At 73.2% G+C, this 113737-nt stretch carries 104 protein-coding genes, 2 pseudogenes and 1 riboswitch (2 of these 107 running past the window's edge); of the genes and pseudogenes, 80 read left to right on the plus strand and 26 right to left on the minus strand.

Going from position 1 to position 113737, the window contains the following annotated elements:
* The 4 genes from pknB to thiO all read right to left on the minus strand — a co-directional run.
* Positions 1-1390 carry the 5' portion of a Stk1 family PASTA domain-containing Ser/Thr kinase gene (gene pknB, locus ACLWS4_RS04900; RefSeq protein WP_416873551.1) on the minus strand. The gene continues 395 nt to the left of window position 1, outside the view, so 1390 of the gene's 1785 nt are visible here — the first part of the coding sequence; its start codon is at positions 1388-1390; its stop codon lies off the left edge, out of view.
* 84 nt (positions 1391-1474) lie between these two features.
* Positions 1475-2272, minus strand: a complete 798-nt coding sequence (locus ACLWS4_RS04905; protein ID WP_049655375.1) for a thiazole synthase — start codon at positions 2270-2272, stop codon at positions 1475-1477.
* 3 nt (positions 2273-2275) lie between these two features.
* Entirely contained in the window at positions 2276-2575 is a 300-nt protein-coding gene (thiS, locus tag ACLWS4_RS04910) for a sulfur carrier protein ThiS (protein ID WP_416873440.1), read from the minus strand.
* Positions 2572-3747 (minus strand): glycine oxidase ThiO, encoded by a 1176-nt coding sequence (gene thiO, locus ACLWS4_RS04915; RefSeq protein WP_416873441.1) that lies wholly within the window; start codon positions 3745-3747, stop codon positions 2572-2574. Before thiO ends, thiS begins: the two co-directional genes overlap by 4 nt.
* Before the next feature lie 3 nt (positions 3748-3750).
* Positions 3751-3863, minus strand: a riboswitch (TPP riboswitch).
* 83 nt (positions 3864-3946) lie between these two features.
* On the opposite strand from thiO, the gene ACLWS4_RS04920 reads away from it, so the two are divergent.
* The 3 genes from ACLWS4_RS04920 to thiE are packed head-to-tail and all read left to right on the plus strand — an operon-like array spanning position 3947 to position 6226.
* The gene (locus ACLWS4_RS04920; RefSeq protein WP_387819653.1) at positions 3947-5155 is read left to right on the plus strand and encodes an NAD(P)/FAD-dependent oxidoreductase; all 1209 of its coding nucleotides are present in this window, start codon (positions 3947-3949) and stop codon (positions 5153-5155) included.
* Between the two features lie 52 nt (positions 5156-5207).
* On the plus strand, positions 5208-5573 hold the full coding sequence (locus ACLWS4_RS04925) for an Rv2175c family DNA-binding protein (RefSeq protein ID WP_049651935.1): 366 nt from the start codon (positions 5208-5210) through the stop codon (positions 5571-5573).
* Positions 5573-6226 carry a thiamine phosphate synthase gene (thiE, locus tag ACLWS4_RS04930; protein ID WP_049651934.1) on the plus strand — a complete coding sequence of 218 codons (654 nt, stop codon included), beginning with the start codon at positions 5573-5575 and terminating at the stop codon, positions 6224-6226. The genes ACLWS4_RS04925 and thiE overlap by 1 nt, the downstream gene beginning before the upstream one ends.
* Positions 6227-6293: 67 nt before the next feature.
* Here the strand turns inward: thiE and ACLWS4_RS04935 are convergent, their stop codons facing one another.
* Positions 6294-7472 (minus strand): polyprenyl synthetase family protein, encoded by a 1179-nt coding sequence (locus ACLWS4_RS04935; RefSeq protein ID WP_241852720.1) that lies wholly within the window; start codon positions 7470-7472, stop codon positions 6294-6296.
* Between the two features lie 197 nt (positions 7473-7669).
* Between ACLWS4_RS04935 and metF the strand changes: the two genes are divergently transcribed.
* Together metF and ACLWS4_RS04945 are read left to right on the plus strand one after the other, a co-directional pair.
* On the plus strand, positions 7670-8584 hold the full coding sequence (gene metF, locus ACLWS4_RS04940) for a methylenetetrahydrofolate reductase [NAD(P)H] (RefSeq protein WP_049651933.1): 915 nt from the start codon (positions 7670-7672) through the stop codon (positions 8582-8584).
* 205 nt (positions 8585-8789) lie between these two features.
* Positions 8790-9686: a hypothetical protein gene (locus ACLWS4_RS04945; RefSeq protein ID WP_416873442.1), complete on the plus strand. Its 897-nt coding sequence runs from the start codon at positions 8790-8792 to the stop codon at positions 9684-9686.
* Between the two features lie 26 nt (positions 9687-9712).
* On the opposite strand, the gene ACLWS4_RS04950 is transcribed toward ACLWS4_RS04945, so the two are convergent.
* Both ACLWS4_RS04950 and ACLWS4_RS04955 read right to left on the minus strand, forming a co-directional pair.
* The gene (locus tag ACLWS4_RS04950; RefSeq protein WP_416873443.1) at positions 9713-11230 is read right to left on the minus strand and encodes a phytoene desaturase family protein; all 1518 of its coding nucleotides are present in this window, start codon (positions 11228-11230) and stop codon (positions 9713-9715) included.
* Between the two features lie 23 nt (positions 11231-11253).
* Entirely contained in the window at positions 11254-11856 is a 603-nt protein-coding gene (locus ACLWS4_RS04955) for a DUF4126 domain-containing protein (protein ID WP_380777779.1), read from the minus strand.
* Positions 11857-12472: 616 nt separating this feature from the next.
* Between ACLWS4_RS04955 and ACLWS4_RS04960 the strand changes: the two genes are divergently transcribed.
* From ACLWS4_RS04960 to ACLWS4_RS04970, 3 genes are all read left to right on the plus strand, one after another.
* Entirely contained in the window at positions 12473-13063 is a 591-nt protein-coding gene (locus tag ACLWS4_RS04960) for an SAV_6107 family HEPN domain-containing protein (protein WP_375877445.1), read from the plus strand.
* A 29-nt stretch (positions 13064-13092) separates the two neighbouring features.
* Positions 13093-13845, plus strand: coding sequence for a methyltransferase domain-containing protein (locus ACLWS4_RS04965; RefSeq protein WP_049651928.1), 753 nt, complete (start codon positions 13093-13095; stop codon positions 13843-13845).
* A 491-nt stretch (positions 13846-14336) separates the two neighbouring features.
* On the plus strand, positions 14337-14726 hold the full coding sequence (locus tag ACLWS4_RS04970; protein WP_074000911.1) for a DUF3040 domain-containing protein: 390 nt from the start codon (positions 14337-14339) through the stop codon (positions 14724-14726).
* 910 nt (positions 14727-15636) lie between these two features.
* On the opposite strand, the pseudogene ACLWS4_RS04975 reads toward ACLWS4_RS04970, so the two are convergent.
* The 4 genes and pseudogenes from ACLWS4_RS04975 to ACLWS4_RS04990 all read right to left on the minus strand — a co-directional run.
* Positions 15637-17298, minus strand: a pseudogene (locus ACLWS4_RS04975) (transglutaminaseTgpA domain-containing protein); the annotation flags it as partial.
* On the minus strand, positions 17238-18557 hold the full coding sequence (locus ACLWS4_RS04980) for a DUF58 domain-containing protein (RefSeq protein ID WP_049651925.1): 1320 nt from the start codon (positions 18555-18557) through the stop codon (positions 17238-17240). The gene ACLWS4_RS04980 and the pseudogene ACLWS4_RS04975, both read right to left, overlap by 61 nt.
* A 1-nt stretch (position 18558) precedes the next feature.
* The gene (locus ACLWS4_RS04985) at positions 18559-19503 is read right to left on the minus strand and encodes an AAA family ATPase (protein ID WP_107086444.1); all 945 of its coding nucleotides are present in this window, start codon (positions 19501-19503) and stop codon (positions 18559-18561) included.
* Between the two features lie 360 nt (positions 19504-19863).
* On the minus strand, positions 19864-20406 hold the full coding sequence (locus ACLWS4_RS04990; protein WP_049651923.1) for a beta-class carbonic anhydrase: 543 nt from the start codon (positions 20404-20406) through the stop codon (positions 19864-19866).
* A 537-nt stretch (positions 20407-20943) separates the two neighbouring features.
* Here ACLWS4_RS04990 and rsmH point away from each other — a divergent pair.
* From rsmH to ACLWS4_RS05070, 16 genes are all read left to right on the plus strand, one after another.
* Positions 20944-21918 (plus strand): 16S rRNA (cytosine(1402)-N(4))-methyltransferase RsmH, encoded by a 975-nt coding sequence (gene rsmH, locus ACLWS4_RS04995; protein WP_049651922.1) that lies wholly within the window; start codon positions 20944-20946, stop codon positions 21916-21918.
* A 156-nt stretch (positions 21919-22074) separates the two neighbouring features.
* On the plus strand, positions 22075-22602 hold the full coding sequence (locus ACLWS4_RS05000) for a hypothetical protein (RefSeq protein WP_380741661.1): 528 nt from the start codon (positions 22075-22077) through the stop codon (positions 22600-22602).
* Positions 22603-22666: 64 nt separating this feature from the next.
* Complete coding sequence (locus ACLWS4_RS05005) at positions 22667-24913, plus strand: penicillin-binding transpeptidase domain-containing protein (protein WP_416873444.1); 2247 nt, start codon at positions 22667-22669, stop codon at positions 24911-24913.
* A 94-nt stretch (positions 24914-25007) separates the two neighbouring features.
* The gene (locus tag ACLWS4_RS05010; RefSeq protein WP_049658287.1) at positions 25008-26573 is read left to right on the plus strand and encodes a UDP-N-acetylmuramoyl-L-alanyl-D-glutamate--2,6-diaminopimelate ligase; all 1566 of its coding nucleotides are present in this window, start codon (positions 25008-25010) and stop codon (positions 26571-26573) included.
* The gene (locus ACLWS4_RS05015; protein WP_049658289.1) at positions 26570-27973 is read left to right on the plus strand and encodes a UDP-N-acetylmuramoyl-tripeptide--D-alanyl-D-alanine ligase; all 1404 of its coding nucleotides are present in this window, start codon (positions 26570-26572) and stop codon (positions 27971-27973) included. Before ACLWS4_RS05010 ends, ACLWS4_RS05015 begins: the two co-directional genes overlap by 4 nt.
* A complete protein-coding gene (gene mraY, locus ACLWS4_RS05020) occupies positions 27973-29034 on the plus strand; it encodes a phospho-N-acetylmuramoyl-pentapeptide-transferase (RefSeq protein WP_074000913.1) in 1062 nt (353 codons plus the stop codon). The genes ACLWS4_RS05015 and mraY overlap by 1 nt, the downstream gene beginning before the upstream one ends.
* Positions 29031-30488: a UDP-N-acetylmuramoyl-L-alanine--D-glutamate ligase gene (murD, locus tag ACLWS4_RS05025; RefSeq protein WP_117487435.1), complete on the plus strand. Its 1458-nt coding sequence runs from the start codon at positions 29031-29033 to the stop codon at positions 30486-30488. Before mraY ends, murD begins: the two co-directional genes overlap by 4 nt.
* A 115-nt stretch (positions 30489-30603) precedes the next feature.
* Entirely contained in the window at positions 30604-31917 is a 1314-nt protein-coding gene (ftsW, locus tag ACLWS4_RS05030; protein WP_049649552.1) for a putative lipid II flippase FtsW, read from the plus strand.
* A gap of 6 nt (positions 31918-31923) precedes the next feature.
* A complete protein-coding gene (gene murG, locus ACLWS4_RS05035; RefSeq protein WP_049649525.1) occupies positions 31924-33030 on the plus strand; it encodes an undecaprenyldiphospho-muramoylpentapeptide beta-N-acetylglucosaminyltransferase in 1107 nt (368 codons plus the stop codon).
* Positions 33023-33799, plus strand: coding sequence for a cell division protein FtsQ/DivIB (locus ACLWS4_RS05040; RefSeq protein ID WP_049649526.1), 777 nt, complete (start codon positions 33023-33025; stop codon positions 33797-33799). Before murG ends, ACLWS4_RS05040 begins: the two co-directional genes overlap by 8 nt.
* 364 nt (positions 33800-34163) lie before the next feature.
* Positions 34164-35396 (plus strand): cell division protein FtsZ, encoded by a 1233-nt coding sequence (ftsZ, locus tag ACLWS4_RS05045; RefSeq protein WP_049649527.1) that lies wholly within the window; start codon positions 34164-34166, stop codon positions 35394-35396.
* Positions 35393-36124 carry a peptidoglycan editing factor PgeF gene (gene pgeF / locus ACLWS4_RS05050; protein WP_181970547.1) on the plus strand — a complete coding sequence of 244 codons (732 nt, stop codon included), beginning with the start codon at positions 35393-35395 and terminating at the stop codon, positions 36122-36124. The genes ftsZ and pgeF overlap by 4 nt, the downstream gene beginning before the upstream one ends.
* Positions 36124-36912 carry a YggS family pyridoxal phosphate-dependent enzyme gene (locus ACLWS4_RS05055; RefSeq protein ID WP_079271769.1) on the plus strand — a complete coding sequence of 263 codons (789 nt, stop codon included), beginning with the start codon at positions 36124-36126 and terminating at the stop codon, positions 36910-36912. Before pgeF ends, ACLWS4_RS05055 begins: the two co-directional genes overlap by 1 nt.
* Before the next feature lie 307 nt (positions 36913-37219).
* Positions 37220-37837: a cell division protein SepF gene (locus tag ACLWS4_RS05060; RefSeq protein WP_049649528.1), complete on the plus strand. Its 618-nt coding sequence runs from the start codon at positions 37220-37222 to the stop codon at positions 37835-37837.
* A 99-nt stretch (positions 37838-37936) separates the two neighbouring features.
* Entirely contained in the window at positions 37937-38218 is a 282-nt protein-coding gene (locus ACLWS4_RS05065) for a YggT family protein (RefSeq protein ID WP_030060143.1), read from the plus strand.
* A gap of 59 nt (positions 38219-38277) precedes the next feature.
* Positions 38278-39630: a DivIVA domain-containing protein gene (locus tag ACLWS4_RS05070; protein ID WP_117487433.1), complete on the plus strand. Its 1353-nt coding sequence runs from the start codon at positions 38278-38280 to the stop codon at positions 39628-39630.
* Between the two features lie 218 nt (positions 39631-39848).
* Here the strand turns inward: ACLWS4_RS05070 and ileS are convergent, their stop codons facing one another.
* Complete coding sequence (gene ileS / locus ACLWS4_RS05075) at positions 39849-42980, minus strand: isoleucine--tRNA ligase (protein WP_416873445.1); 3132 nt, start codon at positions 42978-42980, stop codon at positions 39849-39851.
* Positions 42981-43678: 698 nt separating this feature from the next.
* On the opposite strand from ileS, the gene ACLWS4_RS05080 reads away from it, so the two are divergent.
* The 4 genes from ACLWS4_RS05080 (at position 43679) to ACLWS4_RS05095 (ending at position 46442) form a co-directional block, all read left to right on the plus strand.
* The gene (locus ACLWS4_RS05080; protein ID WP_234348203.1) at positions 43679-44143 is read left to right on the plus strand and encodes a TraR/DksA family transcriptional regulator; all 465 of its coding nucleotides are present in this window, start codon (positions 43679-43681) and stop codon (positions 44141-44143) included.
* A gap of 241 nt (positions 44144-44384) precedes the next feature.
* Positions 44385-44969, plus strand: coding sequence for a signal peptidase II (lspA, locus tag ACLWS4_RS05085; protein WP_416873446.1), 585 nt, complete (start codon positions 44385-44387; stop codon positions 44967-44969).
* 53 nt (positions 44970-45022) lie between these two features.
* The gene (locus tag ACLWS4_RS05090) at positions 45023-45961 is read left to right on the plus strand and encodes an RluA family pseudouridine synthase (RefSeq protein WP_049649532.1); all 939 of its coding nucleotides are present in this window, start codon (positions 45023-45025) and stop codon (positions 45959-45961) included.
* A gap of 1 nt (position 45962) precedes the next feature.
* Positions 45963-46442, plus strand: a complete 480-nt coding sequence (locus ACLWS4_RS05095) for a GNAT family N-acetyltransferase (protein ID WP_416873447.1) — start codon at positions 45963-45965, stop codon at positions 46440-46442.
* Positions 46443-46533: 91 nt separating this feature from the next.
* Here the strand turns inward: ACLWS4_RS05095 and ACLWS4_RS05100 are convergent, their stop codons facing one another.
* Complete coding sequence (locus ACLWS4_RS05100; protein ID WP_416873448.1) at positions 46534-47553, minus strand: mechanosensitive ion channel family protein; 1020 nt, start codon at positions 47551-47553, stop codon at positions 46534-46536.
* A 133-nt stretch (positions 47554-47686) separates the two neighbouring features.
* On the opposite strand from ACLWS4_RS05100, the gene ACLWS4_RS05105 reads away from it, so the two are divergent.
* From ACLWS4_RS05105 to ACLWS4_RS05115, 3 genes are all read left to right on the plus strand, one after another.
* Positions 47687-50461: an alpha/beta fold hydrolase gene (locus tag ACLWS4_RS05105; protein ID WP_416873449.1), complete on the plus strand. Its 2775-nt coding sequence runs from the start codon at positions 47687-47689 to the stop codon at positions 50459-50461.
* A gap of 47 nt (positions 50462-50508) precedes the next feature.
* On the plus strand, positions 50509-51348 hold the full coding sequence (locus tag ACLWS4_RS05110) for an ABC transporter permease (protein WP_049649556.1): 840 nt from the start codon (positions 50509-50511) through the stop codon (positions 51346-51348).
* 147 nt (positions 51349-51495) lie between these two features.
* Positions 51496-52074, plus strand: coding sequence for a dienelactone hydrolase family protein (locus tag ACLWS4_RS05115; RefSeq protein WP_049649536.1), 579 nt, complete (start codon positions 51496-51498; stop codon positions 52072-52074).
* A gap of 82 nt (positions 52075-52156) precedes the next feature.
* On the opposite strand, the gene ACLWS4_RS05120 is transcribed toward ACLWS4_RS05115, so the two are convergent.
* Positions 52157-52936, minus strand: coding sequence for a VOC family protein (locus tag ACLWS4_RS05120; RefSeq protein WP_049649537.1), 780 nt, complete (start codon positions 52934-52936; stop codon positions 52157-52159).
* Between the two features lie 311 nt (positions 52937-53247).
* Here ACLWS4_RS05120 and ACLWS4_RS05125 point away from each other — a divergent pair, with 311 nt between their 5' ends.
* The 3 genes from ACLWS4_RS05125 (at position 53248) to ACLWS4_RS05135 (ending at position 57594) form a co-directional block, all read left to right on the plus strand.
* Entirely contained in the window at positions 53248-54417 is a 1170-nt protein-coding gene (locus tag ACLWS4_RS05125) for an amidohydrolase family protein (protein ID WP_387819632.1), read from the plus strand.
* A 199-nt stretch (positions 54418-54616) separates the two neighbouring features.
* Complete coding sequence (locus ACLWS4_RS05130) at positions 54617-56740, plus strand: alkyl/aryl-sulfatase (protein ID WP_416873450.1); 2124 nt, start codon at positions 54617-54619, stop codon at positions 56738-56740.
* Positions 56741-56928: 188 nt separating this feature from the next.
* Positions 56929-57594 (plus strand): MOSC domain-containing protein, encoded by a 666-nt coding sequence (locus ACLWS4_RS05135; RefSeq protein ID WP_416873451.1) that lies wholly within the window; start codon positions 56929-56931, stop codon positions 57592-57594.
* 70 nt (positions 57595-57664) lie between these two features.
* On the opposite strand, the gene ACLWS4_RS05140 is transcribed toward ACLWS4_RS05135, so the two are convergent.
* A complete protein-coding gene (locus ACLWS4_RS05140) occupies positions 57665-57790 on the minus strand; it encodes a hypothetical protein (protein ID WP_255357394.1) in 126 nt (41 codons plus the stop codon).
* A 113-nt stretch (positions 57791-57903) separates the two neighbouring features.
* On the opposite strand from ACLWS4_RS05140, the gene ACLWS4_RS05145 reads away from it, so the two are divergent.
* Together ACLWS4_RS05145 and ACLWS4_RS05150 are read left to right on the plus strand one after the other, a co-directional pair.
* Positions 57904-58512, plus strand: coding sequence for a DJ-1/PfpI family protein (locus ACLWS4_RS05145; RefSeq protein WP_049649540.1), 609 nt, complete (start codon positions 57904-57906; stop codon positions 58510-58512).
* Positions 58513-58639: 127 nt separating this feature from the next.
* Complete coding sequence (locus ACLWS4_RS05150) at positions 58640-59143, plus strand: DUF3592 domain-containing protein (RefSeq protein WP_387966120.1); 504 nt, start codon at positions 58640-58642, stop codon at positions 59141-59143.
* Positions 59144-59283: 140 nt separating this feature from the next.
* On the opposite strand, the gene ACLWS4_RS05155 is transcribed toward ACLWS4_RS05150, so the two are convergent.
* The 5 genes from ACLWS4_RS05155 to ACLWS4_RS05175 all read right to left on the minus strand — a co-directional run bounded on the left by ACLWS4_RS05155 (position 59284) and on the right by ACLWS4_RS05175 (position 62005).
* On the minus strand, positions 59284-59976 hold the full coding sequence (locus tag ACLWS4_RS05155; RefSeq protein ID WP_416873452.1) for a hypothetical protein: 693 nt from the start codon (positions 59974-59976) through the stop codon (positions 59284-59286).
* A 138-nt stretch (positions 59977-60114) separates the two neighbouring features.
* Positions 60115-60306 carry a DUF397 domain-containing protein gene (locus tag ACLWS4_RS05160; RefSeq protein ID WP_375873988.1) on the minus strand — a complete coding sequence of 64 codons (192 nt, stop codon included), beginning with the start codon at positions 60304-60306 and terminating at the stop codon, positions 60115-60117.
* A gap of 77 nt (positions 60307-60383) precedes the next feature.
* On the minus strand, positions 60384-60803 hold the full coding sequence (locus tag ACLWS4_RS05165) for an I66 family serine proteinase inhibitor (RefSeq protein ID WP_181970545.1): 420 nt from the start codon (positions 60801-60803) through the stop codon (positions 60384-60386).
* A 148-nt stretch (positions 60804-60951) separates the two neighbouring features.
* A complete protein-coding gene (locus tag ACLWS4_RS05170) occupies positions 60952-61143 on the minus strand; it encodes a DUF397 domain-containing protein (protein ID WP_416873453.1) in 192 nt (63 codons plus the stop codon).
* 1 nt (position 61144) lies between these two features.
* Positions 61145-62005: a helix-turn-helix domain-containing protein gene (locus ACLWS4_RS05175; protein WP_380776762.1), complete on the minus strand. Its 861-nt coding sequence runs from the start codon at positions 62003-62005 to the stop codon at positions 61145-61147.
* Positions 62006-62265: 260 nt separating this feature from the next.
* Between ACLWS4_RS05175 and ACLWS4_RS05180 the strand changes: the two genes are divergently transcribed.
* The 4 genes from ACLWS4_RS05180 to dnaE all read left to right on the plus strand — a co-directional run bounded on the left by ACLWS4_RS05180 (position 62266) and on the right by dnaE (position 67825).
* On the plus strand, positions 62266-62631 hold the full coding sequence (locus ACLWS4_RS05180; RefSeq protein WP_416873454.1) for an ATP-binding protein: 366 nt from the start codon (positions 62266-62268) through the stop codon (positions 62629-62631).
* Positions 62631-62891, plus strand: coding sequence for a hypothetical protein (locus ACLWS4_RS05185; RefSeq protein WP_416873455.1), 261 nt, complete (start codon positions 62631-62633; stop codon positions 62889-62891). The genes ACLWS4_RS05180 and ACLWS4_RS05185 overlap by 1 nt, the downstream gene beginning before the upstream one ends.
* Positions 62892-63046: 155 nt before the next feature.
* Positions 63047-64111 carry a hypothetical protein gene (locus ACLWS4_RS05190; RefSeq protein ID WP_416873456.1) on the plus strand — a complete coding sequence of 355 codons (1065 nt, stop codon included), beginning with the start codon at positions 63047-63049 and terminating at the stop codon, positions 64109-64111.
* A gap of 180 nt (positions 64112-64291) precedes the next feature.
* Entirely contained in the window at positions 64292-67825 is a 3534-nt protein-coding gene (gene dnaE / locus ACLWS4_RS05195; protein ID WP_416873457.1) for a DNA polymerase III subunit alpha, read from the plus strand.
* A gap of 74 nt (positions 67826-67899) precedes the next feature.
* On the opposite strand, the gene ACLWS4_RS05200 is transcribed toward dnaE, so the two are convergent.
* Complete coding sequence (locus ACLWS4_RS05200) at positions 67900-68787, minus strand: LysR family transcriptional regulator (protein ID WP_049649550.1); 888 nt, start codon at positions 68785-68787, stop codon at positions 67900-67902.
* Between the two features lie 93 nt (positions 68788-68880).
* Here ACLWS4_RS05200 and ACLWS4_RS05205 point away from each other — a divergent pair, with 93 nt between their 5' ends.
* The 6 genes from ACLWS4_RS05205 to ACLWS4_RS05230 all read left to right on the plus strand — a co-directional run bounded on the left by ACLWS4_RS05205 (position 68881) and on the right by ACLWS4_RS05230 (position 75400).
* Positions 68881-69768: a dihydrodipicolinate synthase family protein gene (locus ACLWS4_RS05205; RefSeq protein WP_416873458.1), complete on the plus strand. Its 888-nt coding sequence runs from the start codon at positions 68881-68883 to the stop codon at positions 69766-69768.
* Between the two features lie 102 nt (positions 69769-69870).
* Positions 69871-70902: an aspartate-semialdehyde dehydrogenase gene (locus tag ACLWS4_RS05210; RefSeq protein ID WP_416873459.1), complete on the plus strand. Its 1032-nt coding sequence runs from the start codon at positions 69871-69873 to the stop codon at positions 70900-70902.
* A 349-nt stretch (positions 70903-71251) separates the two neighbouring features.
* Positions 71252-72532, plus strand: a complete 1281-nt coding sequence (locus ACLWS4_RS05215; protein ID WP_049650375.1) for an NYN domain-containing protein — start codon at positions 71252-71254, stop codon at positions 72530-72532.
* Between the two features lie 163 nt (positions 72533-72695).
* Positions 72696-73694, plus strand: a complete 999-nt coding sequence (locus tag ACLWS4_RS05220) for an ABC transporter ATP-binding protein (RefSeq protein ID WP_234348270.1) — start codon at positions 72696-72698, stop codon at positions 73692-73694.
* Positions 73691-74500: an ABC transporter permease gene (locus tag ACLWS4_RS05225; protein ID WP_416873460.1), complete on the plus strand. Its 810-nt coding sequence runs from the start codon at positions 73691-73693 to the stop codon at positions 74498-74500. Before ACLWS4_RS05220 ends, ACLWS4_RS05225 begins: the two co-directional genes overlap by 4 nt.
* A 102-nt stretch (positions 74501-74602) precedes the next feature.
* A complete protein-coding gene (locus tag ACLWS4_RS05230; protein WP_416873461.1) occupies positions 74603-75400 on the plus strand; it encodes an ABC transporter permease in 798 nt (265 codons plus the stop codon).
* A gap of 94 nt (positions 75401-75494) precedes the next feature.
* Here ACLWS4_RS05230 and ybaK read toward each other — a convergent pair whose 3' ends face one another.
* From ybaK to ACLWS4_RS05245, 3 genes are all read right to left on the minus strand, one after another.
* Entirely contained in the window at positions 75495-75989 is a 495-nt protein-coding gene (gene ybaK / locus ACLWS4_RS05235; protein ID WP_416873462.1) for a Cys-tRNA(Pro) deacylase, read from the minus strand.
* A 40-nt stretch (positions 75990-76029) separates the two neighbouring features.
* Positions 76030-76767, minus strand: coding sequence for an LON peptidase substrate-binding domain-containing protein (locus ACLWS4_RS05240; protein ID WP_181970799.1), 738 nt, complete (start codon positions 76765-76767; stop codon positions 76030-76032).
* A 75-nt stretch (positions 76768-76842) separates the two neighbouring features.
* A complete protein-coding gene (locus tag ACLWS4_RS05245) occupies positions 76843-78423 on the minus strand; it encodes an oxidoreductase (RefSeq protein WP_388043637.1) in 1581 nt (526 codons plus the stop codon).
* A 91-nt stretch (positions 78424-78514) separates the two neighbouring features.
* Between ACLWS4_RS05245 and hisD the strand changes: the two genes are divergently transcribed.
* The 8 genes from hisD to hisF are packed head-to-tail and all read left to right on the plus strand — an operon-like array spanning position 78515 to position 84441.
* Entirely contained in the window at positions 78515-79849 is a 1335-nt protein-coding gene (hisD, locus tag ACLWS4_RS05250) for a histidinol dehydrogenase (protein WP_375873980.1), read from the plus strand.
* Between the two features lie 5 nt (positions 79850-79854).
* Positions 79855-80955 (plus strand): histidinol-phosphate transaminase, encoded by a 1101-nt coding sequence (locus ACLWS4_RS05255; protein ID WP_416873463.1) that lies wholly within the window; start codon positions 79855-79857, stop codon positions 80953-80955.
* Positions 80956-80959: 4 nt separating this feature from the next.
* The gene (gene hisB / locus ACLWS4_RS05260; RefSeq protein ID WP_049650368.1) at positions 80960-81553 is read left to right on the plus strand and encodes an imidazoleglycerol-phosphate dehydratase HisB; all 594 of its coding nucleotides are present in this window, start codon (positions 80960-80962) and stop codon (positions 81551-81553) included.
* Between the two features lie 11 nt (positions 81554-81564).
* On the plus strand, positions 81565-81702 hold the full coding sequence (locus ACLWS4_RS05265; RefSeq protein ID WP_049650367.1) for a hypothetical protein: 138 nt from the start codon (positions 81565-81567) through the stop codon (positions 81700-81702).
* Positions 81703-81733: 31 nt separating this feature from the next.
* A complete protein-coding gene (gene hisH, locus ACLWS4_RS05270) occupies positions 81734-82369 on the plus strand; it encodes an imidazole glycerol phosphate synthase subunit HisH (protein ID WP_049650366.1) in 636 nt (211 codons plus the stop codon).
* Positions 82370-82388: 19 nt separating this feature from the next.
* Complete coding sequence (gene priA / locus ACLWS4_RS05275; protein WP_107086387.1) at positions 82389-83114, plus strand: bifunctional 1-(5-phosphoribosyl)-5-((5-phosphoribosylamino)methylideneamino)imidazole-4-carboxamide isomerase/phosphoribosylanthranilate isomerase PriA; 726 nt, start codon at positions 82389-82391, stop codon at positions 83112-83114.
* Positions 83111-83674, plus strand: a complete 564-nt coding sequence (locus ACLWS4_RS05280; protein WP_416873464.1) for a RidA family protein — start codon at positions 83111-83113, stop codon at positions 83672-83674. The genes priA and ACLWS4_RS05280 overlap by 4 nt, the downstream gene beginning before the upstream one ends.
* Positions 83671-84441: an imidazole glycerol phosphate synthase subunit HisF gene (hisF, locus tag ACLWS4_RS05285; protein WP_049650364.1), complete on the plus strand. Its 771-nt coding sequence runs from the start codon at positions 83671-83673 to the stop codon at positions 84439-84441. Before ACLWS4_RS05280 ends, hisF begins: the two co-directional genes overlap by 4 nt.
* A 71-nt stretch (positions 84442-84512) precedes the next feature.
* On the opposite strand, the gene ACLWS4_RS05290 is transcribed toward hisF, so the two are convergent.
* A complete protein-coding gene (locus ACLWS4_RS05290) occupies positions 84513-85292 on the minus strand; it encodes a VOC family protein (RefSeq protein ID WP_375873978.1) in 780 nt (259 codons plus the stop codon).
* A gap of 219 nt (positions 85293-85511) precedes the next feature.
* Here ACLWS4_RS05290 and ACLWS4_RS05295 point away from each other — a divergent pair, with 219 nt between their 5' ends.
* Positions 85512-86051: a SigE family RNA polymerase sigma factor gene (locus ACLWS4_RS05295; RefSeq protein ID WP_255357401.1), complete on the plus strand. Its 540-nt coding sequence runs from the start codon at positions 85512-85514 to the stop codon at positions 86049-86051.
* Positions 86051-86635 (plus strand): PASTA domain-containing protein, encoded by a 585-nt coding sequence (locus ACLWS4_RS05300; protein WP_416873465.1) that lies wholly within the window; start codon positions 86051-86053, stop codon positions 86633-86635. The genes ACLWS4_RS05295 and ACLWS4_RS05300 overlap by 1 nt, the downstream gene beginning before the upstream one ends.
* A 77-nt stretch (positions 86636-86712) precedes the next feature.
* Here ACLWS4_RS05300 and ACLWS4_RS05305 read toward each other — a convergent pair whose 3' ends face one another.
* Complete coding sequence (locus tag ACLWS4_RS05305; protein ID WP_074000941.1) at positions 86713-87357, minus strand: TIGR03085 family metal-binding protein; 645 nt, start codon at positions 87355-87357, stop codon at positions 86713-86715.
* Between the two features lie 881 nt (positions 87358-88238).
* On the opposite strand from ACLWS4_RS05305, the gene cseB reads away from it, so the two are divergent.
* The 24 genes and pseudogenes from cseB to ACLWS4_RS05425 form a co-directional block, all read left to right on the plus strand.
* The gene (gene cseB / locus ACLWS4_RS05310; protein ID WP_241852745.1) at positions 88239-88910 is read left to right on the plus strand and encodes a two-component system response regulator CseB; all 672 of its coding nucleotides are present in this window, start codon (positions 88239-88241) and stop codon (positions 88908-88910) included.
* 5 nt (positions 88911-88915) lie between these two features.
* A complete protein-coding gene (locus ACLWS4_RS05315) occupies positions 88916-90214 on the plus strand; it encodes a HAMP domain-containing sensor histidine kinase (protein WP_416873466.1) in 1299 nt (432 codons plus the stop codon).
* Positions 90215-90382: 168 nt separating this feature from the next.
* A complete protein-coding gene (locus ACLWS4_RS05320; RefSeq protein ID WP_388044161.1) occupies positions 90383-91117 on the plus strand; it encodes an ABC transporter ATP-binding protein in 735 nt (244 codons plus the stop codon).
* Between the two features lie 65 nt (positions 91118-91182).
* Positions 91183-93741 (plus strand): ABC transporter permease, encoded by a 2559-nt coding sequence (locus ACLWS4_RS05325; protein ID WP_416873467.1) that lies wholly within the window; start codon positions 91183-91185, stop codon positions 93739-93741.
* Between the two features lie 252 nt (positions 93742-93993).
* A pseudogene (locus ACLWS4_RS05330) lies at positions 93994-94230 on the plus strand (hypothetical protein); the annotation flags it as partial.
* 153 nt (positions 94231-94383) lie between these two features.
* The gene (locus tag ACLWS4_RS05335; RefSeq protein WP_416873468.1) at positions 94384-94953 is read left to right on the plus strand and encodes a hypothetical protein; all 570 of its coding nucleotides are present in this window, start codon (positions 94384-94386) and stop codon (positions 94951-94953) included.
* Positions 94954-95010: 57 nt separating this feature from the next.
* Positions 95011-95382 (plus strand): phosphoribosyl-AMP cyclohydrolase, encoded by a 372-nt coding sequence (gene hisI, locus ACLWS4_RS05340; RefSeq protein WP_074000946.1) that lies wholly within the window; start codon positions 95011-95013, stop codon positions 95380-95382.
* A 40-nt stretch (positions 95383-95422) separates the two neighbouring features.
* Positions 95423-96946 (plus strand): anthranilate synthase component I, encoded by a 1524-nt coding sequence (locus tag ACLWS4_RS05345; RefSeq protein ID WP_049650355.1) that lies wholly within the window; start codon positions 95423-95425, stop codon positions 96944-96946.
* Positions 96947-96966: 20 nt separating this feature from the next.
* Positions 96967-97419 carry a Uma2 family endonuclease gene (locus tag ACLWS4_RS05350; protein WP_416873469.1) on the plus strand — a complete coding sequence of 151 codons (453 nt, stop codon included), beginning with the start codon at positions 96967-96969 and terminating at the stop codon, positions 97417-97419.
* Positions 97420-97526: 107 nt separating this feature from the next.
* A complete protein-coding gene (locus tag ACLWS4_RS05355; RefSeq protein ID WP_074000947.1) occupies positions 97527-98114 on the plus strand; it encodes a TIGR02234 family membrane protein in 588 nt (195 codons plus the stop codon).
* A gap of 156 nt (positions 98115-98270) precedes the next feature.
* Positions 98271-98534 (plus strand): HGxxPAAW family protein, encoded by a 264-nt coding sequence (locus ACLWS4_RS05360; protein ID WP_049651218.1) that lies wholly within the window; start codon positions 98271-98273, stop codon positions 98532-98534.
* A 110-nt stretch (positions 98535-98644) separates the two neighbouring features.
* Positions 98645-99094 carry a DUF2752 domain-containing protein gene (locus ACLWS4_RS05365; RefSeq protein WP_049651217.1) on the plus strand — a complete coding sequence of 150 codons (450 nt, stop codon included), beginning with the start codon at positions 98645-98647 and terminating at the stop codon, positions 99092-99094.
* A 341-nt stretch (positions 99095-99435) separates the two neighbouring features.
* The gene (trpC, locus tag ACLWS4_RS05370) at positions 99436-100242 is read left to right on the plus strand and encodes an indole-3-glycerol phosphate synthase TrpC (RefSeq protein WP_380745113.1); all 807 of its coding nucleotides are present in this window, start codon (positions 99436-99438) and stop codon (positions 100240-100242) included.
* Between the two features lie 10 nt (positions 100243-100252).
* Entirely contained in the window at positions 100253-100402 is a 150-nt protein-coding gene (gene trpM / locus ACLWS4_RS05375) for a tryptophan biosynthesis modulator TrpM (protein ID WP_416873470.1), read from the plus strand.
* Positions 100403-100455: 53 nt separating this feature from the next.
* Positions 100456-101724: a tryptophan synthase subunit beta gene (trpB, locus tag ACLWS4_RS05380; protein WP_074000949.1), complete on the plus strand. Its 1269-nt coding sequence runs from the start codon at positions 100456-100458 to the stop codon at positions 101722-101724.
* 2 nt (positions 101725-101726) lie between these two features.
* On the plus strand, positions 101727-102536 hold the full coding sequence (trpA, locus tag ACLWS4_RS05385) for a tryptophan synthase subunit alpha (RefSeq protein WP_375873970.1): 810 nt from the start codon (positions 101727-101729) through the stop codon (positions 102534-102536).
* Between the two features lie 261 nt (positions 102537-102797).
* Positions 102798-103001: a hypothetical protein gene (locus ACLWS4_RS05390; RefSeq protein WP_049651214.1), complete on the plus strand. Its 204-nt coding sequence runs from the start codon at positions 102798-102800 to the stop codon at positions 102999-103001.
* A gap of 128 nt (positions 103002-103129) precedes the next feature.
* Positions 103130-103639 (plus strand): MauE/DoxX family redox-associated membrane protein, encoded by a 510-nt coding sequence (locus tag ACLWS4_RS05395; protein WP_053112044.1) that lies wholly within the window; start codon positions 103130-103132, stop codon positions 103637-103639.
* A gap of 51 nt (positions 103640-103690) precedes the next feature.
* Entirely contained in the window at positions 103691-104554 is an 864-nt protein-coding gene (locus tag ACLWS4_RS05400) for a DsbA family protein (protein WP_380782918.1), read from the plus strand.
* Positions 104555-104672: 118 nt separating this feature from the next.
* Positions 104673-105755, plus strand: coding sequence for a prolipoprotein diacylglyceryl transferase (gene lgt / locus ACLWS4_RS05405; RefSeq protein WP_416873471.1), 1083 nt, complete (start codon positions 104673-104675; stop codon positions 105753-105755).
* A 159-nt stretch (positions 105756-105914) separates the two neighbouring features.
* Positions 105915-106640 (plus strand): VIT1/CCC1 transporter family protein, encoded by a 726-nt coding sequence (locus ACLWS4_RS05410; protein ID WP_107418648.1) that lies wholly within the window; start codon positions 105915-105917, stop codon positions 106638-106640.
* 416 nt (positions 106641-107056) lie between these two features.
* Positions 107057-111658, plus strand: coding sequence for a glutamate synthase large subunit (gltB, locus tag ACLWS4_RS05415; protein ID WP_416873552.1), 4602 nt, complete (start codon positions 107057-107059; stop codon positions 111656-111658).
* Complete coding sequence (locus ACLWS4_RS05420; RefSeq protein WP_049651209.1) at positions 111651-113111, plus strand: glutamate synthase subunit beta; 1461 nt, start codon at positions 111651-111653, stop codon at positions 113109-113111. The genes gltB and ACLWS4_RS05420 overlap by 8 nt, the downstream gene beginning before the upstream one ends.
* A gap of 324 nt (positions 113112-113435) precedes the next feature.
* Positions 113436-113737, plus strand: partial view of a helix-turn-helix domain-containing protein gene (locus tag ACLWS4_RS05425; protein WP_380743654.1) — the 5' end (the start) only. It continues 565 nt past the right edge of the window; 302 of the gene's 867 nt are visible here — the first part of the coding sequence; its start codon is at positions 113436-113438; the stop codon falls past the right edge of the window.

Consider the following 113737-nt stretch of genomic DNA (forward strand, 5'->3'; position numbering starts at 1 on the left):
GGCCCTTGGAGAGGGTGACGGTGACGCTGTCGCTCTTGCGGGTGCGCGCGCCCACCCCGGGGTCGGTGGCGATCACCTGCCCGGACGGGACGGACTCGCTGAACACCTCGACGAACCTGCCGTGCAGGCCCTCCTTGTCCAGGACCCGCTGCGCCTCCGCCCGGTCCTTGCCGAGCACACCCGGCACCGAGCCGTACAGCCCCTCGGAGATCCCGTAGGTGACGCCGCCGATCGCCAGCACCAGCGCGGCCAGCGCGGCCGTCCAGACCAGCGTCCGGCGGGGGAGGCGGCGCAGCGGGCCCGGCCGGGGCCGGTGCCGGTGCACCGGGGTCGGCTCGTCGTACGGGCGCGGCTCGGCGAGCAGCTCGTCCATCAGCTCCGGCGGCATGTCCAGCACGCTGGTGCGCTCCGTCGGCGGGGCCTCGGCGGGCCGCGGCAGCGGCTGGATCACCGAGGTCGGCTCGCTGGTCGGGTAGCGCGGGCTGGGGCGGGTGGAGGCCGGCGGCTCGGCGTCCAGCGCGGCCGGGGCGAGGGTGCGGCGCACCCGCTGGAGGGCGGCGAGCAGCTCGACCGCGTCGTACGGGCGGGCGCCGGCGGACCGGGCGCAGGCGGCGGCCACTATCGCGTCCAGCTCGGGGCCGACGGCGGGGGCGACCAGCGAGGGGGCCGGGACGTCCTCGTGCAGGTGCTTGTACATCACCTGGACGGGGTTGTCGCCGGTGTGCGGGCGGCGGCCGGTGAGCATCTCGTACAGCAGGATGCCGGACGCGTAGACGTCCACCCGCTGGTCGGTGGGGGCGTCCGGGAGGATCTGCTCGGGGGCCAGGTAGGAGACGGTGCCCATGACGGTGCCGCCGGTCGCGGTGGTGGTCGAGGTGGGCGCGCCGTCGGCGCTGCCGAGCACCCGGACCAGGCCGAAGTCGGCGACCTTGACCAGGCCGCCCTCGGTGATCAGCACGTTCTCGGGCTTGACGTCGCGGTGGACCAGCCCGGCCCGGTGGGCGGCGCCGAGCGCGGCGAGCACCGGCTCCAGCACGTCCAGCGCGGCCCGGACGGACAGCGCGCCGCGGTCGCGCAGCAGGTCGCGCAGGGTGCGGCCGGGCACGTACTCCATGGCGAGGAAGACGTGGCCGCCGTCCGCGCCCTGGTCGAAGACGTTGACCACGTTGGGGTGGGTGAGCCTGGCGACCGCCTTGGCCTCGCGGATGAAGCGGGCGGTGAAGCCCTCGTCACCGGCCAGCGAGGGGTGCATCACCTTGAGCGCGACCACCCGGTCCAGCCGGGTGTCGGTGCCCCGGTAGACGGTGGACATCCCGCCGGTCGCGATCCGCTGCTCGACCCGGTACCGGTTGTCGAGCAGGGCGCCGATCAGGGGGTCGTGCAGTGCCATGTCCACTCGGAGAGTCTAGGGTGCGGGACCGCCCGGTCCCGGCGGACACCGCCTCCGGGACCGGCTTGTGACATGCGCGACGGTTCAGAAAGCCGGGTGCTCGCGGGTGTCCAGGTCGGCCCGGCCGGCCATCGCGGAGGAGGCCTCGGCGTGGAAGCGGCGCGGGATCCGGCCGGCCCGGTGGGCGAGCCGGCCCGCCTCGGCGGCGTGCCGCATCGCCTCGGCCATCAGCACCGGGTCCTGAGCCCTGGTCACCGCGGAGGCGAGCATCACCGCGGCGCAGCCCAGCTCCATCGCCAGCGCCACGTCGGAGGCGGTGCCGGCGCCCGCGTCCAGGATCACCGGGACGCCCGCGCCCTCCACGATCAGCTGGAAGTTGTGCGGGTTGCGGATGCCCAGGCCCGAACCGATCGGCGAGCCCAGCGGCATGATGGCCGCACAGCCGACGTCCTCCAGCTTGCGGGCCAGCACCGGGTCGTCGTTGGTGTACGGCAGGACGGTGAAGCCGTCGTCGACCAGCGTCTCGGCGGCGTCCAGCAGCTCGATCGGGTCGGGCAGCAGGGTGCGCTCGTCGGCGATCACCTCCAGCTTGACCCAGTCGGTGCCGAGCGCCTCGCGGGCCAGCCGGGCGGTCAGCACGGCCTCGCCGGCGGTGAAGCAGCCGGCCGTGTTGGGCAGCACCCGGATGCCGTTGCGGGTCAGCACGTCCAGGACGGAGCCCTGGGTGGTGGCGTCGACCCGGCGCATCGCGACGGTGGTCAGCTCGGTGCCGGAGGCGAGCAGCGCGCGCTCCAGGACCTCCAGGCTGGGGGCGCCGCCGGTGCCCATGATCAGCCGGGAGGAGAAGGCCGTCCCGGCGATGGTCAGCAGATCGTCGGCCATGGTTCAGCCTCCCTGGACGGCGGTGAGGATCTCGATCCGGTCGCCGCTGCCCAGTGCCGTCCCGGGCCACGAACCGCGCGGCACCACGGCCTCGTTGAGCGCGGCGGCGACACCGGTGTTGGCGGCGCTGACGGAGGCCACCAGCTCGGCGAGGGTGGTCGTGGCGGGCACCCGGCGGGGCTCGCCGTTGACGGTCAGGGCGATCTCGGCCGGGGCGACCGGGTTCGGGGCGTCCTCGTGCACGGCGTTCTCGTCTGGGGCGTGCTCGTTCGGGGCGTTCTCGGTCAGGGCGATCTCGGTCATGCGGAGGCCTTCGCGACGGGGGATTCGGAGGAGAACCGGGCGGGGGTGAACGGCCTTGCGAGCTCGGGGACTTCACCGGTGACCAGGTACTCGGAGACCAGGTCGGCGGTCACCGGGGTGAGCAGCACGCCGTTGCGGTAGTGGCCGGTGGAGGCGACCAGCCCGGGCAGCGGGGCCGGGCCCAGCAGCGGGGCGTTGTCCGGCGAGCCGGGGCGCAGCCCGGCCGAGGTCTCGCGCAGCGGGAGTTCGGTGATCCCCGGGACCAACTCGTGGGCGTCCCGCAGGAGTTCGTACACCCCGCCGGCGGTGACGGTGGTGTCGTAGCCCTGCTCCTCGGTGGTCGCGCCGACGACCAGTTCGCCGTTCTCCCGGGGGACCAGGTACATGTGCCGGCCGCGGACCACGGCGCGGACGTTGCGGGAGAGGAACGGCCGGTAGGCCTCCGGCACGTGCAGCCGCAGCACCTGCCCCTTCACCGGGCGGATCGCGGGCAGCACCCCCTCGGGCAGACCGGGCAGCCGGTGGCTGTGCGGGCCGGCGGCGAGCACGACCTGGTCGGCGGTCACCGTCTCGTCGGTGCTCAGCCGGGCGCCGGTCGCGCGGCCGTCCTCGACCAGCAGCTCGACGGCCTCGGCGCGGTGCAGCAGGACGCCCGCGCGCCCGCAGGCGGCGACCAGGGCGGTGAGCAGGCGCCGGGGGTCCACCTGGTGGTCGTCCGCGGCGTGCAGGGCGCCGCGGACGGCGGGGGCCAGCATCGGCTCCAGCCTGCGGGCCTCCCGGCCGGTCAGCCAGGTCGAGTCCAGGCCCAGCCGCTGGTGGAAGGCGTACAGCTCGCGCAGTTCCTCGCGGTCGTCGGAGTCCAGCGCGACGGCGATCGTGCCGCAGCGGCGGTAGCCGGTGTCCAGGCCGCCGCTCGCCTCGGAGAGCTCGGCGGCGAAGGTCTCGTACCGCTCGTTCGAGGCCATCCCGAGGCGCAGCAGCGGCTCCTCGCCGTACTGCAGCTCGGTGACCGGGGCGAGCATCCCGGCCGCGACCCCGGCGGCCCCGCCGCCGTGGGCGGGGTCGACCACGATCACGTTCCGCGCCCCGCGCCGCGCGGTGCGCCAAGCGACGGCGAGGCCGATGACGCCCCCGCCGATCACCAGCACGTCGGCATGGGTGCCTGATGGCAAGCGTGACAAGGCTGCTCTTCTCCCTTCGCCGGTATGACCCGGATCAGGTTCGGACGGTCGCAGGCCGTGTCAGCCCGCCTCTCAGCCCGGTCCGCCGGGCTCCCGTGTGGTCCTCCCACCTTAACGCCGGGGGTCGGCCCGGCCGAAGGCCCGTACGCGGGGCGGACGGCCCGGAGGCCGCCGCGTCGCGCTGAGTACAGTGGCGGGCGTGGCAGAGCTGAGCGGAACGGATCGGGTGGTCGTCGTCGGAGCCGGGCTGGCCGGGGCGCAGTGCGCCCTCAAGCTGCGGCAGGGCGGCCGGCAGGGGCGGATCACGCTGGTCGGCGAGGAGCCGCACGCGCCGTACGACCGGCCGCCGCTCTCCAAGGACGTGCTGCTCGGCAAGGCCGACTCCACCGCCCTGGACATCGACTACGGGCAGCTCGGCATCGAGCTGCTCACCGGCCGCCGCGCCACCGGCCTCACCCCCGGCGTGCTGCACACCGACGGCGGCGACCTCCCGTACGGCTCGCTGGTGATCGCCACCGGCGCCGTGCCGCGCGCCCTGCCCGGCGCCGAGCGGGCGCACCTGCTGCACACCCTGGACGACGCCCTGGCGCTGCGCGCGCTGCTGCGCCCCGGGCTGCGGCTGGTGCTGGTCGGCGCGGGCTGGATCGGCGCCGAGGTGTCCACCGCGGCCCGCGCGGCGGGCTGCGAGGTGACGGTGGTCGAGGCCGGCCCGGCGCCGCTGCCCGGCGCGCTGCCGACGGAGCTCGGCTCGGCGATGGCCGCCTGGTACGCCGAGGCCGGGGTCGAGCTGCGCTGCGGGGTCGGGGTGGCCGCCGTCGAGCCCGGCGCGGTGCTGCTGGCGGACGGCTCGCACCTGCCCGCCGACGAGGTGGTGGTCGGCATCGGGGCCCGCCCCGCGACCGGCTGGCTGGCCGGCTCCGGGGTCGAGCTGGACGCGACCGGCGCCGTCGTCGTGGACGGGCGGCTGCGCACCTCGGTGCCCGGCGTCTTCGCGGCCGGCGACTGCGTCAGCTACCCCTCGGCCCGGGCCGGCGCCCGGCTGGCCGTCCAGCACTGGGACCACGCGCTGCGGTCCGGCGAGGCGGTGGCCGCCGCCGTCCTGGGCGCGGACGCGCCGGCCTACGACCCGGTGCCGTACTTCTGGTCCGAGCAGTTCGGGCGGATGGTCCAGTACGCCGGCCGGCACGCCGAGGGCGACGAGCTGGTCCGGCGCGGCGACCCGCGGGGCGCCGACTGGTCGGTGCTCTGGCTGCGCGACGGCGTGCCGAGCGCGCTGCTGACCGTCGACCGGCCGCGCGACCTGGCCCAGGGGCGGCGGCTGATCGAGCGCGGCACCGCGCTGGACCCGGCCCGGGCGGCCGACCCCGCGGTACCGCTGAAGGCGGCCGTCGCGGGGTAGGCGCGGGGCAGGTCTGGTGCGCGGTGGGCCGCGGAGGTGGCAGTCTGGTGGCGTGAGTGAGATCGAAAGCAAGATTGAATCCCTGGTCACCGACTGGATGTACCTGCCCGACATCTCGGAGCAGTGGGGGGTCCGGGTCACCGAGGTGCGTGACCTGGTCAAGAACGGCGGCCTGATCGCCGTCCGGCGCGGCCCCAACAAGTCGCTGCAGGTCCCGGCCGCGTTCATCGACGGCCCGGGCCTGGTCAAGCACCTGTCCGGCACCCTGACCGTCCTGCGGGACTGCGGGTACAACGACGCGGAGATCCTGGAGTGGCTCTTCACCGAGGACCCGTCGCTGCCCGGCAGCCCGATCCAGGCGCTGCGGGAGAACCGCGGCACCGAGGTGAAGCGCCGCGCCCAGGCGATGCTGATCTGATGGCGGCGGACACGCCGCGCGCCGGGCTCGCCGACGCCCGGCTGTACCTGTGCACCGACGCCCGCCGGGAGCAGGGCGACCTCGCCGAGTTCCTGGACGCGGCGCTGGCGGGCGGGGTGGACATCGTCCAGCTGCGCGACAAGGGCCTGGAGGCCAGGCAGGAGCTGGAGGCCCTGGAGGTCTTCGCCGACGCCTGCCGCCGGCACGGCAAGCTGCTGGCCGTCAACGACCGCGCCGACGTCGCCCACGCGGCCCGGCCGGACGTGCTGCACCTCGGCCAGGACGACCTGCCGGTGCCGGCCGCCCGGGCGATCCTCGGCGAGGACGTGCTGATCGGCCGCTCCTGCCACGCCGAGTCCGAGGTGGACGCGGCGATCGCCGAGCCCGGGGTGGACTACTTCTGCACCGGCCCGGTCTGGCCGACCCCGACCAAGCCGGGCCGCCCGGCCCCGGGCCTCGGCCTGGTCTCGTACGCGGCGAAGCAGGACACCGACCGGCCGTGGTTCGCGATCGGCGGGATCGACCTCGGCAACCTGGACGAGGTGCTCGCCGCCGGTGCCCGCCGGGTCGTCGTGGTGCGGGCCATCACGGCCGCGGCGGACCCCCGGGCGGCCGCCGCCGAGCTGTCCCGCCGGGTGCGCGCCGCGCTCTGAGCGGCGTCCCGGGTCTCGGTGGGACCCCGCAGGACCGGCCCGGGGCCGTCGCCGCCCGTCAGTGCGTTCAGTACTTGCGGACGGTGGCGGCCTCGGCCAGTGCCAGCAGCACCGTACGGGCCCGCTCGTCGGCGAGCGGCGCCGCCTCCAGCGCGGCCAGCGACTGCCGCATCAGCTCCTCGATCCGGCGCTCCACCAGCTCCGGCGCCCCGCTGCGGGCGACCAGCCCGCGCAGCTCGGCGACCTCCGGGGCCGCCAGGTCCGGCGCGCCCAGCCGCTCGTCCAGGTGCCGGGCGTCGGCGGCCGGCAGGCCCCGCATCGCGTGCGCGACCAGCAGGGTGCGCTTGCCCTCGCGCAGGTCGTCCCCGGCCGGCTTGCCGGTGACGGCAGGGTCCCCGAAGACGCCGAGCAGGTCGTCGCGCAGCTGGAAGGCCTCGCCCAGCGGCAGCCCGAACGCCCCGTACGCCTCGACCAGCTCCGGCCCGGCGCCGGCCAGCAGCGCGCCCACCTGGAGCGGCCGCTCGATGGTGTACTTCGCGGACTTGTAGTGCAGGACGGTCTGCGCCCGCTCCAGCGCGCCCTCGTCCGTCGAGTCGCCGGCCACCGGCTCCAGCACGTCCAGGTACTGGCCGAGCATGACCTCGGTGCGCATCAGGTCGAACACCGGCTTGGCGGCGAGCACGGCGGCGGGCTCCAGGCCGGAGCGCAGGAACAGCTCGTCGCACCAGATCAGCAGCAGGTCGCCGAGCAGCACCGCGGCGGAGGCGCCGTACTGCTCGCGGTCGCCGCGCCAGCCGCTGTCGCGGTGCAGCGCCTCGAAGCGGCGGTGGACCGAGGGCAGGCCGCGGCGGGTGTCGCTGCGGTCCATCAGGTCGTCGTGGACGAGGGCGCTGGCCTGGAGCAGCTCCAGGGCGGCGGCCGCGTTGGCGATCGCCTCGCCGGTCGCGCCCGCGGCCGGGCCGCCGGCGCCGCGCCAGCCCCAGTAGCAGAAGCCCGGGCGCAGCCGCTTGCCGCCGTCCAGCAGGAAGTCGCGCAGCGCGTCGGCGGCGGGGGCCAGCTGGGGCGAGATCTTGTCGAGGAGCACGGACTGGCCGTCCATGAACGCGGCGAGCGCCGCGTTGACACGGGTGCGGACGTCCTCCACGTCCATGGGATTGGCCGCACTGCCGGCCGCGTTGCCGGCCGCACTGGTGGCCGCACTGAGGGCCGAACCGGGGCTGGCCGGCCGGGTGCTGGACGAGGTCACGATGGGGCTCCGCTGGTTCTCTGGGGTGCAGCAAGCGTAGCGGTGCGGCCGGGAACGGCTGTGCGAGCGGCTCGGCCCGGGGTGCGGGGGAGGGGCGGCGGAGCCGTTCCGGGGCGAAACGGAACGTCTTCCATCAGTTGTCTCAATAGATGGAATACGGTTGTCCGGCCCCTTCGAACGCCGGATAGCCTGCCAGCATGGCACTCGGAATCGCTTCCACGAGAACGGATCGCGCACTGACGGTGCGCGAACTCCTGGCGGCCGGCAAGCGCTCCTTCTCCTTCGAATTCATGCCGCCCCGCACCGAGGCCGGCGAGCAGAAGCTCTGGGACGCCATCCGCCGGCTCGAACCGCTCGACCCCAACTTCGTCTGCATGACGTACGGCGCCGGCGGCTCCTCGCGCGAGCGCACCGTCAACATGGTCGGCCGGATCGCCACCGAGACCACCCTGACCCCGGTCGCCCACCTCACCGCGGTGGACCACTCGATCGCGGAGCTGCGCAACATCATCGGCCAGTACGCCGACCAGGGCGTGCGCAACGTCCTCGCGGTCCGGGGCGACCCGCCCGGCGACCCGATGGGCGAGTGGGTCAAGCACCCCGAGGGCGTCACCTACGCGTACGAGCTGGTGGAGCTGATCAAGGGGATCGGCGACTTCTGCGTCGGCGTCGCGGCCTCCCCGAACATGCACCCGCGCTCGACCGACTGGGACGAGGACATCCGGCACTTCGTGGCGAAGATCCGCTCCGGGGCCGACTACGCGATCACCCAGATGTTCTTCGAGGTGGACGACTACCTGCGGCTGCGCGACCGGGTGGCGGCCGCCGGCTGCGAGACGCCGATCATCCCGGAGATCATGCCGGTCACCAACGCCAAGCAGCTGGAGCGCTTCCCGCAGCTCAGCGGCTCGGCCTTCCCCGTCGACCTGGAGGCCCGCCTGCGGGCGGCCATCGACGACCCGGCGGCGCTGCGGGCCATCGGCATGGAGCACGCCACCGCGATGGCCGAGCGCCTGCTCGCCGAGGGCGCGCCGGGTCTGCACTTCATCACGCTGAACCACTCGACGGCGACGCTGGAGATCTACCAGAACCTGGGGCTGCACCAGCGCTGAGCGGGCGCCGCGGGGGCCTGCTCCCGCCGCGCCGACGCCGGGTGTTCACGAGCCCGTCACCGTACCGACGGTGGCGGGCTCGGTCGTGTGCGGCCGGTGCCCGGGCGGCGGGAACGCGATGCGGTACCCCGGCCGTTGAACCGGTACAGTCGCCGCACACGCGCGGCGCACACGCGCGGGTACGCGACTGGAGGTAGCGGGGCGGATGGGCATCGGATACCTGCTGCTGTACGTCGCGTTGGCGGTGGTGGCGCTCTGGCTGGTCGCGGAGGTGCTGCTGCAGAACCGGGCACCGCTGCACTGGCGGGTCCTGGCCCTGGCCGGCTTCCTGGGCGTGGCCGCCGGGATGGTGCTCGGCTCGGTCGTGGTGATCGGGGCCGGCGCCGCGCTGTTCGCGGTCGGACAGGCCTTCGTCACCCTCTCGGTCAAGCGCGGCCACCAGACCGGCTGGTCCCTGCGGGAGCCCGACGGCAGCCTGCCCGGCCCGCTCGCCAAGGTGCCGCTGCTCGGCGCCCTCACCGGCGGCGCCGCCGCGGTGGCGGCCGCCGCGGTCGCCCGCAAGCGGGTCGGCGAGGTCAGCCCCGTCGAGGAGACCCCGGCCTCCGCGCCGCTGCCCACCCCGCTGCCCTCCCCGGTGCCCGACGAGGTGCCGGAGGTCGAGCAGACCGCCGCCTTCGAGATGCAGGAGCTCGCCCAGGACGGCGTCTACGCCCCCGGGTACTACGAGCAGCAGCAGCCGCAGGTCCAGCAGCAGCCCCAGGACCCGTACGCCCCCGCCTATCAGGCCGGCTACGACCAGCAGCAGTGGCAGACCCAGCAGCAGCCCGCCTACGCCTACGACCAGCAGCAGACCTACGGCGGCTACCCCCAGCAGCAGCCCGACCCGTACGGCGGCTACCAGCAGCAGCACCAGCAGCAGGACCCGTACGCGGGCTACCAGCAGCAGCCGCAGCACCAGCAGGCCTGGGACCAGACCGCCCAGCAGCAGCCCCAGCAGTGGCAGCCCCAGCCGGACCCGCACACCCAGGGCATCCCGCAGCAGCCGATGTACGACCAGAACCACGGCTACCAGCAGCAGAACACCTGGCACCAGCAGGGCTGACCCGCCCGACCGGGCCGACCGGGCCGTTACGCCGGGCCGATCAGGCCGGCGGTGATGCAGGCCGACATGCCGACGCGGGCGAGGCCGCCGCCGGGGTGGGCGTTGCCGCCGATCAGGTAGAGGCCGGGGACGGGGGACTCGTTGGCGGCCTTCAGCCAGGAGCCCGCGGAGCCGGCCAGGGCCGGGCGGGCGACCGCGCCGAACAGCGCGCCGGTCTCCCGGCGGGTGTCCTCCGGGGTGCGCACGACCCGCCACAGGATCCGCTCGCGCAGGCCCAGGCCGGCCGCGTCCACGTGGGCGAGCAGCCGGTCGGCGTAGCGGTCGGCGAATCCGGGGACGGTCCAGTCGACCTCGTCCTGGGCCGGGACGGTCGCGGTCAGCACCACGCTCTCGTGGTCGTCGTCGGGCCGCAGCGCCGGGTCGTCCGGGCGCAGCACCTGGACGGTGGGGCGCTCGCAGGGCGGCTCCGAGAGCGTCAGGGCGTTCGCCTCGGCGGCGGGGTCGGCCGCGTGGACGACCGTGCGGTGCGGGGTGCCCTCGGGCCGGGGGCCGCGCAGGGCGAGCAGCACGCTGAAGCGGCCGGGCACCTCCACCGGCTCCCACTCCTCGGGCGGCAGCCCCGGCCACTCGGCGAGGCCGTGGCGGTAGAAGGCGTCGGTGTCCATCGCGGAGACCACCAGGTCCGCGTCGATCCGGCCGTCCGCCGTCTCGACCCCGGTCGCCCGGCCGCCCTCGACGACCACCCGGGTGACCGGGGTGTCGAAGCGGAACGCGACCTTGCGCAGCTCGCAGCGCCGGTACACGGCGTCCGCGAGGGCCCGCAGCCCGCCCCGGACGTACCAGACGCCGAAGGACTGCTCCATGTACGGCAGGACGGTGGCCCCGGCGGGTGCCAAGGCCGAGGTGAAGCCGTACCGCAGCGCGGGCTCGCACAGCAGGGCGGTCAGGCCGGGGTGGCCGTCGAGCTCGCGCGCGGCCACGTGCTCCAGGGACCACGGCTGGGCGCGGCGCAGCCGGGCCAGGCCGGTGCGCGGCGGGACGGGGTACGGGTCGGTGCCCACCAGGGCCCGGTCGGCCGGGGACAGCACGCCGCGCTCGGCCGGCAGCGGCTCCTCCAGCAGCGGGCGGCGGGTGGCCTCCCAGACCGTCCGGCCGTGGTTCATCACCGCGCTCCAGCGGGCGCCGGAGCCGGCCCCGAAGGCGGCGTCCAGCGCCTGGCTGACGCCGCCGCGGGAGGCGTTCGGCAGGGTGACGGCGGTGCCGTCGGGGAACAGGTGCCGGCTCTCCGGGTCGACCGGGGCCAGCTCGACCAGCTGCTCCAGGGGCTCCTTGCCGGTCTTCAGCGCGAGGTCGCGGTAGACCGCCGGGAGGGTGAGCAGGCCGGGCCCGGTGTCGAAGGCGAAGCCCTCGCGCTCGTACCGCCCGACCATGCCCCCGTAGGTGCCGCCCGCCTCGCAGACCGTCACCCGGTGGCCGAGGGTCGCCAGCCGGGAGGCCGCCGCGAGCCCGCTCATTCCTGCGCCGATGACGACGATCTTTGCCATGGCACCTGATCCTAGGACCAGTCTCAGGCGCTCCCCGCCGCCGCCCGGGCGGCCCGGCGTTCGCGGCGGCGGGCCCGGAAGGCGCGGATCCGGCTGACCGCCAGCCAGACCAGCAGCAGCCCGGCGGCCAGGACCACGGCGGCGACCGAGGCGGCCAGCCAGGGGTGGAAGATCGCCAGGGTGATCAGGCCGGCCACCGAGAGGTCCTCGGCCATGCTGACCACGATGTTGCTGGCCGGCTCCGGGGAGGTGTTGACGGCCATCCGCAGCGAGGCCTTCACCAGGTGGCTGACCAGCGCCGAGGTGCCGCCCATCGCGCCGGCCGCGACCTCGCTCAGCGAGCCGGGGTCGTTGCCCGCGATCAGCACGCCGACGGTGGCGCCGGCGACCGGCCGGATCACCGTGTGCACGACGTCCCAGACGCTGTCCACGTACGGGATCTTGTCGGCCACCGCCTCCAGCGCGAACAGCACCGCGGCCACGACCAGCACGTCGGTGCGCTCCAGCGCCTGCGGCACCGAGTCCGCGTCGGCGAACCTGCCCAGCAGGCCGAGCAGCAGCACCACCGCGTAGGCGTTGATGCCGCTGGCCAGTCCGCTGGTGAAGATCAGCGGCAGGACCGTCATCGCGTCCCCCTCCTCGTCATCGCGTCCCCTGGTCGTCCGGTGGGCCGGTACCGCCCGGCCCCGCCGTACCGTACCCGGCACCCGGGACGCCGTGGACGCACCCGCCGGTTCCGGCGGCCGGCCGGACCGGGACGGGCCGGGGCGCACTGAGTACAAATACTCAGATCCGCGGTTGAGTACGTCAGCGGATGGCCCCCGACCTGCGGAGACGGGAGAGTGGTGGCACCCGGGAGGGCGGCGCGTCGGGCGCCGGGCCCGCCCGGGCGGCGGATCCGTCCGTCCCCCGGCCGAACCGGCCCGGGGAGGCGGCGGACGGACCGCCACGGGGCTGGTCACGGTCCCCGCACCGCCGACACGGGGCGGCGGAGCGGGCCGGGGGGAGACCGGCCGCGAGGGGGGAGCTCGCCACCGCCGACCACGGGGGAGCGGCGGAGCGACGGCACGGCGGCGGCGCGGAACCGGGGGAGGACCGCGCCCGCCGCCGCTACGCCTTTTCCGGACGCCCTTCCGGAGCCGCCCGGGGCGCGGCCGGCCCGGCCGGATTGTCAGTGGTGCCGTTCACGATGGAGGGGCACGGACCACCCGGTCCGCGCGCTGCCTCGGAACGGGGGAGACCATGACCGTCAGCCGTCCTGAGCCCGTCACCGCCCGCCTCCACTCCGCCGCCCCGCCGCACCTCCCGGGCCCGTCCGCCGGGCGCCCCGCCGGAGCCGACGTCCACCCCGTGCTGCGCCGGGTCGCCGCGCCGCCGGCCGCCCTCGACCTGCTCGCCGACGCCCACCGCACCCTCACCCGGGCCCGCGCCCTGGAGGACCCGCTGGAGCGCTACGCCACCGCCCACCTGGCCGCGCTGCGCACGGTGGCGGCCGTCCTGGCGGTGCGCGGCCGCCCGGAGAAGAGCCCGCGCCGGCGCAAGGCCATCCGCAGCGCCTGGGAGGTGCTGCCCGAGGTGGCCCCGGAGCTCGCCGAGTGGGCGGTCTACTACGGTGCCGGCGCCCGCCGCCGGGCCGCCGCCGAGGCCGGGATCAGGGGCGCCGCCTCGGCCCGCGACGCCGACGACCTGGTCCGCAACTCCGCCCTCTTCCTGCGGCTGGTCGAGCGCCTGCTCGGCCTGCACGCCGCGCCGCCCCCGCCCCGGCTCCCGTCGGACGGCGTCGTGGGCCCGGCAAGGATCCCTGGGACAGGCTCTAAGGTGGAGGCAACCTGATCGAACTGCACGTGCCAAGGAGTCCCACCTTGTACCCGACGCGTCCCCGCAGTGCCCTGCGTACCGCCGTGGTGTGGGAGGTGGTCCGGGCGGCCCTGGAGAAGCGGTCGGCCGAGCTGGACCAGCCGGTGCTCGACGTGGTCGACACCGGCGGCGGCACCGGGAACTTCGCGGTGCCGGTCGCCAAGCTCGGCCACCGCGTCACCGTGGTCGACCCGAGCCCGGACGCCCTGTTCGCCCTGGAGCGCCGGGCCGCCGAGGCCGGTGTGACGGACCTGGTGCGGGCCGTCCAGGGTGACACCCAGACCCTGCCCGAGCTGGTCGCCCCCGGCAGCGTGGACGCGGTGCTCTGCCACGGCGTGCTGGAGGTCGTGGACGACCCGGCCGAGGCGCTCGGCAGCCTGGCGGGCGCCCTGCGCAAGGGCGGCGTGGTCAGCCTGCTGGCGGCCAACCGCAACGGCGCCGTGCTGGCCCGCGCGCTGGCCGGCCACTTCACCGAGGCCCGCACCGTGCTGTCCGCCGCCGACGGCCGCTGGGGCGAGCAGGACCCGATGCCGCGCCGCTTCACCGGCGAGGAGCTGGGCCGGCTGGCCGAGGCCGCGGGCCTGCGGGTGCAGTCGGTGCACGGTGTACGGGTCTTCTCCGACCTCGTCCCCGGCGTGCTGGTGGACACCGAGCCGGGCGCGCTGGACGCGCTGCTGAAGCTGGAGGAGGCCGCCGCCGCGCAGCCCGCCTTCCACGCCGTGGCGACCCAGCTGCACCTGCTGGCCACCCTGGCCTGAGGCGCCCCTCCCGGCCCGCGCGCCCCATCACGCGCGCCTCCGCCGTCGTACGGTTTTTTTGCCCGCCGTACGGCGGTGGTTCGCGCCCCGGAGGCCCGCCGGTTCCCGCGCCGTGACCCCTCGGTGGCCCGCCCGTTTCCGGGCCCGGCGGCGGCCGGGCGGTGCCGCCCGGCGGCAAACCTCCCCAGGTCCGGGACGATTCCATCCGATCGGGCACTTGTCCGGGGCGTGGCGCGTTGACTCCGATGCGGCCGTCCCCGCTCGAAGTGGCCCGTCCCACGCGGCGCAGACCACCCCGTAACGGGCCCACGGACCGTATGATCTGGGTAAAGCCGGAAAGCATGACAGCCGGACGCGTGGGGCATATGGACGACACGGGCCGGGTCCCCCGCACGGGCGTCCGACCGTGTGCCCCAAGGCTGATTGGACTTGCCTCCCCGACCGGGGTGGGCGGACCGGTCGCACCCGCGACCGACGAGTAGGAGGACTCCGTGCCGCTCTCGGAGCACGAGCAGCGACTGCTCGACCAGATGGAGCGAGCGCTGTATGCCGAAGATCCCAAATTCGCGTCTGCGCTTGAGGGAACCGGGCTGCGCACCTACACCCGTCGGCGGGTCTACCTGGCCGTCGCCGGCTTCGTGGTGGGCATCGGCCTGCTGATGGGCGGCATGGTCGTACCGGATCAGATCTGGGTCAGCGTCGTGGGCTTCCTGGTGATGCTCGGGTGCGCGGTGTTCGCCGTGACCGGCTGGCGCCGCGGTCCCGCGGGCCAGGGCGCCGGAGCCCGTCCGGCCGCCGCCCCGCGCCGCAAGGCCGGGATGATGGACCGGGTGGAGCAGCGCTGGCAGCGCCGCCGGGACGAGCAGACCGGCGGGTTCTGAGCCGCTCGGCCGATACGTACGAAGCCGGGGCGGGGAGTCGTTCGTCAGCCCGCCCCCGCGTCGGGTCCGGGAGGGAAACCCCCGGTCGGGACGCCCGGGTGGACCCCCAGCCCCCGGGGGGGACCCGCCGGACCCGGGCGGAGACGGCCTCGACCGCCCGGCCGACCGCGGCACCGGCCGTCGCCCGGGCCGCCCGCGCCGCGTCGGAGATCCGCCACCACAGCTGCGCCGAGGACGGCGGCAGCAGCAGCGCCCTGGTCCGTCCGGCCCGGCCGGCGGCCGCCCGCAGCCCGCGCCGCACGGTGCGGACGTCGGCGGCCAGCGGTTCGGTGACGGGCTGCCCGGGCGGGGCGTAGAGCACCCGCTCGGTGGCCAGCGCCAGTCGGCCGGTGGCCGCCGCAGAGTCCGCGTCCAGGTGGGCCTTCTCGGTGATCCGGTGGGCCGCCGAGCGCGGGGTGCGTGACTCGTCCGGGGGAATTCCGAGGTCCCAGGCGGAGTCGACCAGCTCGTCCCAGGCGGCCAGCACCTGGGCGTCGGTCAGCTCCGCCGCTCCGCTCCCGCCGGGCCCGCGCCGCCCGCCGCCGCCCAGCCGGCGTCGGCGCACGGCCGCGCGCCAGACCATCGGGACGAGCAGCAGGGCGATCAGCGCGAGCACCGCGGCCAGGGTGCCGAGCACCTGGCCGGAGAGCAGCCAGGACTCCTCGGCGGTCTTGGCGACGGCCTTGTCCTTGGAACCGCACTCGCCGAGCTGGCGCTGCTTGGCGGTGCAGTCCGAGCCGGAGCTCGGCAGCGGGGCGGCCGAGGCGGTCTGCGGGGCGGCGGTCGCCTGCTGGGTCGGCGCGGTGGTCGGGGCGGTGGACGCCTCGGTGTAGCGGGTCGGGACGCCGCGGCTCGGGGTCGGCTCGAAGCGCAGCCAGCCGTAGCCCGTGAAGTACAGCTCGGGCCAGGCGTGGTACATCCGGCCGGTCACCGAGTAGACGTTGCCGCCCTTGCTGTCGCCGGGGGTGAAGCCGACGGCCACCCGGGCCGGGATCTTCAGCTCCCGGGCCATCGCCGCCATGGTGGAGGCGAAGTGCACGCAGAAGCCCCGGCGGTCGCGCAGGAAGACGGCGATGGCGTTGCTGCCGGTGCCGCCGCTGACGGCGGTGTCGTACGTGAAGCCCGGCCCGGTGAACCAGTTGACCAGCGCCGTCGCCCGGTCGAAGTCGTTCTTCGCGCCGGCGGTGACGGCCTTGGCCTGCTCGGCGACGACCGGCGGCAGGTCGGTCGGGAGGGCGGTGTAGCGCTCCCTGATGTCCGACGGCGCGGTGCCCGCGAGGCGCAGCTCGTTGGCGGTGGGCCGCACGTCCAGGGCGGTGACGTGGTAGCTCAGGCCGCGGATCGCCTTGTCGCTGGTCGGCAGGACGGTACGGGTCAGCGGGTCGAGCTTCCAGGCGCTCCGGTCGGGGAGCTGGACGGAGGCGGCCGGGTAGGGCATCGGCAGCCAGCTCCCCCCCAGCCGCTCGTCGACCTTGAAGTCGCCCTCGAACCGGGCCACCTGGGGATCGCGCAGGCCCTCGGGGGCGGGCAGGGCCGCCGGGAGGTCCTGGACGGTGGTGCTGCCGAGCCGCCAGTTGACGCCGTCGAACTGGTCGAGCGAGCCGGTCCGCAGGTAGACCTGGTCGGCCAGCGGGGTGTCCAGGGTGTAGCTGAGCAGTTCCGCGTCGGTCGGCTTGGAGATCGCGGCCTCCAGGCTGACCAGCGGGTCGAGGCTGGTCGACAGGCTCCCGCCGACGCCCTTGCCGCCCGATCCGCCGGAGCCGGAGTTCAGCAGCCCGAAGCTCCAGTGCGGCAGGACCACCGGCAGCAGCAGCGCCACCGCCAGGGCCAGCACGCCGACCTGCCGCCCGCCCGGGCTGACCCGGCCGGACTCCACCGAGCCGCGCGCGCCGCCGTAGAACACCCGGCCCCAGCGGGAGACCCGGTCCTGGCCCTCGGCGAACAGCAGCAGCAGGTAGCCGGCCGCGGCGACGGCGAACCAGACCCAGCTGCCGTGCTCCCCGGCCAGGCCGTTGCCGACCGAGTACAGCGCCAGCAGCGGCAGCCCGGCCAGCGCCGAGCGCCGGTAGGTCACCGCGACGGTGTCCACCGCGACGGCGATCAGCCCGATCGCCGAGACCAGGATCAGCCGCAGTCCGGCGGTGGGCGGAGCCGGGATGGCGTACTGCTGTATGTCGTCCAGGCCGGCGGTGAAGACCTGGTCCAGGACCCGCAGCGCGGACGGGCCGGGCAGCATCCCGCCCTCGCCGGCGAAGCCGAGCAGCAGCAGGAGGAGCAGGACCAGCAGCTGCCCGAGCGGCACCGTCCAGCGGTACACCGGGGCGCGGCGCAGGCCCGCGCCGGCCGCGGCGACCACGGCGATCACCAGGAGGGCGTGGGTGAGCCAGCTGCGGGTGGTGAGCAGCGGCATCATGCACAGCGCGGCGAGGGCGGTGGCCAGCGCCGAGTACGCGGTCAGTTTGGCCCGGGTGGTCACGCGCCGGCCTCTTCTCGGTAGGGGGCGGTCGTCCGGCTGCCGTCGGCGGCCCGCCACAGGTCCGGTACGGAGTCCCCGGCCCGTACCGGGATCACCGTCCAGCCGGCTTCGCGCAGCTGCTGGACCCGGGCCCGGAAGTCGTCGCCGCCGGTGTCCGGGGCGAGCATCCGCAGGCCGGCCCAGGTGCCGGTGTCCAGCAGGAAGGCGATCGCCCCGCCGGCGCGGCTGCGCAGCCGGCCCAGCCGGGTGGCCTGGGCGTCGTCCAGCTCGCCGAGGACGGCGACCAGCAGGCCCTCGCCGCCGGCGCGCAGCGGGTCCTCGGCGCGGGACAGGGTGCCGCCGTCGGACAGGTCGGCGACCGCGAGGGCGTCCAGGACCAGCCCGGAGGTGTCGGCGCCGCTGTGGCTGCCGCCCGCGCCCGGCCCGGGCACCGACAGCCCGGTGTCGGTGAGCAGCCGGGTCTGGTAGCCGCGCTCCAGCAGGTGCACGGCGACCGAGGCGGCGCAGCCGACCGCCCACTCGAAGGAGGAGGCGGGGCCGCTGCCCCGGTGGGCGATCTCCCGGGTGTCCAGCACGACGGTGGCCCGGGCCTGCTGCGGCTGCTCCTCGCGGCGCACCATCAGCTCGCCGTACCGGGCGGTGGAGCGCCAGTGCACCCGGCGCAGGTCGTCGCCGGGCCGGTACTCGCGCAGGATCACGTCGTCGTCGCCGGCCAGCGCCAGGGTGCGGCTGTGGCTCTCGCCCTGGCCGATCCACTCGCCGCTGAGCCGTACCGACGGCAGCGCCTGGACCTGGGGGACGACGGTGAGGACGTCGGAGGCGGTGAAGGCGCGGGTCACCTCGCACATCCCGAACGGGTCGGCCAGCCGCAGCTGGAGCGGCCCGAGCGGGTAGCGGCCGCGCAGGTCGGAGCGGACCCGGTAGGAGACCTCGCGGTGGCCGCGCGGCTCGACCCGGTCCAGCACGAAGCGCGGGCGCGGCCCGAGCACGTACGGGACCTTGTCCTCCAGCAGCAGCACCCCGGTGGGCACCCGGGAGACGTTGTCGACCCGCAGGTGGACCCGGGCCTCCTGGCCGGCGACCGCCCGGCGCGGGCTGAGCCGGCGTCCGCTGGCCACCCGGTAGCGGGTGTTGGCGACGACCACCACGGCGACCAGCGGCAGCGCGGCGAGCAGGACGCCGACGCGCAGCAGGGCGTCCTGGTCGAGCAGGTAGGAGCAGGCCACCGCGGTGACCCCGGCGGCGAGGAAGGACCGCCCCCGGGTGGTGAGACCGCGGAACCCGGCCCGCAGTCCCGATGATTCGGACTGGGCCACCTCAGCCCCTCCGGACGGCCGGGCCGCCCTGCGGGCGCGGCAGCGGCAGCCGGGCGACCAGGTCGGCCACGATCTGCTCGGAGGTGCGGCGGCTGAGCTGGGTCTCGGCGGTCGGCATCAGACGGTGCGCCAGGACCGGGACGGCGAGGCGCTGGATGTCGTCCGGGGTGACGTAGTCGCGCCCGTCCAGCGCGGCGGCGGCGCGGGCGGCCCGGACCAGGTGCAGGGTCGCGCGGGGCGAGGCGCCCAGGCGCAGCTCGGGGCTGGTGCGGGTGGCGCCGACCAGGTCGACGGCGTAGCGGCGGACCGGGTCGGCGATGTGCACGGTGCGGACCAGGTCGATCAGCTTGAGGATGTCGGAGGCGTGCGCGACCGGCTGGAGGTCCTCCAGCGGGCTGGCGCCGGCGTGGGTGTCGAGCATCGCGAGCTCGGCCTCGGGGCTGGGGTAGCCGATCGAGATCCGGGCCATGAAGCGGTCGCGCTGGGCCTCCGGCAGGGGGTACGTGCCCTCCATCTCGACCGGGTTCTGGGTGGCCACGACCATGAACGGCGAGGGCAGTTCGTAGCTGGTGCCGTCGATGGTGACCTGGCGCTCCTCCATGGACTCCAGCAGCGCCGACTGGGTCTTCGGCGAGGCGCGGTTGATCTCGTCGCCGACCACGACCTGGGCGAAGATCGCGCCCGGGCGGAACTCGAAGTCGTGCCGCTGCTGGTCGTAGATGTTGGTGCCGGTGACGTCCGAGGGCAGCAGGTCGGGCGTGAACTGGATGCGGCGCACGGTGCAGTCGAGCGAGCGGGCGAGCGCCTTGGCCAGCATGGTCTTGCCGACGCCGGGCACGTCCTCCAGCAGCAGGTGGCCCTCGGCGAGCAGGACGGTCAGGGCGATCCGGACGGCCTCCGGCTTGCCCTCGATCACGCTCTCGACGTTGCCGCGCACGCGGTCCACGACCGCGGCGAGTTCGGGGAGCCCGGTCTGCCGGAACCCGCCCGCCCGCTGCGGTTCGCCCCCCGCGGGACTGCCGAGTCCGGCCTGATCCTTGTAGCTCGTCACCCGTATACGCTCCCTGGCACCCTGTGCCCGCCCCGTCCCGAGGCCGGACCCCACCCCATGCTTGACGCGGCCGTCCCGGGGGCGGTTCCGAACGAGGAGCCGGCGGCCGGGAAGGCGGCCTGCGGCCTGGCCGCCCCAGGTGGTTCGGGGTCCGACCGGCAGGCGCATTCTCCCCCGCGGGATGGCCAGAAGTCACCATTCGGCGGTGCCCGAATGCCCGGACACCGTCGGCCGGGCAGGGTCGGGGCGGGTCGCTCAGTCGATCTCGCGGAGCAGGCCGGTGTGGACGTCGAAGACGAAGCCGCGGACGTCGTCGGTGTGCGGCAGGAAGGGAGAGGTGCGGACGCGCTGCATGGACTGGCGGACGTCGCCGTCCAGGTCGACGAAGGCCTCCACCGCCCACTGCGGGCGCTGGCCGACCTCCAGCTCCAGCTCGCGGCGGAAGTCCTCGGTCAGCCCGAGCAGGCCGCAGCCGGTGTGGTGGATCAGCGCGATCGAGCGGGTGCCGAGGGCGCGCTGGCTGATGGTCAGGGACCGGATGGTGTCGTCGGTGACGACGCCGCCGGCGTTGCGGATGACGTGGGCGTCGCCGAGTTCGAGGCCGAGCGCGGCGAACAGGTCGAGTCGGGCGTCCATGCAGGCGACCACGGCGATCTTCTGCACCGGGCGGGCGTCCATGCCGCCGTCCCGGAAGGTCACCGCGTAGGCGCGGTTGGCCGTGACGAAGCGGTCGATGACGGTGGGTCTGGCAGGGTCGGCAGCGGCGTTCGGCGAGGGCCGGTCGGGTGTCACTGTCATGGGGGCGACGTTAGTGCGGATCGGGCCCGCGCGGTGGGGCCGGGAGCTACAGAACGGCGGGCCGTGATCGGGTGCATCGCCACAACGGGAGCTGCTCCCGGAGCGGCCGCCGCCGACCCCGCACGCGGGGCGGCCAGGGGGCGCGCGCCTGCCGCCGAAGGCCCCCGATCCGGACCGCCGCCGGTCCGCCCCGAGGGCCGCGACCTGCGGTGATCCGTACCGCCGCCCGGGTGGTGCGCCGGAGCGGGCCATTGACTGGCAGGGGCCGCGCGATAGAGTTTGCGGCGCAGTGGAGCACACCCGCCGGGGCCCGTCAACGGGGCTTCCCCGGCCGGTGCGGCCCGGTCGAAGCGGCCCGTGGCCTCCTCCCGCTCCGTGCCCACCTGGCGCACCTTCCCCGGCGCCGGGCGGTCACGACCTTCCCCTCGAGCGGGCGGGGACCACGGGCCGCTTCGTCGTGCCGGGGCACGGTGGGCGAGAATGGTCGCAGCTCCCGGACGTCGGGCTGCTCCGCACCGAGGAAGGGCGCCACCGCGCATGACCACCAACGAACCGGGCCCCAAGCACGTTCCGGTGATGCTCCAGCGGTGCATGGACGCGCTCGCACCGGCGATCTCGCGCCCCGGGGCCGTCGTGGTGGACGCCACCCTCGGCCTCGGCGGGCACAGCGAGGCGCTGCTGACCCAGTTCCCGGAGGTGCGGCTGGTCGCGGTGGACCGCGACCCGGCGGCGCTGAAGCTGTCCGGCGAGCGGCTGGCCCCGTTCGGCGACCGGGCGACCCTGGTGCACGCCGTCTACGACGAGATCCCCGAGGTGCTGGAGCGCCTGGACATCGACCGGGTCGACGGCGTCCTGTTCGACCTCGGCGTCTCCTCGATGCAGCTGGACGAGGCGGACCGCGGCTTCGCGTACGCGCAGGACGCGCCGCTGGACATGCGGATGGACCAGACCCGGGGGATCAGCGCGGCGGAGGTGCTGAACACCTACGGCCACGGCGACCTGGCCCGCATCCTCAAGGTGTACGGCGAGGAGCGGTTCGCCGGGAAGATCGCCTCGGCGATCCTGCGGGAGCGGGAGAAGGAACCGTTCACCAACAGCGCGCGTCTGGTCGAGTTGGTGCGGAACGCCATTCCGGCGGCGACCCGTCGGACCGGCGGGAACCCGGCCAAGCGGACGTTCCAGGCGCTGCGGATCGAGGTCAACGGCGAGCTGGAGGTCCTGGACCGGGCGATCCCGGGGGCGCTGGACGTCCTCGCGATCGGCGGCCGGATCGTGGTGATGTCCTACCAGTCGCTGGAGGACCGGCTCGTCAAGCAGTACCTGGCCGCCGGTGCGACCAACACCGCTCCGCCGGGGCTGCCGTTCATCCCGGAGGAGCACCAGCCCTGGCTCAAACTGATCACTCGCGGTGCCGAGCTGGCCACCGAGGAGGAGATCGAGGAGAACCGGCGCGCCGCGCCCGTACGGCTGCGGGTGGCGGAGAGGATCAGGGACCGAAGCAAGCGGGGCTGACGAACCGGCCCGGCGGGGTCCGAAGGGCGGAGGAAAGCGGTGGGGCCGGTGGCCGGTGAGGTCCGGGCGGGGCGGGGAGGACTCCCCGGGCAGGGCAGGGCGCGGATCACGGTCCGGCCGGGCAGGCGTCCGGTACGGAGGCGCACACCGTTCGCGGTGCTCGTCGTGGTGCTGCTGGCGGCCGGGCTGCTCGGCCTGCTCGCGCTGAACACCGCACTCAACGAGGGCTCCTTCGAGCTGTCCCGACTGCAGAAGCAGACCACTGTGGCGACCGACGAACAGCAGAGCCTCCAGCACGAGATCGACCAGAGCTCGGCCCCGGACGCGCTGGCCAGGCGCGCCGCCGAGCTGGGCATGGTCCCGGCCGGCGGGATGGCCTTCCTGGACGTCCCGAACGGCGGCAAGGTGGTCGGCACCCCCGGTCCGGCGCAGGACAGCCCGCCGGTCAAGCGGTCCACGGCCGAGCCGTGGCCGACCAGGACCCCCTCCGGTGCCGCCCAGCCGAGCGCGGCCCAGCCCGCCGCCGGGCCGTCACCGGCCGCGCCGCAGCCGGGCGGTGCCCCCTCGCCGGCCGCGCCGCCGCCCGCACCGGCCCCGGCGACGTCCGCCGGCGACTCGGTGATCCAGCTCAACCCGGTCTCGCCCGCCGCGGCCGCGAAGCCGAACGGAGGCGCGGGCCGATGAGCCAGTGGACCGTCAGAAGGGGTGACGGGCGCGAGGCGCCCGGCGAGCGCGGCGAGGTGGCCGCATGAGCACTCCACGTCAGCCGGGCGGGACCGGCGGTTCCGGCAGCGGCAACGGCCGCCGTCCGGTGCCCCGGGGCACCGCGCCGCGCGCGCAGTCCGCCGCCGGCCGCGGTCAGCCCACCAAGGCCCAGCCGGCCAAGGGGCAGCCGGCCAGGAGCCAGCCCGCCAAGGCCCAGCCCTCCCGCAGCCAGCCCGCGAAGGGCCAGCCCGCGCGCAGCCAGTCGGCCAAGGCCCAGCCCGCCAAGTCGGCCTCCGCCGGCCGTACCCCGCGGGCGCCGCAGCAGCGCCGCCCCGAGGGGCGCCCGCCGGCCCGCAGCCAGGCGGCGGTGCGCCCGAAGAGCCGTCCGCCGCTGCGCCCCAAGGCGCTCAAGCTGGCCGAGCCGAAGCGCCGGCTGCGGGTGATCTCCGTGGTGCTGTCGCTGGTGTTCTCCGTCTTCGCGGGCCGCCTGGTGCAGCTCCAGCTGGTGGACGCCGACGCGCTGGCCGCCGACGCCAACACCAACCGCTACATGAACATCCCGATCACCGCCGAACGCGGCTCGATAACGTCCTCCGACGGGGTCGCGCTGGCGGCCACCGTGGACGCGTACGACATCACCGCCGACCCGGCGATGTTCACCCCGGAGGCGACCGGCATCCCGGACGCGCCGGAGCAGGCGGCCGCGCTGCTGTCGCCGATCCTCGGCGTGCCCAAGGAGAAGATCGCCACCGACCTGCACACCCCCAAGACCCGCTACAAGCGGCTCGCGGCCCAGCAGACCCCGGCCGCCAAGAAGCAGATCAGCGACCTCAAGTCGGGCCTGGAGAAGCAGGCCGGCTCGCGGGCCTGCCAGGCCCAGAAGAAGCTGCTCGGCAAGCCCGCCGACCAGGGCGGGCGCACCCGGGTGGACAACGAGTGCGCCAACCCGCTGGCCGGGGTGTTCAACCGGGAGACCCAGAAGCGGATCTACCCGGCGGACGGCCTGGCCGCCAACCTGGTCGGCTTCGTCAACGCCGAGGGCGAGGGCGCCGGCGGCCTGGAGCAGCAGTACCAGAAGCTGCTGGCCGGCAAGGACGGCCACAGCAGCTACGCCCAGTCGGGCGGGCGGCTGGTGCCCACCGCCGGGGGCTCGATGGAGCCGGCCGTGCCGGGCGACGACGTGAAGCTGACCATCAACCGGGACATCCAGTGGGCCGCCCAGCGGGCGATCACCGACCAGGTGGCCAACTCCGGCGCGGAGAAGGGCTACGTGGTGGTCCAGGACGTGAAGACCGGCCAGGTCCTCGCGATGGCCACCGCGCCCGGCTTCAACCCGAACGACCTGAGCCTGGCCAAGCAGTCCCAGATGGGCAACCCGGCCCTGGTCGACGCGTACGAACCGGGCAGCACCGCCAAGCTGATGAGCCTGGCCGCGGTGCTGGACTCCGGCACGGCCAACTGGGACACCAAGGTCACCGTGCCCAACCGGCTGGTCCGGGCCGGGCAGCAGTTCAAGGACGACGTCGAGCACGGCGACTGGCACCTGACCCTGGCCGGGGTGCTCGCCAAGTCCTCCAACATCGGCACCATCGAGGCGGTCGAGACCCTCGGCGGCGGCGACCAGCTGAAGACCAACCAGGTGCTGGACGGCTACATGCGCAAGTTCGGGGTGGCCCAGCCGACCGGTCTGGGCTTCCCCGGGGAGACCTCCGGGATGCTCAAGAAGCCGGAGGACCTGGTCGCCTCGGAGAAGTACAACATCTCCTTCGGTCAGGGCCCGCTGCAGATGAACGCGCTCCAGGCCACCTCGGTCTACTCGACCATCGCCAACGGCGGGGTGCGGGTCGCGCCCAGCATCGTCCAGGGCGTCACCGACCCGAACGGCAAGTACGCCCCGAGCGCGCCGGGGGAGCAGACCCGGGTGGTCAGCCCGGAGACGGCCAAGACCCTCACCTCGATGCTGGAGTCGGTCGTCGACGACGAGCAGGGCACCGGCGGCAAGGCCGCCATCCCCGGCTACCGGGTCGCGGGCAAGACCGGCACCGCCGACCGGGGCGCCGCCGACGGCAAGGGCTACGACGGCTACACCGCCTCCTTCATCGGCTTCGCCCCCGCCGACGCCCCCCGCTACACCGTCTCCTGCACCCTCCAGGGCCCGGTCAACGGCCACTTCGGCGGCCAGCTGTGCGGCCCGGTGTTCAAGCAGGTGATGGAGTTCACCCTGAAGACCATGCAGGTCCCGCCGAGCGGCAGCCCGGCGCCGAACCTGGCCGTCGAGTGGAAGCCGTGAGCGCACGATGAGCAACGGACCGGCCGGGCCGGAGCACGGCGCGGCGGAGGGCCGGTTTGGCCCTGGACACCCTTCGGCGGATAGCCTTCCCGCCGTGCCGAAACCCGATCAAACCACCGTGAGTCCGCCCCGTCCGACCGGGACCACCGCCCTGCCGCTCGCCGAGCTGGCCGCCGAACTGGGCCTGCCGCCCGTCGAGGGCGGCGCCGTCACCGGCGTCACCCACGACTCCCGCGCGGTCCGTCCGGGCGACGTGTACGTGGCCTTCCCGGGCGCCAACCACCACGGCGCGGCGTTCGCCGGCAAGGCCGCGGAGTCCGGCGCGGTGGCGGTGCTCACCGACCCGGCCGGTGCCGAGCAGGCGGCCGCCACCGGCCTGCCGCTGCTGGTCGTCGACCGGCCGCGGGCCGTCATGGGCGAGCTGGCCGCGATCGTCTACGGCCGCCCCTCCCGGCGGCTGCTGATGATCGGGCTGACCGGCACCAACGGCAAGACCACCACCTCCTACCTGGTCGAGGGCGGCCTGCGCGGCGCCGGGCGCAGCCCGGGCGTGATCGGCACCGTCGAGATGCGGGTCGGCGAGGAGCGGATCAAGAGCGAGCGCACCACCCCCGAGGCCACCGACCTGCACGCGATCCTCGGCGTGATGGCCGAGCGCGGCGCCGACGCGGTGACCATGGAGGTCTCCAGCCACGCCCTGGTCTTCGGCCGCACCGACGGGGTCGCGTACGACGTCGCGCTGTTCAACAACCTGACCCCCGAGCACCTCGACTTCCACCCGGACATGGAGGACTACTTCCAGGCGAAGGCCCGGCTCTTCCAGCCCGGCAAGTCCCGCCACGGCGTGGTCAACCTGGACGACGAGTACGGCCGCCGGCTCGCCGCCGAGGCCAAGATCCCGGTGACCACCTTCTCCGCGACCGGCGCCGCGGCGGCCGACTGGCGGGCCGTGGACGTCCGGCTCGGGCCGGTCGGCTCCACCTTCAAGGTGCTGGGCCCGGACGGCGCCGAGGCCGAGGCCTCCGTCCCGCTGCCCGGCCCGTTCAACGTCGCCAACGCGCTCGCCGCGATCACCCTGCTGGTCGCCGCCGGCCTGCCGCTGGAGCGGGCCGTGGCCGGCGTCGCCGCCGTCCCCGGCGTGCCCGGCCGGCTGGAGCGGGTGGACGCCGGACAGCCGTTCGTCGCCGTCGTCGACTACGCGCACAAGCCGGACGCCCTGCAGGCCGTCCTCGCCTCGCTGCGCGAGGTCACCGAGGGCCGGCTGCACGTCGTGGTCGGCTGCGGCGGCGACCGCGACCCGCACAAGCGCGGCCCGATGGGCGCCATCGCCGCCCGTCTCGCCGACACCGCCCTGCTGACCAGTGACAACCCGCGCAGCGAGGACCCGCTGGCGATCCTCGCCACCATGCTGACCGGCGCCGCCGCGGTGCCCGAGGCCGAGCGCGGCGACGTCCTGGTCGTCCCCGACCGGGCCGAGGCGATCGGCCTCGCCGTCGCGCGCGCCCGGGCGGGGGACACCGTGCTGGTGGCCGGCAAGGGCCACGAGCTCGGCCAGTACGTACGAGACGAGATCCGCCCCTTCGACGACCGGGAGGTGCTGCGCGAATCCATCGCGCGGACCACGGCCGCACGGGGCGACCGAGGAGTAGAGCAGCAGTGATCGCACTGACCCTCGCCGAGGTGGCCGCCGCCGTCGGAGGCACGCTGGACGGCGCCGACCCGGACGCCCTGGTCACCGGCCCGGTCGAGGTCGACTCGCGGAAGGTGGCCCCCGGCGGCCTGTTCGCGGCCTTCGTCGGCGAGCACGTGGACGGCCACGACTACGCGGCCAAGGCGGTCGGGGACGGCGCCGTCGCGGTGCTGGCCTCCCGCCCGGTCGGCGTACCCGCCGTCCTGGTCGACAGTGTGGTGGAGGCGCTCGGCCGGCTGGCCCGCGCCGTGGTCGCCCGCGCCGAGGGCACCGCCGTGGTCGCGCTGACCGGCTCGGCCGGCAAGACCAGCACCAAGGACCTGATCGCCCAGCTGCTCCAGCGCCGCGGCGAGACCGTCTACCCGCCCGGCTCGCTCAACAACGAGATCGGCCACCCGATGACCGCGCTGCGGGTCGAGGCCGGCACCCGGCACCTGGTCATGGAGATGGGCGCCCGGCACAAGGGCGACATCGAGTACCTCACCTCGATCACCCCGCCCCGGATCGGCGTGGTGCTCAACGTCGGCACCGCCCACGTCGGCGAGTTCGGCTCCCAGGAGGCGATCGCCGAGGCCAAGGGCGAACTGGTGGAGTCGCTGCCCGCCGACGGCGCCGCGATCCTCAACGCGGACGACCGGCTGGTGCGCGCGATGGCCTCCCGTACCAGGGCGAAGGTGGTCCTGTTCGGGGAATCGCCGGACGCCCACGTCCGGGCCACCGACGTTCGCCTGGACGCCACCGGGCGGCCATCGTTCACGCTCACCACCCCGGCCGGTTCCGCGCCCGTGCAGCTGCGCCTGTACGGTGAGCACCACGTCTCGAACGCCCTCGCCGCCGCAGCGGTGGCGGTGGAGCTCGGGATGTCCGTCGACGACACCGCGGCAGCCCTGGGCGAAGCGGGTGCGCTGTCCCGCTGGCGCATGGAGGTCGTCGACCGGGCCGACGGTGTCACCGTCGTGAACGACGCCTACAACGCGAACCCCGACTCGATGCGGGCCGCGCTGCGGGCGCTCGTCTCGATGGGTGGCCGGGGCCCGGAGCGCCGCCGCACCTGGGCGGTGCTCGGCGAGATGCGGGAGCTCGGCGAGGACAGCCTGGCCGAGCACGACGCCATCGGGCGGCTCGCCGTCCGGCTGGACGTCACCAAGCTGGTGGCGGTCGGCGGACGCGAGGCGGCCTGCATGGAACTCGGCGCGAGGAACGAAGGTTCGTGGGGTGAGGAGTCGGTGCTGGTGTCCGACGCGGACGCGGCGGTCGAGCTGCTGCGCAGTCAGCTGCGGCCGGGGGACGTGGTCCTGGTGAAGGCTTCCCGTTCGGTGGGGCTGGAGAAGGTGGCCGAGGCCCTCCTGACGGACGGTGTGGCCGCCTGATGAAGCAGATCCTTTTCTCCGGGATGATCGGTCTCATCCTGTCGCTGCTCGGCACCCCCGCCCTGATCAAGGTGCTCGCGAAGCACGGCTACGGCCAGTACATCCGGGACGACGGCCCCAAGGCGCACCACAGCAAGAAGGGCACGCCCACCATGGGCGGCATCGCCTTCATCCTGGCGACCCTGATCGCGTACTTCGCCACGAAGGCGATAACGGGCGAGAGCCCGACCGCCTCCGGGCTGTTGGTGCTCTTCCTGACCGCGGGCCTCGGCCTGGTCGGCTTCCTGGACGACTACATCAAGGTGGTCAAGCGCCGCTCGCTGGGCCTGCGGGCCAAGGCGAAGCTGGCCGGCCAGTCGATCGTCGGCCTCGGGTTCGCCATCCTGGCGATGCAGTTCCCGGACGACCGCGGGCTCAACCCGGCGTCCCAGAGCCTGTCCTTCGTCCGGGACTTCAAGTGGGCGATCGGCCCCGTCCTGTTCGTCATCTTCGCGTACTTCATGATCGCCGCGATGTCGAACGGCGTGAACCTGACGGACGGTCTGGACGGCCTGGCCACCGGCGCCTCGGTGATGGTCTTCGGCGCCTACACCTTCATCGGCATCTGGGAGCACACCCAGAGCTGCGCCTACGCGATCACCGCGACCGCCAACTGCTACGACATCCGGGACCCGCTGGACCTCGCCGTCGTGGCCTCCGCCCTGATGGGCTCCTGCTTCGGCTTCCTGTGGTGGAACACCTCGCCCGCCAAGATCTTCATGGGTGACACCGGCTCGCTCGCCCTCGGCGGCGCCCTGGCCGGTCTGGCGATCTGCTCCCGCACCGAGCTGCTGCTCGCCCTGCTCGGCGGCCTCTACGTGATCATCACCCTCTCGGTGATCATCCAGGTCGGCTCCTTCCGGATGACCGGCAAGCGCGTCTTCAAGATGGCGCCGTTGCAGCACCACTTCGAACTCAAGGGCTGGACCGAGGTCCTGATCGTCGTCCGGTTCTGGATCATCCAGGGCCTGTGCGTCGCCGTCGGCCTCGGCCTGTTCTACGCGGGATGGGTGACCGGATGACCGACCCCGACCTGACCACCCCGGCCAACCCGGACTTCGCCGGCCTGCCGGTCGCCGTCGCCGGGCTCGGCGTCTCGGGCATCAGCGCCGCGCGCGTCCTGCACGGCCTCGGCGCCCGGGTCACCGTGGTGGACGGCGGCAGCGGCCCCGGCCTGGCCGCCCGGGCCGCCGAGCTGGAGGCGCTCGGCGTCACCGTGCGGCTCGGCGACGGCGCGAGCCTGCCCGAGGGCACCGAACTGATCGTCACCTCGCCCGGCTGGGCGCCGGACAGCCCGCTGTTCGCCGCCGCCGAGGCGGCCGGGGTGCCGGTCTGGGGCGACGTCGAGCTGGCCTGGCGGCTGCGCAGGCCGCTGCCCGGCACCGGCGAGCCCGCCCCCTGGCTGGCCGTCACCGGCACCAACGGCAAGACCACCACCGTCCAGATGCTCGCCTCGATCCTCACCGCCGCCGGCAAGCGCACCGCCGCCGTCGGCAACGTCGGGGTCTCGGTCCTGGACGCGGTGCTCGCCGAGGAGCCGTACGACGTGCTCGCCGTCGAGCTCTCCAGCTACCAGCTGCACTGGGCGCCCTCGCTGCGCCCGCACTCGGCCGCGGTGCTCAACCTGGCGCCCGACCACCTCGACTGGCACGGCTCGATGGAGGCGTACGCCGCCGACAAGGGCCGGATCTACGAGGGCAACACGGTCGCCTGCGTGTACAACCTGGCCGACCCGGCCACCGAGGCGCTGGTCCGCGAGGCCGACGTCGAGGAGGGCTGCCGGGCGATCGGCTTCGGCCTCGGCGCCCCCGGCCCGTCGAACCTCGGCGTGGTGGACGGGCTGCTGGTGGACCGCGCCTTCGTCGAGGACCGGGCCAAGAACGCGGCCGAGCTGGGCGCCGTGTCGGACGTGAACCCGCCGGCCCCGCACAACATCGCCAACGCGCTCGCCGCGGCGGCGCTGGCCCGGGCGTACGGCGTCGAGCCGAAGGCCGTCCGGGAGGGCCTGCGGGCCTTCCGCCCGGACGCCCACCGGATCGCCGAGGTCGGCGTGGTCCGCGAGGTCACGTACATCGACGACTCCAAGGCCACCAACACCCACGCGGCGGCCGCCTCGCTGGCCGCCTACCGGCCGATCGTCTGGATCGCCGGGGGCCTGGCCAAGGGCGCGACCTTCGACGACCTGGTGCAGGGCGCGGCCGAGCGGCTGCGCGCCGTGGTGCTGATCGGCCAGGACCGGGCGGTGATCCGGGAGGCGCTGGAGCGACACGCTCCGGATGTGCCGGTGATCGAGGCGGCCGAGGGCCAGACTGGCGCGGTGGCGATGGCCGAGGTCGTTCGAACGGCCGCGTCGCTCGCCCGATCGGGTGACACGGTGCTGCTGGCGCCGGCCTGCGCCTCGATGGACATGTTCACCAACTACGGCGAGCGCGGCGACCTCTTCGCGGCGTCCGTCCGGGAGCTGGCGGGCGAGTAGTCAGGCGGGTGGACGGGCCGGCGCGGGCGCGTCGGACGGAGAGAGTGAGCGGGGAGCGGTGGCGGGGCAGGGCAGAGCGGATTCCGGCGTTGTGAAGCGGGACGCCGCCGAGCCGATGAGGGTGATCTCCGCCACCACGACCAAGTACAAGTCGGCCGGTCCGCTGGCCCGTCTCCAGGCCTTCCGGGCCCGGTGGCGGTACTGGCTGGACCGGCCGCTCACCCCGTACCTGCTGGTGCTCGGCAGCACCCTGCTGCTGGTCGTGCTCGGCCTGATGATGGTCTTCTCGGCCTCGCAGATCCTCGCCCTGAACCAGCACCACACGGCGCAGTACTACTTCCTCAAGCAGCTGATCGCGGCCATCCTCGGCCTGGTCCTGCTGATCGGCTTCGCCTCCGTCCCGGTGGCGGTGCTGCGGGTGATCACCTACCCGGTGATGATCGCGGTGATCGGCGCCCTCACCCTGGTCGCCATCCCCGGCATCGGGGTGCGGATCAACGGCAACCAGAACTGGCTGGATTTCGGCTTCTTCCAGTTCCAGCCCTCGGAGTTCGCCAAGCTCGCGCTGGTGCTCTGGGGCGCCGACCTGCTCGCCCGCAAGCAGAAGGCCGGCACCCTCAACTCGTGGAAGCACCTGCTGGTGCCGCTGGTGCCGGGGGCCCTGCTGCTGCTCGCGCTGATCATGTTCGGCGGCGACATGGGCACCTCGATGATCCTGGTGGCGATGCTGTTCGCGCTGCTCTGGATGGTCGGCGCGCCGCTGCGGCTGTTCGTGGCCACCGTCGGGGTGGCGGTGGTGGTCTGCACCGCGCTGGTGGTCACCGTCCCGCACCGGGCCGAGCGGCTGGGCTGCATCGGCGTCACCAAGCTCGACCCGGAGGGCGCCTGCTTCCAGGCCCTGCACGGCGTCTTCGCGTTCGCCAACGGCGGCGGCTTCGGTACCGGCCTCGGCGCCGGCGTGGAGAAATGGGGCCAGCTGCCCGAGGCGCACACCGACTTCATCTTCGCCGCGACCGGCGAGGAACTCGGTCTGGTGGGGACGCTGTCGGTGCTCGGTCTCTTCGCGGCACTAGGCTACGCGGGTATCCGTGTGGCCATCGGTACGAAGGAGCCCTTCGTCAGGTACGCCGCGGGAGCCGCCACCACCTGGATCATGGCGCAGGCCATGATCAACCTGGGGTCGGCGCTGGGACTGCTGCCCATCGCGGGCGTCCCGCTCCCGCTGTTCTCCTACGGCGGTTCCGCCATGCTGTCGGCCATGTCCGCGATCGGTGTGCTGCTGTGCCTGGCGCGCAGCACCTCGGGCGCGAAGGCGGCCCTGGCCGCCCGGAGCAAGAACTCCCGGATCAGGAGACAACTGGCCCGGGTGCTGCCACGACGACGAACCACAGCGCGCCCGGCCCCGGGGCCGGCACGCAGGGAGCGGTGAATTTCGGTGCATGTCGTACTCGCCGGCGGGGGGACCGCCGGTCACATCGAGCCGGCCATGGCCCTCGCGGATGCCCTCCGCAGGCACGACCCGTCCGTCGGGATCACCGCCCTGGGCACCGAGCGCGGACTGGAGACCCGACTGGTACCCGAGCGCGGCTACCAGCTCGAGCTCATCCCGGCCGTCCCGCTGCCCCGCAAGCCCACCCCGGAGCTGATCACCGTCCCCGGCCGGCTGCGCGGCACCGTCCGGGCCGCCCAGGAGATCATCGAGCGGGTCAACGCGGACGCCGTGGTCGGCTTCGGCGGCTACGTCGCGATGCCCGCCTACCTGGCCGCCAAGCGGGCCGGGGTGCCGATCGTGGTGCACGAGGCGAACGCCCGCCCGGGCCTGGCCAACAAGATCGGCGCCCGCTACAGCGACTTCGTGGCGGTCTCCACGCCGGACAGCAAGCTGCGCGACTCCCGGTACATCGGCATCCCGCTGCGCCGGACCATCGCCACCCTGGACCGCGGCGCGGCCCGTCCGGAGGCCCGCCAGTACTTCGGCCTCGACCAGCGGCTGCCCACCCTGCTGGTCTCCGGCGGCTCCCAGGGCGCCCGCCGGCTCAACGAGACGATCACCGCGATCGCCCCGCGGCTCCAGCAGTACGGCGTGCAGATCCTGCACGCGGTCGGCCCGAAGAACGAGCTGCCGCAGGTGGCGGACGTCCCCGGGATGCCGCCGTACCGCCCGGTGCCGTACCTGGACCGGATGGACCTCGCCTACGCGGCCGCCGACATGATGCTCTGCCGGGCCGGCGCCATGACGGTGGCCGAGCTGGCGGCCGTCGGCCTGCCCGCCGCCTTCGTCCCGCTGCCGATCGGCAACGGCGAGCAGCGGCTGAACGCCCAGCCGATGGTCAAGGCCGGCGGCGGTCTGCTGGTGGACGACGCCGAGCTGACCCCGGACTGGGTGCTGCAGAACGTGCTGCCGGTGCTCACCGATCCGCAGCGGCTGTGGGACATGAGCCGTTCGGCCGCCGAGTTCGGCCGCCGGGACGCCGACGACCTGCTGGTCGGCATGGTCTACGAGGCCATCCAGGCCCACCGCGGCGGCCGCCGCCGTGGCTGACGGCCGGCTCGCCGACCCGCTGGAGGAGGAGCTGGAGGTGGAGGAGTCCGCTCCCCGCCTCCGGCTCTCCCGGCGGGGCATCGTGGTGCTGGGCGCGCTCGGCGCCGCGGTGCTCGGCGTGCTGGCCTGGCTGGTGTTCTTCTCCTCGGTCCTGGACGTGCGCACCGTCGCCGTCCAGGGCGCGGGCGACGACAAGCTGACGCCGGACCAGGTCCGCGAGGCGGTCGGCGGGCTCGGCGACGGGCCGCTGGCGCGCGTGGACCTGGACGGCGTCCGGCACCGGGTGGAGGGGATCCCCCGGGTGGCCAGGGCCGAGGTGTGGCGGGGCTGGCCGCACACCCTGCGGGTGAAGGTCGTCCAGCGCACGGCGGTGGCCGCGGTCAAGGGGGACGACGGCCGGTTCACCCAGGTCGACGCCGGGGGCGTGAGCTTCGCCACCGAACCGGCCCCGCCCGAGGGCGTCCCGGTGGTCGAGCTGCGACTCAGTCAGCAGGCGAACGACGTCGACGGGGTGATCTCCCGTCCGCAGCTGGTGCAGGGCGCGGTGGCGGTGGCCGCCGGGCTGCCGCCGGAGGTCGCCAAGCGGGTCGGTTCGGTGCTGGTGCACTCGTACGACGACATCCAGTTGCAGCTCAGCGGGGGTGCGACGGTGCGCTGGGGGAGTCCGGAGCAGATCGACCGCAAGGCCCGGGTCCTGGTCGCGCTCCTGAACCAGAAGGGCACGAACTTCGACGTGACGGCGCCGGAGGCGCCGGCGGTGTCGGGATGATCCGGTAGGTTCTCTGCCTGAGGGAGGGGTTGACGCCTTGAAGTGTCGGCCCGACTCTTGGTGGTCACCCCCGGTTTCCTAAGCCGGCCGATGATCACATAGGCTCAAAAGAAAAAGGGAAGCTCGGCGTGTTCGTTGAAACGCGTGCCTGGAGCCACCTAGTGTCCTGTGTCACCAGACTGTGTTTCCTGGTGATGTGACGGAGACACAGAACTAACCCTAAAGGTCAAGTTTAGGGTTGGGGTCGGCGGTCGGCATTTCGGACATTCAGTCAGAAACCAGGCTCCCTACCCATCGACATCCGTCGGTACGGCCCCGCCCCGGGTCGGGCCGACCCGGAAATTCGAGGCGAGAGGCCTTCGACGTGGCAGCACCGCAGAACTACCTCGCAGTCATCAAGGTCGTCGGAATCGGCGGCGGTGGTGTCAACGCCATCAACCGGATGATCGAGGTCGGTCTCAAGGGCGTCGAGTTCATCGCGATCAACACCGATGCGCAGGCCCTCCTGATGAGCGACGCCGACGTCAAGCTCGATGTGGGCCGTGAACTCACCCGGGGCCTCGGCGCCGGCGCCAACCCCGAGGTCGGCCGCAAGGCCGCCGAGGACCACCGCGAGGAGATCGAGGAGGTCCTCAAGGGGGCCGACATGGTCTTCGTGACCGCCGGCGAGGGCGGTGGCACGGGCACGGGCGGCGCGCCCGTCGTCGCCAACATCGCGCGCTCGCTGGGCGCCCTGACGATCGGCGTGGTCACCCGCCCCTTCACCTTCGAGGGCCGCCGCCGGGCCAACCAGGCCGAGGACGGCATCGCCTCCCTGCGCGAAGAGGTCGACACCCTCATCGTGATCCCCAACGACCGGCTGCTGTCCATCTCGGACCGCCAGGTCAGCGTCCTCGACGCGTTCCGCTCGGCCGACCAGGTCCTGCTCTCCGGTGTCCAGGGCATCACCGACCTGATCACCACCCCGGGTCTGATCAACCTCGACTTCGCCGACGTCAAGTCCGTCATGTCGGACGCCGGTTCGGCGCTCATGGGCATCGGCTCCGCCCGCGGTGAGGACCGCGCCAAGGCCGCCGCCGTGATGGCGATCTCCTCGCCGCTGCTGGAGGCCTCGATCGACGGCGCCCGCGGCGTGCTGCTGTCCATCTCGGGCGGCTCCGACCTCGGCCTGTTCGAGATCAACGAGTCGGCCCAGCTGGTCAGCGAGGCGGCGCACCCCGAGGCGAACATCATCTTCGGTGCCGTCATCGACGACGCGCTCGGCGACGAGGTCCGGGTCACCGTCATCGCGGCCGGCTTCGACGGCGGGCAGCCGCCGGCGATCGTCCGCGACCCGGTGGTCAAGTCCACCACCCCGGAGCGCCCGGCCACCCCGCCGGCCGCCCCGGAGCGCCCGGCCGGCCGCCCGTACGGGACGATCGGCTCGGTGACGTCCCGTTCGGAGGGCGAGTCCTCGACCACCACGTCGAGCCGGAGCGCCGAGACCTCGACCACCACGACCGCCTCCGCCCCGGTTCCGCCGCAGGTGCAGCCGGCCCGGCAGCCGTTCGTGGAGAGCCCGGCGGAGGAGCTCGACGTCCCGGATTTCCTTAAGTGATCGATCACGCGATCCGCGCGGGTGCTCACTTCGCCTTCACCTCACGGTGGGGCGGGGTGAGCACTTCGCCGTACGGGGAGCTCAACCTCGGCGGCGCGGTGGGGGACGACCCGGAGGCCGTGCGGGAGAACCGGGCGCTGGCCGCCCGGCGGCTGGGGCTCGACCCGGCCGACGTGGTGTGGATGAACCAGGTGCACGGCGCCGAGGTCGCGGTGGTGACCGAGCGCCAGCCGCTCGGGCAGGCCCCGACGGTGGACGCGGTGGTCTCCGACCGGCCGCTCGCGCTGGCGGTGCTGACCGCCGACTGCACCCCGGTGCTGCTGGCCGATCCGGTGGCGGGCGTGGTGGGCGCGGCCCACGCGGGCCGGCCCGGGCTGGCGGCCGGGGTGGTGCCCGCGGCCGTCCGGGCGATGGTCGAACTGGGCGCGGAGCCCTCGCGGATCACCGCCGCCACCGGGCCCGCGGTCTGCGGCCGCTGCTACGAGGTGCCGGCCGAACTGCGCGCCGAGGTCGCCGCGGTGGTGCCGGAGGCCTTCGCCGAGACGTCCTGGGGGACTCCGGCCCTGGACGTGCCGGAGGGAGTCGCGGCCCAGCTGGCCGCGGCGGGGGTCAAGGAGCTGGTGAGGTCACCGGTCTGCACCCTCGAATCCGCCGATCACTACTCCTATCGCCGCGAGCAGCGCACCGGCCGGCTCGCGAGCTACGTCTGGTTGGGCTCTGATCACTGATGACGAACGACATCTACGGACCGTTCCCGGGGAGCGCCGCGTTCGTGGCGGCGCTGACGGAGGGCCAGCGGGCCCGGTACGAGGAACTCGGCACCAACCTCGACGTGGTCGAGCGCCGGATCGCGGACGCGTGCGCGGCCGCCGGGCGCGCCCGGAGCGAGGTCACCCTGGTCGTCGTCACCAAGACCTACCCCGCTGAGGACACCGCGCTGCTGGCCGGACTCGGTGTGACGGACGTCGCGGAGAACCGTGACCAGGACGCCGCTCCCAAGGCGGAGCAGTGCAGAAACCTTCCTCTTGACTGGCACTTCGTCGGCCAGCTGCAGACCAACAAGGTCCGCTCGGTCGTCCGGTACGCGAACCACGTGCACTCGGTGGACCGGCTCCGGCTGGTCCAGTCGCTCTCCGCGGCGGTGCTCAAGTCGGAGCGCCCGGAGCTGGGTTGCCTGGTGCAGGTGGCGCTGGACAAGGCGTACGGGGAGGGCGAGCACCGGGCGGGGGTCGCGCCGGAGGACGTCGCGCAACTGGCCGACGCGATCGCCGACACGCCCGGGCTGCGGCTGGACGGTGTGATGACCGTCGCTCCGCTGGCGGGCCCGCTGGCCGGGGATCCGGCCCGCGCCTTCGATCGGCTGACGGAAATCGCAACCGCCGTACGGGCGGACCATCCGGCTGCCACCATGGTCTCCGCAGGGATGAGCGGCGACCTTGAGCAGGCGATTGCCGCCGGAGCGACACATGTGCGCGTCGGAACGGCGGTACTCGGAGTGAGGTCACCCCTCAGGTAACGTCACCGGGTAAGTAGATCAGACAGCAGGACAAAATAGGACAGAATCTAGCAGCTCTTCGGAGCGCTAGCGAACCGTGGATCGCAGCTCCGCGGCCCCCACTCCACGAAACTGACCGGCCGTCGGGCTGACGCGCCGTCGTGGAGGGGCCGCGGAATCCGCAGGCAGGGCCGTCATGTGCCCGGGTTGCCGGGACGGAGCCGGTCCTGACGGAGCGAGCGGAGCGAGCGACCATCAGAAGGTGCGCGCATCGCGAAGCCCGCCACCGAGCGTCAGCGAGGTGGCTATGAGCGGAGGAGACAGGAGCATGGCCGGCGCAATGCGCAAGATGGCGGTCTACCTCGGCCTCGTGGAGGACGAGACGTACGACGGCCAGGGGTACGACCCCGACGACGACTACGACGCGGACCCCGAGCCGATCCGGACGGGCCAGCGGACCGAGGACATCCCCCGGCCGGCCCCGGCTCCGGTGGCCGCCGCGCCCGCTCCGGTCTCCTCGATCGCCCCGCAGCCGGTGCCCGCGGCGGTGCCGATCCGACAGGAGACTCCGAGGATGGCCCCCGTGTCGTCCATCACACCCGAACGTCGCCACAACCTGGAGAAGAGCGCACCGGTGATCATGCCCAAGGTCGTGAACGAACGAGAGCCCTACCGCATCACCACGCTGCACCCCCGGACCTACAACGAGGCCCGTACCATCGGGGAACAGTTCCGCGGCGGCACCCCCGTGATCATGAATCTGACGGAGATGGACGACACCGACGCGAAGCGCCTCGTAGACTTCGCCGCTGGACTCGTCTTCGGTCTGCACGGCAGTATCGAGCGCGTGACACAGAAGGTGTTCCTGCTGTCGCCTGCTAACGTCGATGTCACGGCGGAGGACAAGGCTCGGATCGCCGAGGGTGGGTTCTTCAACCAGAGCTGACCCGGCCACGACTTTACGTGTGGATCTGATCAACAGTGGTTTAGCGACAGGTGACGAGCGGCAGGCCCGAGGGATCGGGACCGGGGAGAGGGAAACGCGATGGACATCGTGTGGGCGGTGCTCTACTACGCCCTGACCGTCTTCCTGGTGTTCCTGCTCGTACGACTGGTCATGGACTGGGTCTTCCAGTTCGCGCGTTCGTGGCGGCCCGGCAAGGCCATGGTCCTGGTCCTGGAGGCCACGTACACTGTCACGGATCCGCCGCTCAAGCTTCTTCGGCGGCTCATTCCGCCGTTGCGTTTCGGGGGCGTGGCGCTCGACCTGTCCTTCTTCGTACTGATGATCATTGTGTATGTCCTGATCTCGCTTGTGCACCCCTAGTCGTAGGTGAGCGATGCGACAGGATGCCGGTGTGCCGACGATCACGTTGAGGTGAAGAGATGCCATTGACCCCCGAGGACGTTCGGAACAAGCAGTTCACGACCGTCCGCCTGCGTGAAGGCTATGACGAGGACGAGGTCGATGCCTTCCTCGACGAGGTCGAGGCGGAGCTGACCCGCCTCCTCCGGGAGAACGAGGACCTGCGCGCCAAGCTGGCCGCGGCGACTCGTGCCGCCGCGCAGAACCAGGCCAACCTGCGCAAGGAGCCGCAGCAGGACGCGCCCCGACAGGGCGGCGCTCCGGTGCCGGCCGCCATATCCGGTCCGCCGGTCCCCGGCCAGCAGGGTCCGGGCGGCCCGCAGCAGATGGGCCCCGGTGGTCCGCAGCAGATGGGTCCGGGTGGTCCGCAGCAGATGGGCCCCGGCGGCCCGCAGCAGCAGATGGGCAACCAGCCCCTCGGCCTGCCCGCCGGATCCGCCCCGCAGCTTCCCGCTGCCGGCGGCCCGCAGCAGCAGCAGATGAACCAGACCATGGGCGGCCAGCAGCAGCTGGTCCAGCCGATGGGCGGTCAGATGCTCCAGCCCATGGGCGGTCCCGGTGGCCCGCAGCAGATGGGCAACCCGATGGGCCAGGGCATGGGCCAGCAGCAGATGCAGCCGATGGGCGGCCCCATGGGCGGCCCGCAGCAGCAGCAGATGCAGCCGATGGGCGCCCCGATGCAGCAGCAGGGCCCCGGTGGCGACAGCGCGGCCCGCGTGCTGGCGCTCGCTCAGCAGACCGCCGACCAGGCGATCTCCGAGGCCCGCTCCGAGGCCAACAAGATCGTCGGCGAGGCGCGCAGCCGGGCCGAGGGCCTGGAGCGCGACGCCCGTGCGAAGGCCGACGCGCTGGAGCGGGACGCGCAGGAGAAGCACCGCGTCGCGATGGGCTCGCTGGAGTCGGCGCGGGCCACGCTGGAGCGCAAGGTCGAGGACCTGCGGGCGTTCGAGCGTGAGTACCGCACCCGTCTGAAGTCGTACCTGGAGACCCAGCTGCGTCAGCTGGAGTCGCAGGCCGACGACTCGCTCGCCCCGCCGCGGATCCCCGCCACCGCGTCGCTGCCGCCGGCGGCCTCGTCGATGGCTCCGGCCGGTGCCGGCGCGATGAGCGGCGGTGCGCCGAGCTTCGGTGGCGGCCAGCCGTCCTTCGGGGGCAACTCGCCGTCCTTCGGCGGGAACAGCTCCTTCGGTGGCAACTCCTCGGCGCCGAGCTTCGGCGGCCAGTCGACCGGTGGCAACAGCGGTGCTCCGCAGATGCAGCCGGCCGGGATGACCCAGCCGATGGCGGCCGTCCGTCCGCAGCCGCCGCAGCCGATGCAGCAGGCTCCGGCGCCGATGCGGGGCTTCCTGATCGACGAGGACGGCGACAACTGAGGTTGTAGCAGCGCCTTCCGAGAGCGCCCCCTTTCCGACCCACGGGTCGGGGAGGGGGCGCTCTTCTGTGTGGGGGGCGTGCGGGGAGGGGAAGCGCTGCGGCCGGGGGCGTGGGGAACCGGGCGGGGGCGTGCGGGAGCCGGGGTGGCTGCGGGGCGTGGGCGGGTACGGCGAAGCCGCCGTCACCCCGGGGTGACGGCGGCTTCGTTGTCGGGCGGTCAGGCCTTGCGGAGCTGGAAGGCCAGGCCGAGCGACTCGTCGGCGAAGGTCTCGGACTCCCAGTCGGCCGCACCGGCGGCGAAGTCGGTGGCGAGGACCTCCTCGGCGACGAGGGGACCGTGCTCGGCGATCGCCTCGGCGGTCTCCTCCGAGGCGGCGCGCCAGCGCAGGACGATGCGGTCGGCGACGTCCAGGCCGGAGTTCTTCCGGGCCTCCTGGATCTGGCGGATGGCGTCGCGGGCGATGCCGAGCCGCTTGAGCTCCGGGGTGATGGCCAGGTCGAGGGCGACGGTGGCGCCGGACTCGTTGGCGACGGCCCAGCCCTCGCGCGGGGTCTCGGTGATGATCACCTCGTCCGGGGAGAGGGCGACCGTCTCGCCGTCCAGCTCGACCGAGGTCTCGCCGGTGGCGCGCAGTTCGGCGGCCAGGCGGGCGGCGTCGGTGGCGGCGACCGCCTTGGCGACGTCCTGCACGCCCTTGCCGAAGCGCTTGCCCAGCGCGCGGAAGTTGGCCTTGGCGCTGGTGTCGACCAGCGAGCCGCCGACCTCCGCCAGCGACTCCAGGGTGGAGACGTTGAGCTCCTCGGCGATCTGCGCGCGCAGGTCGGCCGGCAGCTCCTCCCAGCCCTGGGCGGCGACCAGCGCGCGGGACAGCGGCTGACGGGTCTTCACGCCGGACTCGGCGCGGGTGGCCCGGCCCAGCTCGACCAGGCGGCGGACCAGCGCCATGTGCCGGGAGAGCTCGGTGTCGATCAGCGACTCGTCGGCCTCCGGCCAGGTGGCCAGGTGCACCGAGGCCGGGGCCTCCGGGGCGACCGGGACGACCAGGTCCTGCCAGACCCGCTCGGTGATGAACGGGGTGAGCGGGGCCATCAGGCGGGTGACCGTCTCCAGCGCCTCGTGCAGCGTGGCGAGCGCGGCGGCGTCGCCCTGCCAGAAGCGGCGGCGGCCGCGGCGGACGTACCAGTTGGACAGGTCGTCGACGAAGCCGGACAGCAGCTTGCCGGCGCGCTGGGTGTCGTACGCCTCGTAGGCCGCGTCGACCTCGCGGACCAGGGTGTTCAGCTCGGAGAGCACCCAGCGGTCCAGCTGCGGGCGGTCGGCCGGGGCCGGGTCGCTCGCCGAGGGCGCCCAGTTCGAGGTGCGGGCGTACAGGGCCTGGAAGGCGACGGTGTTCCAGTAGGTGAGGAGGGTCTTGCGGACCACCTCCTGGATGGTGCCGTGGCCGACCCGGCGGGCCGACCAGGGCGAGCCGCCGGCCGCCATGAACCAGCGGACGGCGTCGGCGCCGTGCTGGTCCATCAGCGGGATCGGCTGGAGGATGTTGCCCAGGTGCTTGGACATCTTGCGGCCGTCCTCGGCCAGGATGTGGCCCAGGCAGACGACGTTCTCGTAGCTGTTCTTGTCGAACACCAGGGTGCCGATCGCCATCAGCGTGTAGAACCAGCCGCGGGTCTGGTCGATCGCCTCGGAGATGAACTGCGCCGGGTAGCGCTTCTCGAACAGCTCCTTGTTCTCGTACGGGTAGCCGTACTGGGCGAAGGGCATCGAGCCCGAGTCGTACCAGGCGTCGATGACCTCGGGCACGCGGGTGGCGGTGCCGCCGCAGTCGCGGCAGTCGAAGGTCACCGCGTCGATGTACGGGCGGTGCGGGTCGAGGCCGCTCTGGTCGGTGCCGGTGAGCTCGGACAGCTCGGCCAGCGAGCCGACGCAGGTGAGGTGGCCCTCCTCGCAGCGCCAGATCGGCAGCGGGGTGCCCCAGTAGCGGTTGCGGCTGAGCGCCCAGTCGATGTTGTTGTTCAGCCAGTCGCCGAAGCGGCCGTGCTTGACCGTGTCCGGGAACCAGTTGGTGGCCTCGTTCTCACGGATCATCGCGTCCTTGACGGCGGTGGTCCGGATGTACCAGGACGGCTGCGCGTAGTAGAGCAGTGCGGTGTGGCAGCGCCAGCAGTGCGGGTAGCTGTGCTCGTACGGCAGGTGGCGGAAGAGCAGGCCGCGCTCCTTGAGGTCCGCGACCAGGTCCTCGTCGGCCTTCTTGAAGAACTGGCCGCCGACCAGCGGGACCTCGGGGGCGAAGGTGCCGTCGCCGAGCACCGGGTTGACCACCGGCAGGCCGTACCGGCGGCAGGTCGCGAGGTCGTCCGCGCCGAAGGCGGGGGACTGGTGGACGATGCCGGTGCCGTCCTCGGTGGTGACGTACTCGGCGGTGACGACGTAGTGGGCGTTCTCGATCTCGACCAGGTCGAAGGGGCGGCGGTAGGCCCAGCGCTCCATCTCGGCGCCGGTGAAGGACTCGCCGGTGGTCTCCCAGCCCTCGCCGAGCGCCTTGGCGAGCAGCGGCTCGGCGACGACGAGCTTCTCGTTCCCGTCGGTGGCCACCACGTAGGTGACCTCCGGGTGGACGGCGGCGGCGGTGTTGGAGACCAGGGTCCACGGGGTGGTGGTCCAGACCAGCAGGGCGGCCTGGCCGGCCAGCGGGCCGCTGGTCAGCGGGAAGCGGACGAAGACCGAGGGGTCGACCACGGTCTCGTAGCCCTGGGCCAGCTCGTGGTCCGAGAGGCCGGTGCCGCAGCGCGGGCACCAGGGGGCGACGCGGTGGTCCTGGACCAGCAGGCCCTTGTCGAAGATCTGCCGCAGCGACCACCAGACGGACTGGACGTACGACGGGTCCATCGTCCGGTAGGCCTCGTCGAGGTCGACCCAGTACCCCATGCGGGTGGTCAGCTCGGTGAAGGCGTCGGTGTGGCGGGTGACCGACTCACGGCACCTGGCGTTGAACTCGGCGATGCCGTACGCCTCGATGTCCTGCTTGCCGGAGAAGCCCAGCTCCTTCTCGACGGCGAGCTCGACCGGCAGGCCGTGGCAGTCCCAGCCGGCCTTGCGGGCGACGTGGTAGCCCTTCATGGTCCGGAAGCGCGGGAAGACGTCCTTGAAGACGCGGGCCTCGATGTGGTGGGCGCCGGGCATGCCGTTGGCGGTCGGCGGGCCCTCGTAGAACACCCACTCGGGGCGGCCCTCGGACTGCTCCAGGCTGCGCTGGAAGATCTTGTTGTCCTGCCAGAACGACAGGATCTGGTGCTCCAGGGCAGGCAGATCCACCTGCGCGGGGACGGGGTTGTAGGTGCTGGCCATCGCGGCGTCTACCTCCGGCGGATGCTGGGACTGGATCCTCCGGAGGGACGAGACGGACCAGGCCGCCCCGCGGTACCACCCTCCTTGGCCGCGGTACTGCTGTTCGCGGCCCTCTTGTTTGGGCTTGCTGCCGGGTCTAGTGGGCCGCCGCGGCATCGCGGCGGCCGTTCTTCCGGCGGCTCCGGGGTGATCTTCCCGCCGTGCACACCCCCGGGCTCGCACCGTCCCCGGGTCGCTGGTGGCTGCGTACGTCGGTACTCGTCCCATCTGCGCCTTGCAGGCCCAGTGTATCGGCCGGGCGAGTCGGTTTGTCCAAAGCGTTTCCCGGCGGGCGGTCCGCGGGCGCGCCGGCGGGCGCCCCGGGAGTGCTCCGGCCATGCTCCGGGAGCGCTTCGGGAGCACTCCGGGGGCGTGCGGCGGCGGAGGTTAGCCGGAGTCGATCTGGGCACAAATCCATGAGCGCACGGGGCGTGACGGTTGGGGCGGCTGCCTGGGTGGGAACGTTATGAGGCGTCGGTATGTCATGTTGTGACCGGTTTTGATCGGGATTATCGTTCCGGCACTGGAAGCCGCCGGGAACCGGCGGCTCGATTCGTTCGTAGATGGGGTCGAAAGCCATGGCTGAGAAGGGAACCGGCGCGGGTACCGCCACCAAGCGGGCACGCAAGGCCGTGGCGGTCGACCCAGGGGAGGGGACCGTGACCACTACCGCACCGAAGAACGGCACCGACACCGTCACCGCGCCGCGCGGCGCCGAGTCCGTGGACCCGGCCACGCTGCCGGTCCGGCCGGGCGAGGACCCGTGGACCACCGAGGAGGTCCACGAGCTGCACGACGAGCTGATCAGCGAGCTGGACCGGCTCCGCAGCGAGATCGACGCCGCCGAGGCGGCCATCTCCGGCCTGATGCGCGACTCCAACGACGGGGCCGGCGACGACCAGGTGGACGCCGGTACGAAGAACATCTCGCGGGAGAGCGAACTGGCGCTGGCCAACAACGCGCGCGACAGCCTGGCGCAGACCGAGCGCGCGCTGGAGCGGCTGGAGGGCGTCGGCTTCGGCACCTGCGAGTCCTGCGGGCAGGCCATCGGCAAGGCCCGGATGCAGGCCTTCCCCCGGGCGACGCTCTGTGTGCAGTGCAAGGCCAAGCAGGAACGCCGCTGACCAGGGCGGCCGGAGGGACGCGAGGGGTCGGGCTTGCCGTACGCTCGACCCCGTAACGTCGCCTGAAGGATGCCGCCTGACGCGTTCGTGAACGCGGGCAGGCCATCACCGGCCCACCACCCTCCCCCTCCTGCGGACCGGGGGAGCTCCACCGGCAGCGGAGCGGATCATCAGCACGCAAGGTTCCCCCCAGACCCGGGACGACGCCGTCCCGACCCCCGCCGATGCCGTGGAGGTGCCCGTGGCCGAGCCGACCGGGGCGTCCGCGGACACCACGACGGACGGGAAGCCCAAGGGTCCGCGGCGGATCGGCGTGCTGCTGGTCGTCGCGGTGCTCGCCCTCCTGATCGACCTCGGCAGCAAGCTGCTGGTGGTCGCCCGGCTGGAGAACCACGCGGCGATCAAGGTGATCGGGGACGTGCTCACCCTCCAGGTGATCCGGAACTCGGGCGCGGCCTTCGGGATGGGGCAGGCGCTGACCGTCGTCTTCACGGTGATCGCCTCCTCCGTCATCGTGGTGATCTGGCGGATCGCCCGGAAGCTGTACAGCCTGCCCTGGGCGATCGCGCTCGGGCTGCTGCTCGGCGGGGCGCTCGGCAACCTCACCGACCGGCTGTTCCGCGCGCCCGGGGTCTTCCGCGGGCACGTGGTGGACTTCGTCTCCGTCCAGTACTTCGCGGTCTTCAACCTCGCGGACTCGGCGATCGTCTGCGGCGGAATCCTGGTGGTCCTGCTCTCCTTCCGGGGCAGCAACCCGGACGGGACCGTCCACCAGGAGGTCGAGAAGGCCGGGAAGGCCGAGAAGCCGGAGCAGGGCGAGAAGTAGCGCCGGACCGCCGGCGGGCGGGGGAGGGCCGCGGTTCCGGCATACTCGTACGGGTGAGTACCGCAGCGCAGATCCGCAGCCTCCCCGTTCCCGACGGCCTGGAGGGCGAGCGCCTCGACGCCGCCCTGGCCCGGATGTTCGGCTTCTCCCGGACCAAGGCCGCCGAGCTGGCCGCCGACGGCAAGGTGATGATCGACGGCGCCGTGGCCGGCAAGTCGGACCGGGTGACCGCCGGCTCCTGGCTGGAGGTCGAGATCCCCGCCCCGGCCGCGCCGGTGCGGATCGTCGCCGAGCCCGTCGAGGGCATGCGCATCGTGCACGACGACGAGGACATCGTCCTGATCGACAAGCCGGTCGGCGTCGCCGCGCACCCCAGCCCGGGCTGGACCGGCCCCACCGTGATCGGCGGACTGGCCGCGGCCGGGTACCGGATCTCCACCTCGGGCGCCGCCGAGCGCCAGGGCATCGTGCACCGGCTGGACGTCGGCACCTCCGGGCTGATGGTCGTCGCCAAGTCCGAGCGCGCGTACACCGACCTCAAGCGGCAGTTCCACGACCGGATCACCGAGAAGCGCTACCACACGCTGGTGCAGGGCCACCCGGACCCGATGAGCGGGACGGTGGACGCGCCGATCGGGCGGCACCCCAGCTCGGACTGGAAGTGGGCCGTCACCCGCGACGGCAAGGCGTCGATCACCCACTACGACCTGATCGAGGCGTACCGGGCCGCGTCGCTGCTGGCGATCAAGCTGGAGACCGGGCGCACCCACCAGATCCGCGTCCACATGTCCGCGCTGCGGCACCCCTGCGTGGGCGACCTCACGTACGGCGCCGACCCCACGCTGGCCAAGCGTCTGGGGCTGACCCGGCAGTGGCTGCACGCGGTGTCGCTCGGCTTCGAGCACCCGGCGGACGGGCAGTGGGTCGAGTTCTCCAGCGAGTACCCGGAGGACCTGAAGAAGGCGCTGGACATCATCGCGGCGGAGAGCTGAGATGACGGCCGCCGAGGTGCCGGCCGTCACCGTCCGGGTCGTCGACGGGGAGACGGACCTGGAGCTGGCGCGGGCCGTCCGGCGCGAGGTCTTCGTCGTCGAGCAGAACGTGCCCGAGGAGCTGGAGTACGACGAGTACGACGCGACCTCGGTGCACCTGCTGGCCGTCGGGGCCGACGGGGCCGCGCTGGGGACGGCGCGGCTGATCTTCGGCGAGCAGGCGCGCGGGCTCACCGGGGGTGTCGAGGGGCGCGTGCTGCTCGGGCGGCTCGCGGTCGTCGCGGCGGCCCGGGGGACGGGGCTGGGCGCGGAGCTCGTCCGGGCCGTCGAGGCCGCGGGGGCCGCGCGCGGGGGCGTGGAGGTCGAGCTGCACGCGCAGGTGCAGGCGCTCGGGTTCTACGAGCGGCTGGGGTACGTGGCCGAGGGGCCGGTGTACGACGACGCCGGGATACCGCACCGGACGATGACACGGGTGCTGTAGGACCCGCTCTGATCGCGCGGTTCCCCGCGCCCCTGTCCGGGGCGCGGGGAACTCCGCTTTTCGGGGCTTCGCCGGCGGGGCCGGGCGCCGGTCAGGTGTCGGTGGTGCGGAGGCGGGGGAGCGCGTGGGGGTGCTCGTCGCGCAGGTGGGCGATGAGCTGCTCGCGGATGTCGAAGCGGAGCCGGGCGGCGTCGTCGGGGGTGCGGGCGGTCATGGTGGCGCGGACGACGATGGTGCTGGGGGTGGTGTCGGTGACGTCGAGGGCCCACTCGCCGCCGTCCCAGAGCGGGTGCCGGTCGAGGCGGGCGCGCAGGGTGGTGCGCAGCTCGTCCACCCGGGTGGTGTGGTCGAGGTGGAGCAGGACGGCGGCGAGCAGGCCGGGGTCGCGGCGGGTCCAGTTCTCGAAGGGCTTGTTGACGAAGTACGAGACCGGGACGATCAGCCGGCGGTAGTCCCAGAGCCGGACCACCAGGTAGCTGAGGGTGATCTCCTCGACGGTGCCCTGCTGGCCGTCCACCACGACGGTGTCGCCGATCCGGACGGTGTCGCCGAAGGCGATCTGGAGGCCGGCGAAGAAGTTGCCCAGGGTGCTCTGGGCGGCGATGCCGGCCACGATGCCGATGATGCCCGCCGAGGCGAGCAGGCTGGCGCCGATGGTGCGCATGGCGGAGAAGGTCAGCAGCATCACGGCCACCGTGACCACGACGATCAGCGCGTCGGCCGCCCGGCGCAGCATGCTGATCTGGGTGCGCACCCGCTGGACCCGGGCCGGGTCGTCGACGCGGCTCTCGTACCGGCTGAGCAGGGCCTCCAGGACGGCGGCCACCACGCGGACGGTGAGCCAGCCCAGCGAGGCGAGCAGGAACAGCAGGAGCAGGTGCTGGGCGCCGTCGTCGTGCTTCAGGTGGAAGATCCGCTGGAGCGGCTTGGCGGCGAGCAGCAGGGCCGACACGACGGCGAGCTGGAGCGGGATCCGGCAGCGGCGCAGGAGCGGCCAGACCGGTGCCGACGGTTGGCGGACGGCGATCCGCTGGAGGGCCTGGTCGACGATCCAGCCGATCGCCAGGGTGGCGGCGACGGTGGCGAGCAGCGAGAGCAGCGGCCGGAGCATGCGCCGTACGATACCCGGGCACAGTGGGGCGAAGCGGACGTAACGGCGCGGGGCTCGGGTGACACCCCGGGCGGTGCTTCCAGGGGGTGCCTTTATCGGACGCCTACCCGGACGGCGGATACGATCAGCGGCCATGGAGTTCGGTGGGGCATGGCGTCGCTGGCGCGCCCGGGGAACAACGGTCAGACACAGGCTGCTGGCCGGGGCGGTGGCCCTGGCGGCCGTGGCCGCGGCCGGCACCGCGACGGTGGCGTCCGGCGGTGAGCAGGCGGTCCGTCAGGAGGACCGTTTCCTCAGCATGCCGGAGACGCCCGGCAGCGCCCAGCAGGTCCAGCTGGACACCTCCTTCTTCACCACCGGCGGCGGTCCGCGCCCGGCGGTGCTGCTCGCCCACGGCTTCGGCGGCTCCAAGGAGGGCGAGCGGCAGCGCGCCGAGCAGCTGGCCCGGCAGGGGTACGCGGTGCTGACCTGGTCGGCGCGCGGCTTCGGGCACTCGGGCGGGAAGATCGGCCTGAACGCGCCCGACCGCGAGGTCGAGGACGTCAAGCACCTGGTGGACTGGCTGGCCCAGCGGCCCGAGGTGCAGCTGGACGGGCCCGGCGACCCGAAGGTCGGCATCACCGGCGCCTCGTACGGCGGTGCGGTCTCGCTGCTGGCCTCCGCGTACGACCACCGGATCGACGCCGTGGCCACCCAGATCACCTGGTGGAACCTGGCCGACGCGCTGTTCCCGCAGGGCGTGCAGGGCTCGGGCGCGGCGGACGGCGTGTTCAAGAAGCTGTGGGCCGGGATCTTCTTCACCACCGGCTCGGCCGGGGACCTCGGGCCCTCCGGGGAGGCGCCGCGGGAGAGCGGCGGCCCTGGGCCGCAGACGGACGGGCCGGTCGGCTGCGGGCGGTTCCTGGAGTCGCTCTGCCAGATGTACGACCGGGTCGCCACCGCCGGGCACGCCGACCCGGACGCCGTCGCGCTGCTGGACCGCTCCAGCCCGTCCTCGGTGGCGGCGCAGCTCAAGGCGCCGACGCTGGTGGTGCAGGGGCAGCAGGACTCGCTGTTCCCGCTGGACCAGGGCGACCGGATCGCCAAGGCGGTGGCCGCCAACGGCGCACCCGTGGCGGTCGACTGGTTCGCCGGCGGCCACGACGGCGGGACGGACACCAGCGCCCGGGTCGACGACCGGGTCACCGCCTGGTTCGACCACTACTTGAAGGGCCGCGGCAACGACACCGGCGCCGACTTCCGGGTTACCCGCACCGGCGGGGTCGACTCGACCGGCTTCCAGGCCGTGCTGCGCGGGGCCACCGCCGACCGGTACCCGGGCCTGGGTGGGACCGGCTCGCGGACCGTCGAACTGGCCGGCGGCGAGCAGACCCTCGCCAACCCGCCCGGCGGCGCGCCGCCGGGCATCTCGACACTGCCCGGCGTCGGCGCGCTCAGCCAGGCCGCCTCGCTGGGCGCCGGGCTCTCCCTGGACTTCCCCGGGCAGAACGCCGCCTTCGACTCGGCGCCGCTGGACTCGCCGCTGCACCTGACCGGGCAGCCGACCGTCCCGGTGCGGGTGACGGCCGACCGGCCGGACGCGGTGCTGTTCGCGAAGCTGTACGACGTCGGCCCGGACGGCAAGGCGGTGCTGCCGCAGCAGCTGGCCGCCCCGCTGCGGGTCACCGGCGCGGACGCCGGGCAGACCGTCACGGTGGCGCTGCCGACCGTGGACCACACCTTCCCGGCCGGGCACCGGGTGCGGCTGGTGCTGGCGAGCACCGACCTCGCGTACGCCTCGCCGGTCGAGCCGGCCACCTATCGGGTGGCGCCGGCCGGGGCGCTCACCGTGCCCACCGTCGAGGAGCTGGTCACCGAGGCGGCGCCGCTGCCCGCGCGGACCTGGCTGCTGCCGGTGATCGCCGTCCTGGCGGCCGCGGCCCTGCTGCTGGCACCGCGGCTGCGGCGCCGGCGGGCCGCCGCCGGGCCCGGCTTCGACCCGGAGCTGGCCGACGTGCCGCTGCTGATCAGCGGGCTGAGCAAGCGCTACAAGGGCGCCCAGGACCGCTACGCCGTACGGGAGCTGGGCTTCCGGGTGGAGCGGGGGCAGGTGCTCGGACTGCTCGGGCCGAACGGCGCGGGCAAGACCACCACGCTGCGGATGCTGATGGGACTGATCCGGCCGGACGCCGGGGAGATCAGGATCTTCGGGCACCTGGTGCGGCCCGGCGCGCCGGTGCTGTCGCGGGTCGGGGCGTTCGTGGAGGGCGCGGGCTTCCTGCCGCACCTCACCGGGCGGGCCAACCTGCGGCTGTACTGGCAGGCGACCGGACGGCCGGAGGCCGACGCGCGCTTCGACGAGGCGCTGGCCATCGCCGGGCTCGGCGAGGCGCTGGACCGCGCGGTGCGGACGTACTCGCAGGGCATGCGGCAGCGGCTGGCGATCGCGCAGGCGATGCTCGGGATGCCGGACCTGCTGATCCTGGACGAGCCGACCAACGGGCTGGACCCGCCGCAGATCCGGGAGATGCGCGAGGTGATGATCCGGTACGCGGCCGGCGGGCGGACCGTGATCGTGTCGAGCCACCTGCTGTCCGAGGTCGAGCAGAGCTGCACGGACCTGGTGGTGATGGACCGCGGGCGGCTGGTCACGGCCGGCCCGGTCGCGGACATCGTGGGCGCCGGCGAGCTGCTGATGATCGGCATCGCCGAGCCGTACGACCCGGCCTCGGTGGCCGACAAGGTGGCCGCGCTGGCCGGGGTCGGCTCGGCGGAGGCCGTCGAGGGCGGACTGCTGGTGCGGCTGGACGGACTGGCGGCCAGCGAGCTGATGGCCGAACTGGTGCGGCTGGAGGTGCCGGTGGAGAGCGCCGGGCCGCAGCGGCGGCTGGAGGACGCGTTCCTGTCGTTGATCGGAGGTGGAGCGTGAGTGCCGTGACGAAGGACCACACGGAGCCGGAGGGCCGCGTCGGGTCGATGGACCACGCCGAGGGGTACCGGGCGGGCCGGACGCTGCCGCTGCGGGTGGAGGCGGTGCGGCAGCTTCGCCGGCGCCGCACGATGGTGATCGGCGGGGTGCTGGCCGCCATGCCGTTCGTCATCCTGGCCGCGTTCCAGCTCGGCGGCACCCCGGGCCGGCCGGACCGGACCACCTTCATCGAGTTGGCCACCGCCTCGGGGGCCAACTTCGCCGTCACCATGCTGTTCGTCGGCACCGGCTTCATGCTGGTCATCCCGGTCGCGCTGTTCTGCGGGGACACCGTCGCCTCCGAGGCCAGCTGGTCCTCGCTGCGCTACCTGCTGGCCGCGCCGGTGCCCCGGGCCCGGCTGCTGGCCCGCAAGTTCGCCGTCGGGCTGGGGTTCTCGGCGGTGGCGGTGGTGATGCTGCCCGCGATCGGGCTGGTCGTCGGCACCGCGGCGTACGGCTGGGGGGACCTCAAGCTGCCCGCCGGGGTCAGCCTGCCGGCCGGGCAGGCGCTGCCCAGGATCGCCATCGCGGTGGCCTTCGTGTTCCTCAGCGAGATCGTGATCGCGGCGCTGGCGTTCTGGCTCTCCACGGCGACGGACGCGCCGCTGGGCGCCGTCGGCGGCGCGGTGTTCGCCTCGATCATCACCGGGGTGCTGGACGCCGTCACCGCGCTCGGCGACCTGCGGGAGTGGCTGCCGGCGCACTGGCAGTACTCCTGGGCGGACGCCCTGCAGCCGCAGCTGGAGTGGGGCGGCATGGTGCAGGGCGTCTCGCTGTCGCTCTCGTACGCGGTGGTGCTGCTGGCGCTGGCGTTCCGGGGGTTCGCGCGCAAGGACGTGGTGTCGTAGCCGGGCGTGGGGCTGGGGCCGGAGGCGGGGGCGGACGTGGGGCCGGAGGTGGGGGCGGATGTGGGGCCGGAGGCGGGGGCGCGGGGTTCGGCGGGGGATGCGGGATCATGGGTGGGTAGCTGACCTCCCTGGTGAAGGACCCGAACCGTGGCCCAGATCGTCCTCTTCCACTCCGCCTACGGGCTGCGCCCCGCCGTGCACGCCGCCGCCGAGCGGCTGCGCGCCGCCGGGCACACCGTGCACACGCCGGACCTGTTCGACGGGCGGACCTTCGAGTCCGTCGAGGAGGCGCAGGAGTTCCAGGAGGAGCTCGGCGGCCGCGACGAGCTGCTGCGCCGGGCGGTGACGGCGGCCGCGCCGGTGTCCGAGGGCGGGCTGGTGTACGCCGGCTTCTCGCTCGGCGGCGCGGTGGCGCAGAACCTGGCGCTGGCCGACGAGAAGGCGCGCGGGCTGCTGCTCCTGCACGGCACCTCGGACCTGCGGGAGGACGCGGTCACCGAGATCCCGGTGCAGCTGCACATCGCGGAGCCGGACCCGTTCGAGCCGGAGGACTGGCTGAACGCCTGGTACCTGCGGATGCGCCGGGCCGGGGCGGAGGTGGAGGTGCACCGCTACCGGGGCGCCGGGCACCTGTTCACCGACCCGTCGCTGCCGGACTACGACGAGGACGCGGCCGAGCGGGCCTGGGCGGCGTCGCTGGACTTCCTCGCGGAGCTGGACGGCTGACGGCTGACGGCCGACGGAGGGGCGGAGCACGGAACCGCCCGCCCGGACGGGATCCGGGCGGGCGGGGCGGAGGCGGGCGACGTCAGGCCGGCGTGGGCTTGATCATGGCGAAGGGGGCGCCCTGCGGGTCGGCGACGACGGTCATCCGGCCGGCCATCATGTCGAAGGGCGGGGCGAGGACGGTGCCGTTGCGCTTGACCAGGGCGTCCACGGTGGAGTCGACGTCGTCGACCGCGAAGTAGGTCAGCCAGTGGGCCGGGGTGCCGGGCGGGTCGTTGGCGAGCAGGGTGGCGCCGCCCACCGCCTTGCCGCCGACCTGTAGCACCCAGTACGAGTCCACGCCCGGCATCGGCTCGATCTCGATGCCGAACGCCTCGCCGTAGAAGCCGGTGGCGGCCGGGATGTCGCTGGTGTGCAGTTCGTTCCAGGTCAGCGCGCCGGGCTCGTTGACGACCTGGGCGCCGAAGAACTCGCCCGGCTGCCAGACGCCGAATACCGCGCCCTGCGGGTCGGCGGCGATCAGCATCCGGCCCAGGTCGCCGACGTCCATGACCGGGACGAGCAGGGTGCCGCCGGCGGCGACGATCGCGTCCTGGGTGGCCTGGGCGTCGGTGCTGGCCAGGTAGCTGGTCCAGACGGTGGGCGGCTCCGGCATCCCCTCGGGGGCCGACGCCGGGCCGATGCCGGCCGCGGCCTTGCCGTCGAGCGTGCAGACGGCGTAGCCGCCGAACTCGGCCGGGCCGGCCTGCCCCTGCCAGCCGAGGAGGTCGCGGTAGAAGTCCAGTGCGGCCTGCTGGTCCTTGGCCATCAGGTCGACCCAACACGGGGTGCCGGTCGCGTACGGGGTGGTGACTTCGGGCATGATCGCCCTTTCTGGTGAGGGGTCCCTGCCGGTCACCATCTCCTCGTGCACCGTGGTTCGCCACTCGAGACACCGCCCCGGCCGCCGGCTCGGTCGAGGCCCCGGGCGAGGGCAGGGGTGAGGGCCCGGGCGGCGGCCCGGGCGGGGTCGACCCCGATGGCCGTACCGGTGCGCCCGTTCGAGCGGCGGTCGGGTCGACACCGTGTGCGGCGGCACCGGCCGATGGTTCGAGCACTGACGCTTCTGTGTGGCACCACCAGCCCCTGTGCCGGCGCGTCGGGCGCCGGCCGCTCGCCACCGGAGGCAACCCCTTGAGAAAGAGCCACTGGACCAGTCGACGGTTCACCGCCGCCGTCGTCGGCGCGACCGCGACGGCGGTCGTCCTCTCCCCGGCCGGGGCGGGAGAGGCCTTCGCGGCCCGGGCCTGCTTCGAGCGGTCCGTCGAGCCGTACACCTCGGTGGTCGACAGCCACCTGCACTTCCGGCCCTTCGGCGGACCGGCGATCCCCTTCGAGGAGATGACCGACTACCTGCGCAAGAGCGGGGTCCGCTACGCGAACATGTTCGGCATCGGGCAGGTGCTGCCCGCCGACTCCGACTGCGTGTACTACCTCGACTGTCCCGGCACGCCCGTACGGCCGAGGATGCGCAACGACTTCGCCAACGCCGAGAGCCTGCGCGAGTTCCGGCCGACCGACCCGGACCTCACGCTCTCCATGACGTTCATGGACCTGCACCACCCCGAGACCGTCCCGCCCGGGATCGAGCTGCTGGACCGCGAGTACCCGGGGATGTTCCGCTGGGCCGGCGAGGTCAACGTCGTCAAGCAGGCGCTGTTCCCGAACCTCGCCGAGCCGGCCACCAGCGAGGACATCCCGAACTGGGCGCCGTTCATGAAGGTGTTCCGCGAGCGGGGGCTCCCCGTCACCTTCCACTCCGACCTCGGCAACGACGTCGAGCCGACGAAGTACCTGCACCTGATGGAGGAGATCCTCGCGCAGTACCCCGACAACAAGATCGTCTGGGCGCACATGGGCCTCTCGAAGGAGCTCTCCCACATGGACCCGGACGAGCACATCCGCATCCTGGAGCGGCTGCTCGACCAGCACCCCAACCTGACCGTGGACCTGAGCTGGCGGGTGCTGGAGGACCAGTACTTCAGCCTGCCCGGCGTACGGCAGAAGTACGCGTCCTTCCTCGACCGCCACCCGACCCGGGCGATCACGGGGACGGACTTCGTGGCGGCGCGGAACAAGGACTACGCGGTGTACGAGCAGGAGTTGGAGGTCACCAGCCGGATCAACCGCGCGCTCGGGGACGAGGCCTTCCGGGACATCGCGCTCGGCCAGAACTACTTCCGGCTGCTGGGCCTGAAGGCCAAGGCGCCCAAGGTCTGCCCGTCCGGCGCCAAGCCGGTCGGCAAGGACGCGACCTACCCGAGCCCGCCCGGGCAGCCCGCCGGCGTGGTCGACGAGGACTGAGCAACTCGCGGACGGCGGTCGGCCGTTGACGTGGCCCCTCGCGCCGGTGGGCGCGAGGGGCCACGGTGCGTCCGGCGGGGGTGGTCGGAGAGCGGACGGTGGCTTGAAAGCGACCCTTGTGGGTAGTTGATCGGACGCATAGCGTGACGGCCTGCCGCATCGCGGTTCCTGCCAGCCCGATGAGAGAGGTGGCTTCGCCATGCCCGAAAACTTCGACTACGCCGAGCCCATCGAGCCCACGCCCGCCGTCGCCGCGGCGAACCGGAAGGCCGCCGAGGAGTCCCGGATCGCCGACGAGAAGGACGGCCGGGACTTCGCGGACGCCAGCCGGTTCCTGATCTCCCCGCCGGACGTCCCGGTCATCATGTCCCGCAAGAACCCGGAGCAGGTGGTCTGGGACTTCACCGCGTACGACTTCCTGGAGCCCGACCTGCGCTCCGAGATGCCGACCGTCAACGGCAGCCTCCACCGGCAGGGCGAACTGACCGCCATCGCCGGGCTGTTCCAGGTCACCAGCTGTCGTGAGTACCGGGTCTACCAGGTGCGCGGCTACGACCTGTCCAACATGACGATCATCGAGTCCGACGAGGGCCTCGTCGTCATCGACCCGCTGGCCTGCTACGAGACCGCGCAGGCCGCGCTCCGGCTGTTCCGCGACAAGACCGAGCTCAGCAAGGAGCTGCGGCCGGTCAAGGGCGTCGTCTACACCCACTGCCACGTCGACCACTTCGGCGGCGCCCGCGGCCTGTTCCACGAGCTCGGCGACCCGCTGGAGCCGGGCGTCCCCGTCGTCGCGCCGGAGGGCTTCCTGGAGCACGCCGTCAGCGAGAACATCTACGCGGGCCCCGCGATGGCCCGGCGCGCCCAGTACATGTACGCGGCGCAGCTGGACAAGGGCCCGACGGGGCAGGTCGGTTCGGGCCTCGGGCTGACCATCTCCACCGGCGAGGTCACCCTCGTCCCGCCGACCGTCTACATCGGCGGACCGGAGCACCCGGCCGTCCCCGAAAAGGACTGGCAGGGCGCGTACGTCATCCCGTGGCGCCCGGGGCTGTACCAGTACAAGCTGGCCGGCGTGCAGATGCTGTTCCAGCTCACCCCGGGCACCGAGGCCCCGGCGGAGATGAACATCTACCTGCCGGACGCCCGGACGCTGTGCATCGCCGAGAACGCCACCCACACCATGCACAACATCCTCAGCCTGCGCGGCGCGCAGGTCCGGGACGCGCACGCGTGGTCGAAGTACCTCACCGAGGCGATCCAGACCTTCGGCAAGGAGACCGACGTCCTGTTCGCCTCCCACCACTGGCCGATGTGGGCCGAGACGGACGGCTCGGGCGAGCAGGTGACCAACGCGCGCATCCTCGAATTCCTCAACAAGCAGCGCGACATGTACGGCTACCTCAACGACCAGTCGCTGCGGCTGATCAACGACGGCCGCACCGGCATCGAGATCGCCGAGGAGCTGCAGACCCTCCCGACCGGCCTCAACGACCACTGGTACAACCAGGGTTACTACGGCTCCGTGAGCCACAACCTCAAGGCCGTCTACCAGCGGTACATGGGCTGGTACGACGGCAACCCGGCCCACCTCTGGGAGCTGCCGCCCGTCCAGGCGGGCGCGGGCTACGTGGCCGCGATGGGCGGCGCCGAGGCCGTGATCGGCGCGGCCCGGACCGCGTACGAGACCGACACCCCCGACGGCTTCCGCTGGGCGGCCCAGCTCCTCGACCACGTCGTCTTCGGCGCCGCCGCCGAGGGCAGCCCGATCACCGAGGCGTCGCTGACCGAGGCCAAGCAGCTCCAGGCCGAGGTCTTCACCCAGCTCGGCTACGGCGCCGAGAACGGCACCTGGCGCAACGCCTACCTCACCGGCGCGCAGGAGGTCGTCAACGGCCCGCAGCCGCTGATCACCAGCCAGAGCTCCGCCGACCTGATCCGCAGCACCACCCTCGACCAGTACTTCTCCGCCCTCGCGCGGAGCGTGGACGGGCCGACGGCCGCCGAGCAGCACCGGATCCCGATCGTGCTCGACTGGGTGTTCACGGACACCGGCGAGAAGTGCACCACCACCCTGCGCAACGGGGTGCTGGTCTTCGTGCCCGGCGGCGACCGCCTCGTCGACGTGCCGGACGCCACCATCACGCTCAGCCGTCCGACGCTCAACGAGCTGGCCATGAAGCCGGGCTTCCGGCGCAACTTCGACCAGGCGGTGCAGGACGGGACGATCACGCTGGCGGGCGAGCAGGCCCAGGAGTCGGCCGACGCCGTCTTCGACACCCTGACGCTCCCGGACCCGAAGTTCCCGATCGTCACCCCGTAGCCACACCGTCCGGCCCTTCCGGTCCGACCCGTCGTGGGGGCGGGGTGCGGGAACGGAGGGGGTGCGGCCCCTCGCGCCGGTTCGGGCGCGAGGGGCCTCGCTGTGCGGGAGGTCGGGTGGGCCTCCTGTGTCGGGGGGAAGAGGCCGGAGCGGCCCCTCGGGCGGCCCGTTCGGCGTACGGTCGACGTATGGACGTACGTGCGCGACTGCTCTCGGTCAACGTCGGCAGGCCCCGGCCTAACCCGTGGAAGGAAGAGCTCGGTCTCACCGGCATCGACAAGCGCCCGGTGGACGGCCCGGTCGCGGTGGCCGCGCCGGGCCCCAAGGGGACGGGCGCCGTCGCCCTGGCCGGGGACCGGGTCTACGACGTGAAGAACCACGGCGGCGACGACCAGGCGGTGTACGCCTACGCCCGGGAGGACCTGGACGGCTGGCAGACGGAGCTCGGCCGGGACCTGGCCAACGGCTCCTTCGGTGAGAACCTGACCACCACCGGCCTGGACGTGAGCGGCGCTCTGATCGGGGAGCGCTGGCGGATCGGCCCGGACGTCGTCCTGGAGGTGTCCTGCTCGCGCATCCCCTGCGGGACCTTCCAGGGCTGGCTGGCGAGGAAGGGCTGGATCCGGCGCTTCACCGAGGCGGCCCTGCCCGGCGCCTACCTGCGGGTGATCGAACCGGGCGAACTGCGCGCGGGGGACGCGGTGGAGGTGGTGTACCGCCCGGACCACGACGTCACGGTGGCCCGGTCGTTCCGCGCGGTGACGACCGAACCGGAGCTGCTGCCGGGCCTGTTGGCGGCGGAGGCGCTCCCGGAGGAGATCAAGGAACTGGTGCGCCGGAGGGTCCGGGTGTAGGGCCGTTTCCTCGAACCCGCACGAGCGGGAGGTCTACCGCGTCCTGGAGGACACTCGCCCTCCGCATCGGTCACATCACCGACCCGCCGACCATCCGGATCACCGCGGCGTCCAACTCTGCCTCCCCGACCTCCTCGACGTCGACATCGGACAAACCCGCCGGCCACAGACCTGAACCAGCGACGTGCGAGAACATGGAGCCAGTCGATGAGTGACGAAGGCCGGCACGATCCACCCGCCGCTGAAAGGATCTCGACGCGGAACGGCGCGCCAGGAGAGACTGGGACACCTCGTCCTGAAGGAGTTGTGATGCAGGTAGCCGTGGTCACCTTCGACGGTTTCAACGAACTCGACAGCTTCATCGCCTCCGCGTTGATCAACCGGTGCCGCAAGGACGGGCTGGAGGCCTTCATCACAACGCCGACGCCGGTGGTCACGTCCATGAACGGCGTCAAGGTGACCGGGCAGCGCCCGATGGAGTTCGTGACCGAGGCCGACGTCGTGCTGATCGGCAGCGGAGTGAAGACACAAGACGTGGTCGCAGACGACCAGCTGATCTCCAGGCTGCGGCTCGACCCGTCGCGACAGCTGATCGGCTCGCAGTGCTCGGGCGCGCTGGTGCTCGCCCGGCTCGGGCTCCTGAAGGACATGCCCGCTTGCACGGACATCAAGAGCCGCCCTTTCGTCGAAGCCTGCGACGTCACCGTGCTGGACGCACCGTTTCACGCCGAGGGGAACATCGCCACGGCGGGCGGCTGCCTGGCATCCCAGTACCTCGCCACCTGGGTCATCACCCGAGTGCTCGGGGAAGACGCCGCGCGCGACGTCATCGGCTACGTCGCCCCGGTCGGTGAGAACCAAGAGACCGTCGAACGCGCCATCCGCGCCGTCCACTCGGGCGAGGCCGCACTGAGCTGAGCTGGCGCCGCGTCAGTCGGCGGCGGTCAGGTACTGGGCGGCATCCGCCCGAACTGGATCAGTGACCTGTGAAGTACGGGGCTGGCGTGGGCGCGCGTGGGCAGCTGGGCTGACACCGGGGGGATCGATGGAGAACGCGCCGGACCACGGCCGGACCGTGCGGAACGGTTCGCTGGCGATGATCGGCCTGGGGGTCCTGCTGTTCGTCCTCAGCCTGGTCTACCTGATACCGCACGACATGGGGGTGACGTCGGATCTGCGCAGTCGCGGCGTCCACGTCCCCGCGGTCGTCACCGAGTGCGTGGAGGTGAGCGGGCCGCAGGACAACCCGGCGGGCAACTCCGAGTGCCGGGTGCGGTTCACGACGGCCGAGGGTGCGTCGGTCGAGACCCGACTCGCCTACGTCACCGGCACCGTCAAGGCCCGTGACACCGTGACGGTGGTGTACGACCCCCGGCACACCGACACCGCCGCCCTCGCTTCGAGCATCGGCTTCTGGGACTCACTGGTCCGGAACGCGCTCGACGTGGTCGCGCTGGTCGCGTCGGTGGTCATGGTCCTGGTGGGCCTCGCGGTCCACCTCGCGTACCGCTGGCTCACCCGGGCGCGAAGCCGGCCCGGGGTGACGTGATGCCCCCGCGCCCGCGCCCGGGGCCGGCGGCGAGGGGCGCGGAGCGCAGGAAGTCGGGCGGGCCGACTTCTCGTGCGTCGACGGTCAACGTGCTTGTGGTGCTTGTCGGCACCTGGGCGGTGAGCGATCGGGCGCAGGCGTTACGGGGAGCCGGTGGCGGACTGGGTGGAGAGGGCGGCGGTAGCGAAGGAGCGGGTTCGTTCCGCGGCCTGGTCCAGGGGGACGTGCTGGTTGTTCGGCGGGTAGAAGTCGACCTCGCCGACCGCGCTGTAGTTCGCCCAGAAGCAGGTCGTCATCGGGAAGCCGTCGGCGACGTCCTGCCGGCACTTCATCACCATGGTCTTCGAGGAGTACGCCTTCGGCTCGCCGACGGGCGAGCGGCCGTAGTCCTGAATCAGCTTCATGGTGTGCTCGAAGGACTTGTCGAGCGCGCCCTGGGGGTCGTCGACCGTGGTGAAGAGGCTGGTCCTCGCCGTGAAGTGAGGCGCCGTCGTGCTGCGCGACCCCTTGCTCAGCGTGATCCGGGGGTTCCCGAAGCACGACGCCGTGCCTTTGACCTCGTCCCCGCCATCCTTGAGGGCAGGGAGGTCGTCTACCCCGGCGACGAGCATGTCCAGGTCGCTGCCGAACTTGAAGCCGCCCTTGCCCTCGGAGCAGGTCAGTCCGTCCAGTTGGGGGACGACGACCCGCGAGTACCGCGTCCCGGTGTCGGGCCCGAGCTGCTCCGCCTTCGGCGCCGAGGCCGGCTTGCCGCCGTTCCCCTCGTTCGACCCACACCCTGCGACCAGCACGCCCAGAACCAGGGCCGCTGCCGGAATCCCCCACTTGCGCACCTGTGCGCCACCTTTCGTGCCCCCGTTGACGATCACCAGGGATCGTACGCGAGGCGCCGGGCATGTACCGGGCGTGGTGGGGGTGTTGGGGCCGGTGCACAGGAAGTCGGGCGGGCCGACTTCCTGTGCTGGAGCGGGTCAGGCGTGGTGGTCGAACTCGCCGGCCTGGGCGGCTCGGAGGAAGGCGGCGAAGGTGGTGGGGGTGGTGTGGAGGGTGAGGTGGCCCTCGTCGGACTCGCGGAGTTCGACCGAGCCGTTGGTCGTGCGGACCTCGACGCAGTACTCGGCATTGCCGCTGAAAGAGGACTTCTGCCAGTCACAGTTGGGCATGTCGGCCTCCTGGGTTGGGCTGCTGATGGTACGCCCCGCGCCTGGGGAGAGCGAGGGGGCGTCACGTCGCTTAGGAGTCAGCGGCCGATGCGGGCGAAGGTGAAGGCGGTGGAGCCTTCGAGGACGGGGATGACCTCGATCCGGCTCTGCCGGCCGGGTTCGAGGACGGTCCACGAGGAGCCCTGGGGGGACTTGATCCGGTACGTGTCCGGGACGCCGTCGACGGGGATCAGCTCCCACTCCGGGGCGTCGCCCTGGTCGAGGAGGAGGGAGACCAGCGGGCCGGCGGGCTGGAGGTCCTCCACGGCGGTCGGGGCGCCCTTGGCGTAGAGCCGGTAGTGGTTGTTGGGGTAGGCCTCGACGAGCCAGACGGCGTCCTGGTCGTCGGTGTTGGCGAAGACGGCTTTGGGGGAGAGGTCCAGGGCTTCGTGACGGGCGCGGCCGATCCGGGCGTCGCCGCTCTGGATGGTGTAGAGGCCGGACTCCAGCTGGGCCATGGCTGTCATTCCTTCGCGATGCGGGCGAGGTGCAGGACAGTTGTACGTGCTCGGAGGAAGACGGGGGAGGGGCCTCGACGTGCCGTCACCTGAACGAGCTACGCCCCCTCTCCCGGGGCGGGCGAGGGGGCGCGGATGGTGTGGAATGTCAGGCGTGGTGGTCGAATTCGCCGGCCCGGGTGGCTTGGAGGAGGGCGGCGAAGGCGGTGGGGGTGGTGCGGAGGGTGAGGTGGCCCTCGTCGGACTCGCGGAGTTCGACTGCCCCGTTGGCCGTACGGACTTCCACGCACAGCTCGCCGGAGCTACTGAAGGACGACTTCTGCCATTGATTCTGAGACATATCAGCCTTTCAAGTTCTTGAGCGTCTGCCGGATTAGGTCCTGGGAGTCCTCATCGCTGAGGGCGGCCTGCGCGATGTGGTCGAAGACCTGGCGATAGGACGCGAGCTCAGCCGGGTCATCGAGGTAGATCGGGTTGCGCGACAACTCCACCTCTACCGTGTCAAGCTCGGGGACCTCCCCGAACGAGTAGACGAGGTTCTCGAGCGGGCCTGGGTAGGTGTGAGTGGTGAAAGGAACGACGCGGATGCTCACATCATCTCTGAGGGAGTCATCTATCAGGGAGTGAAGCTGCTTCCGCAGCACATCGGTGCCCCCGAAGCGTGTGACGAGGCTGGACTCGTGGAGATAGACCTCCTGGGTCTTTCTTGGGTGCTGAAGGATCTTCCTCCTGCGCTCCAAGCGAAACTCGGTGCGCAGGTTGATTTCATCAGTGGAAAGGGGAGGGGTTCGCCGACTGAACACTCCTCGTGCGTAGTCCTCTGTCTGCAAGGGGCCCGGGATGATGGCAGATGTCCACGACCGGATGACGCCTGAAGCAAAGTCTTCGTGTTCGGCGGATTTGAGCAGAGCTTCAGGAAGGTGATCGCGATACTGATCCCACCAGGACTTTCTGCGTGAAGTGATGAGGCCACCAAGGGCGTTGATGAGTGGCAAGTTCTCGCACTTGCAGGCTTCGGCGATGCTCTGGATTCGGTCAGCGCTGGCACTGGTCTTTCCGTTCTCCATCTGCGTGATCTGGGGAGCGCTTACTCCGAGCATGTGGGCAAGTTGATTGCCGCCGAGGCCGGCTTGCTCGCGCATCCTCCGAAGCTCGGCGCCGATGCGGCGCTGACGGAGTGTTGGGTTCTGGCGACCAGGCATGGAGTCCTCTCAGATCATGTGGGCCCAGTGTGCCGCGCCGCCAGTCGATGGGGCCATCTGTCCCCCTAGAGAGGGAACTTTGACACATCGACCTAATCTTAGGTCGATGCGCGCTATGGTTGATCTCGCATCGATCCGACGGATCGTCAGTAACGCCTGCTAGCAAGCACCGCAGAGCAGCCATGTCCTTCTCCACGGCCTGGCTCACGGCGACACATGTTCCGCCGGTTCCCCCTCACTCACGCCTCGGGAGAACTCCCATGCGTCAGATCAACACCCCCACCATCGCGGTCGCGCGGCAGACGCTCCGCAACACCATGACCCGCGTCGGCTGGCCCGCCTCCCCGATCTTCGACGCGCAGCTCGCGCTCTGCGAGCTCCTCGTCAACGCCTGGCGCCACACCGAAACCCCCGCGCCGCTGGTCGAGATCATCTCCGAGGGCGACGTCCTCCGGGTCTCCGTCACGGACGAGAGCCCCGTCCTGCCCTCCGCCCCGCCGCTGTCCCTGCTCGCCGAGTCCGGCCGGGGCCTCCAGCTCGTCGCCGCCCTCACCCACGGCTGGGGCGTCGACCCCCACGAGCGTGCCAAATCCGTCTGGTTCGAGCTGCGGAAGGGCGCCGTCTGATGATCTACCGTCCCGGCCGTCACCCGATGCTGCCGACCGACCCCCGGATCCGCTACTACACCGAGGACCACATCAGTGCCCTCCTGGAGGAAGTCGTCGAGCGGGGGCGGGAGTTCGGCCTGATCTTCCCCTCGATCGGCACCGACCGGACCATGGACGGCCGCGTCCTCGTCCGCTTCAACACGGCGCCGGCGTCGACTCTCCTCAACCTCCTCACCCTGCTCCTCGACGCCGAGCGCAGGACCGCGTGCGATACCTGATCGGGACGGCCTTCGCCGTCCTCCTCGCCCTCGCGACCGCCATCGTCGCCTTGGGCGTCGTCACCACCCTCCGCGCGGCCCCGCCGCCCGACCAGGACATCTGACCCGCCAGCCCCCGCCGCCCACGCGCCGGGGGCTGCGGCACGATGGACCCCATGCACAGCGACCACTACGCGCCGCCGACCACCCTCCTCGGCCTCCTCCAGCGCGGCCGGGGCCAGGGCGCGCGAATAGCCGCCGAGGATCCGGCGGCGGTCGCCGAACTCGTCCACGGCTGCATCCGCTGGGACTGGCGCTGGGACCGGCAGGTGGACGACCGACACCTCTACCTGGCCCGGCTGATCCTGGACCTGGAGCTCCCGGTCGCCCCGGTGGTGGACTTCCTGTCCGGTGACGAGGACACCCGGGACCGGGCCACCGGCGTGCTGGAGCTGCTGGCACTCGGCGGTTCGGAGGAAGCCCGGCGGGCGCTGCCGGACCGTATCTCCGAGGGGGACGGTCCGGCCCCGCGCCACCCCGCGAAACGCGTGGACCCGTACCCGGACCGGGACAACGCGGCTCTACTCGCCCTGCTGCGCGACCCGGGAGTCGCCGACGGTGCCAAGACGACCGCTCTCCTCGCGCTGTCGCTCCGGCCGCCAGAGCCCGAGCTGATCCCGCTGGTCCCCGCCCTCGCTGCCGCCGACGGCATCCGACCGCTGCCGCTGCTGGGCAAGGCCGTCGACCGGCTGGCCGGGCAGGCCGTGCCGGCGGCCCGGGAGTGGGCGGCTTCGGAGCGGGCGTGGCTCGCCGAGATCGGCTTCGGCGTGCTGGCCGCCCACGGTGACGAGAATGACGTGCCGAGCTTGATCGCCGAACTGGAGCGGCGGTGGGTGGACCGGTCCTGGTGCGGCCCGGACGATCTCGCGCGCGGTCTCGCCCGCTTCGGGCCGGAGGCCGCCGACGCGGTCTCGCTGCTGCGCCGTTTCTGGCTCTGGACCCCGCACTCGTACGAGCGTGCCGACTACCTGGAGGCGCTGGCGGCGATGGGGGCCGCCGGCATGGCCGAGGCGTACACCGAGTCGCTGTGGGACTGCGAGGCGCGAGCCCGGCTCCTCGCCGTCGAGTACGCCCCCGACCGGCCCGAGGTGCGCGACCGTCTCGCCCGTCTGCGGGACGATCCGATGGAGGAGCCGGAGGTCCGCGAGGCCGCCGGGGCGCGACTCGCCGGGCCGGCCTAGGCACCTTCGCCAGAGACCGGGAAGCCGTTCGAAGAGGGCTAGAGTGGACGCGTGAACGTGTGAGTGATGGCCCGGGCCCCGCGAGGCGCTCCGGGCCACATCCATTTCCAGGGGAACCCCCTGTGACCTGCGCGTTCGCCGGCCAGCCAGATCAGCACCAGAGCCTCCGGAGGCCCCGCCTTGAGCGACCAGCCGTTCGCGCATCTGCACGTCCACACCGAGTACTCGATGCTGGACGGTGCCGCCCGGCTGAAGCAGATGTTCAAGGAGGTCGAGCGCCTCGGTCAGACCCATGTGGCCATGACCGACCACGGCAACATGTACGGCGCCGCCGAGTTCCACCGGCAGGCGACCGACGCGGGCATCACCCCCGTCATCGGCATCGAGGCGTACGTCGCCCCGGAGTCCCGCTCGAACACCAAGCGCATCCTGTGGGGCCAGCCGCACCAGAAGCGGGACGACGTCTCGGCGTCCGGCGCGTACACCCACAAGACCATCTGGGCCCGGAACAAGGAGGGCCTGCACAACCTCTTCAAGCTGACCTCGCGCTCGTACTCCGAGGGCTGGCTGGTGAAGTGGCCCCGGATGGACAAGGAGCTGATCGCCGAGCTGTCCGGCGGCCTGATGGCCACCACCGGCTGCCCCTCCGGCGAGGTGCAGACCCGGCTGCGCCTGGGCCAGTTCGACGAGGCGCTGAAGTCCGCCGCCGACTACCGGGACATCTTCGGCAAGGAGAACTACTTCCTGGAGCTGATGGACCACGGCCTCGACATCGAGAAGCGGGTCCGCGACGGGCTGCTGGAGATCAGCAGGAAGCTGGACATCCCGCCGGTCGTCACCAACGACTCGCACTACACCACCGAGGCCGACGCCGGGGCGCACGACCTGCTGCTCTGCGTCCAGACCGGCAAGAACCTCTCGGACCCGGACCGCTTCCGCTTCGACGGCACCGGCTACTACATCAAGTCGGCCGCCGAGATGTACGCCCTCGACTCCTCGGACGCCTGGCAGGAGGGCTGCCGCAACAGCCAACTCCTCGTCGCCTCCCGGGTCGACACCGAGGGCATGTTCAAGTTCAAGAACCTCATGCCGCGCTTCCCGATCCCGGAGGGCTTCGAGTCCGAGGCGGACTTCTTCAAGTCCCAGGTGTGGAAGGGCATGGACTGGCGCTTCCCGAACGGGTACGACGAGGAGCACAAGAAGCTCGCCGAGTACGAGATGGACACCATCATCCAGATGGGGTTCCCGGCGTACTTCCTCGTGGTCGCCGACTTCATCATGTGGGCCAAGAGCCAGGGCATCGCGGTGGGCCCGGGCCGTGGTTCGGCGGCCGGTTCGCTGGTCGCGTACGCGATGGGCATCACCGACCTCGACCCCATCCCGCACGGCCTGATCTTCGAGCGCTTCCTCAACCCCGAGCGCATCTCGATGCCCGATGTCGACATCGACTTCGACGAGCGCCGGCGCGGTGACGTGATCCGCTACGTGACCGAGAAGTGGGGATCCGACAAGGTCGCCATGATCGTCACCTACGGCACCATCAAGGCGAAGGCCGCCATCAAGGACTCCTCGCGGGTCCTCGGCTACCCGTACGCGATGGGCGACCGGATCACCAAGGCGATGCCGCCGGACGTGATGGGCAAGGGCATCCCGCTCTCGGGCATCACCGACTCCTCGCACCCCCGCTACAGCGAGGCCGGCGAGATCCGCGGGCTGTACGAGAACGACCCGGACGTCCGGAAGGTCATCGACACCGCGCGCGGCATCGAGGGCCTGATCCGTCAGCCCGGCGTGCACGCCGCCGGCGTCATCATGTCCGCCGAGCCGCTGACCGACCACATCCCGGTCTGGACCCGGCACACCGACGGCGTCACCATCACGCAGTTCGACTATCCGACTTGTGAGGGCCTCGGCCTCCTCAAGATGGACTTCCTCGGCCTGCGCAACCTGACGATCATGGACGACGCCGTCAAGGCGATCGAGAAGAACAAGGGCGTCAAGATCAACCTGCTTGATCTGCCCCTGGACGACAAGCCGACCTACGAACTCCTCGCCCGCGGCGACACGCTCGGCGTCTTCCAGCTCGACGGCGGCCCCATGCGCTCGCTGCTGCGCCTGATGAAGCCCGACAACTTCGAGGACATCTCCGCCGTCCTGGCGCTGTACCGGCCCGGCCCGATGGGCGTCAACTCCCACACCAACTACGCGCTGCGCAAGAACGGCCAGCAGGAGATCACCCCGATTCACCCGGAGCTGGAGAAGCCCCTGGAGGAGGTGCTCCGGCCGACGTACGGCCTGATCGTCTACCAGGAGCAGGTGCAGAAGGCCGCGCAGATCCTGGCCGGCTACTCGCTCGGCCAGGCCGACCTGCTGCGCCGCGCCATGGGCAAGAAGAAGAAGGAGATCCTGGAGGCGGAGTTCGTCCCCTTCCAGAAGGGCTGCCGCGAGCGCGGCTACTCCGACGCGGCCATCCAGGCCGTGTGGGACGTCCTCGTCCCCTTCTCCGGCTACGCGTTCAACAAAGCGCACACCGCCGGCTACGGGCTGGTCTCGTACTGGACCGCCTACCTCAAGGCCAACTACCCGGCCGAGTACATGTCCGGGCTGCTCACCTCCGTCAAGGACGACAAGGACAAGTCCGCGGTCTACCTCAACGAGTGCCGCAAGATGGGCATCCAGGTGCTGCCGCCGGACGTCAACGAGTCGGACTCGGACTTCACCCCGCACGGTGACACCCTGGTCCGGTTCGGCCTGACCGCCATCCGCAACGTCGGCGGGCCGGTCGTCGACTCGATGATCCGGACCCGGAAGGCGAAGGGGAAGTTCGCGTCCTTCCCCGACTTCCTGGACAAGGTGGAGTCGGTGGTCTGCAACAAGCGGACCGTCGAATCGCTGATCAAGGCCGGCGCCTTCGACTCGCTCGGCCACACCCGCAAGGGCCTGAGCGCCCAGTTCGAGCCGATGATCGACAACGTCGTCGACGTGAAGCGCAAGCAGGCGGTCGGGCAGTACGACCTCTTCGGCGGCGACACCGCCTCCGAGGAGCCGAGCTTCGGACTGGACGTCGTCTTCTCCGAGGAGGAGTGGGAGAAGTCCTTCCTGCTCACCCAGGAGCGGGAGATGCTCGGCCTGTACGTCTCCTCGCACCCGCTGCACGGCATCGAGCACGTGCTCGCCGACAAGGCGGACTGCGCGGTGGCCGACCTCGCGGAGCGGCCGGACGGGACGATCGTCACCATCGGCGGCATCATCTCGGGCCTCCAGCGGAAGATGACCAAGCAGGGCAACGCCTGGGCGATCGCGACCGTCGAGGACCTGGCCGGCTCCATCGACTGCATGTTCTTCCCGGCCAGCTACCAGCTGGTCTCCTCGCAGCTGGCCGAGGACGCCGTCGTCTTCGTGCGCGGCAAGCTGGACAAGCGGGAGGACGTGCCGCGGCTGATGGGGATGGAGCTGTCCGTCCCCGACCTGTCGAACGCGCACGCCGAGGCGCCGATCACCATCCTCATCCCGAGCGCGAAGGTCACCCCGCCGCTGGTGGCCCGGCTCGGCGAGGTGCTCGGGAGCCACCGGGGCACCACCGAGGTGCGGGTGCGGCTGGAGGGCCGCGACAAGACCACGGTGCTGCGGCTCGACCGGCACCGGGTGAAGTCCGACCCGGCGCTGTTCGGGGACCTGAAGCAGCTGCTCGGGCCGAGCTGCCTGGCGGGCTAGGACGGAGACGGAAGGCCCGGGGCGTTCGCTGCGGCGGACACCCGGGCCTTTCGCGTACGGGGGAGGGGCCCGTCTCAGGTGCCGCCGCCGAGGCCCGGGGGGACGGCCGTGTGCAGCGCCGAGACGAAGGCGGAGATGGCCGGGTGGGAGCCGGCGCCGGCGCGGAACGCGGCCCGGGTGCGGCGGTACATCGGCAGGCGGGTGAGGACGACGCCGGGCGGGAGTCCGGCCGTGCCCAGCTGGGGGACCAGGGCGACGCCCTGGCCGGCCGCCACCAGGGCCAGCACGGTGGTGAAGTCGTCGATCTGGTGCCGGATGCGGGGTGCGAAGCCCGCCGCCTCGCAGGCGCGGACGGCCATGGTGTGGCAGAGCGTGCCGGGCGAGGACATGATCCACGGCGCGCCGCGCTGCTCGGCGACGGTGCCCGGGACGCGGGCGGCCAGGTACATGGGCTCGGTGAAGACCGGGCGGGTCACCGCGAGGCCCGGCTCCGGGTCGGTCGGGACGAGGTCGTACTCGTGCACCAGCGCCACGTCCAGCTCGCCCGCCCGCAGCGCCGCGCCGACGGCCGCCGGGTCCACCTCGGTGACCATCGGCTCCAGCCCCGGGTGCCAGCCGGCCAGCTCCGCGAGCACCGCCGGGATGATCGCCCGGGCCGCCGAGGGGTAGGTGCCGATCCGCAGCGGACCGGCCAACCCCCGCTTGGCGTGGGCGAGTTCGGCACCGGCCTGCTCCAGCAGGGCGAGCACCGCCTCGGCGTGCCGGACGAGGTTGCGCCCCGCCGGGGTGAGGGTGACCCGCCGCCCGGTGCGCTCCAGCAGCGGGACGCCCGCCTCCTTCTCCAGGACGGACAGCTGCTGGGACACCGCCGAGGGGCTGAAGGAGAGCGCCTCGGCGACGGCCGCGATGGTGCCGAGGTGGGCGAGTTCGCGCAGCAGGCGCAGGCGTCGGACGTCCAGCATCCGTCCAGGCTAGCCGAGCATCGGCTGAGCTTACGAGAAGCGTCGGAAATGTGAACTGGACCTGGGCGATCAGCGGGCCGCAGGATCGTGGGCATGGAACTCAAGGGCATCCACGTCCCCCTGATCACCCCGTTCGCCGCCGACGGCTCCGTCGCCCTCGACGCGCTGGAGAAGCTCGCGCACGAGGTCCTGGACGCCGGGGCGGCCGGGCTGGTCGCCCTCGGCACCACCGGCGAGCCGGCCGCGCTGACCGCGGGGGAGCGGGACGCGGTGGTCGACGTCGCCGCGGCCGCCTGCGCCGCGCGGGGGGCCCAGCTGACCGTCGGCGCCTCCGGCGGCGACACCCGGACCGTCGGCGAGGCGTTGGCCGCGCTCGGCGCGCGGGTGCCGGGGGCGGCGGCGCTGGTCACCACGCCGTCCTTCGTCCGGGCCGGCGAGGCCGGGACGGTCGCGCACTTCCGGACGCTGGCCGCGAGCAGCCCGCTGCCGCTGGTCGTCTACCACATCCCGTACCGCACCGGGCAGCAGCTCTCCACCGCCGCGCTGCGCGAACTCGCCGCGATCGAGGGCGTGGTGGGCGTCAAGTACGCGACCGGCGGGCTGGACCAGACGGCCGCCGAGCTGCTCGCCGACGCCCCCGAGGGGTTCGCCTTCCTGACCGGCGAGGACGCCTTCCTCTCGCCGATGCTGGCGCTCGGCGCGGCCGGCGGCATCCTCGCCTCCGCGCACCTGGCGACCGCCCGGTTCGTCGAGCTGACGGAGGCCTGGCAGGCCGGGGACGTGGCGCGGGCCCGGGCGCTCGGGCACCGGCTGACCGGGCTGGCGCTGTCCGCCTTCACGGCGCCGAACCCGACGGTGACCAAGGGCGTGCTGCACGCCCAGGGCCGGATCCCGACCCCGGACGTGCGGCTGCCGCTGCTGCCGGCGGGGCGGGCCGAGGTGGAGGCGGCACTGGCCCTCGCCAGTGGTCTGGACCACTAGCGCACTCTCACGTCGTGGAACGCCAGGTCGTACGACGCCCGTGACAAGGCATGATGGGCGGAGTGCGGCTGTGAACAGCACCTTTCAGAGGAGTAGTCGGAGATGAAGATCGGCATTGTCGGTGCCACCGGCCAGGTCGGCGGCGTGGTCCGCGAGATCCTGGCGGAGCGCAACGTTCCGGTGGAGCAGCTGCGGCTGTTCGCCTCGGCCCGCTCGGCCGGGCGCACGCTGCCCTGGCAGGGCACCGAGGTCACCGTCGAGGACGCGGCCACGGCCGACTACACCGGCCTGGACATCGTGATCTTCTCGGCGGGCGGCTCGACCTCCAAGGCCCTGGCCCCCAAGGTCGCCGCGGCCGGTGCCGTCGTGATCGACAACTCCTCCGCCTGGCGCCGCGACCCCGAGGTCCCGCTGGTCGTCTCCGAGGTCAACCCGGAGGCCATCGCGGACCGCCCCAAGGGCATCATCGCCAACCCGAACTGCACCACCATGGCCGCCATGCCCGTGCTGCGCCCGCTGCACGAGGAGGCCGGCCTGGCCGCGCTCGTCGTCTCCACCTACCAGGCCGTCTCCGGCAGCGGTGTGGCCGGCGTCGCGGAGCTCCAGGACCAGGCCGCCAAGGTCGTGGAGCTCGGCGCCGCCGCGCTCGCCCACGACGGCGCCGCCGTCGAGTTCCCGGAGCCCAAGGTCTACCAGCGGCCGATCGCCTTCAACGTGGTGCCGCTGGCCGGCTCCCTCGTGGACGACGGCTCCAACGAGACCGACGAGGAGCAGAAGCTCCGCCACGAGAGCCGCAAGATCCTCGGCATCCCGGAGCTGAAGGTCGCCGGCACCTGCGTGCGCGTCCCGGTCTTCTCCGGCCACTCGCTGCAGATCAACGCCCGCTTCGAGCGCCCGATCAGCCCCGAGCGGGCCGTCGAGCTGCTCACCGGCGCCCCCGGCGTCGAGCTGTCCGACATCCCCACCCCGCTCCAGGCCGCCGGCCAGGACCCGAGCTACGTCGGCCGCATCCGGGTCGACGAGACGGTGGACAACGGCCTGTCGCTGTTCGTCTCGAACGACAACCTGCGCAAGGGCGCCGCGCTGAACGCCGTCCAGCTGGCCGAGCTGGTCGCCGCCGAGCTCAAGGGCTGAGCGCCCCTGAGCTCAAGGGCTGAGCGCCTCCGGGTGAACCCCATCGGCTGAGCGCCACCGGGGTGAACCACCGGCCGGGACATTGGCCGGACCACCGCCGCGTGACCTCGGGCGGGCCCCGTCGTTGTACGGGGCCCGCCTTCGCTTTTGTTTGCTCCTCGTTGGGACGGCCGTTGCGCTACCGGGACAACCGGCGAGGTTCGGCAGGCGAACCGCGGGTAAAAGGTGACCCAACGATCGGGCGACGACGGGGGCCCCTCACCTCGGCACGCCCGGACGGCGGGCGGACCGCCCATTCCCGAATCGACCCACCCGACTGATTCCGAGGGCGAGCGAAAAGAGGTGCGCGATGGACCGCTGTGTCGTCCTGGTGGACGCCGGATATCTGCTGGGCGCCGCCGCCAGCCTGCTCGCGGGGGATCCGTCCCGCTCCAAGGTCACCGTGAACCACACGGCCCTGATCGCCGCACTGCGCGAACGCGCCGAGGCCGAGACAGGCCTGCCGCTGCTGCGGATCTACTGGTTCGACGCCGCGCCCGACCGGCGCCCGATGCCCGAGCACCGGCGGCTGCGGGTACTGCCCCGGGTCACCGTACGGCTCGGCGCCCTCACCCGGGCCGAGGGGCGCTGGGTGCAGAAGGGCGTGGACGCCGCGATGCACGCCGAACTCTCCGAACTCGCCCGCAACCGGGCCTGCGCCGACGTCGTGCTGATCACCGGCGACGGGGACCTGCTGCCCGGCATGATGACCGCCAAGGAGCACGGGGTGGCCGTCCACCTGTGGGCCCTCCAGGCCGCCGACGGCGACTTCAACCAGTCCGAGGACCTGGTCGGCGAGGCGGACGAGCGGCGGGTGCTCGACCGGGAGTGGATCGAGGGGTCCTTCTCCCTGCGGGAGCACTCCAGCATGTTCCCGGCCCCGGGGGCCCGGCAGGAGATCGCCAAGATCCTCGCCGCCCCGCCGGCCGCCCCGCTGCCCACCGTGGTGCCGCCGGTGGTCCGCCCGGCGGCCACGGCCGCGGCCCCGGCGGACGCCCCCGCCACCGACGGACAGCCGCAGCCGGCCGCGGCCGCGCTCAAGGTCGTACCGACACCGAAGGACCTGGCCGGGCGGGCCTCCTCCGTCACCCCGGTCACCGCGCTCACCCCGGTGGCGAACGGCAGCAACGGCCACGGCGTGAACGGGAACGGGGCCGTCGCGCAGACCGGGCCGGTGCTGCGCTGGTCCTCCGACCGCGGCTGGGTGGACCGGCCCGTCCCGGAGCCCGCCGTCACCGCCGGCGACAGCCTGCCCACCCTCGCCCAGCTCACCACCGCCGAGCAGCGCTGGGCCGACCGCGAGGAGGACATCACCTCCATCGGCGGCGACGCCCACGAGGTCGGGCAGGTCTTCGCCCGCCGCTGGAGCGAACGCGTCGGCGACGCGGAAAGACTGACCATGCTCTGGCCCGACTACCCGCGCATCCCGCACCGGGTGGACGGCGAGCTGCTGCGCTACGCCGCCCGCTTCGGGCTGCTGGCGCACAAGGACGACCAGATCGACGAGCACGACCGCTACGCCATCCGGGCCGGGTTCTGGAAGGAACTGGCGGCGCGGGTGCCGGGCGGGTCGATGGTCGTCGACGACTGAGCCGGGCGGCGGACGGAGCGGGCCCGACGGCCGGGGCGGCGCGACGACCGAGGGGGTCCGAGGGCCGCGGCGGCCCGGCGGACGACCCGCCAGGTCGGCGGCCCGGGCGCGGGCGGGGCCCCGTTGTCCGGTTCGCCCGTATGAGCGCGTAGAGTCTTCGGTCGTGAGCGAGACGGCGGGGCGAGCACCCGAGGAACCCCTGCCGTGCGTGGCCGTGCGCGACCTGGTCAGGACCTACCGCAGCGGACGCGGCGCGGCCGCCACCGAGATCCGGGCCAACGACGGGATCAGCCTCACCGTCCGCCAGGGCGAGGTCTTCGGGCTGCTCGGGCCGAACGGAGCCGGCAAGTCGACGCTGGTGCGCCAGCTCACCGGACTGCTGCGCCCCGACTCGGGCTCCGTCGAACTCCTCGGCCACGACATCGTGCGGCACCCCGAGCGGGCCGCCCGGCTGCTCGGCTACCTCGGGCAGGAATCCACCGCGCTGGACGAGCTGACGGTCGCGCTCGCCGCCGAGACCACCGGACGGCTGCGCGGACTCACCCGGGCGCAGGCCCGCGGCGCGGCCGCCGACGTGCTGACCGAACTCGGGCTGGAGCCGATCGCCGCCCGGCCGCTCGCCAAGCTGTCCGGCGGACAGCGGCGGCTCGCATGCTTCGCGGCCACCCTGGTGGGGGAGCGGCCGCTGCTCGTCCTGGACGAGCCCACCACCGGCATGGACCCCGTAGCCCGGCGGGCCGTGTGGAGCGCCGTGGACCGGCGGCGCGCCGAGCACGGGACGACGGTGCTGCTCGTCACCCACAACGTGATCGAGGCCGAGACGGTGCTCGACCGGGTCGCCGTGGTCGACGACGGCCGGGTGATCGCCTGCGACACGCCCGGTGGGCTCAAGGCGCTGGTGGACGGCGACGTCCGGCTCGACCTGGTCTGGCGGGACGAGGCGCCGCTCGGCGTGCCCGCCGTCGCCGCGCTGCGCGAACGGGCCGAGTGCACCGGGCGCCGCTGGACCGTCCGCACCACCCCCGAGCAGGCCCGCGAACTGGTCGCCGCCGTCACCACCGGCCCGGCCTTCGCCGCGCTCGACGACTTCACCCTCGCCACCCCGAGCCTTGAGGACGCCTACCTCAAGCTGGGCGGCCGCCACGGAGGACTGGCCAAGTGACGCTGCTCTCGGTGCCGCCGCGGACCGACCGGTCCACGGCCGCCCCCGCCCCGCTCGCCCCCGCGGCCAGGCTGCTGCCGGCGCTCGCGGCCGTGTACCGGGCGCAGCTCGCCCGGGCGCGGGTGGCGCGCATCCCGCTGCTGTTCGTGGCCACCTTCCAGTCCGTCGGCATCCTGGTGATGATGCGGGGCGTGGTGGACGCCGGGCAGTCCTCGGCGGCGCGGTCGGTGGTCGCCGGGTCGAGCGTGCTGGTGGTGGCGTTCGTCGCGCTGAACCTGCTCGCCCAGTACTTCGGGAAGCTGCGGGCCACCGGCGGGCTCGACCACTATGCGACGCTGCCGGTGCCGGCCGCCTCGGTGGTGCTGGGGACGGCCGCCGCGTACGCCTCCTTCACGCTGCCCGGGACGCTCGCCACGGCGGCGTTCGGGGCGGTGATGTTCGGGCTGCCGCTCGGGCAGCTGTGGGTGCTGCTGGCGGTCGTGCCGCTGGCCGGGGCCGCGCTGTCGGGGCTGGGGGCGGCCTGCGGGCTGCTGGCGCCGCGCCAGGAGCTCGCGACGATGCTCGGGCAGCTCGGGATGTCGGCCGCCCTGCTGCTGGGCGTGCTGCCGGTGGACCACCTGCCGCAGCCGGTGCAGTGGCTGCGGGACCTGCTGCCGTCCACGTACGGGGTGGACGCCTTCGCGCGGACCTTCGCGCCGGACCCGGACTGGGCGATGGTGCTCGTGGACCTGGCGGTCTGCGCGGGGGTGGGCGTGGTGTCGCTGGCCGTCGCCACCTGGGCGTACCGGCGGGCGGTCTCGCGGTAGGGCGTCCCGCGGCCGGGCGTCGCGTAGCGGGCCCACGACCGGTGGGCACGGTGGCGGGTACGGGTGGGTCGTCCGGGTGGCCGTCGTGAAACGATGGGGCGCGTGACCGTACCGAACACACCTCCGGATCCCGCGCCCGCCGATGTGCAGGCGGTGCCGGACGCAGCGCCCGACCCGTTCGCGCCGCCGTACGGGGCCACCGCCCTCGGGCACGGGACGATCCCGCTGGGGCGGCGGCTGCTGCCGGAGGTCCGGGTCGGGGCGGGCGTCGTGGTCGCCTGCCTGGTGGCCGGTCTGGTGATGGCCGGGCTGTGGGCCTGGCTGGCGCCGAAGGTGCCGCTGCTGGTGGACGGCGACCGCATCCTCTACGCCGACCCCGAGGGCGAGCAGCGGGCCGGGGCCGACGCGGTGTTCGTGCTGATCGGCCTGGGGGCCGGGATCCTGACCGCGCTCGGCGCCTTCCTGGTGACCCGGCGGCGCGGCGGCGGCATCGCGGTCGCGCTGGGACTGGCCGTCGGCGGGCTGCTCGGATCGATCGGGGCCTGGCGGATCGGGCGGTGGCTCGGGCCGAGCGGCGACCTGATCGGCGAGGCCCGGCGGGTCGGCAACGGCGGGCACTTCGACGCGGGCATCGACCTGGGGGCGCTGGGGGCGCTGCTGGTCTGGCCGATGACGGCGATGGTGGTGCTGCTCCTGCTCTCGGCCGCGTTCGGGAAGCGGGAGGAGGACCCGCCGCCGTACTGGGCACCGGTGGCGCAGGCTCCGCTGGCGGGGCCCCCGGTGATGCCCCCGACGGGGCCCTCGGCGGGGCCCTCCGCGGAGGCGCCGGCCGGGCCGTGGGCCGGGCCGGGTGCGGGCAGCGGCGCCGGAAACGGTCCGGGGAGCGGTACGGAGCGCTGAGCGTGGTCGGGCGCGGGGTGGTGCGGGTCGTCCCGCACCGGCCCCGCGCCCTCGCTTTTCCCCCGGGGAGGGGCATTCCCCCGGGGACGGTGCTTCAGCGGGCGATGGGGGCGGTGTCAGCCCTCGTGAGGGCGACGAGGTCGGTGGGGGCCAGTTCGACTTCGAGGCCGCGGCGGCCCGCCGAGACGTAGACGGTGGGGTGGCCGAGCGCGCTGACGTCGACGACGGTGCGCAGCGGCCGGCGCTGGCCCAGCGGGGAGATGCCGCCGAGGACGTAGCCGCTGCTGCGCTCGGCGGCGGCCGGGTCGGCCATGGCGGCGCGCTTGCCGCCGACGGCCGCCGCCAGGGCCTTGAGGTCGAGCTGGCCGGCGACCGGGACCACGCCGACGGTGAGGGCGCCGTCCACGTCGGCGACGAGGGTCTTGAAGACCCGCTCGGGGGCGATGCCGAGGACCTCGGCGGCCTCGCCGCCGTACGAGGCGGCGGCCGGGTCGTGGTCGTAGGCGTGCACCGTGAACGGGACGGCGGCGGCTTCCAGGGCGACGGTGGCGGGTGTGCCCTGGCCGCCCTTCCTGGTCTTCTTGGCCATGCGGGGTCCTCGGGGTCCTTGAGGTCCTTGGGGTCCTCGGTCAGTTCGGGCTGAAGGACTGGCGGGTGAGGTCGACCGCGGGCAGCGACGGCAGCCAGCTGAGGACGGCCGACTCGCGGCGCAGCAGGTCGAGCTCGGCGCGCAGCCGTTGGGCGGTGTCCGGGCAGGCGAGCAGCTGCTGCTTGACCGGGGTCTCGAACACCGAGGCGGCGGCGACCAGGTAGGAGAGCACCTGGGGGTCGTCCGGGAGCTCCTGGTGGCCGACGGTGCTCGCCTCGCGGGCGCCGGCCAGGCGCTTCTGGTAGACCCGGAACGCCCGCTCGACCTCGGAGGCCAGCGCGCCGGAGCCCTCGCCCGGGCGCTCCTCGATCAGCTCCGTCTCCCCGGTCAGGTACGGGCCGGAGACGTCCACCGAGCGCAGCCGGAACCGGGTGGTGCCGGTGACCAGCAGCTCGTAGCGGCCGTCCGGCTGGTGCTGGACGGAGGCGATGTCGGCGACGCAGCCGACCTGGAAGACCGCCTCCAGCGGGTCCCCGGTGACGGTGCCGAGGCCGTCCAGCGGACCGGCCGGGCCCTCCTCGGGCCTGACCCGGGCGACCTCCCGGCCGTCCCTGATCGCGAGCACGCCGAACCGCCGGGGGGTGTCCTCGGGCTGTTCGAGCAGATCGGCGACGAGACGGCGGTAGCGCTCCTCGAAGACGTTCAGGGGCAGCACCAGGCCCGGGTAGAGCACGGTGTTCAGCGGGAAGAGCGGCAGCCGTTCTGTCACGGCGGACAGCGTAGTTCCCCGGACGGGGGCCTTGTCGCACGGTTGACGGGCCCGGCCGCTCGCCGGGCCCGTCAACCGGAGGGCTCAACCGCGCTGGAGCATCCGCGTGGCGCCGGCCACGACCGTGGAGGCGAGCAGCCAGCCGACCACGACCAGCCCGGCGGAGATCCACTGGGTGAGGCCGCCGGGGTTCCAGCCGCCCTGGTTGAGGTCCACGATCGGCAGCAGCTGGTTGAGGGTGTACAGCACCGGGTTCCAGTGCGGGCGCTCGTCGGCCTTGAGCGGATCCAGCGGGTGGGTGGCGAACCAGAGGCTGCCGAGGACCCAGGCGAGCAGCAGCCACAGGCCCGCCCGGCCCGGGCGGTAGCCGTAGCCGACGGTCGCGTCCTGGACGGCGCCCCAGACCCGGGCCGGCAGCGGCAGGGTGCGGCGGCGCCGGCGCTGCTTGGCGTACAGCACCTCGCGGGCGTCGTCGTCGGCGCCGTCGCGGCGCAGGGCGGCCGCGAGCTGCTCGTAGGACTCGGGCTGGAAGTCCACCGAGGAGCCCTCCAGCCAGGCGATCCGCTGCTGGACGGGGAAGGCGCCGACCGGGCGCAGGTTCTCGTAGACGAAGCCGGTGAGGCCCAGGTGCTTGCCGAGCGGCCAGGCCTCCGGGGTGTCGACCAGGTTGCCGACCCGGGCCCGGGAGAGCGAGACGGTGCCGGTCGGGCGGACCTTGCAGGTGAAGCGCAGCTCCGGGGTGTGGATGCGGCGCAGCGAGAGCTCGTCCTCGCCCTCCAGGTGGAACTCGCCGGAGACCAGGCAGGCGCCGTCGAAGCGGCTGTCGGACAGCCGTACCCGGCCGAAGGCGCGGAACGGGGTGACGGGCCCGTCGGGCGGCGGGTTCTCGCCGTAGCCGGAGCCGTAGTAGCCGCGGGAGCCGACCCAGCCGAGGTCGGCGGAGCCGGTCAGGTAGAGGGTGTGGCCGACGGTGACCCGCACGGCGTTGAGGCAGGTGGGGTTGTGCCGCCGGTCGGCGCGCAGCTGGGCGCCGCGCAGCGAGAGCCGGCCGCCTATCCGGGCGGTGCGCACGCTCAGCTCGCCCCGGGTCTCCAGACGTTCGGCCTCGAAGTCCTGGTTGACGGTGATCCCGTCGGCGGAGACGGCGCGGCCGTGGCGGTCGCCGCCGACGACGGTCTGGTTGAGCAGCAGGTCGGTGCCGATCCGGGCGTCGGTGAGCCGGATGCCGTCGGGGACGCGGCAGCGGGCGAGGTGGAGGTCGCCGGTGGTGGAGAGCCGGGAGGCCTCCAGCCGGGGGATCAGGCAGTTCACGAAGCGCAGCGTGGAGGCCGCCGCCTCGGAGATGAGGATCTTGTGCGCGAAGCGGCAGTCGTGCAGCTCGACGTAGTCGTCGATGGCGCCCCCGGCCAGGTTGAGCGCGCCGGTGACCAGGACGCCGCTGAACCGCAGCGAGGCGACCCGCCCGGGGGCGGGCTCCGGTCCTACCAGCAGCAGATGGGCGAGCACCTCGGCGCGGACGGTGCGGTCGGGGCCCCAGGGGGCGTCGCCGAAGGGGTCGTCGGTGTTGGCTTCGCCACTGCGGCGGTCCAGGATCTCGCCCTGGCGGTAGGCCTCCCAGAGCGCGCGTTCCGTGTCCGTCCAGCCCTCTGGAGCGCGCTCCGCCATGGTTTTCCCCGTCCCCCCGGTCGTCTCGCCTTTCGTATCACGGACTGAAATGCGGGACCAGCGGTTCCGGCCACTCCTTACACTGGGTGGCGTGATCTCTCGAATCGACCTCCGCGGCTCGCTGGACGACCCGCGTGACCTGCTGCCCCGTGCCGAGTTCGACGTCGCGGCCGCCCTGGAGAAGGTGCGGCCGATCGCCGAGGACGTACGCCATCGCGGGGTCGCGGCGCTGATCGAGATCACCGAACGCTTCGACGGCGTCCGGCTGGAGTCGACCCGGGTCCCGGCCGAGCAGCTGACCGAGGCCCTGGAGACGCTGGACCCGAAGGTGCGGGCCGCCCTGGAGGAGTCGATCCGCCGGGCCCGCGCCGTGCACGCCGACCAGCGCCGCACCGGGCACACCACCCAGGTGGTGCCGGGCGGCACGGTCACCCAGCGCTGGGTGCCGGTCGAGCGGGTCGGCCTCTACGTGCCGGGCGGGCTGGCGGTCTACCCGTCCTCCGTGGTGATGAACGTGGTGCCGGCCCAGGAGGCGGGCGTCCGGGGCATCGCCGTCACCTCGCCGCCGCAGAAGGAGTTCGGGGGGAGCGTCCACCCGGCCATCCTGGCGGCCTGCGCGCTGCTCGGCGTGGACGAGGTCTACTCCGTCGGCGGCGCCCAGGCGGTCGCGATGTTCGCCCTCGGCACCGAGGAGTGCGCGCCGGTGAACGTGGTCACCGGCCCCGGCAACATCTACGTCGCCGCCGCCAAGCGCTACTTCGCCGGCCGGATCGGCATCGACTCCGAGGCCGGCCCGACCGAGATCGCCGTCCTCGCCGACGACAGCGCGCTGCCGTCCGACGTCGCCGCCGACCTGATCAGCCAGGCCGAGCACGGCCCGACCTCCGGCTCGGTGCTGGTCACCGACTCCCCGGCGCTCGCCGACGCGGTCGAGGCCGAGCTGGCCGTGCAGGTCGCGCGGACCAAGCACGGCGAGCGGGTGGCCGAGGCGCTCGGCGGCCGGCAGTCCGGCATCATCCTGGTCGACGACCTGGAGCAGGGCCTCGCCGTGGTCAACGCGTACGCGGCCGAGCACCTGGAGATCCAGACCCGCGACGCCCACGCGGTGGCCGCCCGGGTGGTCAACGCCGGCGCGATCTTCATCGGCCGCTGGACCCCGGTCTCGCTGGGCGACTACGCGGCCGGCTCCAACCACGTGCTGCCGACCGGCGGCTGCGCCTGCCACTCCTCCGGGCTGTCGGTGCAGACCTTCCTGCGCGGCGTCCAGGTCGTCGAGTACGACCGGGAGGCGCTGGCGGACGTCGCCGCGCACGTGGTCAACCTGGCGAACGCCGAGGACCTGCCGGGGCACGGGGACGCCATCAAGGCACGTTTTGTCGGAGACGAACAGAACTGGCACAGCGATTGGACGGTGCCGGGAGCGTGACCGCCATGACTCGTATCGACGACCTCCCGATCCGGGACGAGCTGCGCGGCCAGTCCCCGTACGGCGCGCCGCAGCTGGACGTGCCCGTCCAGCTGAACACCAACGAGAACCCGTACCCGCTGCCCGAGGAGCTGGTCGCCCGGATCGCCGAGCGCGTCGCCGAGGCCGCCCGCGGGCTGAACCGCTACCCCGACCGGGACGCGGTCGAGCTGCGCGAGGGCCTCGCCGCGTACCTCGGGAAGACCACCGGCTTCCCGGTCGCCCGGGAGCAGGTGTGGGCCGCCAACGGCTCCAACGAGGTGCTCCAGCAGTTGCTGCAGACCTTCGGCGGCCCCGGCCGCAGCGCGCTCGGCTTCGAGCCCTCGTACTCGATGCACGCGCTGATCTCCCGGGGCACCGGCACCGCCTGGATCTCCGGCCCGCGCAACGACGACTTCACCATCGACGTGGACGCCGCCGTCACCGCCATCGCGGAGCACCGGCCGAACGTGGTGTTCATCTGCTCGCCCAACAACCCGACCGGCACCGCCGTGGACGCCGACACCGTGCTGCGGCTGTACGAGGCCGCGCAGGCCGCCCGGCCCAGCCTGGTGGTGGTGGACGAGGCGTACGTCGAGTTCTCGCACCGCGCCTCGCTGCTGCCGCTGATCGAGGGCCGCCCCAACCTGGTGGTCAGCCGCACCATGTCCAAGGCCTTCGGCGCGGCCGGACTGCGCCTGGGCTACCTGGCCGCCGACCCGGCCGTGGTGGACGCCGTCCAGCTGGTGCGCCTGCCGTACCACCTGTCGGCCGTCACCCAGGCCACCGCGCTGGCCTGCCTGGAGCACACCGACACCCTGCTCGGGTACGTCGGGCGGCTCAAGGAGGAGCGCGACCGGCTGGTCGACGCGCTGCGGGGGATGGGCCTGGACGTCACCGACTCGGACGCCAACTTCGTCCAGTTCGGCCGCTTCGCCGACACCCACGCGGTGTGGCAGGCCATCCTCGACCAGGGCGTCCTGGTCCGCGACAACGGCGTCCCCGGGTGGCTGCGCGTCACCGCCGGCACGCCCGCCGAGAACGACGCCTTCCTGGACGCCGTCCGTTCTGTGATCAAGGAGCTCTAACCCCATGTCCCGCATCGGACGCGTCGAGCGCACCACCAAGGAGACCTCGGTCCTGGTCGAGATAGACCTCGACGGCACCGGGAGGACCGACATCTCCACCGGCGTCGGCTTCTACGACCACATGCTCGACCAGCTCGGCCGGCACGGCCTGTTCGACCTCACCGTCAAGACCGACGGCGACCTGCACATCGACACCCACCACACCATCGAGGACACCGCCCTCGCGCTCGGCGCCGCCTTCAAGCAGGCGCTCGGCGACAAGGTGGGCATCTACCGCTTCGGCAACTGCACGGTGCCGCTGGACGAGTCGCTCGCCCAGGTCACCGTGGACCTCTCCGGCCGGCCGTACCTGGTGCACACCGAGCCCGAGGGCATCGCCCCGATGATCGGCTCGTACGACACCACGATGACCCGGCACATCCTGGAGTCCTTCGTGGCCCAGGCGCAGATCGCGCTGCACGTCCACGTGCCGTACGGGCGCAACGCGCACCACATCGTGGAGTGCCAGTTCAAGGCGCTGGCCCGGGCGCTGCGCTACGCCGCCGAGCGCGACCCGCGCGCGGCCGGAATCCTCCCGTCCACCAAGGGTGCGCTGTGAGCAATACTGCGATGATCCTCATCTTCGTCGGCCTCTTCCTGGCCGGCGGAGTCATCTCCTTCTGGAAGCAGAAGCAGTCGAAGAGCGTCATCCTGGTGCTGGCCTTCGGCGCCGTGATGTGCCTGGCCTCCGGCCTCATGCGCCTGTAACACCCGCCGTAGAGAGACTGGACACCTGAACATGGGCAAGAACGTCGTCGTCCTCGACTACGGCTCCGGCAACCTCCGCTCCGCGCAGCGCGCCCTGGAGCGGACCGGGGCGGACGTCACGGTCAGCTCCGACTACGACACCGCGATGGCCGCGGACGGCCTGCTCGTCCCCGGCGTGGGCGCCTACGAGGCCTGCATGCGCGGGCTCAAGTCCGTCCGCGGGGACTGGATCATCGGCCGCCGGCTCGCCGGGGGCCGACCGGTCATGGGCATCTGCGTCGGCATGCAGATCCTCTTCGAGAAGGGGGTCGAGCACGGCGTGGAGACGGCCGGCTGCGACGAGTGGCCGGGCGTCGTCGAGCCGCTGGAGGCCCCCGTCGTCCCGCACATGGGCTGGAACACCGTGGACGTCCCCGAGGGCAGCCGGATGTTCGCCGGCCTCGACCCGGAGACCCGCTTCTACTTCGTGCACTCCTACGGGGTGCGGCACTGGGAGCTGGAGACCCACAGCGCGCGGATCAACCCGCCGCTGGTCACCTGGGCCACCCACGGGCAGCCGTTCGTCGCGGCCGTCGAGAACGGCCCGCTGTGGGCCACCCAGTTCCACCCCGAGAAGTCCGGCGACGCCGGCGCCGCCCTGCTGACCAACTGGGTCAACACCCTCTGACTTTCTGAGAGTTGGATCTCTGATGAGCCTCGAACTGCTGCCCGCCGTCGACGTCCGTGACGGCCAGGCCGTCCGCCTGGTCAAGGGCGCCTCCGGCACCGAGACCTCCTTCGGCGAGCCGCTCGCCGCCGCCCTCGCCTGGCAGAACGCCGGCGCCGAGTGGCTGCACCTGGTCGACCTCGACGCCGCCTTCGGCACCGGCAGCAACTACGAGCTGCTGCGCGAGGTCACCGGACAGCTGGACGTCAAGGTCGAGCTGTCCGGCGGCATCCGCGACGACGAGTCGCTCGCCCGCGCGCTCGCCACCGGCTGCACCCGGGTCAACCTCGGCACCGCCGCCCTGGAGGCCCCGGAGTGGGTCGCCAAGGCCATCGCCGAGCACGGCGACAAGATCGCCGTCGGCCTGGACGTGGTCGGCACCACCCTGCGCGGCCGCGGCTGGACCCGCGACGGCGGCCAGCTCTTCGACGTGCTGGCCCGGCTGAACGCGGAGGGCTGCGCCCGCTACGTCGTCACCGACGTCAACCGGGACGGCACCCTGACCGGCCCCAACCTCCAGCTGCTGCGCGACGTCTGCGCCGCGACCGACCGGCCCGTGGTCGCCTCCGGCGGCGTCTCCTCGCTCGACGACCTGCGCGCCATCGCCTCGCTCGTGGGCGAGGGTGTCGAGGGCGCCATCGTGGGCAAGGCACTCTACGAGCAGAAGTTCACCCTCGAAGAGGCCCTGGAGGCGGTTTCAGGATGACGGACGGTCGGATCGTACGCGGGCAGGTCGTAGCCGGTCGGGGCGAGGCCGGGCAGGTCGTGGCCGGTCGGGTCGTGGCCGGTCGGGTCGGCGGATTCTCCCCCTGGGAGGACGAGTTCGGCTACTCCCGGGCCGTCGCCGCGGGCGACCACGTGCACGTGGCCGGTTCCACCGCCTGGGTGGACGGCCGGATCGAGCACGAGGGCGACCCGTACCGGCAGACCCTCGCCGCGTTCGGCGTCGGGCTCACCGCCCTGGCCGCGTACGGTCTGACCACCGACGACGTGGTCCGCACCCGGATGTACATCACCCACGTCCGCGACGCCGAGGAGGTGGGCCGCGCCCACCGCGAACTCTTCGACGCCGCACGCCCGGTGGCCACCATGGTGGTGGTCGACGGGCTGATCGACTCCCGGATGCTGGTCGAGGTCGAACTCGACGCGTACCGGTCCGGACTGGCAAAGACCCTGGAAGCCCCGGAAACCCCGGACGCCCCGGAAGTTGCGGACGTCCCGGAAGCCTCGGAAGCCCCGGAAGTTGTGGAAGGCGAACAGCCGTGACCCTCGCAGTACGTGTCATCCCCTGCCTGGACGTGGACGCCGGGCGGGTGGTCAAGGGCGTCAACTTCCAGAACCTGCGCGACGCCGGCGACCCGGTCGAGATGGCCAAGCTCTACGACGCCGAAGGCGCCGACGAGCTGACCTTCCTCGACATCACCGCCTCCTCCGGCGACCGGGAGACCACCTACGACGTGGTCCGCCGCACCGCCGAACAGGTCTTCATCCCGCTCACGGTGGGCGGCGGCATCCGTGCCGTCGAGGACGTCGACAAGCTGCTGCGGGCCGGCGCCGACAAGGTCGGCGTCAACACCGCGGCCATCGCCCGGCCGGAGCTGGTCCGCGAGATCGCCCAGCGGTTCGGGCGGCAGGTCCTGGTGCTCTCGGTGGACGCCCGGCGCTGCCCGCCCGGGACGGAGACCGAGTCCGGCTTCGAGGTCACCACCCACGGCGGGCGGCAGGGCACCGGGCTCGACGCCGTCGCCTGGGCGGGCCGCGCCGCCGAACTGGGCGCCGGCGAGATCCTGCTCAACTCGATGGACGCGGACGGCACCAAGGACGGCTACGACCTGGAGCTGATCCGGGCCGTGCGCAAGAGCGTCTCGGTGCCGGTGATCGCCTCCGGCGGCGCGGGCAAGCTCGCGGACTTCGCGCCGGCCGTCGACGCGGGCGCGGACGCGGTGCTGGCCGCCAGCGTGTTCCACTTCGGGGACCTGCGGATCGGCGAGGTCAAGGGCGCGCTGCGGGAGGCCGGGCACCCGGTGCGGTGAGTTTTTCGCGGTGCTTGTTCGCGAGCGCGTTTTGCGAACGCGAACAGGCACCGTGTCCGTTGTTCCTTCGCTCAGGCCTGGTTCGGGTCGCCCTTGATCAGCGCGAAGGGGGCGCCGTTCGGGTCCGCGACCCACGCGATCCGGCCGACGTTCTTCACGTTCTCGGGCCCCATCAGCACCGAGCCGCCCGCCGCCGTCGCCTTGGCCACCCGCGCGTCCACGTCCGCGGTCGCGAAGTACGGCGTCCAGGCGGACGGCTGCGCCGGGGCCATGGTCGGCGCGATGCCGCCGAAGCTGGTCGCCTGCTGGTCGCCCTCGGCGGTGGAGACCACCCGGTAGCTCATCCCCGGCGACGGCTCGAAGTTCTCCACCCGCCAGCCGAACAGCTTCTCGTAGAAGGCGAAGGCGACGTCCGGGGCGGAGGTGTGCAGCTCGGCCCAGACCAGGGCGCCCTCCTCGGACACCGCGTCCAGCCCCTTGGTGCTCCCCGCCTGCCAGACGGCGAAATCGGCGCCCTGCGGGTCGGTGAGCGCGGCGAACCGACCCTCCTGCATGACGTCCGACGGCGGCACCCGGACGCCGGCGCCGGCCTGCTCGGCCGCCTTGGCGGTGGCGTCCGCGTCGGCGGTGCGGAAGTACGTCGTCCACGCGGACCGCGCGCCCTGGTCGAGGTGACCGATGGCGCCGACGGTCCTGCCGTCCAGCTGGACGAACCCGTAGCCGCCGGTCCCGGGGATCTCCAGGAACGTCCAGCCGAACACCTGGTTGTAGAACCCGGCGGTGGCGGGGATGTCCGGGCTGCCCAGGTCGATCCAGCAGGGCGAGCCGATGGGGAAGTCGGTGGTGAGCATGTGCGGGGTGCCCTTCGACGGAGGGACGGCCGGGCGTGCCCGGGTCGGACCCCGGCCACCTGCGAGTCTGCACCCGGGGTCTGACATCCGCAGCCGGGGGAGGCCGCCGGGGCCCGCTGTGAGCCGCGTCACTTCCCAGCCCGCCGTGCAGCAGCCGGCGGGCGGGCGCCGTCAAGAGGGTGGAAAAGACGGCGGCAGAGAGTGAGGCCACGGGTGAGGCTGCGCAGGGGCAGTCCCGGGATCGACTTCGTCGAGTTCGTGGAACAGCGTTCGGGCGCGCTGTTCCGCACGGCGTACGTGCTTACCGGCGACGCCCACACCGCGGAGGACCTCGTCCAGGAGGCCCTGGAACGGGCCTGCCGGCACTGGCGGCGGGTCGCGCGCGCCGAGGTGCCCGAGGCGTACGTGCGCCGGATCCTCGTGAACCTGGCCAACGACCGCTGGCGGCGCCTGCACCGCTCGGGCGAGCGCCCCGCGCCGGAGCCCGCCGTCGAACACCCCGACCCCCGCGACGCCTACCGGTCGGTGGAACTGCGCGCCGAACTCGTCGCGGCGCTGCACACCCTGCCGATGGGGATGCGCACCGTGGTCGTCCTGTACTACCTCCACGACCTGGGGGACCGGGAGATCGCGCAGACCCTCGACATCTCCCCGGGCGCCGTGCGCTCGCAACTCTCCCGCGGGCTCGCGAAACTGCGGGCCGCGCTGCCCAGGCAGGACGCCCCGTCCGCGTCGTCGACCCCGCGTGAAGGTGCGTGATGATCCGCTTCCCGCCCCAGGACCCCGTCCCCACCCCAGGCCCCGACCCCGACTTCGACAAGGAACTCCTCGCCGCCATGACCGCGTTCGCCGACACCACCGCCACCCCCGTGATCGACGCCGCCGGAATCCGGCGCACGGTCCGCCGGCGCACCGCCCTCACCGGGGCCGCGGCCGTGGCGGCGGTGGCCGCCATCGCCACGGGCGCGGCCCTGCTCCTGCCCGGATCGCCGAGCGGCGGCGACCGCCCGGCCGGGACCGCGCCGGCCCCGGCCGTCCACTCCGCGCCCCCGTCCCCCTCCGCCTCCCCTTCCTCCCTTTCCGCGACCAAAGGCACCCCGTCCCCCGTCGCCCCGCCCGCACCCGGCGCCACGACCGTGACCGTCCCCCCGGTCGCCGGCCTGACCCGGGACGCCGCCACCCAGCTGCTCGACGCGGCCGGACTGCACTACGAGGTCCACGAACTCACCGACTGGAAGCTGCCCGCCGGCTCGGTCATCAACTCCGCGCCCCTGCCCGGGCACACCACGGCGACGGACACCCCCGTCCAGCTCTTCATCTCCAAGGGCCGCCCCGGAAGCTGACCGCCCGCGCCCGCGGTCCCGCCCGCGAGCGTCGCCCCTCGGCATGCCGAGAGGCCACACCGGCTTCCGCTGCTCTGCTACTTCGGGGGCAGCGGCAGGACGTGGCGGAGGGCTTCGAGGGCGTCGGGGTCGCCGTCGACGGTGAGGGTGGTCCGGGCGCCGCGGCCGTAGGTGAAGAGCACGAGTTCGGCGGGTTCGCCGGTGAGGCGGACGGTGGGGGAGCCGGCGGGGCCGACGGTGAGGGAGCGGCCGTCGGGGTGGACGAGCGCCAGCCGGACGGGGGAGCGGCGGCCGGCCTCCAGGCGGGCGATCATGGGGAGGCGCCGCCAGAGGGCCTCGGCCCGGCCAGGCGGGACGGGCTGCGGCGTCCAGTCGTCGGCCGCGCGCAGCACGTCCTCGGCGTGGACGAAGTACTCGACGGTGTTCGCCGCCTCGTCCGCGCCGGGCAGGGCGAACGGCGAGTAGACCGGAGGCCCGGCCCGGAACAGCCGCACCAACTCCTCGTACGGCCGCTCGGCGTACCCGTCCTGCACCCGCCGCGTCCACCCGGCCAGCGCCCCGACCCGGATCCCCGCCGCCGCATCGGGCCGCCGCTCCCGGACCACCAGGTGCGCGGCCAGATCCCGGGTCGTCCACCCCTCACAGAGGGTGGGGGCGTCCGGCCCGGCAGCGGTGAGGAGTTGGGCGAGCCGGTGGCGTTCGGCGAGGGCATGGTTCGACATGGTGGAAGCCTATGGGCTCATCTGCCCACCGGGCCCGGTCGGTTGCGGCGCAGCGCCGACCCGTTCGGATGCGGGCCCTCCGAATACCGCTTGGAACAGGTCTCGCTGTACTCCTGGTACCGCCGGCCCCGCCCGCGAGGACCCGGAACCTCGGCGCGAGGGCGGGCAGGACGGGCCCCCAGCTGCCGTGGTCGCCCCACGAGCCGTGCACCAGGGCCAGCGGCTCGCCGTCCCCGCCCACCTCGTAGAAGAGCTCGACCCCGTTCACCGCGACCCGTGGCATGTCCGCCCTCCTCGCCCGCAGGCGGCGGTCGCCGCCGGGGCCATTGAGGCACCCCGGGCCCGGCCCCGCAACCGCGACGGGCCCGACACCACGCGTACGGCCGCCCCGCGCGATTGGGGCGGATCAAAGCCCTGACGGGACGGAAGCCCGAACCGAGACCACGGAGCCGTCGGTCGGGCAGCCGGCCGACTCCTCCCGGGTCGTGGTCGGGAGGGTGTCGCCGGGGCCGACGGGGGTTCTGTATCGGGTGGGTATCAGGGAGCGCTTGGTTGTCCATCGAATGGGCGCGCCGGTCCGTGCGAAGGGGCGGACAGGGTGCGGGAGTACGGCGGCCCCCCTCGGTGGTCGGGCCGATCGCACCTGGGATGACCTGGGGTTTCGCGTAGGAGAGGGGGTGTGGGAATGGCGTCGCAGGTCCTGCCGCGCGCCGGGGGCGTGTTCGGTGCCTGCCGTATCGTCCCCTTGTGGCTGCCGTCCCGTGGGCAGTCGGCTGGTCACCGGACCGTTCGAACAGGAGCATCCGCCCGTGTCATCTTCCGCCCCGGCTGGGGCTTCCTCGCGCCCGGTCCGCGTGCTGCTGGTGGAGGACGACGATCTGATGCGCCGGTCCTTCACGGTCGCGCTGGAACGTTACGGCTACGAGATGGCGGCCGCCGCCGACGGTCTGAGCGGGCTGGAGATCTTCCGTGACGGGAGTTTCGACCTGCTGATCCTCGACGTGATGCTGCCTGGGCTGGACGGGATCGGCCTGTGCAGGAGAGTCCGGGAGACCAGCCTGGTACCCGTCCTGATGATGTCCGCCCGTGGCGACGGGCTCGACGTCGTCGCCGGCCTGGAGGCCGGGGCGGACGACTACGTGGTCAAGCCCGTGGACACCTACGTGCTGGTCGCACGCATCCGCTCGTTGCTGCGGCGGGCCACCTACACGCCGTCCGCCGCCTCTCAGCCCGAGCGCGTCACTGCCGGGGCGCCGCCCGTCGACGGGGAGGTGCTGGTGTTCGGGGACCTGCGCCTCGACACCGCAGGACTGGAGGTGGCCGTCGCCGGAGAACCGGTGGCGCTCACCCCGACCGAGCTGAAGCTGCTCCTGGAGTTCGCCGCACACCCGGGCGTGGTTCTGGAGCGGCACACCCTGCTGCGCAACGTCTGGGACTACGGCTGGGACGGCGACAGCCGGGTCGTGGACCTGTGCGTGCAGCGGCTGCGCAGGAAGCTGGGGCGGGAGCGGATCGAGACGGTCCGCGGCTTCGGCTACAAGTTCAGGCGCTGAGCCCGGTGCGCGGGTTCCGCCGGCCGCGGCCGGCCCGGGCGTCCCTGCGGTGGAAGATCGCCGCGCTGGCGGCGGCCACGGCCTGCCTGGTCGTGGCGGCGGTGGGCGTGCTCGTGCACCTGTGGACCGCCCGCGACATCCGGAGCCGGGCCGAGGCGCAGGCCTTCAACGCCGTGTACTCGGCCATGGACGTCTACCGACGCACCGGAACTCTGGCGGACGGAGCCGAACTCGACCCGGCCGAGCTGCCCGCCGAGCTGCGCCACCCGGCCGACGACGCCCGGCACACGGTCTACGACGGGCGGGTCGACGGACCCCTCGGGCCGAGCGTCTGGGCCGCCCAGCGAACCGCCGGCCCCGGCAGCCCGGTCCTCGCCGTCCGGGTCAACACGGGCCCGCAACTCTACGGACTGCACCGGCTCGACCTGACCATGACCGTCGCGTCGCTGGTCGCGCTCGCGGCGGCCACGCCTCTGGCCGTCTACGGCGCCGGGCTGGTCGCCCGTCGGCTGCGGCAGGTCTCCGAAACCGCGGTCCGGATCTCCGCCGGTGACCTCGATGCCCGGACCGGGCCCACCGGGGGCAACGACGAGGTCGCCGACATCGCGGCCACCGTCGACCTCATGGCCGACAGCCTCGGCCGGCGGCTGCGCACCGAGCGCCAGTTCACCGCGGACGTGGCTCACGAGCTGCGCACACCCGTCGGCGGCCTGCTGGCCACCGTCGACCTGCTGCCGCCCGGCGAGACCGAGGACCTGCTCCGCGCCAGGGTGCGCGACCTGCGCGCCCTGGTCGAGGACCTCCTCGAGATCTCCCGCCTGGACGCCGGGGCCGAGCAGCCGGTCCGCGCCCGGGTTCCGCTCGGCGAGGTCGTCGCCGATGCCGTGGCGCGCACCGGCCTCGACGCCGAGGTCACCGTCGCCGCCGCGCACGGCCCGGCCGCCGCGCACGGCCCGGAGGACGCGCACCGCTCGGAGGACGCCACGACCGTGGAGACCGACCCGCGCCGCCTGGAACGGATCGTCAGCAACCTCGTCGTCAACGCCCACCGCCACGGACGGGCCCCGGTGCGGGTCACCGTCGAGGGCCGCACCGTCGTGGTGCGCGACCACGGCCTCGGCTTCCCGGCGGACCTGCTGCTCCACGGCCCGCGTCGCTTCCACAGCGGCGCCGCCGGGCGCGGTTCGGGCCACGGCCTGGGCCTGACCATTGCCCTCGGACAGGCTCGGCTGCTCGGTGCCGAGCTTCACCTGGACAACGCCCCGGACGGTGGGGCCGTCGCCACTCTGCGCCTGCCGGCCTGACCGCCCGGCTCCGCGGAACCGCTACGAAGCGGAGCGGACGCCGATACACGCCGGCGCGGGTCCCGATACGTCGCCCGGACACCCTTCGAAGTGCACCGTCCGCACCGAAGAGGAGTCCCCGTGACCACCGTCCCCCTCACCCCGTACCCGCCGAACCCGGCCCCCGGGATCGCGGCCGCCACCACCGACCTGACGAAGGTCTACGGCAGCGGCGACACCCGGGTCGTGGCCCTGGACCGGGTCAGCATCGGCTTCCGGGAGAGCGAGTTCACCGCGATCATGGGCCCCTCCGGCTGCGGCAAGTCCACTCTGATGCACTGCGCCGCCGGGCTCGACACCCCCACCTCCGGCGGCGTCCGCATCGGCACCACCGAGCTGGGCTCCTTGCGCGACCGGCCGCTGACCCGGCTGCGCCGCGACCGGATCGGCTTCGTCTTCCAGGCGTTCAACCTGCTGCCGACGCTGACCGCGCTGGAGAACATCACGCTGCCGCTGAGCATCGCCGGCCGCCACCCCGACCGGCAGTGGCTGGACCGCGTGGTCTCCATGGTCGGCCTCTCCGAGCGCCTCGACCACCGGCCCGCGCAGCTGTCCGGCGGTCAGCAGCAGCGCGTCGCGGTCGCCCGCGCCCTCGCTTCGCGGCCCGCGATCGTCTTCGGCGACGAGCCCACCGGCAACCTCGACTCCCGCTCCGGCGCCGAGGTCCTCGGCTTCCTGCGCGACTCGGTGCGCGAACTCGGCCAGACCGTGGTCATGGTCACCCACGACCCCGTCGCCGCCGGCTACGCCGACCGCGTGGTGTTCCTCTCCGACGGACGGCTTGTCGACGAGATGACCCGCCCCACCCCGGACCGGGTCCTCGACGTCATGAAGCGCTTCGACACCCGCGCCCGCACCAGCTGACCCGCGCCCGCACATCCCCGTCGCTCCCATGCCCCGTCCATCCCACGCCCCCGGAAGCCGAACCCATGCTGAGAACAGCCGTGCGCAACGTCCTGGCGCACAAGGCCCGACTGGCCATGACCGTCCTCGCGGTCTGCCTGGGTGTCGCATTCGCCAGCGGCACCCTCGTCTTCGCGGACTCGGCCGCGGCCGCCTACCGCGCCGCCGCGTCGAGGAACTTCGCCGACATCGCGGTCACCGTCACCGCACGACAGGCCCCGGCCGGGGCCGCCGCGGACCAGCCGGACAGCGTCCTCGACGACGCGCTCGCCCGGCGACTGGCCGCCGTCCCCGGTGTCGCCGCCGTGCGGCCGTCCGTCGACGGCCGGGCCGCCCTGAACGCGGCGGACGGTACCCCGTTGCGGGTCAGGCCGGGCGCGAACCCGGCCGCCGCCTACGTACCCGGCCCCGACGGCGAGGACCGCCGCCACCCCCTCGCCGCAGGCCGTGCCCCGGCGGGCGGCGACGAGATCGCCGTGGACAGCGGCACCGCTGCCGCCGGGCACCTGCACATCGGTGACTCGGTCACGCTGGCCACCGACGGCCCGGCCATGACCATGCGGCTCGTCGGCATCGTCACCACCACGGACACCCGGGTGCTCGCGGGCGGCACCCTCGTCCTGTTCGACCGGGCGACCGCTCAGCGGCTGTTCGCCACTTCGGGCCACTACACCGCGATCGACCTGTCCGCCGCGGCCGGCACCGGCCAGTCCGAACTCGCCCGGCGGGTCGCCACCGTGCTCCCGCCCGACAGGGCCGAGGTCACCACCGCCGCCGCCCGGGCCGCCCAGCAGGCGGTCTACGTCGGCACCCTGATGCGGGGCTACCAGAAGATGCCGACGGTCTTCGCCGGAATCGCGCTGTTCATCGGGTCCTTCCTGGTCATCAATACCTTCACCATGCTCGTCACCCGGCGCACCCGGGAGATCGCGCTGCTCCGGGCGATCGGAGCCTCACGCCGTCAGGTGGTCCGGTCCGTCCTCGTGGAGGCCGTCCTGGTCGGGCTCGCCGCCTCGGCGGCCGGGTTCGTCCTCGGCCTCGGCATCGCCGCCGTCCTGCCCGGCCTGCTGAGCACCGGCGGGGACCTGCTGCCCGACGGCCCGCTGGTCATCGGCCCGCGCCCCGTCCTGGCGGCGCTCGGCGTCGGGGTGGGGGTCACCGTGCTCGCCGCCTGGCTGCCTGCTCGCAAGGCCGCACGCGTCGCGCCCGTCGAGGCGTTGCGTACGGCGCAGCAGCCGCCCGCCGGCCGGTTCCGCGTCCGCGCCGTCGCGGGGCTCGCCCTCCTCGCCCTGGGCGTCGGCCTGCTCGTCCCGCTCACCGGCGCGAAGGACGCCTCGGAGGGGAACCTGCGCGGCGCGATGCTCGGCTGCGGCGTCCTCGTCCTCGCCCTGATCGTGCTGGCGCCGCTACTCGTGGTCCCGGCGATCCGGCTGATCGGCCGCCTGACCGGCCGTTCCGGGATCACCGGTCACCTCGCACAGCAGAACGCGCTGCGCGACCCGCGGCGCACCGCCGCCACCGCCGCCACCCTGCTGGTCAGCACCGCGCTGGTGACCGGCCTCGCCGTCATCGGCAACTCCACCGGGCAGGCGCTCGACCGTCAGGCCGCGGCTGGCCTCGGCGCCGAATACGTGATCAGCACCCGCACCACCACGACCGGCGTCGACCCGGCCGCCGTCCAGCGAGTCGCCCACACCGCCGGGGTGCGGGCCGCGAGCGCCGTCGCGGACTCCGTCCTGTTCATCGGCGGCCGGGTCCGTGACATCTCCGGCGTCGATCCCGACTCCGTGGACGACGTCATGAGGCTCGACTTCCTCAGCGGCTCCGCGAAGGACCTCGGGCCCGGCCGGATCGCCGTCTCCAGCACCATCGCCCGGGAGAGCGGCCTGAGCACCGGCAGCCAGGTCGACGCCACCATCGGCCGGAGCCGGACCTTCGCCAAGTACACCGTCGTGGGCGTCTACCAGGACAATCCCACCGCCCACGACGCCCTCGGCGCCCGCGCCGAGGTGCAGCAGGACGGCTTCCTGCCGGACTCCGTCCAGCGGATCCTGGTCCGCACCGACCCCGGCTCGGTCTCCCCCGCCACCGAGGACCGGCTGCGTGCCGCCGTCGGCAACAACCCGCTGCTGAAGGTGCAGGACCGGCCCGCACTCGTCCGCGAGGCCGCGGGCACCATGGGCAACCTGCTGACCCTGATGTACGGGCTGCTCGCCATCGGCGTCGTGATCGCGGGGCTCGGCATCGTGAACACCCTGGCCATCTCGGTCGCCGAACGAACCCGCGAGATTGGTGTACTGCGCGCCATCGGCATGGACCGCGCGGGCGTCCGGCGGATGATCCGCCTGGAAGCGGTGACCGTCGCGGGCTTCGGCACCCTGCTCGGCCTGGCCGGCGGCCTGTTCGGCGCTTGGGCCGTCGGAGCGTTGGCCAACGGCGCGGTGAGGCAGTACTCCCTGGCGCTGCCCTGGGGGACCCTGCTCCTCGTCTGCCTGCTGTCCCTCGCGGTCGGCGCTCTCGCCGCCGTCGTACCGGCCCGCCGGGCAGCCGCCCTGAAACCGCTCGAAGCCGTCGCGGAGGCGTGACCCCGGGCCCCGGCACGGCAATCGCGGAACGACGAAGGCCCCGGCCGGCGAACCGGTCGGGGCCTTCGTGAAGGCGGAGGATACGAGATTCGAACTCGTGAGGGGTTGCCCCCAACCTGGGGCCACCCGGCACCTCAGCTTCGAACCCCGCACCCGTGAACAGGTCGAAGCGATCACCGCCCGCTCCATCGACTCCGCGCGCGCCACCCGCGCACCGAGTACTGCCTCGCCGTCACCCGGCGCGGTGAACACCGGCTGATCGGCTACGCGCGGCTGGCCACCGAGCCACAACAGGCCGCGTCCATCGGGTTCGCCCTCCATCCGGCCGCGTGGGGCAAGGGCCTCGCTGCCTCGCCGTCCGGGCGAGGCAGCGAGGCGCGGGAAGCTTTTCTCTCGGGGATTCTTTGTTTCTTCCGACCCCTTCCCCTGTGTGGGAAGGGGTCGGAAGAAACAATTTTCTTTTATTTGAATTTTCTCTATCCAGGATAGGTTTCCTGCGGCGTCACCTCAGGGTGCAGCCGGTTGGTGAGCCGGTCTCGGATGGCGGGTCTACCGACCTTCAGGTCCCGGCGGGCCGCCCGTACGGGGCGAGTTTGGCGAAGCGGCTGCCAGGTGGGGGCCGGGTGGGCCATCCTCGTGGCCATGACCTCCGAGCAGCCGCCGTCCGCAGTCGGCTCCCGCCCGTCCCGCGGCCTGGTCCTCACCGTTGCCGCCGTGCTGGTCGTCCTGCTCGCGGTGGTGGCCACCGCGGTGCTGTGGCCGGACGACAAGAAGCCGGCCGCCGCGCCGCCGCCGCCCACGCCGACTCCCACGGCCACCCAGACGCCGACACCCACCCCCACGCCCACGCCGCAGCCGCCGTACGCGTTCTTCCCGGTCGGCGCCTGCTTCGACCACCCGCAGCTGAGCCCGGTGATCACCAAGCCGGAGGAACGCCCCTGCGTCGGCGACCACGACGGCGAGGTGATCGCCGACCTCAAGCTCGCGGACGGGATCACCGGCGACATCCCGCTGGCGCTTGCCATGCGCGACGGCTGCAAGGAGGTCGAAGCCGCCGCCAAGGCCCGCCAGGGCGACGGAAAGACCTACTACGGCCGCCAGTTCGGCCCGGCGATGGCCAACTACCAGCAGGGCTGGCGTGACTACACCTGCACCCTGGCCGCCAGCAACAAGCAGGGCGGCCCCAAGCTCACCGGGCAGTTGCGCCCGTAGCGGCTCCCGCGGGGGAGCGAGGCGGGCGCGGCGGGGCGGGCTGACACAATGGGGTGCATGTCCACCACACCCGCCGCTCCCGGCAGCACCGCCCTCGCCCCCGAGATCGCCGCGCGGCTCAAGCGCTCCGAGGACGGGCTGGTCCCGGCCATCGCCCAGCAGTACGACACCGGCGAGGTGCTGATGCTCGGGTGGATGGACGACGAGGCGCTGCACCGCACCCTGACCACGGGCCGCTGCACCTACTGGAGCCGCAGCCGCCGTGAGTACTGGGTGAAGGGCGACACCTCGGGCCACGTCCAGGCGGTCAAGTCGGTGGCCCTGGACTGCGACGGCGACACCCTGCTGGTCAGGGTCGACCAGAGTGGCGCGGCCTGCCACACCGGCGACCGCACCTGCTTCGACGCCGACGTGCTCCCGCTCTCCTGACCCCAGTCCACTCGAAGAACTCAAGAAGGTGCCGCCCGTCATGGATCTCGAAGCCTTCCGCAAGCTCGCCGTCGACACCCGGGTCATCCCGGTCACCCGCAGGCTCCTCGCGGACGGTCTCACCCCGATCGGCCTCTACCGCACCCTCGCCGAGGAGCGGCCCGGCACCTTCCTGCTGGAGTCCGCCGAGCAGGGCCGCAGCTGGTCGCGCTACTCCTTCGTCGGGGTGCGCAGCGCCGCCGCGCTGACCGTCGGCCCGGACGGCGGGGCCCGCTGGCTCGGCACCCCGCCGGTCGGCATCCCCACCGCCGGCGACCCGCTGGAGGTGCTGCGCGCCACCCTCCAGGCGCTGCACACCCCGCGGCTGGAGGACGACGGCCTGCCCCCGCTCACCGGCGGCCTGGTCGGCTACCTCGGCTACGACATCGTCCGCCGGTTGGAGAAGCTGCCCGACCTCAACCCGGACGACCTGGGCCTGCCCGAGCTGACCATGCTGCTCGCCACCGACCTCGCGGTGCTCGACCACGTCGACGGCACGGTGCTGCTGATCGCCAACGCCGTCAACCACAACGACCTGGCCAGCGGCGCGGACGAGGCCTGGGCGGACGCGGTGGCCCGGCTGGACGCGATGGAGGCCGAGCTGTCCAAGCCGGTCGACCCGGGCCTGGCCACCTTCACCCCGGCCGGCCCGGGCGAGGTGCACTCGCCGTTCGGTGGCGAGCCGTACCGGGCCGCGGTGGAGACGATCAAGGAGCGGATCCGGGCCGGCGAGGCCTTCCAGGTGGTGCCCTCGCAGCGCTTCGAGGCGCCCTGCCCGGCCTCCGCGCTGGACGTCTACCGGGTGCTGCGCACCACCAACCCCAGCCCGTACATGTACCTGTTCCGCTTCCCCGGGCCGGACGGCGGGGCCGAGGGCGGCTTCGACGTGGTCGGCTCCAGCCCGGAGGCGCTGGTCAAGGTCACCGACGGCGAGGCGATGCTGCACCCGATCGCCGGCACCCGGCACCGCGGCGACACCCCGCAGGAGGACGCGGAGCTGGCCGCCGAGCTGCTCGCCGACCCCAAGGAGCGGGCCGAGCACCTGATGCTGGTGGACCTCGGCCGCAACGACCTCGGCCGGGTCTGCGAGCCGGGCAGCGTCGAGGTGGTCGACTTCATGCACATCGAGCGCTACAGCCACGTGATGCACATCGTGTCGACGGTGACCGGCACGGTCGCCCCGGGGCGGACCGCCTTCGACGTGCTGACCGCCTGCTTCCCGGCCGGCACCCTCTCCGGCGCGCCCAAGCCGCGGGCGATGCGGATCATCGAGGAGCTGGAGCCCACCCGCCGCGGCCTGTACGGCGGCTGCGTCGGCTACCTGGACTTCGCCGGGGACTCGGACACCGCGATCGCGATCCGCACCGCGGTGCTGCGCGACGGCACCGCGTACGTGCAGGCCGGCGCGGGCGTGGTCGCCGACTCCGACCCGCACGGCGAGGACACCGAGTGCCGCAACAAGGCGGCCGCCGTGCTGCGGGCGGTCGCCACCGCCAATACGCTGCGGACGCCGGAACTGTCCTGACGTGTGAGGAGGCGGCCGGGATGCCCGAGGCGCCGTACGACGAGCTGAGCTGGGAGGCCGTTTTCGGGACGGCCTCCCAGATCCGGGAAGGGCTCGCGGGGGCGGGGCGGGTGCTGTCCGGGGTCCTGATCGACTTCCCGGCCGCGCACGGCCCGCTCGCCCCGGACCTGGTGGTGGTCGCTCCCGGCGCCGCCCGCACCGCCCGGGGCCGGTACGGGGCCGCGGACGCCGAGGCGGTGCTGGAGGTGGCGCACCCGGGCCGTGACCACGTCTTCGCGCGGGCCTGCGCGGAGAGCGGCGTGCCGCTGTACGTGGTGGTCGATCCGGCGGCGGCGGTCTGCACCGTGCACACCGCGCCGTCCCCCGAGGGGGTGTACCGGGAGGCGGAGCGGGTGCCGTTCGGCAACGACCTGTTCCTGCCGCTCGGCGGCCGCACGGTGGTGCTGCGGACGGACGGGTTCCCCACGCCGTGACCCACCCCGCCCGCCGCCCCGCCCGCCACCCCGCCCGACGGCTCGCCCGACGGCCCGTTCCCCACCCCGGGTACGGACCCCGGCGTCGGTCGGGGGATAGTGGACGGGTGACCGCTGAGCAGACCCCCGCCCCCGCCGCCCCCAGCCGCCGCACCCTCGGCATCATGCTGCTGCTGACCGTGCTGAGCGCCGTGCTGGTGCTGACCGCGGTCGGGCGGACCTGGGCCGAGGGCCGGGCCGGCACCCTGGACGTGTCCGTCACCGGCGGCAGGATCTCCGAACTGCCCGGCGGGCTGGCCCTGGTGGGCCTCGCCGCGGCCGTCGCGGTGTTCGCGGTGCGCGGCGCCGGCCGGCTGGCGGTCGGCGCGCTGACCCTGCTGGCCGGGCTCGGCGCGGCCGCCGCCTCGGTGGCCGGGGCGGGCGACACCGCCGCGCTGGACGCCGAGGCCGCCCGCAAGCTGGCGCTGACCGGTTCGGCGGCCACCGAGGTCTCGCACACCGCCTGGCCCTGGGTCGCGCTGGTCGGCGGGGTCCTGCTGGCCCTGGCCGGACTGCTCACCCTGCGCTACGGCCGGGGCTGGCCGGCCATGGGCAGCCGCTACGAGGCGCCGACCCGCAAGGCCCCGGCGCGGACCGAGACGCCGGGCGACCTGTGGAAGGCCCTGGACCGGGGCGAGGACCCGACCGCGGTGTGAGCCGCGCGCATGTGACGCGGCCCGCGCGCATGTGACGCGATAGACCCGCCACCCGCTTTGGGCCGTCGGTGTGTGGCCCGGCACAATGGAACCCGTCAACCCGCCGGCGGCCCCGCAGGCCCGGCCGGGCCCCGAGAGCCAAGGAGCACCACTCAGATGGCAGCAGCAGCACACGGCCACACCACCGCCGCCTGGACCGGCGTCGTCATCTCCTTCGTCGGCTTCGGCGTCGCGGGCGTCGCCATGATCCTGCCGTCGGTTCTGCTCGTCTGGGTCGGCCTGGCGGTCATCCTGGCCGGCGGCGTGGTCGGCAAGGCCATGTCCCTCGCGGGCATGGGCAAGCAGCCCAGCGCCAACGTCTACAAGTCGGCCGAGGAGCAGCTCGCGGCCCGTGAGGCCCGCGCCGCCGTCGCCGCCTGACGACGGGCTCGTCGCACCACACGACCACACGTTTGTCGTACATCGGAACGGCGGGCGCGCCACGCCCGCCGTTTCGTCGTGTCCGGGCCCGACCCGGGCAGAATCGGGGCGTGAACGCCGCCCCCACCGCTTCCACCGCCTCCGCCCCGCCGCCCGTGCGGCGCCGGCTGAGCCCGCCGCTGACCGCGCTGGCGGCGGTGGCCGTCCCCGCCGCGTACGTCGCCGTGGTGGACCCGAACACCCCCGGGCACTACCCCGAGTGCCCGTTCCTGACCGCCACCGGCTGGTGGTGCCCCGGCTGCGGGGGGCTGCGCTGCGTCCACGCGCTGAGCCACGGGGACCTCACCGGCGCCCTGCACGACAACGCCGTCGTGGTCCTGCTGTTCGGCGTGCTGGCGGTGCTGTGGCTGCGCTGGGGCTGGGCCGCGCTGACCGGCGGGCCGCCGCCCAGGATCACCGTCGGGGGCCGGCGGTGGGCGCTGATCGCCCTGCTGGTGCTGGTGTTCACAGTGGTGCGCAACTCGGGGGTCGGTGCCGGGCTGGCGCCGCCGCTGGTCTGACCGGGCCGCGCGACCGCCGCGTCCCGGCTGCCGTACCGCGGCCCCTGACCGTGGTCCTCGACCGCGCGGCCGCCGCTTCCCGTACGCCGTGACGCCACGTCCCGGCCACCGGTCGAGGCCGGCTCGGAGAGCGTCCGAAAACCGGTGCGAAGACCGTCCGAAAACCGGTGCACGCCCGGTGAAGCCGCAGCTGGGGACCGCCGGAGCGGGAGTCCGGTCCGCGAGACGCGGTTCGAACCGGTGCGCCCCCCGCCCCCGGGTGCCGATACCATCGAAGAGTCGGTGGGCTGTCGCCCGCCGGCTCACGCCGGCCAACTGGCAGAAAAGATGGGGGCTCCTGAGTGAGTGTGCTCGACTCGATCATCGAAGGGGTCCGCGAGGACCTCGCCGAGCGGCAGGCCCTGGTCTCCCTGGACGAGCTCAAGGCGCTGGCCGCCAAGGCTCCGGAGGCCAAGGACGGCGTCGCCGCCCTCCGGGGCGACGGGGTCCGGGTGATCTGCGAGGTGAAGCGCTCCAGCCCGTCCAAGGGCGCCCTGGCCTCGATCGCCGATCCGGCCGCCCTGGCGGTGGACTACGCGGCCGGCGGTGCCGCCGCGATCAGCGTGCTGACCGAGCAGCGCCGCTTCGGCGGTTCGCTGGCCGACCTGGACGCCGTCCGCGCCGCGGTGGACACCCCGCTGCTGCGCAAGGACTTCATCGTCACCGCCTACCAGCTGTGGGAGGCCCGTGCGCACGGCGCCGACCTCGCGCTGCTGATCGTCGCGGCCCTCGACCAGCCGGCCCTGGTGTCGCTGATCGAGCGCGCCGAGTCGATCGGCCTCACCCCGCTGGTCGAGGTGCACGACGAGGAGGAGATCAAGCGCGCGGTGGACGCCGGGGCCCGGATCATCGGCGTCAACGCCCGCAACCTGAAGACGCTCGAGGTGGACCGCAACACCTTCGAGAACGTCGCCCACGCCATCCCGGACGGCATCGTCAAGATCGCCGAGTCCGGTGTGCGCGGCCCGCTGGACGTGATCAACTACGCCAACCTCGGCGCCGACGCGGTGCTGGTCGGCGAGTCCCTGGTGACCGGCAAGGACCCGCGCGCCGCGGTCGCCGACCTGGTCGCCGCCGGGGCCCACCCCGCCGTCCGGCACAAGGACTGACCCCCACCCCATGAAGATCGCCGCCCGACTCGCCCCCGGTTGCCGCCCGCGCGGCTGCCGCGCGCCCGCACGCCGGGTGCTGGGGCGTCGGGTGCGGTACGTCATCGGGTGCGAGCCCGGGCAGGTGCCGGGACGGCGATGGTGCGTGACGTCCGGCTGAAGCCCAGCCGGGAAGACGTCGTTGTCGTCCATCTCCGTTCAAGGGAAACCACCATGTCCGAAAAGGACTACCTGCCCGGCGCCCAGGTGCCGGACGCGCGCGGCTACTTCGGCGCGTACGGCGGCCGCTTCATCCCCGAGGCGCTGGTCGCCGCGGTCGAGCAGGTCGCCGAGGAGTACGAGAAGGCCAAGACCGACCCGGCCTTCACCGCCGAGCTCGACGCGCTGCTCAAGGACTACACCGGGCGCCCGAGCCCGCTGACCGACGTGCACCGCTTCTCCGCCGAGGCGGGCGGCGCGCGCATCCTGCTCAAGCGCGAGGACCTCAACCACACCGGCTCGCACAAGATCAACAACGTGCTGGGCCAGGCGCTGCTCACCAAGCGGATGGGCAAGACCCGGATCATCGCCGAGACCGGCGCCGGCCAGCACGGCGTGGCCACCGCGACCGCCTGCGCCCTGTTCGGCTTCGACTGCACCATCTACATGGGCGAGGTCGACACCCAGCGCCAGGCGCTCAACGTCGCCCGGATGCGGATGCTCGGCGCCGAGGTGGTGGCCGTCAAGTCCGGCAGCCGGACGCTCAAGGACGCCATCAACGAGGCGTTCCGGGACTGGGTCGCCAACGTCGACTCCACCCACTACCTGTTCGGCACCGTCGCCGGGCCGCACCCCTTCCCGATGATGGTCCGGGACTTCCACCGGGTCATCGGCGTCGAGGCGCGGCAACAGGTGCTCGACCGGACCGGCCGGCTGCCCGACGCCGTCGTGGCCTGCGTCGGCGGCGGCTCCAACGCGATGGGGATCTTCCACGAGTTCATCCCGGACGCCGGGGTGCGGCTGATCGGCTGCGAGGCGGCCGGCGAGGGCGCCGAGACGCCCCGGCACGCGGCCACCCTCACCAAGGGGGACCCGGGCGTGCTGCACGGCTCCCGGACGTACGTCCTCCAGGACGAGGACGGGCAGACCATCGAGTCGCACTCGATTTCGGCCGGGCTGGACTACCCGGGCGTCGGGCCGGAGCACGCCTGGCTGAAGGACACCGGGCGCGCCGAGTACCGTCCGGTCACCGACGACGCCGCGATGCAGGCGCTGCGGCTGCTGTCCCGCACCGAGGGGATCATCCCGGCCATCGAGAGCGCCCACGCGCTCGCCGGGGCGCTGGAGCTGGGGCGCGAGCTCGGGCCGGAGGCGACCATCCTGGTCTCGCTGTCGGGACGCGGGGACAAGGACATGCACACCGCGGCCGAGTACTTCGGGCTGTACGACGAGCCGGGGGCCGGGTCCGCCGGGCCGGCCGACTCCGCCGAGGGGGGTAAGTGATCATGGCTTCCAAGCTGAGCGACATCCTGGCCGCGGCCAAGGCCGAGGACCGGGCCGCGCTGATCGGCTACCTGCCGGCCGGGTTCCCGACCGTGGACGGCGGCATCCGGGCGGTCAACGCGCTGATCGAGGGCGGCTGCGACGTGGTCGAGGTCGGGCTGCCGCACTCCGACCCGGTGCTGGACGGCGCCGTCATCCAGACCGCCGACGACATCGCGCTGCGGGGCGGCGTGCGGATCAAGGACGTGCTGCGCACCGTCCAGGAGGTCGCCTCCGCGCACCCCGCGGCGGCGGTGCTGGTGATGACGTACTGGAACCCGGTCGACCGCTACGGGGTGGCGCGGTTCGCCGCCGACCTGGCGGCCGCGGGCGGGGCCGGCTGCATCCTGCCGGACCTGCCGGTGGAGGAGTCCGAGGAGTGGCGCAAGGCGGCGGACGAGCACGGTCTGGACACCGTGTTCGTGGTCGCCCCCAGCAGCAAGGACGCGCGGCTGGCGGAGGTCACGGCGGCGGGCAGCGGGTTCGTGTACGCGGCCGCGGTGATGGGCGTGACCGGGACGCGGTCGGCCGTCGGCTCGATGGCCGAGGACCTGGTCGCCCGGACCCGGGCCACCACCGACCTGCCGGTCTGCGTCGGGCTCGGGGTCTCGGACGCGGTGCAGGCGGCGGAGGTCGCCCGGTTCGCGGACGGGGTCATCGTGGGGTCGGCGTTCGTGAAGCGGATCCTGGCCGCGGGCGAGGACGAGGAAGCGGCGCTGGACGCGGTGCGGGCCCTGGCCGGGGAACTGGCCTCGGGCGTGCGGCGGAGCTGACGCGCGGTAGGACCATCAGGCCGGCGGCCCTCCACTCCTCGGGAGTGGGGGGCCGCGGGTCTTTTCGTGGGTGTGTTTCCGGGGCCGCGCTCCTGAGGGGCGCGGCCCCGGGCGCGCGGCATTTGCCGTGCGCGCCGACCGGAGTGCGGACCCGAACGGGTGAACAAGGGGTGGGGACACGCATCAGGCGGGGTTGGCGGACGTTGAGTGGAGGGAGGAGTGCACGAACGGTTGCCGGGGCGAGCGGGAAGGGGTGAGCCGGTGCGGAGTGTCCAGCGGGCCGTCCTGCTGCGGGCGGCGGCGGCCGTGGTGGTGCTCGTCGGCGCGGTCGGGGTGCACGTGGAGGTGGGCCACGCGTTGGCGAAGCGGGGCGCCGAGCGGGCGGAGCGGGAGGCGGTGGCGTGCGCGGAGGCGGCCCGGCACCCCGACCTGTTCGAGGCGGGGTGGTTGGCGGGGTGCCGCTGACGCACGGGTGTTCGGACTGTTCGGACGGAACGTCACTCATCCGGCGTCATTCCCGACCGCGGAGAAACCCCCCTCCGCCCCCGACGGTTCCTCAGGGAGTGAACGAGTTTCCCGAGGGGGGTTCCCTGATGACCGCGCAGCCCGGTGGCTCCGCGCCCACGCCGACGGCGGGGCGGCCGGTGCCGGCCTGGAGCGAGTGGCTCGGCACGGTCGTCCGGCTCGGCCTCGCGGTGGTCTGGGGGTGGGCCGGGCTGGCGAAGATCTCCGACCCGGCGGAGGCCGCGCAGGCCGTCCGGGCCTACGAGATCCTCCCCGAGGGCCTGGTCAAGCCGATCGGCTACGGCCTGCCGTTCCTGGAGCTGGCGCTGGCCCTGCTGCTGGTGGTGGGCCTCGGCGTCCGGCTGGTGGCCGGGGTCTCCGCGCTCCTGCTGCTGGCCTTCATCGCCGGGATCGCCTCCGCCTGGGCGCGCGGCATCTCGATCGACTGCGGCTGCTTCGGCGGCGGCGGGCACGTCGACGCGTCCCAGACGGAGTACCTCCAGGAGATCCTGCGCGACACCGGGTTCCTGCTGCTGGCCGGGTGGCTGCTGTGGCGGCCCCGCACCCGGCTGTCGGCGGACGGCTGGCTGGCGAGCTGACCCCCACATCCCTGCACCCCGACGAAGGCCCCGACCGTGGATGTCAACGCAATGAGCGAGAAGAACCGAGAAGGCAAGCGCACCGCCCGTGAGCGGATGCTGGAGCAGCGGGCGGCCGACGAGGCCTCCTCCCGGCGCAAGAAGAAGCTGATCGTGGGCGGCTCCGTGCTCGCGGTGATCGCCGCCGCGGTGATCGTCGGCGTCGTGGTGCAGAACCAGCGCTCCAAGCCGGAGACGCCGGTCGCCGCCCCGGCCGGGACGATCGGCGACAAGAACCTGGTCATCCCGGTCGGCGCCGACAACGCGCCCTCCGTCCTCACCGTCTACGAGGACCCGCGCTGCCCCGCCTGCGGCACCTTCGAGCGCGAGTTCTCGTCGACCATCGACCAGCTGGAGGACGCCGGGAAGATCTACACGAACTACCACATCGTGTCGTTCATCGACCGGGCCGTGGCGGGCAAGGGCTCCCGGAACGGCGCCAACGCGCTGGGCTGCGCCCAGGACGCCGGGCACTTCCGGGACTTCCACGACGTGCTGTACCGCAACCAGCCGGACGAGACCAACGACGCCTTCGGCGACAAGGCCGTGCTGCTCGGCCTGGCCAAGCAGGTCAACGGCCTGGACACGCCCGCGTTCCAGTCCTGCGTCAAGGACAGCAGGTTCGGCGGCTGGGTGTCCGCGGTGCAGCAGGACTTCGACAAGTCCAGCTTCAAGTCCACGCCGACGGTGCTGCTCAACGGCCAGCCGGTCTACCCGAAGAACGGCAGCGAGGAGATCACCCCGGCGAACCTGGCGAAGTGGGTGGACGCCGCGAACCAGGGCAAGCAGCTGGGCACGGCGGGTTCGCACGGGCAGACCCCGGCGCCGACCAGCACCGCCTCGGAGGCCAACAACCCGTCGCCGACGGCCGGCTGAGCCCGCCGGGCCGCGCCGCCCCTCCCCGTCCGGAGGCGGCGGCGCGGCCCGTTGTTCGGTTTCTGTGACCCCAAGGGTGTCCGAGCGGGCCTTCGGACCCTGTAGCGTCGGAACTGCCATGGATATCGCCTACATTCCCAGCCCGTCGCGGGGCGTCCTGTACCTCGGACCGATCCCGCTGCGCGCCTACGCCTTCTGCATCATCCTCGGTGTCGTCGTGGCCGTCTGGCTCGGCAGCAAGCGCTGGGTCGCCCGGGGCGGTGCCAAGCACACCGTCGGCGACATCGCCGTGTGGGCCGTGCCGTTCGGCCTGGTCGGCGGCCGCCTCTACCACGTGATCACCGACGGCGGCCGCCTGTACTTCGCCGAGGGGAAGAACCCCTGGGACGCCCTCAAGATCTGGGAGGGCGGCCTCGGCATCTGGGGCGCGGTCGCGCTGGGCGCGGTCGGCGCCTGGATCGGCGCCCGCCGCCGGGGCGTGCCGCTGCCCGCGTACGCCGACGCCATCGCGCCGGGCATCGCCCTCGCGCAGGCGCTGGGCCGCTGGGGCAACTACTTCAACCAGGAGCTGTACGGCCGGTCGACCACCCTGCCGTGGGGCCTGGAGATCGACAAGACGCTGCCCAACGGCGAGGTCGTGAAGGGCGTCTACCAGCCGACCTTCCTGTACGAGTCGCTGTGGTGCGTCGGTGTCGCGCTGCTGGTGATCTGGGCGGACCGCCGCTTCACGCTGGGCCACGGCCGGGCGTTCGCGCTGTACGTGGCCGCGTACACGGTGGGCCGGTTCTGGATCGAGTGGCTGCGGATCGACGACGCGCACGTCTACTTCGGCCTGCGGCTGAACGACTGGGTGTCCATCGCGGTGTTCGTGGGCGCGGTGGCGTACTTCGTGATCGTGGGCAGGAAGCGGCCCGGGCGGGAGGACCCGGCGAGCATCGATCCGGCCGCGCAGGAGGAGCGGGACGCCGCGGCGGAGGCCGCCGCGACGGGCGGTGCCGCGACGGAGGCCGCCCGGGGCGAGGGCAAGGGCGGCAAGAAGGCCGGGAAGTCCGACGAGAAGGCTGGGAAGGCCGAGGAGAAGGCCGACGGCAAGGCCGAGGAAAAGGCCGACGGGAAGCCGGTTCTGCGGAAGCCGGCCGGGCCCGTGGACGGGAAGCCGGCCGCCGAGACGGCCGGCGAGGACGTCAAGAACCCGATCTGACCTGGGAGTTCCCCCGGCTGAGGCCACCCTTCGCGAGGCTCGCGAAGGGTGGCCTCAGTGGTGTTCGGACAGCCTTACTTTGCTGGAAATGCCCAGGTCAGACGGGCTACGTTCAGGGCTGACGAACGACGACGGAGGGGAACGACGATGAGTGCGACCATGATGGAGGCCGACGCCGGGCACCAGCCCCGGATACCCGCGGCGGACCACCACCGGGACGTCAACGGCGGCTGGCTGCGGCCGGCCGTGTTCGGCGCGGTGGACGGGCTGGTGTCCAACTTCGCGCTGATGACCGGCGTGGTCGGCGGGGCGGCGTCCAACGGGACGGTGATCCTGACCGGGCTGGCGGGCCTGGCGGCCGGCGCCTGCTCGATGGCGGCGGGGGAGTACACCTCGGTGGCCTCGCAGCGGGAGCTGGTGCAGGCCGAGATCGAGGCCGAGCGGCTGGAGCTGAGCCGCAACCCGCACGGGGAGCTGGCCGAGCTGGCCCAGCTGTACGTCTCGCGCGGGGTGGACCCGGAGCTGGCCCACGAGGTGGCCCGGCAGCTGTCCGCGGACCCGGAGCTGGCCCTGGAGGTGCACGCCCGCGAGGAGCTGGGCGTCGACCCGACCGACCTGCCCTCGCCGCTGGTGGCGGCCGGCTCGTCGTTCCTGTGCTTCGCGCTCGGTGCGCTGCTGCCGCTGCTGCCGTACCTGCTGGGGGCGACCGCGCTGCTGCCGGCGATGCTGCTGGCGGGGGCCGGGCTGTTCCTGTGCGGCGCGGTGGTGGCCCGGGTGACGGCGCGCAGCTGGTGGTTCAGCGGGCTGCGGCAGCTGGTGCTGGGCGGTGCGGCGGCCGGGGTGACCTACCTGCTCGGGTGGCTGATCGGCGGCCATCTGGGGTGACCATGGAGTGCATGGTTATGCTGGTGAGTGGGTGACGTTTCACACATGGGCCTCGGACGGCGCCTGGCAGTGTCTCAGTATCCGGGCCTCCGAGCCGCGGATTCGCATCCGCGGACGGGTTCCCGGGATGGATTCCCAGGCGTCCATGATCGGCTTCTGTGGCGGCCCGGTTTCGCCCCTGTTTCAGGCGGTGGACGGTTGGGCACAATCGTCGGGACGTGCACTGTGGCACGTCCTCTCACACGCCCCCTGACCTGCGCGCCGTCCCGCCATGTGGACGGGATATTCCGCTTCTCGGGATCGTGGGCATCATGTAACTCGCACGACACCGCACCATCGCATCAGGGCCAACGTCGTCCCTCCTTGCACCACCTTGCCGAAAGACGACGACGGGAGAGCCGATGCTGTCTGCATCCATGCACTCCGCCAACGAGCCCCAGGCCGGCGCCGCCCGCCAGCCGTACGCGCTCGTGCCGGATGCGCGACCTGCTGCCCAGGGCCTGTACGACCCGCGGAACGAGCACGACGCCTGTGGCGTCGGTTTCGTCGCCACGCTGACGGGCATCGCCGACCACACCATCGTCGAGCAGGCGCTGAACGTCCTGCGCAACCTGGAGCACCGCGGCGCCACCGGCGCCGAGCCGGACTCCGGCGACGGCGCCGGCATCCTGACCCAGGTCCCGGACGCCTTCCTGCGCGGGAAGGTCCCCTTCGAGCTCCCGGCGGCCGGCTCCTACGCCGTCGGCATCGCCTTCCTCCCCGAGGACGACGAGAAGGACGCCGCCGCCGTCGCGCGGATCGAGGCCATCGCCGCCGAGGAGGGCACGACCGTCCTCGGCTGGCGCGACGTCCCCGTCACCCCGGACCTGCTCGGCGCCACCGCGCGCAGCGTGATGCCGCGGTTCCGGCAGCTCTTCCTGGCGAAGGACGGAACGGCCGGCATCGAGCTCGACCGGACCGCCTTCGTGGTCCGCAAGCGGGCCGAGCGCGAGGCCGGGGTGTACTTCCCGTCGCTGTCCGCGCGCACCATCGTCTACAAGGGCATGCTGACCACCGGCCAGCTGGAGCCCTTCTTCCCCGACCTGTCGGACCGCGGCTACGCGTCCGCGATCGGCCTGGTGCACTCGCGGTTCTCCACCAACACCTTCCCGAGCTGGCCGCTCGCCCACCCGTACCGCTTCGTCGCGCACAACGGCGAGATCAACACGGTCAAGGGCAACCGCAACTGGATGCACGCCCGGGAGTCGCAGCTCGCGACCGACCTCATCCCCGCCAACAGCAAGGGCCAGGGCCTGGAGCGGATCTTCCCGATCTGCACGCCGGAGCACTCCGACTCCGCCTCCTTCGACGAGGTCCTGGAGCTGCTCCACCTCGGCGGCCGCTCGCTGCCGCACTCGGTACTGATGATGATCCCGGAGGCGTGGGAGAACCACGCCACCATGAGCCCGGACCGCCGCGCCTTCTACCAGTACCACTCCAACCTGATGGAGCCCTGGGACGGCCCGGCCTGCGTCACCTTCACCGACGGCAACCAGATCGGCGCCGTCCTCGACCGCAACGGCCTGCGCCCGGCCCGGTACTGGATCACCGAGGACGGCCTGGTCGTCCTCTCCTCCGAGGTCGGCGTCCTCGACATCGAGCAGGAGAAGGTCGTCCGGAAGGGCCGCCTCCAGCCCGGCCGGATGTTCCTGGTGGACACCGCCGAGGGCCGGATCGTCCCGGACGAGGAGGTCAAGTCCGCCCTCGCCGCCGAGCACCCCTACCAGGAGTGGGTCGACGGCGGGCAGATCCAGCTCGCCAAGCTGCCCGAGCGCGAGCACATCTTCCACACCCACGCCTCCGTCACCCGCCGCCAGCAGACCTTCGGCTACACCGAGGAGGAGCTGCGGGTCATCCTCGCGCCGATGGCGCGCACCGGCGCCGAGGCGCTCGGCTCGATGGGCACCGACTCGCCGATCGCCGCGCTGAGCGAGAAGCCGCGCCTGCTGTTCGACTACTTCGTGCAGCTCTTCGCGCAGGTCACCAACCCGCCGCTGGACGCCATCCGCGAGGAGCTCGTCACCTCGCTGCTGTCCAACCTCGGCCCGGAGGGCAACCTGCTGGCCGCCGAGGCCGCGTCCTGCCGCTCGGTCGGGATCACCTTCCCCGTGATCGACAACGACGAGCTCGCCAAGCTCGTCCACATCAACGCCGACGGCGATCAGCCCGGCCTGAAGGCCGTCACGCTCTCCGGCCTCTACAAGGTCGCCTCCGGCGGCGAGGGCCTGGCCTCCCGGCTCGCCGAGATCGCCGCCGAGGCCGACGCGGCGATCGCCGACGGCGCCCGGATCGTCGTGCTCTCCGACCGGCACTCCGACGCCGAGCACGCGCCGATCCCCTCGCTGCTGCTCACCTCGGCCGTGCACCACCACCTGATCCGCACCAAGCAGCGCACCCGGGTGTCGCTGCTGGTCGAGGCGGGCGACGTCCGCGAGGTGCACCACGTCGCGCTGCTGATCGGCTACGGCGCCGGGGCGGTCAACCCGTACCTGGCGATGGAGTCCGTCGAGGACCTGGTCGCCCAGGGCGTGTTCATCGAGGGCGTCGAGCCCGAGAAGGCGATCCGCAACCTGATCAAGGCGCTCGGCAAGGGCGTGCTCAAGGTCATGTCCAAGATGGGCATCTCGACCGTCGCCTCCTACCGCGGCGCCCAGGTCTTCGAGGCCATCGGCCTCTCCCAGGGCCTCGTCGACGGCTACTTCTCCGGCACCACCACCAAGCTCGGCGGCATCGGCCTGGAGGAGATCGCCCGCGAGACCGCCGCCCGGCACGCCAAGGCGTACCCGGCCTCCGGCATCCCGGCCGCGCACCGCGCGCTGGAGATCGGCGGCGAGTACCAGTGGCGCCGCGAGGGCGAGCCGCACCTGTTCGACCCGGACACCGTCTTCCGCCTCCAGCACGCCACCCGCAACCGCCGGTACGACATCTTCAAGCAGTACACGGACCGGGTGAACGAGCAGTCCGAGCGGCTGATGACGCTGCGCGGCCTGTTCCGGCTGAACGGCCTGGAGCGGGAGCCGATCCCGGTCGAGGAGGTCGAGCCGGTCTCCGCGATCGTCCGGCGCTTCTCCACCGGCGCCATGTCGTACGGCTCGATCTCCCGCGAGGCGCACGAGACCCTGGCCATCGCGATGAACCGCCTCGGCGGCAAGTCCAACACCGGCGAGGGCGGCGAGGACCCGGACCGCCTGTACGACCCGGAGCGCCGCTCGGCGATCAAGCAGGTCGCCTCCGGCCGGTTCGGCGTCACCTCCGAGTACCTCGTCAACGCCGACGACATCCAGATCAAGATGGCCCAGGGCGCCAAGCCCGGCGAGGGCGGCCAGCTGCCCGGCCACAAGGTCTACCCGTGGGTCGCCAGGACCCGGCACTCCACCCCGGGCGTCGGCCTGATCTCGCCGCCGCCGCACCACGACATCTACTCGATCGAGGACCTGGCGCAGCTGATCCACGACCTCAAGAACGCCAACCCGGCGGCCCGCATCCACGTGAAGCTGGTCTCCGAGGTCGGCGTCGGCACGGTCGCGGCCGGCGTCTCCAAGGCGCACGCCGACGTCGTCCTGGTCTCCGGACACGACGGCGGGACGGGCGCCTCGCCGCTCACCTCGCTGAAGCACGCGGGCGGCCCCTGGGAGCTCGGCCTCGCCGAGACCCAGCAGACCCTGCTGCTGAACGGGCTGCGCGACCGCATCGTCGTCCAGACCGACGGACAGCTGAAGACCGGCCGCGACGTGGTCATCGCCGCGCTGCTCGGCGCCGAGGAGTTCGGCTTCGCGACCGCCCCGCTGGTGGTCTCCGGCTGCATCATGATGCGGGTCTGCCACCTGGACACCTGCCCGGTCGGCGTCGCCACCCAGAACCCGGTGCTGCGCGAGCGGTTCTCCGGCAAGCCCGAGTTCGTGGTCAACTTCTTCGAGTTCATCGCCGAGGAGGTCCGGGAGATCCTGGCCTCGCTGGGCTTCCGCTCGATCGAGGAGGCCGTCGGCCGCGCCGAGCACATCGACGCCCGGGCCGCGATCGACCACTGGAAGGCCGCCGGGCTGGACCTCGCCCCGCTGTTCCACGTGCCGGCGCTGCCCGAGGGGGCCGCCCGCCACCGCACCACCACCCAGGACCACGCGCTGGACAAGGCCCTGGACAACCAGCTGATCGCCCTCGCCGAGGACGCGCTGGAGCGCGGCGAGACCGTCCGGATCCAGCTGCCGATCCGCAACGTCAACCGCACCGTCGGCACCATGCTCGGCCACGAGGTGACCAAGCGGTACCGGGGCGAGGGCCTGCCGGAGGGGACCATCGACGTCACCTTCACCGGCTCCGCCGGGCAGTCCTTCGGCGCGTTCCTGCCGCGCGGCGTGACCCTGCGGCTGGAGGGCGACGCCAACGACTACGTCGGCAAGGGCCTCTCCGGCGGCGTGGTGATCGTCCGCCCGGCCCGCGAGGCGGCCGCCATCGGCAACGACGCGCAGAACCACGTCATCGCCGGCAACACCATCGGCTACGGTGCCACCGCGGGCCGCGTCCACCTGCGCGGCAAGGCCGGCGAGCGCTTCGCCGTCCGCAACTCCGGGGCCACCCTGGTGGTCGAGGGCGTCGGCGACCACGGCCTGGAGTACATGACCGGCGGCCGGGTCGTCGTCCTCGGCGAGACCGGGCGCAACCTCGCGGCGGGCATGTCCGGCGGCATCGCGTACGTCCTGGACCTGCGCCCCGCGAACGTCAACGACGGCATGGTGGGCATCGAGGCCCCCACCGCCGCCGACCGCGACTGGCTGCGCGAGACCGTGCAGCAGCACTACGAGGAGACCGGCTCCACCGTCGCCGCCGAGCTCCTGGCGGACTGGGGCAGCGGGGTCTCCCGCTTCTCCAAGATCATGCCGACCGACTACAAGGCAGTGCTCGCCGCCAAGGACGCCGCTGAGCGCGATGGCCTCTCCGAGGCCGAGACCACTCGCAAGATGATGGAGGCGGCTAATGGCTGACCCCAAGGGCTTCCTGACCACGCCCAAGCAGCTGGCCGAGCGCCGCCCCGTGGACGTCCGTCTGCGGGACTGGAACGAGGTCTACGTCGAGCGCAGCCTCCTGCCGATCATCACCAAGCAGGCCGGCCGCTGCATGGACTGCGGCATCCCGTTCTGCCACAACGGCTGCCCGCTCGGGAACCTCATCCCCGAGTGGAACGACCTGGCCTACCGGGACGACTTCGTCGGCGCGATCGAGCGGCTGCACGCCACCAACAACTTCCCGGAGTTCACCGGCCGCCTGTGCCCGGCCCCGTGCGAGTCCGCGTGCGTCCTCGGCATCAACCAGGACGCGGTGACCATCAAGAACGTCGAGGTCACCATCATCGACAAGGCCTGGGACCGCGGCGGGGTCACCCCGCAGGTCCCGGAGCGGCTCTCCGGCAAGACCGTCGCCGTCGTCGGCTCCGGCCCGGCCGGCCTCGCCGCCGCCCAGCAGCTCACCCGCGCCGGGCACACCGTCGTCGTGTACGAGCGGGCCGACCGGATCGGCGGACTGCTGCGCTACGGCATCCCCGAGTTCAAGATGGAGAAGCGCCACATCAACCGCCGCATCGAGCAGATGCGGGCGGAGGGCACCCGGTTCCGCACCGGCGTGCACGTCGGCGAGGACATCACCGGGCAGCAGCTGCGCGAGCGCTTCGACGCCGTGGTCGTCGCGGCCGGCGCCACCACCGCCCGCGACCTGCCGGTGCCCGGGCGCGAGCTCAAGGGCGTCCACCAGGCCATGGAGTACCTGCCGCTGGCCAACAAGGTGCAGGAGGGCGACTTCGTGGAGTCCCCGATCAGCGCCAAGGGCAAGCACGTGGTCGTGATCGGCGGCGGCGACACCGGCGCGGACTGCGTCGGCACCGCCCACCGGCAGGGGGCGGCCTCCGTCACCCAGCTGGAGATCATGCCGCGGCCCGGCGAGGACCGGCCCGGGCACCAGCCGTGGCCGACCATGCCGATGACGTACAAGGTCACCTCCGCGCACGAGGAGGGCGGTGAGCGGATCTACTCGGTCAGCACCACCCACTTCAGCGGCGACGAGGACGGCAACGTCCAGGAGCTGCACCTCGTCGAGGTCGAGTTCAGGGACGGCCGCTTCGAGCAGGTCCCCGGCACCGAGCGGGCCATCCCGGCCCAGCTGGTCACCCTGGCCATGGGCTTCACCGGGACGGACGTGCGCAACGGGCTGGTCGAGCAGCTGGGAGCGGACCTCGACGCGCGCGGTAACATTGCCCGCGATGGCCGGTTCGCCACCAATGTCGATGGCGTGTACGTCTGCGGAGACGCCGGCCGTGGCCAGTCGCTGATCGTCTGGGCCATCGCGGAAGGCCGCTCGGCCGCCGCGGCGGTGGACAAGTACCTCGGCGGCAAGACCCCGCTTCCCGCGCCGATCCGGCCCACCGACCGCCCCCTGGTGGTCTGACGGGCCCCGGACGCTCCGACCGGCCCACCCCGAACCCCCGGCGCCGCATCGCCGGGAGCTCAACCCGCTGCCCCCGTCAGAGTCGCCGGGCCAACGCGGTCTCCTGGCGCCTGCCCTCTTCCCCGACCAGTTGGAGGGCGGGCGCCGTCGCGTACCCCCGCGGCGGCCCCTGACCCCTCCCCGGGCCGCGGCAACTCTCGGACAAACGGCCGGAGTTGTTCGGCGCCCGGCGGGTTCCGGGACAGTGGGCTGTTGTTCGTCGGTGCCAGGTGGCAGACTGCGGCCGACGGCCGGGGGGCTGGGCGAGCGCGGAGGATGACGTCGATGGGCACGACTCAGGCAGGCGGGGGCGCCACGGTACGGCGCCTGCTGCTCGGTACCCAGCTGCGCAAGCTCCGCGAGGCCAGAGGCGTCAGCCGGGAGGAGGCCGGGTACTCGATCCGGGCCTCCGAGTCCAAGATCAGCCGCATGGAGCTCGGCCGGGTCGGCTTCAAGGAGCGCGACGTCGCCGACCTGCTCACCCTGTACGGGGTCGAGGTCGAACAGGAGCGGGCCACCGTCCTCGGACTGCTGCGCGACGCCAACGCCAGCTCCTGGTGGCACGAGTACGGGGACGTCCTGCCCGG

The sequence above is a fragment of the Kitasatospora sp. SC0581 genome (assembly GCF_048159585.1).
GTDB lineage: Bacteria > Actinomycetota > Actinomycetes > Streptomycetales > Streptomycetaceae > Kitasatospora.

Coding starts and splice junctions, on each gene's coding strand:
- ACLWS4_RS04905 (WP_049655375.1), bottom strand. CDS start 2,272: ATGGCCGACGATCTGCTGACCATCGCCGGGACGGCCTTCTCCTCCCGG.
- thiS (WP_416873440.1), bottom strand. CDS start 2,575: ATGACCGAGATCGCCCTGACCGAGAACGCCCCGAACGAGCACGCCCCA.
- thiE (WP_049651934.1), top strand. CDS start 5,573: ATGGCGGCGGACACGCCGCGCGCCGGGCTCGCCGACGCCCGGCTGTAC.
- metF (WP_049651933.1), top strand. CDS start 7,670: ATGGCACTCGGAATCGCTTCCACGAGAACGGATCGCGCACTGACGGTG.
- ACLWS4_RS04945 (WP_416873442.1), top strand. CDS start 8,790: ATGGGCATCGGATACCTGCTGCTGTACGTCGCGTTGGCGGTGGTGGCG.
- ACLWS4_RS04950 (WP_416873443.1), bottom strand. CDS start 11,230: ATGGCAAAGATCGTCGTCATCGGCGCAGGAATGAGCGGGCTCGCGGCG.
- ACLWS4_RS04955 (WP_380777779.1), bottom strand. CDS start 11,856: ATGACGGTCCTGCCGCTGATCTTCACCAGCGGACTGGCCAGCGGCATC.
- ACLWS4_RS04960 (WP_375877445.1), top strand. CDS start 12,473: ATGACCGTCAGCCGTCCTGAGCCCGTCACCGCCCGCCTCCACTCCGCC.
- ACLWS4_RS04990 (WP_049651923.1), bottom strand. CDS start 20,406: ATGACAGTGACACCCGACCGGCCCTCGCCGAACGCCGCTGCCGACCCT.
- rsmH (WP_049651922.1), top strand. CDS start 20,944: ATGACCACCAACGAACCGGGCCCCAAGCACGTTCCGGTGATGCTCCAG.
- ACLWS4_RS05005 (WP_416873444.1), top strand. CDS start 22,667: ATGAGCACTCCACGTCAGCCGGGCGGGACCGGCGGTTCCGGCAGCGGC.
- mraY (WP_074000913.1), top strand. CDS start 27,973: ATGAAGCAGATCCTTTTCTCCGGGATGATCGGTCTCATCCTGTCGCTG.
- murD (WP_117487435.1), top strand. CDS start 29,031: ATGACCGACCCCGACCTGACCACCCCGGCCAACCCGGACTTCGCCGGC.
- ftsW (WP_049649552.1), top strand. CDS start 30,604: ATGAGGGTGATCTCCGCCACCACGACCAAGTACAAGTCGGCCGGTCCG.
- ACLWS4_RS05055 (WP_079271769.1), top strand. CDS start 36,124: ATGACGAACGACATCTACGGACCGTTCCCGGGGAGCGCCGCGTTCGTG.
- ACLWS4_RS05060 (WP_049649528.1), top strand. CDS start 37,220: ATGGCCGGCGCAATGCGCAAGATGGCGGTCTACCTCGGCCTCGTGGAG.
- ACLWS4_RS05065 (WP_030060143.1), top strand. CDS start 37,937: ATGGACATCGTGTGGGCGGTGCTCTACTACGCCCTGACCGTCTTCCTG.
- ACLWS4_RS05070 (WP_117487433.1), top strand. CDS start 38,278: ATGCCATTGACCCCCGAGGACGTTCGGAACAAGCAGTTCACGACCGTC.
- ileS (WP_416873445.1), bottom strand. CDS start 42,980: ATGGCCAGCACCTACAACCCCGTCCCCGCGCAGGTGGATCTGCCTGCC.
- ACLWS4_RS05095 (WP_416873447.1), top strand. CDS start 45,963: ATGACGGCCGCCGAGGTGCCGGCCGTCACCGTCCGGGTCGTCGACGGG.
- ACLWS4_RS05100 (WP_416873448.1), bottom strand. CDS start 47,553: ATGCTCCGGCCGCTGCTCTCGCTGCTCGCCACCGTCGCCGCCACCCTG.
- ACLWS4_RS05105 (WP_416873449.1), top strand. CDS start 47,687: ATGGAGTTCGGTGGGGCATGGCGTCGCTGGCGCGCCCGGGGAACAACG.
- ACLWS4_RS05110 (WP_049649556.1), top strand. CDS start 50,509: ATGGACCACGCCGAGGGGTACCGGGCGGGCCGGACGCTGCCGCTGCGG.
- ACLWS4_RS05120 (WP_049649537.1), bottom strand. CDS start 52,936: ATGCCCGAAGTCACCACCCCGTACGCGACCGGCACCCCGTGTTGGGTC.
- ACLWS4_RS05130 (WP_416873450.1), top strand. CDS start 54,617: ATGCCCGAAAACTTCGACTACGCCGAGCCCATCGAGCCCACGCCCGCC.
- ACLWS4_RS05135 (WP_416873451.1), top strand. CDS start 56,929: ATGGACGTACGTGCGCGACTGCTCTCGGTCAACGTCGGCAGGCCCCGG.
- ACLWS4_RS05140 (WP_255357394.1), bottom strand. CDS start 57,790: ATGTTCTCGCACGTCGCTGGTTCAGGTCTGTGGCCGGCGGGTTTGTCC.
- ACLWS4_RS05145 (WP_049649540.1), top strand. CDS start 57,904: ATGCAGGTAGCCGTGGTCACCTTCGACGGTTTCAACGAACTCGACAGC.
- ACLWS4_RS05150 (WP_387966120.1), top strand. CDS start 58,640: ATGGAGAACGCGCCGGACCACGGCCGGACCGTGCGGAACGGTTCGCTG.
- ACLWS4_RS05160 (WP_375873988.1), bottom strand. CDS start 60,306: ATGCCCAACTGTGACTGGCAGAAGTCCTCTTTCAGCGGCAATGCCGAG.
- ACLWS4_RS05165 (WP_181970545.1), bottom strand. CDS start 60,803: ATGGCCCAGCTGGAGTCCGGCCTCTACACCATCCAGAGCGGCGACGCC.
- ACLWS4_RS05170 (WP_416873453.1), bottom strand. CDS start 61,143: ATGTCTCAGAATCAATGGCAGAAGTCGTCCTTCAGTAGCTCCGGCGAG.
- ACLWS4_RS05175 (WP_380776762.1), bottom strand. CDS start 62,005: ATGCCTGGTCGCCAGAACCCAACACTCCGTCAGCGCCGCATCGGCGCC.
- ACLWS4_RS05180 (WP_416873454.1), top strand. CDS start 62,266: ATGCGTCAGATCAACACCCCCACCATCGCGGTCGCGCGGCAGACGCTC.
- ACLWS4_RS05185 (WP_416873455.1), top strand. CDS start 62,631: ATGATCTACCGTCCCGGCCGTCACCCGATGCTGCCGACCGACCCCCGG.
- ACLWS4_RS05190 (WP_416873456.1), top strand. CDS start 63,047: ATGCACAGCGACCACTACGCGCCGCCGACCACCCTCCTCGGCCTCCTC.
- ACLWS4_RS05200 (WP_049649550.1), bottom strand. CDS start 68,787: ATGCTGGACGTCCGACGCCTGCGCCTGCTGCGCGAACTCGCCCACCTC.
- ACLWS4_RS05205 (WP_416873458.1), top strand. CDS start 68,881: ATGGAACTCAAGGGCATCCACGTCCCCCTGATCACCCCGTTCGCCGCC.
- ACLWS4_RS05210 (WP_416873459.1), top strand. CDS start 69,871: ATGAAGATCGGCATTGTCGGTGCCACCGGCCAGGTCGGCGGCGTGGTC.
- ACLWS4_RS05215 (WP_049650375.1), top strand. CDS start 71,252: ATGGACCGCTGTGTCGTCCTGGTGGACGCCGGATATCTGCTGGGCGCC.
- ybaK (WP_416873462.1), bottom strand. CDS start 75,989: ATGGCCAAGAAGACCAGGAAGGGCGGCCAGGGCACACCCGCCACCGTC.
- ACLWS4_RS05245 (WP_388043637.1), bottom strand. CDS start 78,423: ATGGCGGAGCGCGCTCCAGAGGGCTGGACGGACACGGAACGCGCGCTC.
- ACLWS4_RS05255 (WP_416873463.1), top strand. CDS start 79,855: ATGACTCGTATCGACGACCTCCCGATCCGGGACGAGCTGCGCGGCCAG.
- hisB (WP_049650368.1), top strand. CDS start 80,960: ATGTCCCGCATCGGACGCGTCGAGCGCACCACCAAGGAGACCTCGGTC.
- ACLWS4_RS05265 (WP_049650367.1), top strand. CDS start 81,565: ATGATCCTCATCTTCGTCGGCCTCTTCCTGGCCGGCGGAGTCATCTCC.
- hisH (WP_049650366.1), top strand. CDS start 81,734: ATGGGCAAGAACGTCGTCGTCCTCGACTACGGCTCCGGCAACCTCCGC.
- ACLWS4_RS05280 (WP_416873464.1), top strand. CDS start 83,111: ATGACGGACGGTCGGATCGTACGCGGGCAGGTCGTAGCCGGTCGGGGC.
- ACLWS4_RS05290 (WP_375873978.1), bottom strand. CDS start 85,292: ATGCTCACCACCGACTTCCCCATCGGCTCGCCCTGCTGGATCGACCTG.
- ACLWS4_RS05300 (WP_416873465.1), top strand. CDS start 86,051: ATGATCCGCTTCCCGCCCCAGGACCCCGTCCCCACCCCAGGCCCCGAC.
- ACLWS4_RS05305 (WP_074000941.1), bottom strand. CDS start 87,357: ATGTCGAACCATGCCCTCGCCGAACGCCACCGGCTCGCCCAACTCCTC.
- cseB (WP_241852745.1), top strand. CDS start 88,239: ATGCGCCGGTCCTTCACGGTCGCGCTGGAACGTTACGGCTACGAGATG.
- ACLWS4_RS05325 (WP_416873467.1), top strand. CDS start 91,183: ATGCTGAGAACAGCCGTGCGCAACGTCCTGGCGCACAAGGCCCGACTG.
- ACLWS4_RS05335 (WP_416873468.1), top strand. CDS start 94,384: ATGACCTCCGAGCAGCCGCCGTCCGCAGTCGGCTCCCGCCCGTCCCGC.
- hisI (WP_074000946.1), top strand. CDS start 95,011: ATGTCCACCACACCCGCCGCTCCCGGCAGCACCGCCCTCGCCCCCGAG.
- ACLWS4_RS05345 (WP_049650355.1), top strand. CDS start 95,423: ATGGATCTCGAAGCCTTCCGCAAGCTCGCCGTCGACACCCGGGTCATC.
- ACLWS4_RS05350 (WP_416873469.1), top strand. CDS start 96,967: ATGCCCGAGGCGCCGTACGACGAGCTGAGCTGGGAGGCCGTTTTCGGG.
- ACLWS4_RS05360 (WP_049651218.1), top strand. CDS start 98,271: ATGGCAGCAGCAGCACACGGCCACACCACCGCCGCCTGGACCGGCGTC.
- trpM (WP_416873470.1), top strand. CDS start 100,253: ATGAAGATCGCCGCCCGACTCGCCCCCGGTTGCCGCCCGCGCGGCTGC.
- trpB (WP_074000949.1), top strand. CDS start 100,456: ATGTCCGAAAAGGACTACCTGCCCGGCGCCCAGGTGCCGGACGCGCGC.
- trpA (WP_375873970.1), top strand. CDS start 101,727: ATGGCTTCCAAGCTGAGCGACATCCTGGCCGCGGCCAAGGCCGAGGAC.
- ACLWS4_RS05395 (WP_053112044.1), top strand. CDS start 103,130: ATGACCGCGCAGCCCGGTGGCTCCGCGCCCACGCCGACGGCGGGGCGG.
- ACLWS4_RS05400 (WP_380782918.1), top strand. CDS start 103,691: ATGAGCGAGAAGAACCGAGAAGGCAAGCGCACCGCCCGTGAGCGGATG.
- lgt (WP_416873471.1), top strand. CDS start 104,673: ATGGATATCGCCTACATTCCCAGCCCGTCGCGGGGCGTCCTGTACCTC.
- ACLWS4_RS05410 (WP_107418648.1), top strand. CDS start 105,915: ATGATGGAGGCCGACGCCGGGCACCAGCCCCGGATACCCGCGGCGGAC.
- gltB (WP_416873552.1), top strand. CDS start 107,057: ATGCACTCCGCCAACGAGCCCCAGGCCGGCGCCGCCCGCCAGCCGTAC.
- ACLWS4_RS05420 (WP_049651209.1), top strand. CDS start 111,651: ATGGCTGACCCCAAGGGCTTCCTGACCACGCCCAAGCAGCTGGCCGAG.